The sequence below is a fragment of the Ureibacillus thermosphaericus genome (assembly GCF_012396605.1).
In the GTDB taxonomy this organism is placed as follows: domain Bacteria; phylum Bacillota; class Bacilli; order Bacillales_A; family Planococcaceae; genus Ureibacillus; species Ureibacillus thermosphaericus.
The window spans coordinates 1-115,343 of sequence record NZ_JAAXPW010000002.1 but is presented as its reverse complement, the minus strand read 5'-3'; the positions used below and the strand labels follow the sequence as shown (position 1 = coordinate 115,343).

Annotated in this window: 114 protein-coding genes, 1 CRISPR repeat array, 2 riboswitches and 1 other annotated feature (1 of these 118 running past the window's edge); of the genes, 75 read left to right on the top strand and 39 right to left on the bottom strand. The window is 37.0% G+C overall.

The annotated features are described in order from the left end of the window. The 16 genes from mdcA to HF990_RS01810 all read left to right on the top strand — a co-directional run. Positions 1-1,445, top strand: partial view of a malonate decarboxylase subunit alpha gene (gene mdcA, locus HF990_RS01885; RefSeq protein ID WP_016838817.1) — the 3' portion only. The gene continues 214 nt to the left of window position 1, outside the view; 1,445 of the gene's 1,659 nt are visible here — the last part of the coding sequence; its start codon lies beyond the left edge, outside the window; it ends in the stop codon at positions 1,443-1,445. A 16-nt stretch (positions 1,446-1,461) separates the two neighbouring features. Further along, positions 1,462-2,307 (top strand): triphosphoribosyl-dephospho-CoA synthase, encoded by an 846-nt coding sequence (locus tag HF990_RS01880; protein WP_168411867.1) that lies wholly within the window; start codon positions 1,462-1,464, stop codon positions 2,305-2,307. 17 nt (positions 2,308-2,324) lie between these two features. Continuing rightward, a complete protein-coding gene (locus HF990_RS01875; protein WP_016838819.1) occupies positions 2,325-2,636 on the top strand; it encodes a malonate decarboxylase subunit delta in 312 nt (103 codons plus the stop codon). Further along, positions 2,614-4,299 (top strand): biotin-independent malonate decarboxylase subunit beta, encoded by a 1,686-nt coding sequence (gene mdcD / locus HF990_RS01870; protein ID WP_016838820.1) that lies wholly within the window; start codon positions 2,614-2,616, stop codon positions 4,297-4,299. Before HF990_RS01875 ends, mdcD begins: the two co-directional genes overlap by 23 nt. Next, positions 4,290-4,922 carry a malonate decarboxylase holo-ACP synthase gene (locus tag HF990_RS01865; RefSeq protein WP_016838821.1) on the top strand — a complete coding sequence of 211 codons (633 nt, stop codon included), beginning with the start codon at positions 4,290-4,292 and terminating at the stop codon, positions 4,920-4,922. Before mdcD ends, HF990_RS01865 begins: the two co-directional genes overlap by 10 nt. A 149-nt stretch (positions 4,923-5,071) precedes the next feature. Continuing rightward, positions 5,072-5,518, top strand: coding sequence for an NUDIX hydrolase (locus tag HF990_RS01860; protein ID WP_168411865.1), 447 nt, complete (start codon positions 5,072-5,074; stop codon positions 5,516-5,518). A 255-nt stretch (positions 5,519-5,773) separates the two neighbouring features. After that, a complete protein-coding gene (locus tag HF990_RS01855) occupies positions 5,774-7,135 on the top strand; it encodes a Sau3AI family type II restriction endonuclease (RefSeq protein WP_168411864.1) in 1,362 nt (453 codons plus the stop codon). A 5-nt stretch (positions 7,136-7,140) separates the two neighbouring features. After that, positions 7,141-8,289 carry a hypothetical protein gene (locus tag HF990_RS01850; protein ID WP_096550215.1) on the top strand — a complete coding sequence of 383 codons (1,149 nt, stop codon included), beginning with the start codon at positions 7,141-7,143 and terminating at the stop codon, positions 8,287-8,289. A gap of 86 nt (positions 8,290-8,375) precedes the next feature. After that, on the top strand, positions 8,376-9,635 hold the full coding sequence (gene dcm / locus HF990_RS01845) for a DNA (cytosine-5-)-methyltransferase (protein WP_096550216.1): 1,260 nt from the start codon (positions 8,376-8,378) through the stop codon (positions 9,633-9,635). Positions 9,636-9,717: 82 nt separating this feature from the next. Further along, positions 9,718-10,383: a hypothetical protein gene (locus tag HF990_RS01840; RefSeq protein ID WP_096550218.1), complete on the top strand. Its 666-nt coding sequence runs from the start codon at positions 9,718-9,720 to the stop codon at positions 10,381-10,383. 762 nt (positions 10,384-11,145) lie between these two features. Further along, positions 11,146-11,589, top strand: coding sequence for an SgcJ/EcaC family oxidoreductase (locus HF990_RS01835; RefSeq protein WP_168411862.1), 444 nt, complete (start codon positions 11,146-11,148; stop codon positions 11,587-11,589). Between the two features lie 564 nt (positions 11,590-12,153). Then, complete coding sequence (locus HF990_RS01830; protein ID WP_016837414.1) at positions 12,154-12,390, top strand: hypothetical protein; 237 nt, start codon at positions 12,154-12,156, stop codon at positions 12,388-12,390. A gap of 436 nt (positions 12,391-12,826) precedes the next feature. Next, positions 12,827-13,441 carry a flavin reductase family protein gene (locus HF990_RS01825; protein ID WP_016837412.1) on the top strand — a complete coding sequence of 205 codons (615 nt, stop codon included), beginning with the start codon at positions 12,827-12,829 and terminating at the stop codon, positions 13,439-13,441. A gap of 102 nt (positions 13,442-13,543) precedes the next feature. After that, a complete protein-coding gene (locus tag HF990_RS01820) occupies positions 13,544-14,788 on the top strand; it encodes a sensor domain-containing diguanylate cyclase (protein WP_016837411.1) in 1,245 nt (414 codons plus the stop codon). Between the two features lie 107 nt (positions 14,789-14,895). After that, entirely contained in the window at positions 14,896-15,033 is a 138-nt protein-coding gene (locus tag HF990_RS01815; RefSeq protein WP_016837410.1) for a hypothetical protein, read from the top strand. 249 nt (positions 15,034-15,282) lie between these two features. Beyond that, the gene (locus HF990_RS01810) at positions 15,283-15,558 is read left to right on the top strand and encodes a CC/Se motif family (seleno)protein (RefSeq protein WP_168411860.1); all 276 of its coding nucleotides are present in this window, start codon (positions 15,283-15,285) and stop codon (positions 15,556-15,558) included. Positions 15,559-15,689: 131 nt separating this feature from the next. On the opposite strand, the gene HF990_RS01805 is transcribed toward HF990_RS01810, so the two are convergent. Continuing rightward, complete coding sequence (locus tag HF990_RS01805; RefSeq protein ID WP_016837408.1) at positions 15,690-15,872, bottom strand: hypothetical protein; 183 nt, start codon at positions 15,870-15,872, stop codon at positions 15,690-15,692. A gap of 145 nt (positions 15,873-16,017) precedes the next feature. On the opposite strand from HF990_RS01805, the gene HF990_RS01800 reads away from it, so the two are divergent. Then, entirely contained in the window at positions 16,018-16,596 is a 579-nt protein-coding gene (locus tag HF990_RS01800) for a YdhK family protein (RefSeq protein ID WP_016837407.1), read from the top strand. A 137-nt stretch (positions 16,597-16,733) separates the two neighbouring features. On the opposite strand, the gene HF990_RS01795 is transcribed toward HF990_RS01800, so the two are convergent. From HF990_RS01795 to HF990_RS01780, 4 genes are all read right to left on the bottom strand, one after another. Continuing rightward, positions 16,734-16,931 carry a hypothetical protein gene (locus HF990_RS01795; protein ID WP_247595793.1) on the bottom strand — a complete coding sequence of 66 codons (198 nt, stop codon included), beginning with the start codon at positions 16,929-16,931 and terminating at the stop codon, positions 16,734-16,736. Between the two features lie 22 nt (positions 16,932-16,953). Continuing rightward, on the bottom strand, positions 16,954-17,553 hold the full coding sequence (locus HF990_RS01790; RefSeq protein WP_168411859.1) for a hypothetical protein: 600 nt from the start codon (positions 17,551-17,553) through the stop codon (positions 16,954-16,956). A gap of 223 nt (positions 17,554-17,776) precedes the next feature. Beyond that, positions 17,777-18,943 (bottom strand): aminotransferase, encoded by a 1,167-nt coding sequence (locus tag HF990_RS01785; RefSeq protein ID WP_016837405.1) that lies wholly within the window; start codon positions 18,941-18,943, stop codon positions 17,777-17,779. Continuing rightward, entirely contained in the window at positions 18,944-19,441 is a 498-nt protein-coding gene (locus HF990_RS01780) for an Lrp/AsnC family transcriptional regulator (RefSeq protein ID WP_016837404.1), read from the bottom strand. A gap of 168 nt (positions 19,442-19,609) precedes the next feature. On the opposite strand from HF990_RS01780, the gene HF990_RS01775 reads away from it, so the two are divergent. After that, positions 19,610-19,843: a hypothetical protein gene (locus HF990_RS01775; RefSeq protein ID WP_168411857.1), complete on the top strand. Its 234-nt coding sequence runs from the start codon at positions 19,610-19,612 to the stop codon at positions 19,841-19,843. 158 nt (positions 19,844-20,001) lie between these two features. On the opposite strand, the gene HF990_RS01770 is transcribed toward HF990_RS01775, so the two are convergent. Together HF990_RS01770 and HF990_RS01765 are read right to left on the bottom strand one after the other, a co-directional pair. After that, positions 20,002-21,213, bottom strand: coding sequence for a DUF5068 domain-containing protein (locus HF990_RS01770; RefSeq protein ID WP_311733624.1), 1,212 nt, complete (start codon positions 21,211-21,213; stop codon positions 20,002-20,004). Positions 21,214-21,494: 281 nt separating this feature from the next. Then, positions 21,495-22,106 carry a LysE/ArgO family amino acid transporter gene (locus HF990_RS01765; RefSeq protein ID WP_016837400.1) on the bottom strand — a complete coding sequence of 204 codons (612 nt, stop codon included), beginning with the start codon at positions 22,104-22,106 and terminating at the stop codon, positions 21,495-21,497. Positions 22,107-22,208: 102 nt separating this feature from the next. Here HF990_RS01765 and HF990_RS01760 point away from each other — a divergent pair, with 102 nt between their 5' ends. Continuing rightward, complete coding sequence (locus tag HF990_RS01760) at positions 22,209-23,660, top strand: aminotransferase-like domain-containing protein (RefSeq protein ID WP_016837399.1); 1,452 nt, start codon at positions 22,209-22,211, stop codon at positions 23,658-23,660. A gap of 144 nt (positions 23,661-23,804) precedes the next feature. On the opposite strand, the gene HF990_RS01755 is transcribed toward HF990_RS01760, so the two are convergent. After that, positions 23,805-23,948: a hypothetical protein gene (locus tag HF990_RS01755; protein ID WP_168411855.1), complete on the bottom strand. Its 144-nt coding sequence runs from the start codon at positions 23,946-23,948 to the stop codon at positions 23,805-23,807. A 128-nt stretch (positions 23,949-24,076) separates the two neighbouring features. Here HF990_RS01755 and HF990_RS01750 point away from each other — a divergent pair, with 128 nt between their 5' ends. Then, positions 24,077-24,460 (top strand): hypothetical protein, encoded by a 384-nt coding sequence (locus HF990_RS01750; RefSeq protein WP_016837397.1) that lies wholly within the window; start codon positions 24,077-24,079, stop codon positions 24,458-24,460. Between the two features lie 78 nt (positions 24,461-24,538). Here the strand turns inward: HF990_RS01750 and HF990_RS01745 are convergent, their stop codons facing one another. Then, positions 24,539-24,691, bottom strand: a complete 153-nt coding sequence (locus HF990_RS01745; protein ID WP_168411853.1) for a hypothetical protein — start codon at positions 24,689-24,691, stop codon at positions 24,539-24,541. 197 nt (positions 24,692-24,888) lie between these two features. Between HF990_RS01745 and HF990_RS01740 the strand changes: the two genes are divergently transcribed. The 6 genes from HF990_RS01740 to HF990_RS01715 all read left to right on the top strand — a co-directional run bounded on the left by HF990_RS01740 (position 24,889) and on the right by HF990_RS01715 (position 28,458). Continuing rightward, complete coding sequence (locus tag HF990_RS01740; protein WP_016837395.1) at positions 24,889-25,308, top strand: hypothetical protein; 420 nt, start codon at positions 24,889-24,891, stop codon at positions 25,306-25,308. Between the two features lie 124 nt (positions 25,309-25,432). Beyond that, positions 25,433-25,993, top strand: a complete 561-nt coding sequence (locus HF990_RS01735; protein WP_016837394.1) for an NADPH-dependent FMN reductase — start codon at positions 25,433-25,435, stop codon at positions 25,991-25,993. A gap of 133 nt (positions 25,994-26,126) precedes the next feature. Continuing rightward, positions 26,127-26,309 carry a hypothetical protein gene (locus tag HF990_RS01730; protein ID WP_016837393.1) on the top strand — a complete coding sequence of 61 codons (183 nt, stop codon included), beginning with the start codon at positions 26,127-26,129 and terminating at the stop codon, positions 26,307-26,309. Positions 26,310-26,520: 211 nt separating this feature from the next. Continuing rightward, a complete protein-coding gene (gene epsC / locus HF990_RS01725) occupies positions 26,521-27,414 on the top strand; it encodes a serine O-acetyltransferase EpsC (protein ID WP_016837392.1) in 894 nt (297 codons plus the stop codon). A 181-nt stretch (positions 27,415-27,595) separates the two neighbouring features. Next, complete coding sequence (locus HF990_RS01720) at positions 27,596-28,099, top strand: DinB family protein (RefSeq protein ID WP_168411851.1); 504 nt, start codon at positions 27,596-27,598, stop codon at positions 28,097-28,099. A gap of 20 nt (positions 28,100-28,119) precedes the next feature. Then, positions 28,120-28,458, top strand: coding sequence for a rhodanese-like domain-containing protein (locus HF990_RS01715; RefSeq protein ID WP_016837390.1), 339 nt, complete (start codon positions 28,120-28,122; stop codon positions 28,456-28,458). 621 nt (positions 28,459-29,079) lie between these two features. Here the strand turns inward: HF990_RS01715 and HF990_RS01710 are convergent. Then, positions 29,080-30,441, bottom strand: a complete 1,362-nt coding sequence (locus HF990_RS01710) for a PFL family protein (RefSeq protein ID WP_016837388.1) — start codon at positions 30,439-30,441, stop codon at positions 29,080-29,082. A 14-nt stretch (positions 30,442-30,455) separates the two neighbouring features. Continuing rightward, positions 30,456-30,734 carry an ACT domain-containing protein gene (locus HF990_RS01705; RefSeq protein ID WP_026018995.1) on the bottom strand — a complete coding sequence of 93 codons (279 nt, stop codon included), beginning with the start codon at positions 30,732-30,734 and terminating at the stop codon, positions 30,456-30,458. 74 nt (positions 30,735-30,808) lie between these two features. Then, positions 30,809-30,885: riboswitch (glycine riboswitch) on the bottom strand. 330 nt (positions 30,886-31,215) lie between these two features. Between HF990_RS01705 and HF990_RS01700 the strand changes: the two genes are divergently transcribed. After that, positions 31,216-31,746 (top strand): YceI family protein, encoded by a 531-nt coding sequence (locus HF990_RS01700; protein WP_016837386.1) that lies wholly within the window; start codon positions 31,216-31,218, stop codon positions 31,744-31,746. Between the two features lie 238 nt (positions 31,747-31,984). Here the strand turns inward: HF990_RS01700 and HF990_RS01695 are convergent, their stop codons facing one another. After that, a complete protein-coding gene (locus HF990_RS01695; RefSeq protein ID WP_016837385.1) occupies positions 31,985-33,379 on the bottom strand; it encodes an amino acid permease in 1,395 nt (464 codons plus the stop codon). A 332-nt stretch (positions 33,380-33,711) separates the two neighbouring features. Here HF990_RS01695 and HF990_RS01690 point away from each other — a divergent pair, with 332 nt between their 5' ends. After that, positions 33,712-33,873: a hypothetical protein gene (locus tag HF990_RS01690; RefSeq protein WP_157782643.1), complete on the top strand. Its 162-nt coding sequence runs from the start codon at positions 33,712-33,714 to the stop codon at positions 33,871-33,873. An 11-nt stretch (positions 33,874-33,884) separates the two neighbouring features. On the opposite strand, the gene HF990_RS01685 is transcribed toward HF990_RS01690, so the two are convergent. Beyond that, positions 33,885-34,490 carry a class I SAM-dependent methyltransferase gene (locus tag HF990_RS01685; protein ID WP_016837383.1) on the bottom strand — a complete coding sequence of 202 codons (606 nt, stop codon included), beginning with the start codon at positions 34,488-34,490 and terminating at the stop codon, positions 33,885-33,887. A gap of 159 nt (positions 34,491-34,649) precedes the next feature. Between HF990_RS01685 and HF990_RS01680 the strand changes: the two genes are divergently transcribed. The 6 genes from HF990_RS01680 (at position 34,650) to HF990_RS01655 (ending at position 41,013) form a co-directional block, all read left to right on the top strand. Then, positions 34,650-34,922: a YuzB family protein gene (locus HF990_RS01680; RefSeq protein WP_016837382.1), complete on the top strand. Its 273-nt coding sequence runs from the start codon at positions 34,650-34,652 to the stop codon at positions 34,920-34,922. 135 nt (positions 34,923-35,057) lie between these two features. After that, positions 35,058-35,201 (top strand): hypothetical protein, encoded by a 144-nt coding sequence (locus tag HF990_RS01675; RefSeq protein ID WP_016837381.1) that lies wholly within the window; start codon positions 35,058-35,060, stop codon positions 35,199-35,201. Between the two features lie 152 nt (positions 35,202-35,353). Continuing rightward, positions 35,354-35,506 (top strand): hypothetical protein, encoded by a 153-nt coding sequence (locus tag HF990_RS01670; protein WP_016837380.1) that lies wholly within the window; start codon positions 35,354-35,356, stop codon positions 35,504-35,506. A 597-nt stretch (positions 35,507-36,103) separates the two neighbouring features. Beyond that, complete coding sequence (locus HF990_RS01665; RefSeq protein WP_016837379.1) at positions 36,104-38,239, top strand: bifunctional diguanylate cyclase/phosphodiesterase; 2,136 nt, start codon at positions 36,104-36,106, stop codon at positions 38,237-38,239. Between the two features lie 314 nt (positions 38,240-38,553). Continuing rightward, the gene (locus HF990_RS01660; protein ID WP_168411850.1) at positions 38,554-39,618 is read left to right on the top strand and encodes a branched-chain amino acid aminotransferase; all 1,065 of its coding nucleotides are present in this window, start codon (positions 38,554-38,556) and stop codon (positions 39,616-39,618) included. A 609-nt stretch (positions 39,619-40,227) separates the two neighbouring features. Next, on the top strand, positions 40,228-41,013 hold the full coding sequence (locus tag HF990_RS01655; RefSeq protein ID WP_168411848.1) for a PhzF family phenazine biosynthesis protein: 786 nt from the start codon (positions 40,228-40,230) through the stop codon (positions 41,011-41,013). 101 nt (positions 41,014-41,114) lie between these two features. Here HF990_RS01655 and HF990_RS01650 read toward each other — a convergent pair whose 3' ends face one another. Together HF990_RS01650 and HF990_RS01645 are read right to left on the bottom strand one after the other, a co-directional pair. Continuing rightward, positions 41,115-41,528: a DUF5367 family protein gene (locus HF990_RS01650; protein WP_168411846.1), complete on the bottom strand. Its 414-nt coding sequence runs from the start codon at positions 41,526-41,528 to the stop codon at positions 41,115-41,117. Further along, positions 41,528-42,112 carry a TetR/AcrR family transcriptional regulator gene (locus HF990_RS01645; RefSeq protein ID WP_016837375.1) on the bottom strand — a complete coding sequence of 195 codons (585 nt, stop codon included), beginning with the start codon at positions 42,110-42,112 and terminating at the stop codon, positions 41,528-41,530. The genes HF990_RS01650 and HF990_RS01645 overlap by 1 nt, the downstream gene beginning before the upstream one ends. Positions 42,113-42,541: 429 nt before the next feature. On the opposite strand from HF990_RS01645, the gene HF990_RS01640 reads away from it, so the two are divergent. The 9 genes from HF990_RS01640 (at position 42,542) to cyoE (ending at position 49,615) form a co-directional block, all read left to right on the top strand. Next, entirely contained in the window at positions 42,542-42,832 is a 291-nt protein-coding gene (locus HF990_RS01640; RefSeq protein WP_168411844.1) for a hypothetical protein, read from the top strand. Positions 42,833-42,894: 62 nt separating this feature from the next. Then, positions 42,895-43,155 carry a hypothetical protein gene (locus HF990_RS01635; protein ID WP_168411842.1) on the top strand — a complete coding sequence of 87 codons (261 nt, stop codon included), beginning with the start codon at positions 42,895-42,897 and terminating at the stop codon, positions 43,153-43,155. Positions 43,156-43,170: 15 nt separating this feature from the next. Next, positions 43,171-43,467 (top strand): RNA polymerase alpha subunit C-terminal domain-containing protein, encoded by a 297-nt coding sequence (locus HF990_RS01630; protein ID WP_016837372.1) that lies wholly within the window; start codon positions 43,171-43,173, stop codon positions 43,465-43,467. A gap of 195 nt (positions 43,468-43,662) precedes the next feature. Continuing rightward, positions 43,663-44,673: a DUF1835 domain-containing protein gene (locus HF990_RS01625; protein ID WP_016837371.1), complete on the top strand. Its 1,011-nt coding sequence runs from the start codon at positions 43,663-43,665 to the stop codon at positions 44,671-44,673. 204 nt (positions 44,674-44,877) lie between these two features. Beyond that, a complete protein-coding gene (locus HF990_RS01620) occupies positions 44,878-45,408 on the top strand; it encodes a D-glycero-alpha-D-manno-heptose-1,7-bisphosphate 7-phosphatase (RefSeq protein ID WP_168411841.1) in 531 nt (176 codons plus the stop codon). Between the two features lie 186 nt (positions 45,409-45,594). Then, positions 45,595-47,046 carry a protein adenylyltransferase SelO gene (locus tag HF990_RS01615; protein ID WP_184656207.1) on the top strand — a complete coding sequence of 484 codons (1,452 nt, stop codon included), beginning with the start codon at positions 45,595-45,597 and terminating at the stop codon, positions 47,044-47,046. Between the two features lie 26 nt (positions 47,047-47,072). Beyond that, on the top strand, positions 47,073-47,345 hold the full coding sequence (locus tag HF990_RS01610; protein WP_016837368.1) for a DUF1292 domain-containing protein: 273 nt from the start codon (positions 47,073-47,075) through the stop codon (positions 47,343-47,345). Positions 47,346-47,508: 163 nt separating this feature from the next. Continuing rightward, positions 47,509-48,558, top strand: a complete 1,050-nt coding sequence (locus HF990_RS01605) for an AbrB family transcriptional regulator (protein WP_168411839.1) — start codon at positions 47,509-47,511, stop codon at positions 48,556-48,558. A 169-nt stretch (positions 48,559-48,727) separates the two neighbouring features. Then, positions 48,728-49,615 (top strand): heme o synthase, encoded by an 888-nt coding sequence (cyoE, locus tag HF990_RS01600; protein WP_096550244.1) that lies wholly within the window; start codon positions 48,728-48,730, stop codon positions 49,613-49,615. Between the two features lie 447 nt (positions 49,616-50,062). On the opposite strand, the gene HF990_RS01595 is transcribed toward cyoE, so the two are convergent. After that, complete coding sequence (locus HF990_RS01595; RefSeq protein WP_168411838.1) at positions 50,063-51,502, bottom strand: tetratricopeptide repeat-containing diguanylate cyclase; 1,440 nt, start codon at positions 51,500-51,502, stop codon at positions 50,063-50,065. A gap of 243 nt (positions 51,503-51,745) precedes the next feature. Further along, entirely contained in the window at positions 51,746-53,125 is a 1,380-nt protein-coding gene (locus HF990_RS01590) for a dipeptidase (protein WP_168411837.1), read from the bottom strand. Between the two features lie 223 nt (positions 53,126-53,348). Here HF990_RS01590 and HF990_RS01585 point away from each other — a divergent pair, with 223 nt between their 5' ends. Then, positions 53,349-53,894: an RNA polymerase sigma factor gene (locus tag HF990_RS01585; protein WP_016837363.1), complete on the top strand. Its 546-nt coding sequence runs from the start codon at positions 53,349-53,351 to the stop codon at positions 53,892-53,894. Between the two features lie 131 nt (positions 53,895-54,025). Here the strand turns inward: HF990_RS01585 and HF990_RS01580 are convergent, their stop codons facing one another. From HF990_RS01580 to HF990_RS01555, 6 genes are all read right to left on the bottom strand, one after another. Further along, a complete protein-coding gene (locus HF990_RS01580) occupies positions 54,026-54,463 on the bottom strand; it encodes a MarR family winged helix-turn-helix transcriptional regulator (RefSeq protein WP_168411835.1) in 438 nt (145 codons plus the stop codon). A 49-nt stretch (positions 54,464-54,512) separates the two neighbouring features. Continuing rightward, a complete protein-coding gene (spx, locus tag HF990_RS01575; RefSeq protein ID WP_016837361.1) occupies positions 54,513-54,923 on the bottom strand; it encodes a transcriptional regulator Spx in 411 nt (136 codons plus the stop codon). 347 nt (positions 54,924-55,270) lie between these two features. Continuing rightward, positions 55,271-55,456: an SE1832 family protein gene (locus HF990_RS01570; RefSeq protein ID WP_016837360.1), complete on the bottom strand. Its 186-nt coding sequence runs from the start codon at positions 55,454-55,456 to the stop codon at positions 55,271-55,273. 113 nt (positions 55,457-55,569) lie between these two features. Next, a complete protein-coding gene (locus HF990_RS01565; protein WP_096550248.1) occupies positions 55,570-56,463 on the bottom strand; it encodes a hypothetical protein in 894 nt (297 codons plus the stop codon). A gap of 3 nt (positions 56,464-56,466) precedes the next feature. Continuing rightward, a complete protein-coding gene (locus HF990_RS01560; RefSeq protein ID WP_026018993.1) occupies positions 56,467-56,844 on the bottom strand; it encodes a response regulator in 378 nt (125 codons plus the stop codon). A gap of 188 nt (positions 56,845-57,032) precedes the next feature. Next, positions 57,033-58,079: a PseG/SpsG family protein gene (locus HF990_RS01555; RefSeq protein WP_016837357.1), complete on the bottom strand. Its 1,047-nt coding sequence runs from the start codon at positions 58,077-58,079 to the stop codon at positions 57,033-57,035. Between the two features lie 519 nt (positions 58,080-58,598). Between HF990_RS01555 and HF990_RS01550 the strand changes: the two genes are divergently transcribed. The 12 genes from HF990_RS01550 to HF990_RS01495 all read left to right on the top strand — a co-directional run bounded on the left by HF990_RS01550 (position 58,599) and on the right by HF990_RS01495 (position 72,056). After that, on the top strand, positions 58,599-59,153 hold the full coding sequence (locus tag HF990_RS01550) for an NADPH-dependent FMN reductase (protein ID WP_016837356.1): 555 nt from the start codon (positions 58,599-58,601) through the stop codon (positions 59,151-59,153). 249 nt (positions 59,154-59,402) lie between these two features. Further along, positions 59,403-60,746, top strand: a complete 1,344-nt coding sequence (locus HF990_RS01545) for a spore germination protein (RefSeq protein ID WP_016837355.1) — start codon at positions 59,403-59,405, stop codon at positions 60,744-60,746. Next, positions 60,743-61,861 carry a GerAB/ArcD/ProY family transporter gene (locus HF990_RS01540; protein ID WP_096550250.1) on the top strand — a complete coding sequence of 373 codons (1,119 nt, stop codon included), beginning with the start codon at positions 60,743-60,745 and terminating at the stop codon, positions 61,859-61,861. The genes HF990_RS01545 and HF990_RS01540 overlap by 4 nt, the downstream gene beginning before the upstream one ends. Beyond that, on the top strand, positions 61,833-62,960 hold the full coding sequence (locus HF990_RS01535) for a Ger(x)C family spore germination protein (RefSeq protein WP_184656206.1): 1,128 nt from the start codon (positions 61,833-61,835) through the stop codon (positions 62,958-62,960). The genes HF990_RS01540 and HF990_RS01535 overlap by 29 nt, the downstream gene beginning before the upstream one ends. Positions 62,961-63,098: 138 nt before the next feature. Next, positions 63,099-63,416 carry a metal-sensitive transcriptional regulator gene (locus tag HF990_RS01530; RefSeq protein ID WP_016837352.1) on the top strand — a complete coding sequence of 106 codons (318 nt, stop codon included), beginning with the start codon at positions 63,099-63,101 and terminating at the stop codon, positions 63,414-63,416. A 19-nt stretch (positions 63,417-63,435) separates the two neighbouring features. Continuing rightward, positions 63,436-63,642 carry a copper chaperone CopZ gene (copZ, locus tag HF990_RS01525; protein WP_016837351.1) on the top strand — a complete coding sequence of 69 codons (207 nt, stop codon included), beginning with the start codon at positions 63,436-63,438 and terminating at the stop codon, positions 63,640-63,642. Positions 63,643-63,737: 95 nt separating this feature from the next. After that, the gene (locus tag HF990_RS01520) at positions 63,738-66,167 is read left to right on the top strand and encodes a heavy metal translocating P-type ATPase (RefSeq protein WP_168411833.1); all 2,430 of its coding nucleotides are present in this window, start codon (positions 63,738-63,740) and stop codon (positions 66,165-66,167) included. A gap of 342 nt (positions 66,168-66,509) precedes the next feature. After that, a complete protein-coding gene (locus HF990_RS01515) occupies positions 66,510-67,157 on the top strand; it encodes a YdhK family protein (RefSeq protein WP_168411831.1) in 648 nt (215 codons plus the stop codon). 175 nt (positions 67,158-67,332) lie between these two features. After that, positions 67,333-68,199 carry a glycosyltransferase family 8 protein gene (locus HF990_RS01510; RefSeq protein ID WP_016837348.1) on the top strand — a complete coding sequence of 289 codons (867 nt, stop codon included), beginning with the start codon at positions 67,333-67,335 and terminating at the stop codon, positions 68,197-68,199. 128 nt (positions 68,200-68,327) lie between these two features. Further along, the gene (locus HF990_RS01505) at positions 68,328-70,511 is read left to right on the top strand and encodes a DNA topoisomerase III (protein WP_168411829.1); all 2,184 of its coding nucleotides are present in this window, start codon (positions 68,328-68,330) and stop codon (positions 70,509-70,511) included. Positions 70,512-70,855: 344 nt separating this feature from the next. Then, positions 70,856-71,341: a Cys-tRNA(Pro) deacylase gene (gene ybaK, locus HF990_RS01500; RefSeq protein ID WP_168411827.1), complete on the top strand. Its 486-nt coding sequence runs from the start codon at positions 70,856-70,858 to the stop codon at positions 71,339-71,341. Positions 71,342-71,408: 67 nt separating this feature from the next. Then, entirely contained in the window at positions 71,409-72,056 is a 648-nt protein-coding gene (locus HF990_RS01495) for a YczE/YyaS/YitT family protein (RefSeq protein ID WP_168411826.1), read from the top strand. 105 nt (positions 72,057-72,161) lie between these two features. Here the strand turns inward: HF990_RS01495 and HF990_RS01490 are convergent, their stop codons facing one another. After that, complete coding sequence (locus HF990_RS01490; RefSeq protein ID WP_016837344.1) at positions 72,162-72,659, bottom strand: GNAT family N-acetyltransferase; 498 nt, start codon at positions 72,657-72,659, stop codon at positions 72,162-72,164. Between the two features lie 248 nt (positions 72,660-72,907). On the opposite strand from HF990_RS01490, the gene HF990_RS01485 reads away from it, so the two are divergent. Then, a complete protein-coding gene (locus tag HF990_RS01485; RefSeq protein WP_168411825.1) occupies positions 72,908-74,095 on the top strand; it encodes a glycine C-acetyltransferase in 1,188 nt (395 codons plus the stop codon). 68 nt (positions 74,096-74,163) lie between these two features. After that, entirely contained in the window at positions 74,164-75,225 is a 1,062-nt protein-coding gene (locus HF990_RS01480; protein ID WP_168411823.1) for a nucleotide kinase, read from the top strand. A gap of 133 nt (positions 75,226-75,358) precedes the next feature. On the opposite strand, the gene HF990_RS01475 is transcribed toward HF990_RS01480, so the two are convergent. The 6 genes from HF990_RS01475 to HF990_RS01450 all read right to left on the bottom strand — a co-directional run bounded on the left by HF990_RS01475 (position 75,359) and on the right by HF990_RS01450 (position 84,482). After that, positions 75,359-76,579 carry a dihydrolipoamide acetyltransferase family protein gene (locus HF990_RS01475; protein WP_168411821.1) on the bottom strand — a complete coding sequence of 407 codons (1,221 nt, stop codon included), beginning with the start codon at positions 76,577-76,579 and terminating at the stop codon, positions 75,359-75,361. A 16-nt stretch (positions 76,580-76,595) separates the two neighbouring features. Next, entirely contained in the window at positions 76,596-77,630 is a 1,035-nt protein-coding gene (locus HF990_RS01470; protein WP_168411819.1) for an alpha-ketoacid dehydrogenase subunit beta, read from the bottom strand. A gap of 30 nt (positions 77,631-77,660) precedes the next feature. Then, entirely contained in the window at positions 77,661-78,596 is a 936-nt protein-coding gene (locus HF990_RS01465) for a thiamine pyrophosphate-dependent dehydrogenase E1 component subunit alpha (protein WP_210730732.1), read from the bottom strand. 125 nt (positions 78,597-78,721) lie between these two features. Continuing rightward, positions 78,722-80,089, bottom strand: coding sequence for a dihydrolipoyl dehydrogenase (gene lpdA, locus HF990_RS01460; protein ID WP_168411815.1), 1,368 nt, complete (start codon positions 80,087-80,089; stop codon positions 78,722-78,724). 415 nt (positions 80,090-80,504) lie between these two features. Next, positions 80,505-83,099 (bottom strand): ATP-dependent Clp protease ATP-binding subunit, encoded by a 2,595-nt coding sequence (locus HF990_RS01455; protein WP_168411813.1) that lies wholly within the window; start codon positions 83,097-83,099, stop codon positions 80,505-80,507. A 192-nt stretch (positions 83,100-83,291) separates the two neighbouring features. Then, positions 83,292-84,482 (bottom strand): pyridoxal phosphate-dependent aminotransferase, encoded by a 1,191-nt coding sequence (locus tag HF990_RS01450; protein ID WP_281727722.1) that lies wholly within the window; start codon positions 84,480-84,482, stop codon positions 83,292-83,294. A gap of 160 nt (positions 84,483-84,642) precedes the next feature. Here HF990_RS01450 and HF990_RS01445 point away from each other — a divergent pair, with 160 nt between their 5' ends. The 10 genes from HF990_RS01445 to HF990_RS01400 all read left to right on the top strand — a co-directional run bounded on the left by HF990_RS01445 (position 84,643) and on the right by HF990_RS01400 (position 95,635). Beyond that, positions 84,643-85,437 (top strand): carbon-nitrogen family hydrolase, encoded by a 795-nt coding sequence (locus tag HF990_RS01445; RefSeq protein ID WP_168411809.1) that lies wholly within the window; start codon positions 84,643-84,645, stop codon positions 85,435-85,437. Positions 85,438-86,294: 857 nt separating this feature from the next. Further along, positions 86,295-86,837, top strand: a complete 543-nt coding sequence (locus HF990_RS01440; protein ID WP_016837334.1) for a sigma-70 family RNA polymerase sigma factor — start codon at positions 86,295-86,297, stop codon at positions 86,835-86,837. Further along, a complete protein-coding gene (locus HF990_RS01435; protein WP_168411808.1) occupies positions 86,821-87,873 on the top strand; it encodes a DUF4179 domain-containing protein in 1,053 nt (350 codons plus the stop codon). Before HF990_RS01440 ends, HF990_RS01435 begins: the two co-directional genes overlap by 17 nt. A 316-nt stretch (positions 87,874-88,189) precedes the next feature. After that, on the top strand, positions 88,190-88,447 hold the full coding sequence (locus tag HF990_RS01430; RefSeq protein ID WP_168411806.1) for a helix-turn-helix domain-containing protein: 258 nt from the start codon (positions 88,190-88,192) through the stop codon (positions 88,445-88,447). A 75-nt stretch (positions 88,448-88,522) separates the two neighbouring features. Further along, entirely contained in the window at positions 88,523-89,893 is a 1,371-nt protein-coding gene (locus HF990_RS01425) for an RsmF rRNA methyltransferase first C-terminal domain-containing protein (RefSeq protein ID WP_168411805.1), read from the top strand. A 233-nt stretch (positions 89,894-90,126) separates the two neighbouring features. Beyond that, entirely contained in the window at positions 90,127-93,321 is a 3,195-nt protein-coding gene (gene cas9, locus HF990_RS01420; protein ID WP_168411803.1) for a type II CRISPR RNA-guided endonuclease Cas9, read from the top strand. A 174-nt stretch (positions 93,322-93,495) separates the two neighbouring features. After that, positions 93,496-93,810: a CRISPR-associated endonuclease Cas1 gene (locus HF990_RS01415; protein WP_168411802.1), complete on the top strand. Its 315-nt coding sequence runs from the start codon at positions 93,496-93,498 to the stop codon at positions 93,808-93,810. Then, positions 93,776-94,366, top strand: coding sequence for a type II CRISPR-associated endonuclease Cas1 (gene cas1, locus HF990_RS01410; protein ID WP_168411801.1), 591 nt, complete (start codon positions 93,776-93,778; stop codon positions 94,364-94,366). Before HF990_RS01415 ends, cas1 begins: the two co-directional genes overlap by 35 nt. Next, positions 94,323-94,679: a CRISPR-associated endonuclease Cas2 gene (gene cas2 / locus HF990_RS01405; protein WP_322788743.1), complete on the top strand. Its 357-nt coding sequence runs from the start codon at positions 94,323-94,325 to the stop codon at positions 94,677-94,679. The genes cas1 and cas2 overlap by 44 nt, the downstream gene beginning before the upstream one ends. Beyond that, entirely contained in the window at positions 94,676-95,635 is a 960-nt protein-coding gene (locus HF990_RS01400) for a hypothetical protein (RefSeq protein WP_168411800.1), read from the top strand. Before cas2 ends, HF990_RS01400 begins: the two co-directional genes overlap by 4 nt. A gap of 36 nt (positions 95,636-95,671) precedes the next feature. After that, positions 95,672-98,086: a CRISPR direct-repeat array (repeat unit 36 nt; unit sequence GTTTCGGTACTCTCCAGTTTTTCGGTATAGTTGAAT). 55 nt (positions 98,087-98,141) lie between these two features. Here the strand turns inward: HF990_RS01400 and HF990_RS15330 are convergent. Next, on the bottom strand, positions 98,142-99,140 hold the full coding sequence (locus tag HF990_RS15330) for a coiled-coil domain-containing protein (RefSeq protein ID WP_409373606.1): 999 nt from the start codon (positions 99,138-99,140) through the stop codon (positions 98,142-98,144). 112 nt (positions 99,141-99,252) lie between these two features. On the opposite strand from HF990_RS15330, the gene HF990_RS01395 reads away from it, so the two are divergent. The 3 genes from HF990_RS01395 (at position 99,253) to HF990_RS01385 (ending at position 102,162) form a co-directional block, all read left to right on the top strand. Continuing rightward, a complete protein-coding gene (locus tag HF990_RS01395) occupies positions 99,253-100,551 on the top strand; it encodes a Y-family DNA polymerase (RefSeq protein ID WP_168411799.1) in 1,299 nt (432 codons plus the stop codon). 196 nt (positions 100,552-100,747) lie between these two features. After that, positions 100,748-101,065: a YolD-like family protein gene (locus HF990_RS01390; protein ID WP_016837326.1), complete on the top strand. Its 318-nt coding sequence runs from the start codon at positions 100,748-100,750 to the stop codon at positions 101,063-101,065. A gap of 143 nt (positions 101,066-101,208) precedes the next feature. Continuing rightward, on the top strand, positions 101,209-102,162 hold the full coding sequence (locus HF990_RS01385) for an NAD-dependent epimerase/dehydratase family protein (protein ID WP_016837325.1): 954 nt from the start codon (positions 101,209-101,211) through the stop codon (positions 102,160-102,162). A 128-nt stretch (positions 102,163-102,290) separates the two neighbouring features. Here the strand turns inward: HF990_RS01385 and trpB (HF990_RS01380) are convergent, their stop codons facing one another. The 7 genes from trpB (HF990_RS01380) to HF990_RS01350 form a co-directional block, all read right to left on the bottom strand. Next, a complete protein-coding gene (gene trpB, locus HF990_RS01380) occupies positions 102,291-103,454 on the bottom strand; it encodes a tryptophan synthase subunit beta (protein ID WP_016837324.1) in 1,164 nt (387 codons plus the stop codon). A gap of 55 nt (positions 103,455-103,509) precedes the next feature. Next, a complete protein-coding gene (trpA, locus tag HF990_RS01375) occupies positions 103,510-104,289 on the bottom strand; it encodes a tryptophan synthase subunit alpha (RefSeq protein WP_016837323.1) in 780 nt (259 codons plus the stop codon). Then, positions 104,286-105,473, bottom strand: coding sequence for a tryptophan synthase subunit beta (gene trpB / locus HF990_RS01370; RefSeq protein WP_168411798.1), 1,188 nt, complete (start codon positions 105,471-105,473; stop codon positions 104,286-104,288). The genes trpA and trpB (HF990_RS01370) overlap by 4 nt, the downstream gene beginning before the upstream one ends. Before the next feature lie 22 nt (positions 105,474-105,495). Further along, positions 105,496-106,107: a phosphoribosylanthranilate isomerase gene (locus tag HF990_RS01365; protein ID WP_016837321.1), complete on the bottom strand. Its 612-nt coding sequence runs from the start codon at positions 106,105-106,107 to the stop codon at positions 105,496-105,498. A 4-nt stretch (positions 106,108-106,111) separates the two neighbouring features. Continuing rightward, the gene (trpC, locus tag HF990_RS01360) at positions 106,112-106,900 is read right to left on the bottom strand and encodes an indole-3-glycerol phosphate synthase TrpC (protein WP_168411797.1); all 789 of its coding nucleotides are present in this window, start codon (positions 106,898-106,900) and stop codon (positions 106,112-106,114) included. Next, complete coding sequence (gene trpD / locus HF990_RS01355; protein WP_168411796.1) at positions 106,900-107,934, bottom strand: anthranilate phosphoribosyltransferase; 1,035 nt, start codon at positions 107,932-107,934, stop codon at positions 106,900-106,902. The genes trpC and trpD overlap by 1 nt, the downstream gene beginning before the upstream one ends. A 95-nt stretch (positions 107,935-108,029) precedes the next feature. Next, positions 108,030-108,260 (bottom strand) — a binding site (T-box leader). A 319-nt stretch (positions 108,261-108,579) separates the two neighbouring features. Next, complete coding sequence (locus HF990_RS01350) at positions 108,580-109,068, bottom strand: QueT transporter family protein (RefSeq protein WP_168411795.1); 489 nt, start codon at positions 109,066-109,068, stop codon at positions 108,580-108,582. A gap of 8 nt (positions 109,069-109,076) precedes the next feature. Beyond that, positions 109,077-109,120: riboswitch (PreQ1 riboswitch) on the bottom strand. Between the two features lie 372 nt (positions 109,121-109,492). On the opposite strand from HF990_RS01350, the gene HF990_RS01345 reads away from it, so the two are divergent. Genes HF990_RS01345 through HF990_RS01335 form a run of 3 tightly spaced genes read left to right on the top strand, consistent with a single transcriptional unit; the run spans position 109,493 to position 112,368 of the window. Continuing rightward, positions 109,493-110,515 carry an ABC transporter substrate-binding protein gene (locus tag HF990_RS01345; RefSeq protein ID WP_016837316.1) on the top strand — a complete coding sequence of 341 codons (1,023 nt, stop codon included), beginning with the start codon at positions 109,493-109,495 and terminating at the stop codon, positions 110,513-110,515. A gap of 34 nt (positions 110,516-110,549) precedes the next feature. Continuing rightward, positions 110,550-111,581, top strand: a complete 1,032-nt coding sequence (locus HF990_RS01340; RefSeq protein WP_016837315.1) for an ABC transporter permease — start codon at positions 110,550-110,552, stop codon at positions 111,579-111,581. Further along, a complete protein-coding gene (locus HF990_RS01335) occupies positions 111,574-112,368 on the top strand; it encodes an ABC transporter ATP-binding protein (RefSeq protein WP_168411794.1) in 795 nt (264 codons plus the stop codon). The genes HF990_RS01340 and HF990_RS01335 overlap by 8 nt, the downstream gene beginning before the upstream one ends. Before the next feature lie 157 nt (positions 112,369-112,525). On the opposite strand, the gene ilvA is transcribed toward HF990_RS01335, so the two are convergent. Then, a complete protein-coding gene (gene ilvA / locus HF990_RS01330) occupies positions 112,526-113,785 on the bottom strand; it encodes a threonine ammonia-lyase IlvA (RefSeq protein ID WP_168411793.1) in 1,260 nt (419 codons plus the stop codon). A 444-nt stretch (positions 113,786-114,229) separates the two neighbouring features. On the opposite strand from ilvA, the gene HF990_RS01325 reads away from it, so the two are divergent. Next, positions 114,230-115,343, top strand: a 1,114-nt coding sequence (locus HF990_RS01325) for an IS1182 family transposase (protein WP_168411792.1), incomplete at its 3' end; no start/stop codon positions are given.

Below are 115,343 nucleotides of genomic sequence, written 5' to 3'. Positions count from 1 at the left end.
TAGTGCAAGTAGATCCGAAAAAAGTTCACGATTTGCACATGATTATTTCCAGCATTTCAAGACCAGAACATTTAGATTTATTTGAATATGGAATTGCTAGAAAAATAGATTTTTCCTATGCGGGTCCACAAAGCCTTCGCATCGCTCAAATGATAGAAGATGGAAAAATTGAATTAGGCGACTTGCATACGTATATCGAGCTTTATGGGCGATTGTTTGTAGACTTAATTCCGCAAGTGGCTCTTGTTGCAGCAGATAAGGCAGATCGATACGGAAATCTTTATACTGGCCCAAATACAGAAGAAACGCCCACATTAGTAGAAGCTACTGCGTTCCGTGACGGCATTGTCATTGTGCAAGTAAATGAAATTGTCGATGAGTTGCCTCGTGTTGATATTCCAAGTTCATGGGTGGATTTTGTGGTTGTGGCAGATGAACCTTATGAACTGGAACCGTTATTTACGAGAGACCCGAGACACATCACCGATATTCAAATTTTACAAGCAATGATGATTATTCGCGGCATTTACGAAAAGCATGGGGTTAAATCGTTAAACCATGGTATCGGCTTTAATACAGCCGCTGTGGAATTGCTGTTGCCAACGTACGGTGAATCATTAGGGTTAAAAGGGAAGATCTGTACGAACTGGGTTTTGAATCCCCACCCAACACTGATTCCAGCAATTGAGTCTGGATGGGTAGAGAGCGTCTATTGTTTCGGCGGCGAGTTAGGGATGGAAAAGTATATTGAAGCAAGAAGAGACATTTTCTTCACAGGAAAAGATGGCAGTCTTCGCTCAAACCGAACTTTAGCCCAACTAGCTGGCCAATATGCAGTGGATTTATTTATTGGCTCCACTTTGCAAATGGATGCTTTAGGAAATTCATCCACTGTAACGAGAGGGCGAGTGGCCGGCTATGGTGGAGCACCGAATATGGGGCATAACCCTGGTGGACGAAGACACGCAACAGATGCTTGGTATAATCTCAAAACTTCTGATGATCCGCTGGCAAGAGGCAAAAAGTTAGTCGTGCAAGTGGCTGAAACATTCCAAGAAGCAAACAAGCCAGTATTTGTTGAATCTCTTGATGCTATTCATGTGAAAGATCAGGCAAAGCTACGAGTGGCGCCAGTGATGATTTATGGAGAAGACGTAACACATATTGTGACGGAGGAAGGAATTGCTTACCTTTACAAATCAGATAGTATGGCTGAAAGACGAGAAATGATTGCGGCGATTGCAGGGGTAACACCGATTGGTATGGAGCATAATCCGAAATCAACTGAAAAATTGCGAGAGAAAGGGCTTATTGCAATGCCTGAAGACTTAGGAATTCGCCGTTCTGATGCCAAACGTTCATTGCTTGCCGCTAAAAATATTGATGAACTCGTGCAATGGTCAGGAGGATTGTACAACCCACCAGCTAGATTCCGCAGTTGGTAAGGAGAGGGGGAGACAAGTGATTGATGCATACCAATTATCATCCACATTAGCTGAATTAGCAGTTTCCTCACTCATTGAAGAAGTATCGCTAACTCCCAAACCTGGGCTTGTGGACCGAAATGACCAAGGTTCACATGATGATTTAACGTATCACATGATGATTGAGTCAGCGCAAAGTTTACGAGAAACCTTCTATCAAATGGCCTTTGAGTCATATGGTGAAAAGCCTTCTCAATATTTGCGGGAAAGAATCGGTGAGATTGGTAGACAAGGCGAAATGAGGATGTTTCAAGTGACAAAGGGCGTCAACACCCATAAAGGAGCCATTTGGTCGCTTGGATTAATTACAGCCGCAGCAGCCATCCATTGCGGAGCGTGCGATGAAGAAACCCTTTGTTTTACTGCGGGAGAAATTGCGCGATACGAAGATCGATTTATTCCCTTTCAACGAACTAATGGCATGAAGGCGATTCAAAAATATGGAGTTTTGGGTGCGAAGGCAGAGGCACAACTGGCTTTTCCCCACATTCGCCATTACAGTTTGCCGGAATTTAAGTCATCGTTACAACGTTATAATTATGAAATTGCAAAGTTCAGAGCGTTACTAGCGCTAATGGCAAATTTAGATGATACGTGCCTATTGCACCGTGGCGGAATGGAAGGTTTAATATTTGCCAAACGGTACGCCAAGAAAGTTCTGAATAATGGGAATTTAGAAGAACTGGAAGATATGAATGAGCAATTTGTGAAGCGGCACTTATCGCCAGGAGGGAGCGCTGACTTACTAGCCGCTACCATTTATATCTATAAAATTTGTCAAACGCAATATGCACATCAAATGGAAGTTGTCACAACCACTTAAAAAAGGGGAGAGGTAGAGTGGAGAAGTTCACATATTCATTTCCAGCGACAAAGAAAATTACAAATCGAGCCCATGTTGGCGTTGTCGGATCAGGCGATTTGGAAGTGCTTGTGGAACCGACTGATGATAATCAAGCAGTATTTGAAATTCGTACTGGGATTACGGGCTTCCAAGATACGTGGAAAAAAGTCATCGAGCGTTTTGTCAGCCTAAATGATGTTTCAGCCCGCATTACGATTAACGATTTCGGGGCAACACCGGGAATCGTTTCCCTTCGTTTGGCACAAGCAGTGGAGGTGAGTGGAAATGGTAAAGGTTATGACGAATAGTTTAGTAGAAAGTTTAGCGCGGGAAAGAGCATTCCAGCTACTGGACCAAGGAAGCGCTTATGAAATATTAGGCCCTTTTGATCGATTTGGGTCTCCGCACTTGGAAAAACAAAACATCGTACCACAATTTGATGATGGCATGATTATTGTCAAAGGAAAACTGAATGGCAATGATGCCGTCGTGATTTCCATTGAAGGAAAATTCCAAGGCGGCGGAATTGGAGAAGTGTCGGGAGCCAAATTCGCAGGTACATTGGAAAAAATCTTAAAAGAATGCAAGAAGGGCAATAGAATATATCCTATTATCATTTACGATACAGGTGGAGTGCGTTTGCAAGAAGCAAATTACGGCTTGCTCTCTATTGCGGAAATTAGTGCGGCCATCGTGGAATTGCGCGAGTATGTGCCTGTTGTTGGCATCATTCCAGGAAAAATCGGATCTTTTGGTGGCATGTCCTTAACAGCAGGATTATGCAGTGCATTGATTATGACGCGGGAAGGCCGTTTAGGAATGAATGGACCGGAAGTCATCCAGCAAGAAGCGGGAATTCGAGAACTGGATTCCAGAAACAATCCATTAATATGGAAAATGATTGGTGGAGCAGCTCGTAAAGAAGCTGGATTGATTGATATTTTAGTAGAAGATGATGTACAAAACTTTAAAGAAGCGATTTTGAGCGTTTGGAACGGAGAAATTGAATTCAAAAATAGAACAAAACAAATTGATCATTATTTATCCTTATATAAATCTTGTACATTAGAAGAAAGAATATTGCCAGAAGTCGCAAGGGAATTGTTAGCGACAGACACAGAAATTCAAGATACAGAATTGCCAGTTCCAACAGAAGTTGTAGAAAGCACAGGAAGAAAGTGGTTCAACTTATTGACGAATGGCAAACCATCCATTAGTGAAGTTCCATCGGTATTAGTAGCAGATACAACGATAAATGGCATCAAAGCGCGAGTCATTGCGGTTGTGCCAAATCCAGAAAACATTTATTACCGTGCTCGTAAAGGGGAAGTTGGTTTATTGGAAGGATGGACCATCGCAAAATATGTGCAGCAGGCGATTGATGAGGACTGCGATGCGGCCGAAAAACGACTAATTATTCCAATTGTCGATGTACCAAGCCAAGCCTTTGGTTATCATGAAGAATTGCTCGGCCTTTATTTGGCTTGTTCCGCGGCAATCGATGCTTATGCAACAGCGAGACTTGCGGGGCATCCAATTGTGACGGCGATTGTTGGAAATGCGATTTCCGGGGCGTTCTTATCCCACGGCATGCAAGGGAATCGCTTAATTGCTTTATATGATGATGGCGTCAACGTCCATGTGATGTCGAAAAAATCAGCGGCAATCATCACGATGCGTTCCATTGAAGAACTGGATGAAGCAGCGAAGGAAGTTCCGGCGATGGCTTATGATATCCAATCATTCCAAAAGCTTGGAGCACTCTATCAATTGCTGGATGGGGTAAATGGGAAAAATCCAAATGATGATGACAAAAAGGTGTTAATGGATGCTATTATCGACGCATATCACGACATTCAAAAGCACAATGATCGAGATTTATCTTGCCGATTAACATCTGAAATTGCTAAAAACGGCGGCAGAGCAGCTTCTATTAAAGTAAGAGAGATGATTGAGGCACAATGGAAATAAAGGTACATGATATTGTGAAATTTGAAAGCATTGCTGTTCTCGAAAAAACGACTCCAATTCCAGATTGGGTGTTTAATGCACCTGCAGCGAAAAACTATGGGGTAGTCAGAAGAATGCCCATTATGGACGATATGGTTCCAATCGGTTTACGCGGTAATACAAGAGAACAGCGCTTCGGAACGTTTATTCATAAAAGCCGTATTGTAGAAGTGATGACACCTATTGAATTAGTGGATCGAATTGAAGGATATACCAATGAAATACATCTTCCCACTTTGAAAAAAATAAAACAGGCTTTTGAACAATTCAACTTACGATGGGGGCCGACTGGAAGCGTCGGATTTGAGCTCGCAACGGGTATTTCGGTGACGACAGAAAGAAGCGATATTGACGTATGCATTTATATGGATGCAATAGATAGGGAATTGCTAGTAGAAGTAGGGAAGTTTTTAAAAACGTTGGAGCGAAGAGTCGACGTACAGGTTGAACTGGCTTCTGTCGGTGCGTTTTTATTACATGACTTTTTAAAACACGAAAAATTAGGGTTTGTGATAAGAACGCCATTTGGTCCTCAATTATGCACGACAGTAGAAAATCAAATTCGATTACTTGTAAATCAATAAAAGAGATGCGAAAGCGTCTCTTTTTTTATTGCAACTCAATCACTTCACAAAACGGGATAATAGGGTCACAATAAGAGAAAAGGCATGTTGGTATAAGCGTAAATGCAAGAAAAAAATAGGAATGGAAATAATCGAACAGGAGACATGTGATGGAATACTATAAATTTTTAAGACAGTATGTTGGGACAAAACCGTTAATTTTACCGGGATCGGTAGTGATCATCTGCAACGAAAAAGGAGAAGTGCTGTTGCAAAAACGGCCAGAAGGTAGATGGGGACTTCCAGGCGGCTTGATGGAGCTGGGGGAAAGCTTTGAAGAAGTGGCGGAGCGGGAAGTGCGAGAAGAAATCGGTTTGGAAATCCGAAACTTAAAACTCCTTCACGTTTTCTCAGGGAAGGAATTTTACACCAAAACCCCAAACGGCGATGAGTTTTATAGCGTTACAGCGGTATTTTATACGAATGAATTCGAAGGAACCCTGCAATGCCAACCCTCCGAAACCCTCGAAGTCCGCTTCTTTAAACGCAACAACTTGCCGGAAAACATGGTGGGGAGTCATAGGAGGTTTGTTCAGTTACTAGAAAATTTTCGATAGGAAAAGATATATTTTTACATCTTTTAAAAAAGGAATAATACATCATGTAAAATTATGAGCCATCAAACTAAATGCAATTTTTATGTACTTTAGAGTTAATAGATATTATTAATTAACTGAATATTTCAGCTATAATTTAAATTAAGAGTAAAAATACATTGTTTGTTAGAAACAAGGATGTATGTAAAACATCCTTGTTATACTTTAAACAATAATAATCTAAATTATCATTTAGTAAATAGGTGTGAATGGCGAATGAAATATTTTAATGAAGAAGAGCTACTTTTAAAAGCAAAACAAGCTAGGGGAAAAACATTTAAGGAAATTGATAAGTATAATCGTCTCAGTAAGAAGGGGGCAACTGGTGCATTAGGTAATATTATTGAAGAAAGTTTTTTTGGATATGAGGTAAACTCTAAAGCTGAAGCAGATTTTTCTAATTTGGGTATTGAATTGAAAGTAACCCCCTTTAAACAAAATAAAAATAAAACATTGTCAGCTAAAGAAAGATTAGTATTAAACATAATTAATTATATGGAAGAAGTCCAAAAAGATTTTTGGAGCTCAAGTTTTTGGGAAAAAAACAATAAATTATTGCTAATGTTTTACGAATGGAAGCCGAATATTGATCGTGGTGACTATCGTATTGTAGAAACTATTTTATTTACGTTTCCGGAAGAAGATTTAGAAATCATAAAAAAAGATTGGGAGTACATTGTAAATAAAATTCGTGCAGGAGAGGCGCATAAATTATCAGAAGGTGATACCCAATATTTAGGTGCTTGTACCAAAGGGGCTAATAAAAATTCATTAAGACAACAACCTTTCAGTGATATTCCAGCCATGCAAAGGGCTTATTCTTTGAAAACATCATATATGACAGCTCTTGTTAGACAAATTATTTTAAAAGAAAAACTGGTAAAATTCGCTAATTTTGATGAATTAAAAGAGAAAACAATTGAACAATTGCTTCATGAAAAGTTCTCACCTTATATTGGCATGTCTATGCAAGAAATGGCGGACAAACTAAATATAAAAATCAATCCAAAAAATAGGGCTGCAGTTCCGAACTTAATAAGTGCATTACTTGGTGTCAAAAGAACAAAACTTGATAAAATTTCAGAGTTTGCAAAAGCAAATATTCAATTTAAAACAGTTCGTTTACAACAAAATGGTCGTCCAAAGGAAAGTATGTCTTTTGTGAATATTGATTTCTATGAAATATTAGAGGAAAATTGGGAAAATAGTTTTATTCGAAATTACTTTTTAGAAACACAAATACTCTTTGTTGTATTTCAATACGATGAAAATAATGTTCTTAGATTTAAAGGTATTAAGCTTTGGCATATGCCAGTTGAAACGATTGAAAATGAAGTATTTGAATATTGGAAGGAAATAAGGAGAGTTTTAAAAGAAGGCGTTATTTTGAAACAAACAAAGAAAGGCGTAGAAAATAACTTTCCTAAGTCAAATTTCAACGGTGTACTTCATGTTCGTCCAAAAGGAAAAGATGCTAGTGACAAAGTAAAATTACCTGATGGACAGTGGATTACGAAGCAATGTTATTGGTTAAATGCTGATTATATCTATGAAATCGTAAAAGACATTGGAGAGTAATTGATATGGCGGGATATATATTTGCTCTACAAAGTAAAAATAAAAAGGAATCGGAAATAAAAAATGTACTTAATAAAGTAATTCAATCGGGTGTATATAGTACTAACTTAAACATCAATAAAGAAGAATGGAACACTCCTCAGGAAGGAACAATTGCTGACTACTTATCTATGAAGGAAGGAGATAATGTCTATTTCTTCATAGATCGTAAAATTTATGGTGTAGGTAAATTGGTTAATATTAAAGGCGATTGCAAGTTTTTAAATTTTCCTGGAGCAGATATACCAAAAGTTGAAAAATATGAATTGTTAAAATCAAAAATGATTTTGGATAAAAATGAAAACCTAAAGAACAGATTTATTTGTACTTTTGAGCCAGCACCATATTTTTTTACTGAAGGTATAGATACGGATGATGTCTTATCATCCAATCCATCTGCTTTTAAAATGTTGCGCGTTTTTGCAAATCTATCTTTTATTAAAATTGATGATGTTGAAAATAAGGCACTATTAGATATTATTCTAAAAAGAAATGAAAATGAAATAAAAAAGCCTAATAATATAATAGAAGTTTCCAAGGATGTGCATGAAAGAATTAAGGAAATATATAATGATGACTATAAAATTACGGCTAATAACATTTTGAAATTAGCTTCAAATGGAGAAACAATAAAGCATGAAATGGCGATTGAAGCGGGAATAATAGATTATATTATGAATAATCGAAATGGTATTTTTGGTAGTTGGGATTACATTTCTCACCAGGTCGTAGCATCCCCTTTTAAACCCGTTTACTACATGGACAAGATGGACATATTCGGATATAGATATATTCCTGGTTTTAATACGATATCTAGATACCTAATGATTGAAATAAAAAAAGACACTGCAACAACAGAAGTAGTACATCAAGCAATGAAATATGTGGATTGGATTAACCAAGAATATAGTTTTGGCGATTATAATATGATAGAGGCATTTATTGTTGCTAAAGATTTTCCTAAAGAAGTGATAAAATTAAAAGATAGTATTGGTAAAAGAAATTTTATTCAGGGTAGAAGACCACCAATAACCGCTGAATGGTCGAATTTAAAACTAATAAAGTATAAATTTAATCAAGATTTATCAATTTTAGAATTTGAAGAGGTAAAGTAAAAATTAAATGAAAAGTAGAAGATTGTTGATCTTTTCATAGAATTTTATTATAATAGACATAAAAAAAGGGAAAGGATGTTCGCCTTGTGAATAAGACTCTAAATGTAGTCGAGTTATTTGCTGGCGTGGGCGGTTTTAGGCTGGGATTGGAAAAAGCGAATGCAGATATTTTCAAAACAGTATGGGCTAACCAATGGGAACCGGCCAGAAAAACTCAAGATGCTTTTGAATGTTATTCAAGGAATTTCAAAAATATTGGTATAGATGAATATAGCAATATGGATATTGCGAAAGTTCCTAGTGAAAAATTTCAACAGTTAAATATCCACTTATTAGTTGGGGGCTTTCCATGCCAAGATTATTCTGTTGCAAGATCTCTTTCTGGAGAAAAAGGAATTGAAGGAAAAAAAGGAGTATTATTTTGGGAAATCAAAAGAGTGATTGAAAATTCCCATCCAAAATATATTTTACTTGAGAATGTAGATAGACTATTAAAATCCCCATCAAAACAACGTGGCCGTGATTTTGCTATTATGCTTGCTACTTTAAGGGATTTAAATTATATCGTGGAATGGCGAGTAATCAATGCAGCTGAATATGGCGGAGCACAAAAGAGAAGAAGAATTTTTATCTTTGCTTATAAAAACAATTCAGACTTTGCATACCGTCAAAAGCGTCTAAATCCGTATGAAATTATTTTTAAAGAAGGATTTTTCGCGAAGACTTTCCCGGTAAAAGAAGAAGCATACAAAAATAGAGTTGACTATGTAAAACTTAATAAAGATATCGTGGATATTTCAGATAAATTTTCGTTTGGTTTTTATCCGGCAGGTGTTATGATTGGGGATGAAGTGTTTACAGCACATCCGGAAGTTTTGGAAGAAAAGTTTACACCATTAAAAGATATTTTGCTAAATGAAGATGAAGTGGATGAAAAGTATTACCTAGACGAGGAAACAGAAAGAAAGTTTGAATATTTACGTGGACCAAAAAAAATTGAGCGTATCTCAGCTAATGGGCATAGATATATTTTCTCCGAAGGCGGCATGTCTCCGACAGATGATTTAAATGGTCCTGGGCGAACAATGCTAACAAGTGAAGGTACTGTAAATCGGAGCACTCATATTGTTGAAGTAAATGGAAGAAAAAGATTTTTAACACCGATAGAATGCGAACGGTTAAATTCTTTCCCTGATAATTGGACTGCTGGTATGTCTGAACGTATGCGATATTTTTGCATGGGAAATGCTCTAGTAGTGGATTTAATTACAAAAATGGGACAAACAATTATTGAGATTGATTCGAAAGAACTAGTGACATCCGAACAAATAGAATTATTTGTTTAAAGGCTATGGTAAATCCATAGTCTTTTTTTTATGGAGGAATTTGTAAGTTCTATATAGAATAACTAAATTTGAGGTGGTTGTAATGAAAAGTGAATTTGATAATGATATAAAAGGTGAAAATGTGGTTGTTGAATTTTTAGAAAAATATTTTTATTCAAATTTTAATTTTGAAACTTATCATCGATTTGTAGATAAAGATATGCAAAATAAAGGAGTAGATTTAAAATTTTCAACTAAGCAAAAAGAATATATAGTGGATGAGAAGGCAGCAATAAGATATCCAAATGGACTTCCTACATTTGCATTTGAATTAACCTACATTAAAGACGGAAAAGTTAAAGAAGGTTGGTTCTACGATAATACTAAAGAAACAAATCATTATATTTTAATATGGCCGATTCGTAAGGATGTTCCACTTGAAAAATTGAAAGTTGAACATATTTATTCAGCGGAATTAATGCTTGTAGATAGATATGAGTTTCAAAAATATATATTTTTAAAATACAATCTAAAAAAAGAAGATTTTTATGCTAAAGCAAGAGAAATCAGAGAAAATGGGCAAATTGATGAACCTTCCACTATTGCGAAGGAAAGTAGTGCTAAATATTACTTTTCGACCCAACTTGCAGAAAAACCTATTAATATCATTTTTCAAAAAGAAGAGTTGCTTAAGAGTAATGCGATTAAAGCATATTATAATGTAACTCCATTTGGATATCAAAACTTGTTGAAAAAAGGAAATGGTTGAATCCTATCTCTGAATGTGAAATCAGAGTTCTATCCAAATACATATTTCCAAGTTCACAAGATGTTTCAGGTAGTTGATACTTTACATGTTTTAATTCTACTTTAATAGTTTTTCAAAGAAGTTTCGTACTTCTGTATCGGCTTCCCACTGCTTTATTTTCTCTAAATCAAATTCCTTCTTTATAAATAGAATAGTCAGGTAACCACTTATCTTTATTTGGTATTTTAGTGTGATACAAGTCATCATAGTTCACTGTAAAAGCAATTGACCATCTGGTTCTGACTTACTTAGACGTTTAAATCCAGCAAAAGTAATAGTTTACGTAATGTTGTCACGCAAATGAGGGAGACAGTTTCTATAGTACTGATTTTTTTGAATATTGATTCATTTAAAATAATCTGGTTTTTCTACAAGAACTTTTTACAATCCAGGGTTGAACTTCCAGTAGTAATTAGTTTTAGACTATAGGTACATGTGTCTCATCATGATTGATTGTATTTTAATACTGTATCTATAATACTGGTACAAGGAATATTTTTTCCATTTACTTGTTGGTTGTCATCTATATGTTATGTCTAAATAGAAACCCCTCTTTCCATACTAAAGTTTAGATTGAAATCCTCGATTTTTATCGAAAAATTATTGATTTTCGAGTATTATCAAACCATAGCAGTATTTTGTACGTGGTAGAAGTGCTGTTATATCAAAGCATGGGAAATGCGTACACTGAGTAGTGTTTGCTGCTTTAGGGGAGGGAAAGAAATGGCTAGTAAACTAGAAATCCAAAAACTATATGAACAATGGATTGATGCATGGAATCGAAGAGATGCTGAAGGCATGGCTGCTTTGTTTGGAGAAGAAGGGGTGCAGATTGGATTTGATGGAAGTATGGCGATTGGACAGGAAGAAATCCTCTCGCATTTAGCGCCTATTTTTGAAAGTCATCCAACGGCTCCTTATGTAACGAAGGTGAAGGATATACGTTTTTTAGGAAGCGATATTGCCTTTTTACGTGCGATTGCTGGGATGGTCCCGCCTGGAGAATCGGATATTGAACCTTCCGTCAATGCTCATCATACAGTTGTAGCGGTGAGAAAAGACGATCACTGGTTTATTGAATTGTTTCAAAATACACCTGCTCAGTTCCATGGAAGACCTGAACTTGTCGAAGCCATGACAATAGAGTTGCGGGAACTACTTTCGTAATTTGTTTGCTATGGGTATTTAGGCAACCAACGTTTTGTTGATTGCCTTATTTTTATTTACTTTTGAAACAATGTTCCGTACATATCCTGTAATTCTTTTGCGCTATTTTGCCATTGAACAGGTTCGCCATTCCCCATTTGGACTAGTATATTTAACATCGATAGCTGTTTATGGGTAATGTCATGATGCCTCCTTGTTCCACATCATCTAATGAATTAAATCCACTATTTCACGTGAAGAAAATTGTTTTGGCAATTCTAACGTTAGCGATATAGGTCGTTCTTTCCCATCATCAAAGTGTATCATCCCACCAACTTTACATTCCATTTCTCCTGTTGCAAAAAGAGTGTAGCACTCAAGGGCGATTAAAAGATCAAATCATTTCTTTTTGGAAAAAGCGTTATACCGACCGTTTACTTCATCCGTATTCAATTATCTTCTCAATACTCCACACAGCTTCTAGAAGATACGCACGAAAAAATTACGAATGATTGGAATTTCTGTAAACAGAGTTCTATTTCCTGTGGAAAATAATACATTGGGGGTAAGAGGGGAGGGATTGTTTTGTCAACGCATCAAAAAGAAGAACTCATCTTATTATTAAAAGCATTTAGTGCTGCATTTGTTGCGACATTTGTGCACATGTTTACGGTCAATGTGCTGAATGTTCATCCGTGGGTTTTATTATTGTGTATTGGTGCAGTGCTGTTTGTGGTGTTTGTAAAGTTTGTCCCGAAACTAACTCCCTTTGCGATTACCTACTTTATAACATCCGTCGTCTGGACGGTCGTGTATTTCTAAAGTGTTAGTAGTGGGGGAAATGGAACGTTGAAAATGTTGTCTGCTTAGTGATTACAAACGTTGCCATTTTCCTCACAATTTCCATGACAAAGTGCCTTTCTCTCCTTTAAACGACTTTTGCATAAGTCCATTCCCATAAATCCTCATTTAACCTCAATTCTTTATTTTGAATGTAACCTTTATTGAAGAAGCCCTCGTATTCATTGTTTGCACAAGTGCCCAATTTAAGTCCCCAAGACTCTTATTAATTAAGGGGATGGATCTTAAACCAATCCTCAACAAACTCTTTCCATCGTCAGTCCCGCGACATTTCTGAAAAAATAATATTTTCCCCATTCGAAAGTTATATTGAGGAAAATATTTAATTATCATGTAATAAAATAAATCAAGAAGGCTGTAGTGGGCCGGACAATCTTTTAGAAAAGGTGACTTATGCATGCTTTCCATTAATCCAAAAGAAATAAGTGAAAGAGAGAATTATACTTTACTTACTGGTATGATTATTCCTCGACCGATTGCCTTTGTTACGACGATGTCCACTGAAGGCGTTGTCAATGGAGCACCTTTTAGCTATTTTAATATCGTTTCAGCCAACCCACCGATGCTTTCGATTTCTGTACAACGAAAAGATGGAAAAATGAAAGACACTGCTCGAAATATTTACAATACGCAGGAATTTGTTGTGCATGTTGCGGATCATGAAAATATAGAAAAATTTAATTTGGCATCGGCAAACTTACCAAGTGATAAAAGTGAACTGGAATATGCAAAATTAACTCCAGTAGAAAGTGAAATGGTAAGTGTTCCGGGAGTAGAAGAAGCGAAAGTGCGATTGGAATGTAAACTGGTAAAAGGGATTCCTTTAGGGGGCATCAATGGTGAAGGGCCGAGCTGCGATTTATTTATAGGTGAAATTGTGCTCGTGCATTTAGATGAAAAAATCTATGACCATTCATATATTAAAACAAGAGAACTCAATCCTATCAGCCGATTAGCAGGTCCGAAATATGCTACGATAGGCAATATATTTTTAATCGAAAGGCCGAAGTAATACAATATGAAAATGTATAGTTTCATCTTGGTTTTCTGACAATAACAGAAGTGAGCGTCTCATGTTGAGACCCTTTTTTTATCCTTCAAAGGAGAGAATGGAATGGATTTTAAACAATCTGTAGATCCTGATGTATTGGAACTCGTATGGAATAACTCCAATGATGCCTTATTTACTGTTGATTATGATGGGAAAGTGTTAATGGCAAACCCTGCTTTCGCAAAGATTCTTGGGTGTGCGGAGGAAGATTGGCAAGTTCCTAATCATTTACTTGTTTTTCAGGAGCAAGACCAAGAAGAATTTCAACAACTATTGAATACTTTAAAAAGCGGAAAAAATGTTCCCTATTATATGACGAAAAGAAAACGAAAAGATGGAAAAGTATTAGATATTTTAGCTTCCTATGGTGCAGTAAATGAAGGCAATGTCCTTGCGGTTGGTACGTATAAAGATTTTACAGAGCAAATGGAAATTCGACGGAAACTCGAATCGAATCAAGAAAGTTACCGCAATTTATTGGAGTTTTTTCCATATGCGGTTTTTATGATAAAAGATGATGCTGTCATCTACATCAATCAAACTGGCATGGACCTGATTGGCGCTCGTTCCAAAAAAGACGTATTAGGTATGTCTGTATGGCAATTGATTCATACGGAGCAACAGTTTTCGATTAGAAAGTTATTAATAGAAGGAATTCAAACAACAGTACTCGAGAAAATGAAGCGGGTCGATGGGGAAGTTTTGTGGGCGGAAATTACAATGATGCGTGTGTTTTTTGAAGGGCAATATGTGAATCAGCTTGTAGTGAGAGACGTAACCGAGAAGAAACACTATGAGGAACAGTTAAAATATTTTGCGTACCACGATCCGTTAACAGGACTGACGAACCGGCGTTATTTTACAAAAGAAATGAAAAAAGTCGTAGAAGAAGCAAGAAGAAATAATGGCATGTTCGGTGTTATGTTTATCGATATGGATGATTTCAAAAAGGTGAATGATACTCTCGGCCATGAAGTAGGGGACCAATTATTAATAAAATTTGCCAATCGGTTGAAAAAGAATGTGCGTGAAGGAGATGTCCTTTGCCGCATTGGTGGCGACGAATTTCTGATTTTAATTAAAAATATCCGTGGAAAACAAACCCTTGTTGAAATTGCAACGAGGTTACAAAAAGCCTTTCAAGTTCCTTATCAAATAGAGGATCAATCGATAGTCGTCACTTCGAGCATCGGTATTGCCATCTTCCCTCAAGACGGCATTGATGTAAAGACGCTTATATCCAATTCTGATCAAGCTTTATATGAAGCAAAAAAATATCGAAAAGGATTTGTATTCTATAAAGAGTAGAAGAAATGGTATGAGTATAAGATGATGTGCCCGGTATAAGGTCAAAATAAAAAGGAAGAAGCGTATTTTTTTCTTTTTTTGACCATACTCTTTGTGAGGTGAAAAATATGGAGGATTGGCAATACGCACACTTATCGGAAGAACAGTTGGCAGAAATTAAGGCGCTGGAGCATAAACTTGGTGTCGCATTAATAGCCTACGAAAATGAAAACAAACAGGACCATCAAGAACATTTGGAAAACTGATAGGAATTTTTCTTATCAGTTTTTTATTTGGAAAAGAAATCGTTAATAAAAAAGCGACATGATAGGTTTCCCTGAATTCATGAATTTCAATTGCACTTGAATCGAGTAAGTGGAGGGAAGTCGTTTTCGTGCGACTTGCGGTTTATGTGTGATTCTCAATGTAAAGTGCTGTTCCTAAACAAAAGTATTTTCTTCATCTTTTGCATCATATATGATAAAGAAAAAATTTGACCGAAACGGGGGAGGAACATGCACGTAGAAATCCATGAGGGTGTAAAAGACTGGATTCGTTCAAAGGGGAATCAATTAACGGTGCAATTGTTAGAAGTGAAAGGGTGTTGTGCTCCAGATATCCAAGAGCTCGTTGTGTTGCCAAGAAAACCGAAGAATGTGCAAAACTATCGAGAGTTTACCATAGATGACTTGTTTGTTTATGTACAAACTCCTATTGCTATGAAAGAAAAGCTCGTTCTTCAATTAAAGGGATTTGGCATTTTTAAAACGGTTATAGCAAGAGTGCAATAAGTAGTTATCATGGGGCCGTCTGAAAAGTCATATTGAGATGGCCCCTTTGCGACGAGGATTGTGCAAACTTGTTTCGACTACTGTAGGAGAAAGTTTGTTAAAAGCTTAAGAAAGCGAGGGGGGGAAAGCCCCTATTTCTTTTTGAAAATCGTTGTGTTTTCGATTCGTATGGAATCTACTTCTCCACAATGTAAACAAAATGTGTAAATTTTATTTGCACCACTCATCGACATGAGGCTTGGTTTAATTGGCATGTAGTCTGTGCCTTCTGCAAATTCCGTTCCTCCGCATTTAAAACATTTTTTTGTTTCCATATCCATCCTCCCCTTTTTATTCATAATTACGATTCTTTTTCCAATTGGTTTCAAAAGCGTTTGAATTAGGGTTCAATCAGGCAGATTTATGTATATAAAGATTAAAATTGACAAACCTAATAATAAAAAGCAGGGGAGGGTTTTCATGAAAAAAAATTGGACTTTTACATTATTTTTACTATCTTTTTTATTCACTGTTGTAGCATGTGGGGATACATCTGAACAAATAGACAAGAATAAAGTGGAAAATCAACAAACTTCTGAAGAACAAGTAGAAACGAAACAAGCAGATGCCATTGAAGATCGTTCTGGAAAAGTACCGTTAGACTTAAAAGTGGCAGACAATCCAGCCTTCCCAGTTGGCAGTAAAGTAAAAATTTATGCAAACCATATGGATGGCATGGAAGGAGCAGAAGGAGTAGTTGTCGGAGCTTATGATACAACGGCTTACTCTGTATCTTTTAGACCAACAGATGGCGGTGAGGAAGTAAAACATTATAAATGGGTGATTCATGAGGAGTTAGAAGGAGCAAGTGGAGATCCAATGGAACCTGGTAGGGAATTGGTAATTAATACAGAACATATACCAGGCATGAGAGGTGCATCGGCAACGATTGAAACGGCAGAAGAAGGACCTGTCTACATGGTGGACTTTACAACAACAACAGGAGAAGAAGTAAAAAACTACAAATGGCTAGTTGAAGGGGAACTTGTTGCTCCGTAAACGCACACTTTTTGACTGATACTTCCGCTTGACAAGGCGGTATGCTAGATGTGATTACTATAAGGAGAGAAATATTCATCATAAGGAGTCGGTCCTGATCCAAAAGTTTTGGACTTTTAGATCAGGCTTTTTCACGTCTAAGTAAATACAAAAATAAGCAGGCTAGCCGCAAATAACAAATAGCCAACTTGAATTAGGATATACATCGTCCGTTCAAAAGCAGTCAACGCTCGGTGTTTTCGTGCTTTTTCTAATTGGCGTAAATAAACAATAGAAGTAATAATCATGATGATGACATAGATGGAAAATAAAACTTCTGATACAATATTATCCAAAATTTTCAACTCCTTCTCAATTTTAACCTTCATTTTCTTCAATTTTCATTTTCACTAGTAGGACATACTTAGAGTCTTGAATCATTTGTTCGACTTCTTTTTCATCTTGTAAATCGTAAACTGCCATTTCATTTTCTGATGCTCGATATACTCCTAATAGATAGGACTGATTTAATTCTAATGTTTCTTCATTTAAAGCATATTTCCATTCGCTAATGATGTTTTCGGAATTGGGGATATCAATTTTTGTTGGCTTCAATGAGATGTTGTTGGAATAAATAAATAGATATGATCCATCGACGGTTTCAAACATACCGATTCCTAAAGGACCCTGCTCTGTTTTGTTAGGGCTTAATCCATAAGCCAATTGAGCGGCCGATTGTTCTTTTTGTTTTCCATCCTGGTAACTTTCCACCCAAATCGTTACCCACGTTTGATCCGCATTATTTAATTGGAAATCAAAGTTTAATAGGTTGCCAATTCTGAGTTCTTGAAAGGTTTTACCATATCCGGTGTCAGGGTTGGCTTCTATCGTTGCAGGAACGTCGTCATTGGTGGTAGAACAAGCGGCGAGAAGGATGATTGAAAACAACAATAAGTTACTAAATAACTTGTATTTCAAATGAATCACCTCAGTAAAAAATTTCAAAAAATGAATTTTGTTAAAAGGAGTGTAGCAAGGAAATGAAAAAAGAGAAAGTTGCAAATGTCCTGTTTTTTTGGAGGGAGAAGGAAGGGAAGAAATGAATGTAAAATAAAGTTGCAAGTATTTCGCCAAAGTTATCATGTTCAAAAAAAACAGACTGCTAAGCAACCTTAACAGCCTGTACAAATCAAGTCTAATATTACAACGAATCAATAAAGCGTTTAATTCGTTTCATTGCTTCTTTTAACTCTTCCATTGATGTTGCGTAAGAGCAGCGGATATGGCCTTCGCCGCTTTCGCCAAAGACATCACCTGGTACAACGGCAACGCTTTGTTCTAACAATAATCGTTCTGCAAATTCTTGAGAGCTTAGACCAGTTGATTCAATGGAAGGGAAGGCATAGAAAGCACCGCCTGGCATGTGGCAAGTAAGCCCCATTTCATTAAAGGAATTCACAATGAAATTACGGCGGAGACGATAACTTTTCACCATTTTCTCCACTTCACCTTGTCCATTGCGCAACGCTTCCAAACCTGCATATTGTGAATTTGTGGATGCACACATCAATGCATATTGATGAACTTTCAACATCGCACTTGCAATTTCTTCCGGTGCACATACATAACCTAGTCGCCAACCTGTCATGGCAAAGGCTTTTGAGAATCCATTCACTAAAATGGTTCTTTCCCGCATACTAGGGAGAGAGGCCATACTTGTAAAGGAATCATCATATGTAAGTTCGGCATAAATTTCATCCGATATCACGAGTAGATCATATTTTTTGGCAATTTCCGCAAGAGCTTCTAACTCTGTTCTATTTAAGAGCGTCCCTGTAGGATTGTTAGGGAAGCAAATAATCATCGCTTTCGTTTTGTGCGTGATTGCTGCTTCAATTTGACTTGGTAAAATTTTAAAGTCATTTTCTTTTAACGCTTGCACTGGGACTGGGATGCCGCCTGCAAGAGTGACGGTAGGGCTGTATGATACGAAGCAGGGTTCTACAACAATAACTTCATCGCCTGGATCGATAATCGTGCGCATCGCTGTATCGATTGCTGAACTTGCCCCCACTGTGACAATGACTTCGGAAGGGGAATACTCCACATGATAACGGTTTTTTACATAATTTGTGATTTCTTCGCGTAGTTCTAGAAGACCCGCATTCGGTGTATAGGAAGTATATCCTTCTTCAATGGAACGGATCGCCGCTTCTCGAACATGCCAAGGAGTGACGAAATCAGGTTCACCAACACCTAGGGAGATGACGCCTTCCATTCCTGCAGCTAAATCAAAAAAACGACGAATACCTGAGGGTTTTAATTCTCTAACTGTTCTGGAAATATATGTACTTTTTGTTGCCTTCATTTATGACACCACAATTCTTTTATCTTTTTTCTCTTGTTCTAAAATAATTCCATCATGTTTGTATTTTTTCAAGATGAAATGAGTTGTTGTTGATACGACAGATTCCAATGTAGACAATTTTTGTGATACAAAATTTGCCACTTCATTTAAAGTGTTGCCTTCAACAATAACGGATAAGTCATAAGTACCGGACATTAAATAAACAGATTGTACTTCATCATAACGATAAATTTTTTCAGCAATCTCATCGAAGCCAACGCCTTGTTTAGGGGTTACTTTCACATCAATCATTGCTCGAACGCCTTGATGTTCATCGATTTTTGTCCAGTCAATCATTGTTAAATATTTAACAATGACTTGATCACTCTCAAGTTTTTTTAGAATGGATTCTGTTTCTTCTATACTTAAGCCCACCATTTTTGCAAGGTCTGCTGTTTCGATTCGAGCGTCTTTCTCTAACACTCCAAGTATTTCTAATTCTTTTTCATTTAGCTTCATTGAAAAAAGACCCCCAACTATGTGTAGTTTATTTATAGATTTTAGCACTATGAATAGAGAGTTCAAGTACAAATCTGACGAAGTTATTGCGTTTTTCTAAGCATTTAAGTCATCTAAGAGGTGATGGAAAATTTTTGTAGAATCAATGAAATAGGGGGAGAGAAATAGATGAAGAAATATGTATTTATTTTTATGCTGATGTTTTTAGCAGCGTGTCAGACATCTCAATTCAGCATAAGTGAATTAGAGGTTGTTCCGAAAAAAGTGCAAGAGAGAATAGATGAATACGCTAAGCTCCAAATATTGAATACGAAAGGGAATGTTTTTTATATTGTTTATTCATCTACTGCAAATGTAGAAGAGATTAGAATTGAACGGGACTACACTAATTGTAAAGCTTGATGAACAAGAAGAGCAAAATACAGAAAGAAAACATGTGTTTAAGGTAACAAAGAATATTTAGAAGCATATATAAATGGTGAGTTTGTACCTTTTGATGTCTCTACAGGTGTATAACCTCTTTAAAAAACACCACGCATCGATACGTGGTGTTTTTTTGTTTATCTTGGTAATGTAAAAGTAACTGTCTTTCCTTTAAATTGATCTTTTCCTTCATCATTTGTGAATGGACCAAATTCTAAATCAAATCTCTTGAAAATTTCAAATTCATCTTTTCTAAATAGAAAGACATGATGTTTAACGCCTTGTTCTCCTGGTTTCACTTCCCTTTCATCAGAAGGTTCCACCATGCCGCTAGCAATAGCTGTACCGCGGTTATCATCGATTCTTAATTTTGAACCAATTTGATCAATATTAACTTTTTCACTGGATTGGTTATCGATCAAAAGTCTCACCGTAATTGCCACGACACCGCTATCGCCAAAGTTACGGAAACGTTCTTCATTGCCAGCGGTTGGAATGACTTCTGTATATTGAACACCATCTAACGTAATGATTACATTGTCAATTTGTTTTGTTTCATTGATATTTGATTTTTCAAAAATCATTACTTTATTAGCCCAGTTTGCCGTTGTTAAACGATCTGGGTAAAATTGTGGTGCGTTTCCAACTTCTTTTGCATATTCTTCACTATATACGAAGTCAAACACAGCATCATCAAGGAAGCTTTCTTTGAATGACTCATTTTCAGATACGCCACCTTCAATGACAAACTTTGGTTTTACAGAAGATATAGCTTCAAATTGTTCATTTGTTAAAGTGAATGTGACATAGCCTTCCGCTATTTCACCTGGAGCCCAAGCACGTGTTTGTTCGTTTTGTGGGCGAGGGAAAAGTTCTTTTCTTAAAAATGTAAGGTCAAATGGGATGTAATCTGTTTCGTGTGTTAAACGAATATTAAAATTGAGGTTGTAGTACATATCTTTCTCTGTTGTATTGTTTATGATTGTTTTAGCAATGATGATATAACCTTCTTGTTGGTCATCAAATTGAATAAGAAAATCTCGATTCATATCAGTGACTTTCACAATTTGATAGGCAGGAACGTCGACAATAAAACCTTTCATATCATGGTAATAATTTGCGCTCTCGTTTGTGTATACAACTTCTATATTTCCTTCTGTTGCTTCTTGAATGAGTTTATTTACTTCATCAAAAGATGTAGTTGCTCCGTTTACTTTTTCATTTTTTTCTTCGTTTATGTCTACTTCTACATCTGCATTTTCTTCAAGGTTTTTTGATTCTTCATTTCCACCACAGGCTGCTAATAGCATTGCCAAGAGCGTGACAACGAACCAATGAAATTTACCCACTTTTTCACAACCTTTCAAATTTTTTGTCACGTGAACCATTATATAGAAAATTTTCTCTATTATAAGAGCATCCATCAAAAATGAGAGAAAGGTATAGCATTTTCGAGTTTGGATTATGAAAAAGGTTTGTAAGTAAAGTGGGATAATGTTCATAACATTGAAAAGTTTAAATAGCTAATTGGTATAATTTGTTTTTTGTACAAGCTTGTCAGAAGGAAATGCAATGGCTCTTTATTTAATTAAAAAGGAAAACCTATTCTTAAGCATTTCATTGGAAAAGACTAGAGCTGGCCAAATACATCAGTCATTAAATAAATAGCAGTGCCCCAAATAAAAATGGCTGAACATTTGTTAAAAATCATTAAAATCCTTCCGGAGCGATCTAACTTTTTCAAGACTCCCCCTGCTATGGTTAGGCCAACAAACCAAATCCAAGATACGCTGATGCAGGCTAAGGTAAATAATAATTGTTCGATATCTTCATATTTCAGCGCGCTCGTTCCAATCACACCTATAATGTCTAAGATGGCATGAGGATTCAAGACGGAAACGGAAATCGCAAAGATAATTTGCTTTTTGGCTGGCAACGCGTTGTTTGTTTCAGTGATTGCTGGTTTGCTTTTCCAAATGGCATACCCCATATATAACAAAAATACGACTCCCACCATTAAAAGCCCTATTCGCAACCATTCAAATTGCAACACAATTGCGGATAATCCAAAAACAGCAAGTAAAATTAACAATGTATCGCACATCGCTGCAGTAATTGTCGCAGGAAAGGCGCGGAAAAGATTCGGCTGCATAGCACCTTGTGTAAAAACAAATACATTTTGAACCCCTAAAGGTAAAATCAATCCAAATGCTAAAATGATTCCGTGTAATAGTGGTTCCATTTCTTCACCCCGCTTTCTAAATCAATCATACTTTGTTATAACTAAAAGAAAACGACCAATTGGATGGATTTTGCACCATCCAATTTTAAAGAGGTGATTTTTTTGGACTGGAAACCAGAACGGAATTCCCATTTAACCCTACAAGAACAAATTGTCAATTGGATGCGGTCTCGCATTGAAAGAGGAGATTGGACGGTTGGCACAAAAATTCCACCCCAACGAAAACTTGCGAGCCAATTGAAAGTAAATCGTAGCACGGTGCAACAGGCGATAGAAGAATTAAAAGCGGATGGCTTATTGGAATCGAAAGTGGGTTCTGGAGTCTATGTGGCGAATCATTCTTGGAATGCCCTGTTAAACAAATCCCAACCGAATTGGAAACAACATATTGAATCGAGTATTCATAAACCAAACATTCATACCATTCAATTGATTAATGAATACGAGCAATACGATGACGTCATTCGCCTTGGAACAGGGGAGTTGTCACCGGAATTACTTCCGACAAAAGAGTTGAAGCAGTCTCTTCAATCAATTTCTCTTGATGCGAAAGTAATCGGCTATTCATCACCTCTAGGGAATGAACGATTGCGAAAGATTTTGTGCGAATATTTACAAAAGCGGGGGATTTATACTTTTCCTGAAAATATCTTAATTGTTTCAGGGGCACTTCAGGCATTGCAATTAATTGCTCTTGGCTTGTTAGAGGAAGGCTCAATCGTATTTCATGAAGATCCATCTTATTTAACTTCAGTGCATCCATTTCAATCTGCGGGGATGCAAATGATCTCGGTTCAGCGAAATCAGCATTTACAAGAAACCCTACAATCTTTAAAAAAGAAAAGGCAGTCTATTTTTTATTGCATTCCCTCATTGCATAATCCAACAGGAATAAATTTTTCAGTGGAAGAAAAGAAACAGTTGTATGAAGTGTGCAATGCTTTGCAAATTCCGATTGTGGAAGATGATGTGTACCATGAATTATTATTTGATTCTCCGACACCGCCGATTAAATCCTTCGATTCTTCAGGACAAGTGCTATACATCGGGAGCGTTTCGAAAACGTTAAGTCCAGGATTACGCATTGGTTGGGTAGTAGGGCCAACGCAAGTAATCCAGAGATTAGCCGATATTAAAATGCAAACAGATTATGGGTCTAGCTCCTTCTCACAAGAAATTGTGGCTCACTGGTTATCAACGGAATTATATGAAAATCATGTTTCATGGCTCCGACATCAACTAAAAGAGAGGGTTGCCTTTGTAGAAAAGATATTGGAAGAAGAGTTTAAAGATATTGCCTCATGGAATAAGTCAGCAGGGGGCTTTTATATTTGGCTTAGGTTCCATCAGCCGATTGTCAATAAAGCTTTCTTTTTAAAACTGTTGAATGAAAAGGTTTTGATTAATCCCGGATATATTTATGCTGCAAACGACTTGCATCATATACGACTTTCATACGCATATGCATCTTTTGATGAATTGGCTAAGGGGTTAGAAATTTTGCGGAAAATCTCTAAAGTTTCGATGAATAGAGGAATAGAAGGAAGCGAATAGGAATTTTAAAATTGGAGCTTTGTTTTTTAGCAAAATTCTCTAAAGAGAATGTTAAATTTTTCAATTATCAATATCCATCCTTTACAAAAAAGAGCGAATCGTTCTCTACATTCGCTCTTTTTTATGGGCTAGTACCCATTGAAATTAAGCATTTCGGGGTTTTCTTACTTCAGCAGGAGGATTGTTGTGGATTACTTGATTAAACTCTTTTGAATATTCTTCCCGTTGATTAGATCTTTTATTCTCCTTTTTATCTTTCTTAAAACTCGTCTTATTTTTCTTCGCCATCCTTATCACCTCCCAAAAATCTTGAATTTAGCGTGCGTCAATTCAATGAAACTATTCCTTCAAAATTTTTCTCTTTAATGCATAGATCCAAAATGATTTCATAGGAATACGAATGAAGAGGTGACAAAGTGATAAAAAGAGCAATTTTTGTCTTCATTGTTCTCATTGTGCTTACAGCATGCCAAAATACGAAAGAATGGACTTTTGTCGGTGAAACGAAAAATTGGCGAGTTGTCTATGAAGTGGTAATGGAGAAAAAACAGGAATCATCAATACTTCAAATCGAATACATCGGGAAGAAACCAATTCCAAAACAAATCGGCTATCGTATAGAAACACCATCCGGTTCTTCCACTGAAATCGGTTTATTAAATGATCAGGGGATCTTAATGATTACAGATGTTTGTGGGGAATGTACAAATGTAAATGAAGAGACGGAAATCAACATGGCCGTTGAATGGGGCAGACAAATTGAATTGTTTACATTACAATTTGAAAAGATTGAAGAGTGATATGTTTGGATGAAATAAAATGAGTCGTTTCTTCCCATGAGAAACGACTCTTATATGTTTACCCCTTTGTTCATGCCATTAAATATCCGTTTCCATTTCAAATCGAGAATACGCAAAATCATACGTAGCTTCTAACATACGATCAGAAATGTTTACAAGCTGAATTGGTTCAAGTCCAAAATACTTCACCAAAAACTGAACCATATTTTTACGCTCTTTATTGCTCAACAAGGCCATCCCCTCCTATGTGATATATAACAATTATATTATATATAAAACTGATATACAACAGATAAACGCCTAATATTTCGTAAAAATTGTGAAAAGTTTATTTTTAAAAGGATGAAGAATAATAAAAGTAGTCCAAATAGGAGGAGTGCAAACAATATGGTGAACCCACTAAATTTCACGCTGTGGGGTGAGAAGTGATGAACATTTTTCGTGGAGACGCTCACAAAATTTATAAGCGGCTTAAAGAAAATCAAGATGCCATTCATGAATCAAAATATTTAAAAGATCTTTATGAAGTTCGAAAATTTTATGAGTCAATTGAAAGCGATGTGTTGCAATTAATTTACTATCGATTAGTAAAAGAGGAAAATGGGTCAGGCATGATTCCGATTTTTGTTTCGTCCATCCCTTTTTTATTTTTAATTTTTTCCGAGCATCTTCAGAAAATCCTGTTTCAAGAAGGAACGCGAAATTGGATGATTTTCATTGTTTGTTATATCACAGGTATTACATTTGCTTTGTTTCTTCATTTTAGGGAAAAGGCATGGGCGTCTTCCCATATTGAAATGATTAAAGATATTTTGGAAGAACGAAAGAACAAACAGCATGACATATAGATGTGAATATCAAGACAAAATCTATCCATAAAAATTACATTTTCCGACATCATAACTTTTCGACAAATTGGCAACATTGTTATCATAAAGAGTTTTTTAGAAAAATAATTAGGAGGAACTTACAATGTCAGAGAAATTAAAAATTGGGATCATTTTAGGAAGTACACGTGAAGGTCGAGTAAGTCCTCAAGTTGGCAAATGGGTAAAAGAAATAGCTGATAATCGTGAAGAAGCGGAATTTGAAATCGTTGATATCGCTGATTACGACTTGCCTTTTTTTGGTACGACAACATCTGATACAGTAGATCCTCGAGTAGCTAAATGGAATGAAAAATTAGCAAGTTTAGACGGATTTATTTTTATTGTGCAAGAATATAACCACAGTATTACAGGGGCTTTAAAGAACGCGCTCGATTTAGCTAGAGAAGTTTGGAATAATAAAGCGGCTGGCATTGTCAGCTACGGTTCTGTTGGAGGAGCACGTGCTGCTGAACATCTACGCGGGATTTTGGGAGAATTAGCGGTGGCAGATGTTCGGACACACCCTGCGTTATCTCTTTTCACTGATTTTGAAAACATGACAAAGTTCAAACCAGCAGAAATGCATACAAAAACTGTAAATGATATGCTCGACCAACTGCTTAAATGGTCCAAAGCTTTAAAAACAATTCGCAATAACTATTAACTTTATAAAATCTGTTCCAGTTCATACAATGGAGCAGATTTTTTATAGCGAAGAAAGCTGTTAGGAGGGGGAGCTTTATTAGGTAAATAGATAGCAACTGCGATTTTTTAAGCAATTACCTACTTTAGGTGAATTGGATTATATCGCTCCAGCTGTTAAAAAAGGAAATACAGAATTATTAGAATGGTTAAATGAAGAAATTGAAAGTTTATATGAAGAAAAATTCTTTACAAAAGCATATGAAGAAACATTAAAACCTGCTTTCGGTGAAACAATCAAGGCGGATGCTGTAGTAGTTGAAAGTAAAGTTGAATAATGTTAAAAAATGCTTGCTGGAGTGTTTTATCCAGCAAGTTTTTAGTCTATCAATAGTTTTCTAATTGTAAAATTTTATGAAAAAATCAAGATAGTTGATAAACCTAGTGCAAGTTTTATATGATAGCAATAAATAAAATCTAAGGAAAAAGAATTTACTAGCAAAGGGGTTCCTTTCCTTTCCTTCGAAAAAAAATAGGGTGGTGGATTCATTGAAATTAGATGAATGGTTAAACAATGGTGTACCAAACATCGCCAATTCATTGCTCGATGTTCATAAACAACACTTTCCAATTGAACAATCTATCGGCTTTGAAGGGCAAGAAAAGATTATTAAAATTTTGAAGAACTTCCGTAAAGTGTTATACCCTTGTTTTTGCGACACCTTTAAAGACGAATTGCGCATTGAGACAAACATTGGGAATCTATTAAGATCAACTGCACTAGATTTAAAAGATATCATTTCGAAAGTGCTCAAAAATAATGGAGAAAGCCAACCGGAAGTAAGAGCAGAAGAAATCGTTGTGGATTTACTCAACAAATTACCTGAAATTCGTGAAATTCTACAAACGGATATTCAAGCGGCTTACAATGGAGACCCTGCAGCTTTATCATTAGAAGAAATTTTATTCAGCTATCCATCCATTACAGCCATTACGATACATAGGATAGCTCACGAATTATACCAAGCAGGTGTTCCAATTATCCCAAGAATTATGTCAGAGCATGCTCATAGTTTAACAGGTATTGATATTCATCCAGGAGCAAAAATTGGCGAGTACTTCTTCATTGACCACGGAACAGGTGTGGTGATTGGAGAAACAAGCACAATTGGTAAAAATGTTAAAATCTATCAAGGTGTAACGATTGGGGCAAAAAGCTTCCCGTTAGATGAAAATGGAAACCCGATTAAAGGAATTAAACGTCACCCAGACATTGGGGATAATGTAGTGATTTACGCGGGAGCAACAATTCTAGGTGGAGATACGAAAATCGGACATGATTCCGTCATTGGCGGTAACATTTGGTTAACTCAATCCGTTCCACCATATTCAAGAATTTACAACTCCCAACCGCTTCCAAATATTAAGCAGAAAAAAGAATAGGATTGTCTATCCCTTAAGCAAACATGATTGCTTAAGGGTTTTTTATATCTTCATGTAGTCTTATGGTCTCAATATTCCAAAAACAAAAACGTGGAAAAAATTGATATTTTATTTGGATACGGGTACAATATTAGAACGAATGTTCTTATCTATCTTTTCAAAAGAATGGAGGCAATTTTTTATGTATGTAACAATTAAAGATTTTATAAGAGAATGGAATTGGGAGGCGAACTTAACGCAAAAGGTTTTGGAAGGGCTAACCGATGAGTCTCTAAAACAAAAAGTTTATCCGGAAGGGCGTACGCTCGGAAGAATTGTTTGGCATTTTACAACTAATATTCCGGAATATTTAGTGCATTTTGGTTTGAGAATAGAATTAGTCGAAAATGCAGATAAAGTTCCTGATTCGGCGAAGGAAATTGCGGATACTTTTAAAGAAGTGAGCGCTCGTGCAGCGAAAGTCATTCAAGAACAATGGACAGATGAATCACTGAAAGAAGTGCAAATTGCTTTTGGAAGAGAAGAAACAAATGCCCAAATATTAATGGGGCTTATTAAACACATTATTCATCATCGTGGACAAGCAACAGTACTAATGAGACAAGCAGGGCTAAAACCGTTTGGCGTTTATGGGCCGCCGAAAGAAGATTGGATTAATCTAGGAGTAGAGGAACCACCACTATAATTTCATAGGAGGATTTTAAGATGGTATTGAAAAAAATTTCACCAGAAGAATTGTTCCAAAGAATGCAGCAAGGTGAGCAACTCACGATTTTAGATGTTCGAGATCAAGAGAAATATAATACCTTCCATATTGAAGGGGAAAACATCCAATCACTTAATATCCATAAAACAGAGATTTTCGAGTTAGAAAATAATCAAGATAAAAACATATCAGCTTTACCTGAGAAAGGCGAAATCATTGTCACTTGCACAACAGGCAATTCTGCAACAAAATGTGCAAACATTCTATCCAAACATGATTATGATGTAGTTGTATTAGATGGGGGACTCACAGCTTGGAAGGATTATATAAAGAAGTAAGTCGTAAGACGTTTTAATGTTGTATAGTAGCTGTGGGTATTGGATTGGCTTTCTGAAAAGTTTGCTTTTTTGGTGGATTTACATTGAGGATAGAAGTTAATGTATCTGAAAGGAGGATATGCTATCCTGTCTTGGAAGCACTTTGGCAGGATAGTTTATTATTTTGGCGCGCCCATTTCATCTTTAGTATTACAAGATATCCACTAAGAGTGAAATTGGCAATCAACCAAAAAAGGATATCGGGTCATGTGATAATAGTCAAAGTCATGACAATAATAGTCAATCATCAAGAGATAATGGCCAAATTTGTGAACATAATAGTCAATCGAAAAAAATCTACACTTGAAAAGAGAGATAATAGTCAGAATCGAGCTGATAATAGTCAAGCTCCAAAAGATAATAGTCAAACTTGCGTATATAATGGCCAATCGACAAAAAATGGCTTTCGGGGCATGTGATAATAGCCAAAGTCATGACAATAATAGTCAATCATCAAGGGATAATAGCCAAACCTGTAAACATAATAGTCAATCGATTAATTTCATAATAGCCAAGTAAAAGGGCGAATGAGAAAGCTGATCTCTTCATCACTTTCTACATTCGCTCTATCACTTATATCAATTAATTCCCCAACGCTTGTAGTGGAGCTGGAATGCGTCCACCTCGGCGAATGATTTTTTCAGAGCTAAATGGATTTACTCCCATCACAGGTGCTCGTCCAAGCAGGCCGCCAAATTCCACCATTTCGCCTTCTTTTGCACCAGGGACAGGGATGACGCGAACGGCTGTTGTCTTTTTATTAATCATACCAATAGCCGCTTCATCTGCAATCATTGCAGAAATGGTACTAGCAGGTGCGTCTCCCGTAATGGCAATCATATCAAGCCCTACTGAACATACGCATGTCATCGCTTCTAACTTTGATAAGCTTAGAGCACCTTCTTCAATACCACGAATCATACCGTTATCTTCACTAACTGGGATGAAGGCACCGCTTAATCCACCCACATAGGAAGAAGCCATCGCTCCGCCTTTTTTCACTGCATCGTTCATTAATGCAAGGGCGGCGATTGTGCCGTGTGTACCAACACGTTCCAAACCAATTTCTTCTAAGATTTCAGCAACACTGTCGTTCATCGCATTTGTTGGTGCCAGTGACAAATCCATAATGCCGAATGGGACCCCTAAGCGTTTTGCTACTTCTCGGCCAATTAATTCACCAGCGCGGGTAATTTTAAATGCGGTTTTCTTAATAATATCTGCCACTTCACCTAAGTCCGCATCTGGATAACGCTTTAGTGCATTCAACACAACTCCTGGTCCGGAAACTCCGACATTCAACACAACTTCTCCTTCACCGGATCCGAGGAAAGCTCCTGCCATAAACGGATTATCTTCTACAGGGTTGCAGAACACAACAAGCTTTGCACAGCCGAGACCCGATTTATCTTTTGTAAGCTCTGCTGTTTCTTTAATGATTTCACCTAATTGACGAACTGCATCCATATTGATGCCGGCTTTTGTTGTTCCAACAGAAACGGATGCACAAACTCGCTCCGTGACTGCTAGAGCTTCTGGTAGGGCATCAAATAATACTTGGTCTCCCTTCGCAATTCCTTTATGCACGAGGGCCGAAAATCCACCGATAAAGTCAATACCGAGGGTTACAGCAGCACGGTCTAATGTTTTGGCAAGTTCCACTGCTTGATCTTTTGTTGCATTGCCTAGAAGATCTGCAATTGGGGTCACGGCAATACGTTTATTAATAATAGGGATGCCGTATTCTTTCTCCACTTTTTCAGCTGTTGTCTTTAAATCTTTTGCGTAGTGAGTGATTTTATCATAAATTTTTTGATTCATTTTATCGAAATCGGAATTTGCACAGTCTCTGAGATTAATCCCCATCGTAACTGTACGGATATCCAAGTTTTCAGTTCGAACCATTCGGATGGTTTCCATCATTTCTTGAATTTCAAAATTCATATTTGCACGTCCTTTCACACACGATGCATTGCTTGGAAAATTTCTTCAAGTTGTACAGTAATGACAACGCCAATTGATTGACCAAGTTCATTAAGTTCTTGTTGTAGAGTTTCAAGATTAGGTAAATCGGTCACATCAATCACCATCATCATTGTGAAGAAATCTTGTAAAATCGTTTGGCTGATATCCAAAATGTTGATGTTTCGATCTGCAATCACAGTCGTTACTTTTGCGATAATGCCAACTTGATCTTTTCCAATGACACTTACAATTGCTTTTCTACGTTCACTCATTTGTTTCACCTCAATTGATGTAATAAAAAAAGAGATTGGCTTCCCAATCTCAAACACAAAAGAATAATAAGGTTTATCATTCTTCTGTCCTTTTGCCTGAGATTGTGAATCCTTCGGCGCCACAAAACGTGGTCTCTCCAGAAGCTGCTCCTGCGTGTAGTTTTACCCACAGCATTCATCGCTACACCTATTCAGTTCCAATACTAAAAGATACTAACACCTTTGGAACAATTGGTCAACAAAAAATATATTGAAATTTTTCATAAAAAGGAAAATTCAATCTATGATTCAAAATGTAGATTAAATGTTTTTTTCGTAAAGAAGAGGGAATATATGAAATAAAACATGAGATTCATAAATGGAAGGATTGACAAAAAAATAAGTGCATGATATATTTATCTCGAATTCAAAATAAATTAATTCGAAATAAATATTCATATATATCTTGAATTCAAAATAGGATAATATGGGAGGTATGAAAATGGCGAAGTGGGTTGTTGATAAATCACACTCAGAAATTAGTTTTGAAGTAAAGCATATGATGGTGTCAAAGGTGAGAGGGCATTTTGATTCTTATACGGCTGAAATTGAAGCGGAAGATTTAACGGATCTGACAACTGCTACAATTGCATTTACCTTTGATGTTGCGAGCATTAATACAAAATCAGAAGATCGCGATAATCATTTAAAATCTGCAGACTTTTTTGATGCGGAAAAATATCCAACAATTACGTTCCAATCCAAAGTGATTACGAAAACAGATGATAACGAATTTGAAGTGACAGGGGATTTAACAATTAAAGATGTAACAAAACCAGTCACATTCGAAGTGGAGTACAATGGTAAAGGGAAAAACCCTTGGGGCGTGGAAGTTTACGGATTCGAAGCGGAAGCAAAAATCAACCGTGAAGAATTCGGGCTTACATGGAACGCTGCCCTTGAAACAGGTGGCGTATTGGTAGGAAAAGACATTAAAATAAAAGCAGAATTAGAAGTGAACCCTGCAAGCTAATTAGTGGGGGAAGAAGAGGGTGTCTAGAAAGCGAAAACTTTCCAGACACCCTTACTTTTTGATAATAATTTTTCTTTTACCGAACATTACTCCGGCGGGAAACATATCTTCGTCGCAAAGGTGTTGACTCAAATAGAGAACTTTTATTAATTATGAAGGAAAGAAAAAGCTTATTGTTTTAAAATGATGCTCAAGCGAAAAAAAGCTTGTTGCACTCATGGCAACAAGCTTTTTGATTCTATTTTTTATTCAATACACTATGCGTCCTTCCATACACAAAATACACTAATAAACCAATAATCATCCAGATAAGACAAGTAAACATTGTGAATGTAGATAATTGGACGATCATGAAAATACAAAGGAGGCAAGAAAGAATTGGCACAATTGGGAACAATGGTACTTTAAATCCTTCTTTTAATCCATCAATTTTCATTTTTCTAATAAAGATAACGCCAATCGATACAGCAGCAAAAGCAATCAATGTACCGATATTCACAAGTTCTGCCAACTTATCAATCGGAATAAAACCAGCGAATAAAGATACAAATATTGCATAAATCCATGTATTTTTTAACGGGATTTTACGGCGAGGGTGAATTTCTGATAACACTTTTGGAAGCATTCCGTCACGAGCAAAGGAGTACACTAAGCGAGTACCTCCGTAAAGCATAACGAAAATCACCGTCATCATACTAATGACTGCTCCGAGCGAAATAACACCAAATACCCAATCAAGATTTTTCATTTCCATCGCATAAGCAACAGGATTTCCTACATTCAATTCTGTATATGGAACCATCCCTGTTAACACAAGGGAAACGGCTACATATAAAATTGTACAAATCACGAGCGTTCCGATAATTCCAATTGGCATGTTTCGCTGTGGATTTTTTACCTCTTCAGCAGCGGAAGATACCGCATCAAAACCTAAATAAGCAAAGATTACTAGTGCCGCTCCTGATAAAATCCCACCAAAACCAAATGGCATAAATGGTTGCCAGTTGTCAGGCTTCACATAAAACATTCCAACAAGAATAAAGAGTAAAATAATCCCTAGTTTAATGAAAACCATGATTTTATTTAATCGGTTAGACTCTTTCATTCCTAATGATAGGAAGGAAGCTAAAAGTAAAATAATTATAATGGCTGGTAAATTGATATATGTTCCGTTTGCTGGACTGAATGGACCTGATAATGCTTGCGGTACGTGAATGCCAAATCCTTCAACAAGAGATTGAAAGTAAGCAGACCAACCAGTTGCCACTGCTGCAACAGCTAAACCATACTCAAGCAAAAGACTCCATCCGATTATCCAAGCGATTAGCTCGCCAAAGATCACATAGGAATATGTATAGGCACTACCAGCTACTGGAATCGATGAAGACAATTCCGAATAACATAAGGCTGAAAAAGCGCATACAATTGCTGCCAAAATAAATGAGAAAACGATGGCAGGACCTGCATGAACAGCAGCTACAGTACCTGGTAAAATGAAAATCCCTGTTCCGACAACTGCTCCAACACCAAGAGCGATTAAATCAAATGAATTCATTGTTTTATTAAACTGTGATGTGCCTTTTTGATTCAATAATTCGCTTAAAGATAATTTTCGAAATAATTGATTTTTCATAGCTCATTCCATCCTATTTTGATATAATAATTTATTTATTGGTGATTTTTATTACTTAAAAATAAAATCGAATAAAGTATAGCACTTTTTCGCGTTGAAGTGTTGAAGAATCAAAAAGTTATAATTTTTAATTAATTAACAAATTTCTGATTATTATATCAATTTTTATTATTGTAATATAACAATATAAATTATTCCCATCCTTATTAAGTTGTCCTACATTTTAAAAACATATTCAAAGCATGTGAAGCATATCTAGTAAGGTTCTCTCATACAATGGGGAAAGTGTAATTAACTTGATAGAACATTATTATAAAAGGGAGAATCAAAATATGAACATATTTATATGGATGGGGATATTTTTATTGCTATTTGGCGTTTATTTTTCAAAATGGACAGCCTTCGCACTAATTATTTCCATTGTCGGATGCACGGTCATTTTTGGGGGATTTATCTTAAAAGAACGGCAAAAAATAATGAAAAAAAGCCATTAAAACAATGGCTCCTAGTTTAATCGATAAATAATAAAACGTTCTTGCCAATTTTTTTCGTGCAATGTAGGAATGGGAATTTCCATTACTTTTTCAAAAGGAGTGTAATGATTTATATAATCGATGTAGTCATTTGATGGATAGTATAAAATTACGTCCACAGGTCGCTTTTTCTCTTCGATTGAGAGCATGATATGATGTAGCACTTTCATAAATATCTGCAAGGAAAAAGGGTTGAAAAAATAAAATTTATTTTCTGTCGGTTGAATTGGGTAATCTTGAGCGAAACAGCGGAGAAACTGGATTTTATCTTCCTTTTTTTTAAACTTCTTGCAATATCGTTCTCGGTTTTTCATTGCTTCTTTTATGAATTGCTCGTTCATGTCGATACCCAAGACAGACGCATTTGTTTTGTAGTGGAGGAAAATGCTTAATCTCCCTAATCCACAGCCAAAATCGACAATGGAGTCGTTCTCGTTGATTTGATAATTTTTTAGCAATTCTTCTAAGGCAGAATAAGGAGTGGGTTCATAGCGATTATAATGAATGGATTGATAGATACCGTTATTCGATCCACAAGTTTCAATATGGAGGAAGCGATCATATTCTGTTTCGTTCATCATTATTCTCCCATCTTTATAAGGTGTTTTTTAGTATATCGAAGAGGTGAAAAGGTGTACATCCTTTTAGTTGGTTTGTCAAAGTTTATTCACGATGAAAAGAGTAGAACATAGTATAATATAATTAATTAACGGTTTACATAGTGAAGGAGTGCGCACATGTTCAAAAAATTATTCGGTCGAAAAAGTGAACCTTTCAAACATAGAGTTGAATTTTGTGTATCGAACAAGGCTTATTGCCATCCAGATGTATACGATGAGTTGGAACAGAGAGAAGATGTAATAGTGGAAGATACAGGGTGTAATTCCTATTGTGAAATTTGCGACGGTCATTATTATGCCCTTGTTAATGGCGAGCCAATTTCAGCAGACAACGCAAAAGAGTTATTAGAAAAAATCGATGAAGAAATCAAGTTGAATCCGATTGAGTGAAGAGCCGCAATTTGAAGAAGCAAACAGGTGGTTTACAGTTTTCTTCGATGAATACAGAATTCCTCTAGAAGTAACAGTTCAACCGTTTTTGCATATATCAAAAGTGAACGAATCTTCTGCAACGGAGGGAAGGAAATGGGTTATTATCCCATGGGTTATGGATTTGAGCAGATCTTAATCAATATTTTATATTATTTAGGTGTCTTCATTATTATTGCAACAATTGTTTGTGTCATTTACGGCTTCATATACAGTTTGATATTCGGGGCGGGCGTTTAAGGAATTTCCTTAAGCGTTTTTTTATTTGATCGAAAAATGACAATCACATGACGATTTTCGTAAAATCCTATTTTTATAGAAAAGATGTTATACAATAAAGATGTAAACGGAATACATCTTTAAGTTCAGCAAACTGTTTGGAGGAATAGTTTATGGAACAAAATGAAAAAGCAGAACGTCTAAAAAATATGTTAGATGGAGAATTACAACCATTGCATGAAAAAATTGATCGGCTTGAAGATGAAGTGAAATCCTTGCAAGAAGACATAAAAAGCCTAATGAAGTTGCTTTCATCAAAGGAATAATTTTTCCGACTTTACACAAATTATAGCTACAACTTTAACCTCATAACCTCTCTTTTCTAAAAGGCTGTCCGTAAAGACCGTTAGCGGTTTGCGGTTCAGCTTTTTTTAAGCCATTTTCTCTCTTGTAATGAAATACAAGCTATTCTTCCCCCAAGTCAATTTCATTCTCATATGCAAGATGTGTTTTCTCCCAGAAACGAAAATTCCTATCAATTTATTGAATTTTTTCTCCTCACAAACAATAGTATATATCTAAGCATTTTCGTTTTATCTCGCACAGAAAAGCTAGTTCATCTTCTTTCAATAAATTTATTCAACATTCACCTTTTGTTAATTTTTACGTTACTATAAGGTGGAAATCCAATAAAATATGCTCTGCAAATAAAATTAGAGAAATTATGACATAATTTCAACAAATTTATAAAAATTATTCATTTTAATTATTACTTTTTAACCTTAATTATTGCTTTTTGTTAATATGATATTATAAAAATAGTAAAAAATTAGTGTTATTTCCAAGAGCGCTTAAGTATGGATAATAGAAAAATGGTATTTTTTGGATATTTTTCGTTTTCTGTAAAGGAGCATTAATGATTTATGGATGATAAAACAAATGTTTCGTTCAATGTTGAACAGCAAATTGACATACAAAGTTTGGCTGAAGAATTGAAAGAATTAAAAGAACTGAAATATGCATTAGATAAATCCTCTATTGTCGCTATTACGGATGCACAAGGAAGAATTACATATGTCAATGAATTATTTTGTGAAATTGCCCAATATTCTCGAGAAGAATTAATAGGGAAGACTCACCGTGTCATCAATTCTGGTTTTCATTCAAAAGAATTTTTTAAACAAATGTGGAGTGAAATAGGGAAGGGGAACATATGGAGAGGCGAAATAAAAAATAAAAAGAAAGATGGCTCTTATTATTGGGTCCATGCGACTATTGTTCCTTTTTTAAATGAGAAAGGAAAACCATATAAATATCTCTCCATTCGAACAGATATTACGAAAGAAAAAGAATTGGAAGAAGAACTAGAACGAAGCTACAAAAAATATGAGTTAATCGCCGAACATTCCGACAACTTTGTAGCGTTAGTTGATGCAGATGGTGCTTTTCATTACGTCTCTCTAACATTCCAAATACTACTACATTATGATTTAAAATCATTAGAAAAACAAAATTTATTTAATTTAATTCACTTGGAAGATTCAGAACTGTTAAAAAAGGAAATCCAAAAATTATTGAATATGTCCAGAGGGAAATCTTCGCGTAAGTTGGAGTTTCGATTGCTCCATGGTGATGGAAGATACATTGATGTGGAAGCGACGATTAAAATCATTCATGATGATGAAAATCCGTTAAACAATTTAGTATTAATTGTCATGAGCGACATAAGTGTTCGTAAAGAAGTAGAGCAGAATCTTTATCGCTTAGCCTATCACGATAGTTTAACAAATTTCCCTAATCGTCCAACTTTTATGAATGAGCTTCGATCGTATGTTATGGATGTTCGATTAACGAATAAAAAATTTTCTATCTTATTCATTGACTTAGATAATTTTAAATTAATCAATGAACAACTTGGGCATGATAATGGGGATTTAGTCATTGTGAAAGCTGCTGAAAACATTCGAGAATCGATTCGAGAGATCGATTTAGTGGCTCGAATGGGCGGTGATGAGTTTATTGTACTGTTGCGTGATATTAAAGACGAACAAGATACTATTAACATAGTGAATAACATAATTGAGAAGTTTCAAAAACCCATTGTTGTAAACGGAAAGGACCATGTATTGACTTGCAGTATTGGAGTGGCTTCATATCCTGAACATGGCACAACACCGGAAGAGCTTATTAAAAACGCAGATTCTGCTTTAACTCAAGTAAAACAAAACAGTAAAAACAATTATGCTGTTTACAATAAAAAATTGGAGAATATGTCCTTAGAGCGACGCATAATTGAGAATGCTATGCGAAAAGGATTAAACGAACATCAATTCTTTTTAGAATATCAACCAAAATTCAATATTCATAGTGATGAGATTGTCGGTATGGAAGCGTTGGTTCGATGGAATCATCCAGATTTAGGAACAATTCCTCCAGGGAAATTTATTTCTCTTGCTGAAGAAACAGGCTTAATTATTCCATTAGGGGAATGGATTTTAAATGAAAGCTGCAAACAAGCAAAAGAGTGGCAAGAAAAAGGTTTCGGGCAGTTAATTGTATCTGTCAACGTTTCGGTTCGTCAATTGCAAGATCCAAAATTCGTTCAACAGGTAGAGCGAGTGTTGAAGGAGACCGGATTTAATCCGAAATTGCTTGAGTTGGAAGTGACGGAAAGTATTTTTGCAGATTTAAATTGCATAACTCCGATATTGAAACGCCTTCGCAGTCTTGGAATTCATATCTCGGTGGATGATTTTGGCACGGGATATAGCTCATTAAGCTATATTAAGCATCTTCCAATTGACACGTTAAAGGTAGATGCTTCATTCGTTAAGGATATTCATAAAAATGAGGAGAGTAAGGCCATTGTAAGAGCAATTATTAATTTGGCAGAAACAATTGGGTTAAAAGTAATTGCGGAAGGGATAGAAATTGAAGAGCAAGTGAGAGCGCTTCGCAATGATGGTTGTATCTTTGGACAAGGCTATTTTTATAGCCGTCCATTGAGAAAAGAAGCATTTGAAGAATATATCCGTAGTAAAGGTTTTATTACATCTTAATCAAGTAATATAGTTTGATTGTACAAAATTTGTCCTGCGATATCTTTAATCGCAGGATTTTTTTTGCGTTTTCATCTTTGTTTTATATGAAAATAATTTTGTCTTACTTTATAAGAATAAAGAAACTGAAATATTAATAGAAATTCTCTGTTAAAATACTATTTTATAAAAATAGTTCATCAAATAGCATTTCTATATAAAATTTAGTTAGTTTTTTCTAAATATTCTTTTAACAATTGTTAAAAAAAGTATTATACTATTTTAATAACAGAAAAATTTTTCTGAATATTCAACAAAATATTGGAGGCTTTACTATGACAGAAATAACAGTAGAATTAACAGACAAACCGAAAGAAAAGCCAGCTCCGGACGAACTTGGCTTTGGACATTATTTTACTGATCACATGTTTATAATGGATTATACAGAAGGGAAAGGATGGCACGACCCCCGCATTGTACCTTATCAAAAAATTTGTCTAGAGCCATCCAGTATGGTATTCCATTATGGCCAAACAGTGTTTGAAGGTTTAAAAGCGTATCGTACACCAGATGGAGAAGTTCAGTTATTCCGCCCGGATGCAAACTTTAGACGATTAAATCATTCCAATGAACGATTAGTCATCCCACCAGTGGATGAAGATCTTGCATTAGAAGCGCTAAAAAAATTAGTGGATATTGACCGGGATTGGGTACCGGATGCACCAGGAACTTCTTTATACATCCGTCCATTCATCATTGCAACTGAGCCGTTTTTAGGTGTACATCCTGCTAAAAACTATTTGTTTATGATTATCTTGTCTCCAAGCGGTTCTTATTATAAAGAAGGCATTAATCCATTAAAAATTATGGTAGAAGAGCGATATGTTCGTGCAGTAGTGGGTGGAACAGGTGAAGTAAAAACAGGTGGTAACTATGCAAGCTCCTTAATTGGACAAATTAACGCTGAAAAAGAAGGTTACTCTCAAACATTATGGTTGGACGGTGTTGAAAAACGCTATATTGAAGAAGTAGGGAGTATGAACATCTTCTTCAAAATTGATGGTAAAGTCATTACGCCAGCGCTTACAGGAAGCATCTTACCTGGTATTACGCGTGATTCGATGATTAAAGTATTACAATCTAAAAATATTCCAGTAGAAGAACGACGCATTTCAATTGATGAAGTAGTGGAGGCTGCTCAAAACGGAACGCTCGAAGAAGTATTTGGGACAGGCACTGCCGCGGTGATTTCACCAGTAGGGGAATTAAAATATTTAGACCATCGCATCATCATAAATGATGGAAAAATCGGCGAAGTATCTCAAATGCTCTATGATACGTTAACGGGCATCCAATACGGAAGAATTGAAGATCCATTCGGATGGACTGTACGCGTATAATTTAATTTAATTTAATTTTACTCGCACCTTTCGCTAAGGTGCGAGTTTTTCAGTTTTCATCTTGTGCATTTTCAACGGTAAATATATTGAGGAGTTTGACTATTATCTTTTAGGATTTGACTATAAAGTTCTAGCATTTGACTATTATCGTTTCTTACGGAAGCCAATTTTTTTGGTTGGCAAATATATTGAGGAGTTTGACTAATATCCTTTGAGATTTGACTATAAAGTTCTAGCATTTGACTATTATCGTTCCTTGGGGGAACCGATTTTATTCGGTTGGCAAATATATTGAAGTGTTTGACTAATATCTTTTGGGATTTGACTATAAAGTTCCAACCTTTGACTATTATAGTTCCTTACGAGAGCCGATTTTGTTTGGTCGGCAAATATATTGAGGAGTTTGACTATTATCCATTGAGATTTGACTATAAAGTTCTAGACTTTGACTATTATCGTTCCTTGGGGGAGTAGATTTTTTTCGGTTGGCAATTATATTGCAGACTTTGACTAATATCGGATGAAGAATGGCTATTATTGTCGCTGCTTTGACTATTATCTCTTATAACAAGTAAGGCAAATTTTATAAAAGAAAGGGGATTGTCTAAAATGCCAACGATACCTATTTATCAAATAGATGCATTTACAAGTGAACCATTTAAAGGGAATCCAGCAGCGGTCGTTCCTCTTGAGAATTGGCTTTCAGATGAAATAATGCAACAAATTGCGGCGGAAAATAATTTATCAGAAACAGCTTTTGTCGTTCATCAACAAAATGAAGAATACGAGTTACGTTGGTTCACACCGAAAACTGAAATCGATTTGTGTGGACATGCTACATTAGCAACAGCATTTGTCATTTTTCAATATCTTAACCGGTCCATGACACAAGTAAAATTCCATACAAAAAGCGGTATCTTAACCGTGACAAAGAATGGTTCCTTGTTAACGATGTCGTTTCCATCTCGGGAAGGGCAGCCTTGTGAAATTCCAGAAGCTCTTGTGAAAGGTTTAGGCAAAAGACCGAAAGAGGTGTATGTAGCTAGGGACTATTTAGCGGTGTTTGATACAGAAGAAGAGATTCGAAATCTAAATATCAATGTGGAAGAATTAAAGAAATTAGATGCTTTCGGCGTAATTGTGACTGCGAAGGGGAAAGAGGTTGATTTCGTTTCTCGATTTTTTGCACCAAAGGCTGGAATAGATGAAGATCCGGTGACAGGTTCCGCCCATTGCACATTGGTTCCTTATTGGAAAAGAGTTTTAAAGAAAGGGGAGTTCACAGCGTTGCAATTGTCCTCCCGTGGAGGAAAACTTTTGTGTAAAGATGTAGGAGATGAAATTCAAATATCCGGCGAAGCGGTTGTTTATTTAGAGGGGAAAATATTTATTTGATGGAAGAAGGTTATTAGGATGCAAAGGGGGAAAAAACCCCCTTTTCCAGTTAGATATTTTGAAAACGGCCATTCATATGGAATACTAGAACGGCACTTGCCTTATACTTGAATTCTTTCTTTTCCACTTACCTTATGATTTATCATGAGAGGAATCAATAAATATAACGCATACGCAAAAGACATCCATGCAGTAAATGCAATAACTTGCGAATCATCTAATTTCGGAAAAACGATATGATGAAAGGATAACGAAAATGTATCTAATACTAAACCAATCATAGTACCGATTAATCCAAACTTTAATGGTGCATTATTGGTCTTATCAAAGATATGATAAACATAAGTTACACCCCACAATAAAGCTGCAGTTCCAACTAATAATAGGATAGTGCTAATCAAAAACTTACTCGTACTTGGGCTAAAGAGAACATATTCACCGAAAAATCTGAAAAATAATGTGGCAAATAACCAAACTGCCAACCCCCACATAGCTGTGAAGAAGTAATTTTTCATTATTTCCCCTCCATACCTTTCAAATGACTAAGCCCATTAATGAAATGCTCGAGTTCTTTGTATATTTGATCAATAGGCAAGTCTTTTTGTAATAATGCTTGCAATGCCAATCCATCCACTACAGCATTTAATAAAATCCCCCATGTTTCAAAAGAAACGCCTTTTATTGGTGATTCCATCCACAAGTTTGATAATTTCTCGGACAGAGTTTTATTTTCTAACTGGATGATTTCGCCAAGTTTACTTCTTATCTCATCGTTGTTAAAACTGGAAGCAACCAATGAAATAAATAATTTATGGAAAAACGATTCATATGAACAACGACTTTTTGCTGATGCAATCGCTTGCTCCATCATATTTTCTTTATTCTCCGCTATTTCCCGCCAGCTGTTGTCACAAATGTCCTGAACAATATCAATTAACAATTGTTCCTTCGTTCTAAAATGGTAGTAAATTGTGCCTTGTGTTACACCTGCCGTCTCAGCCACTGCTCTTAAGGTGAAATTTTCAATCCCTTTATTCACTAAACATTCCTTCGCATATTTAATCAGTTCACTTTTACTGATACCATTAGGTTTTGCCATTTCATCACCCCATCTTAGTTATTCAACTAACTAACTTAACATTATAATAACAACGAATATAAAACATGACAATCAACTTGTTAAATATTTTGCTTATCAATTTATATACGTATATCTTTAAGAGGGATAATTCTTTATGTATATCATTCCTGAAAATTACAACTAAACACCCAAAAATAAATACTAAAGTTGGAATTAGGATTCCTATATCGAAAGCAATTAATAGAACGGATAAACCCATTAAAACTCCTCCAATATAAGAAATCCAATTCCACATTGATTTATCCCCCTTATTATTAATTTTACAATAAATCCCTAAAAATCCAGAACCCATACAATTTCATCCTAGGAGTAGTTTATTGCTTTTTCGATTGAAATAGTAGGCAGTAAAAATCTATAATTACTAAAAGTTTACATGAAGGTGATAAAGTGAAATTTCGTTTGTTCATTATAGTATTAGCAACTATAATATTAGCTGCTTGTAACAATCAAGAGACTAAGAGTAATACGATTAAGCAAAAAAATTTATCCGATGAAGAACGCAACAGGTTAATGGCAGCAGTTGGGGGAAAGATTTTTCATTATGAATACAAAGCGGAAAAGGAAAAATTATTGCGGGTATGGGTGGAACGTTATGAATACGGAAATTTAGTTGAGCAGGCTGGAGACATCGAGGGAATCATTGAAAATGAAGAGGAGAAATTCTCGTTTATTTTCTAGAAAATCTTGAGTGGGAACACTATTATTTGCGTAGTGCAATTATCAATGAAACAGGTCATTCTATGTCGAGTAGCCATATTTCCAAACCGGGTGAAACTTTAGAAGTGGGATCTTGGAGTTCGATTGTCAGTGATGAGGTTCCTCTGACAGAGGATGTAGTATTAGGGTATATGGGACTTTTTGAAGCACATGACGGGAGCTCGATAAGTGTCCGTACTAGTCAATCACCTCCTCAAGAATTGGTTGAGGAGAATACACATATTCCTGTACTTTACCTCATTCGAGCTTCATTAACGGATGATACCGACTTGGACGTCGAGTAGGAAGGTGGAATGATGATGAAGCGTTCGGAAAAAACATTAAGAGTTTGTGAGAAGGGTCATCGATATTATAAAAGCAGTGATTGCAACACTTGTCCAACTTGTGAAGCAGAACGAAAACCAACAGAGGGTTTCTTAGCTGGATTTTCCGCCCCGGCAAGAAGAGCACTTGAAAGCCAGGGGATTACAACTGTTGAAGAACTTTCGAAATATACGGAGAAAGAAATCATGTCCCTTCATGGCATTGGTAAAACTGCGCTTCAGAAAATGAAAGAGGCTTTAGATGAAGCGGGATTAAGTTTTAGTAAGGAATAATTTTAATCTTGAAATTTTTTCCATTTGTCATCGTAAATAAATGAACACTCTCTAATATCGGGCTTTATTTTAAAATTTTTTCTCATCGTCGACTTCACAAACAATTGCATTCGATGAAATTTCCGCATGGTCGTTACTTTTCATTATTATTGCTGCTTCAATTGCCTTCTAAAAATTCAGAAAGGGGAGTAAAAAATGGATATCAATCAATTAAAAAAAGCAATTTCAAATCTCAGCGAGCAGGAAGTCAAAAGTTTATTACATTTGATTATGATCCGTTCTGAACATATTGATGAAGACTTCCCAGAATTTATGCAATCCTTGAAAAACGCCCTTATTAAAAGAGAAAAAACACCGAACATGAAAAATCCTGAAACCATCCATATAGTATTCGGTGCTTCTGCAGCTGGTGGTTTGAAACACGCTTTTAAAGATCAACAAACAGAGGAAATCATCGAATTACCGGATTATTTTGCAGAAGGTCCATTGAAACATTATCATACCCCAGAAGGTTTCGAACAACGTTATCAATGGTTTAAAGAAAACTATCAGTGGGATTCAGAGCATGCAGAGTGGTACAAATTTAAAATGAAAGAAGCGTTTGAAAAAATTCAATCGATTAACCCTGAGCAGCGAGTGGTGATTTGGACTTCTTCAAATGCAAGTGAACAAACAGGATTACGCCTAGTGCTTTATTTATTGAAAGAAAAAACAAATGCGGTATATAAAATCAATACGTATGAAGCTTATCACAAACTTTACAAAGGAAAAGAAGAAGATTTTCCTCGCCATACGGGAGAATTAAATATTGAACAGTTGCGTGCATGTTACGAACTTGTAAAAATGAAGGAATTGACGGTAGAAATGCGCCATTCTTTAGCAAAAGAAGGGGAACAATTATTCACTTCCGAGTCGATTTTACGAACGTATAAAAATGGGCAAATTTTGAGCGCTGAAAGTAATCGGGATGACGAGTTCATCATTGAAAAATTGAAGGAGATTCATGAAACGCAAGGGAAAAAGGATTTCCTTAAAGCTGCTAGATTAATTGGAGAAGTGCTTGGTCATATGCAGCAGCATACGAGCTATGAATGGCTTGAGTACCGCTTGCGCCAATTAATTGCCGAAGGGAAAGTAGAATATCAAGGTGAACTCCGAGGCATGAGATATTATGAGGTCAAATTGAAGGAAGCGCTTGTTGGTTAAAGCATGTTTATACATGCTTTTATTATTATAGGGTGGCGTTATTTTATTGCTCTTCATTGTATGAATTTGTGATGATGCAAGTATTTAGCGGTAAACCGCAAGTAATTATCAAGTGTTTGAATAAAGTTCAGTTCATTTTATCGCTCAGATTCATTTAATGAATTTAAGTCTCTCCGCAAACAATAACAAGAGGAGGAGGGCAAAATGAAAACAGCGGTCTTTTTAGATCGAGATGGCGTTATTAATGAAGTGCTTACAGAGAGAGTAAAATTCGTAAATAAACCAAAAGATCTTTACTTTTTACCGGGCGTACCGGAAGCTATTCGAAAACTAAATGAACATTTTGATTATATTTTCGTGGTGACGAACCAAGGAGGCGTTGGGCTTGGATTTATGAGAGAAATCCAGCTTCAAAAGGTTCATGAGCATATGGTGAATGAATTGAAAAAACAAGGGGCAATTATACATGATGTTGTCTATTGTCCACATAAACCGAAAGCTGGATGTGCCTGTCGCAAACCAGGTTCTAAAATGATTGAAGATTTGGCTGAAAAATATAACGTGGACCTGCCCAAATCTTACATGGTGGGGGATACGGATACAGATATCCTAGCAGGGAAAAATGCAGGTACAAAGACGGTTTTTATTGGAGACGAGGAACCTTTAGCCGATGCAACCTTTCCGAATTTATTGACTGCAGTCGATTGGATAATCAAGGATTCAAAATTGCATTAATATGAGAGATGCGAATATTTTATTGAAAGCTGCAAGTAAATGGGCGCATGTCGCAAGTATTTGATTAATTGCCAAACTACCTTCGCTCGATACCGCATGAATTTGTTCATCACATATCCTAAATGCGAAGAAAGTATAAACCGCCACTTACTTGCAAAAATAAAAAAGAAAAAAGGAACGATTCAAATGCAATTAAAACCTGGATGGAATTTCCATAACAGTTATGCAACATTACCACCCATTTTCTATACACAACTAAACCCTACACCAGTAGCATTTCCCAAGCTGGTTGTTTTCAATGAATCTCTTGCTGAAGAATTGAATTTGAATAGTGATGCACTGCAGACAGAAGAAGGGGTTGCTACATTTGCGGGTAACAAAATACCGGAAGGAGCGGAACCGCTCGCTCAAGCTTATGCAGGGCATCAATTCGGTTATTTCACTATGTTGGGCGATGGACGAGCCATTCTTTTAGGAGAGCATGTGAATACTCAGAATCAGCGCTTTGATATACAGCTAAAAGGTTCGGGGAGAACGCCATATTCCCGCGGCGGTGATGGACGAGCAGCTCTTGGACCAATGCTTCGAGAGTACATTATTAGTGAAGCGATGCATGCCCTTGGGATTCCTACAACGAGAAGTTTAGCCGTTATCACAACAGGGGAAACGGTCATTCGAGAACAACTGCTTCCAGGTGCTATTTTAACAAGAGTGGCTTCAAGCCATATCCGCGTTGGAACTTTTGAATTTGCACGAAAATTTGGTTCAAAAGAAGACTTACAAGCTCTTTGCGACTATACTATTGAAAGACATTATCCTCATCTTGCAAAAGAAAAGAATCCATATCTGCAATTATTAAAAGAAGTCATCGAAAAGCAAGCAGCACTTATTGCTAAGTGGCAACTCGTCGGCTTTGTCCATGGTGTGATGAATACTGATAACATGACCGTTAGCGGGGAGACCATTGATTACGGGCCATGCGCTTTTATGGATCTTTATCATCCTGAAACAGTTTTTAGTTCGATTGATACTTACGGCCGCTATGCTTATGGAAATCAACCCAAAATTGGAGGATGGAACTTAGCAAGGTTTGCCGAGGCACTTATTCCGCTGCTTGATGAAAATAAAGAGAAGGCGGTCAGACTGGCAAAAGAAGCCATAGAAACTTACCCAGACCTTTACGTATTTTATTATCTCGACGGTATGCGTAAAAAATTAGGGCTCCTTAATGAAGAAGCGGAAGATGAAGCACTCATACAAGATTTACTTCAATTAATGGAAACATATAAACAAGATTATACAAATACGTTTAGAGCGTTAACTTTGCAAAAATTCGAAGAACCATTTTTCCAAACTCCAGAATTTCAAGATTGGTACCAACGTTATCAAGCTCGCTTAAAACGCCAAAATTCTATAGATATTATGCAAATGATGAAGCAACATAACCCTTCTGTGATTCCTCGAAACCACCGGGTAGAAGAAGCAATCGAAGCAGCGGTGGAGCGAGGAGACTTCACCGTTATGAAAAAATTGCTATCGATTATCACGAATCCTTATGCATATTCAGCGGAACAAGAGGAATACTGTACATTGCCTGAATATCCAGATGAACCGTATATTACCTATTGCGGTACGTAAAACTCGCAAAGAATGGAGGAACTCAAATGGAAAAAATCGAAGTTGGCGAAGTGTTTACCATCGGGGATGACGAACAAGAAGAGGAAGTTGAAGTTGTTGCAACGCTGACAGTAGATGGACAAGATTATGTCGCAGTTGCCTTTACAGATGATTTACATGAAGAGAATGAAGAGGATATCGAAGTCTTTTTCTTGAAAGTGGATGATGAGGGAGACTTCGACGTGATTGAATCCGATGAAGAATTCGATAAAGTGTCAGAAGCCTTTGATCAAATGATGGATGAAATGGATGAAGAGTAATATGTTTACGGGAGCAAGATTTACAGGCTCCCGTTTTTTTCATCTATAGAAATAATAATCAAATATTTATGATTATTGCAGCCCTCCATATTGGCAAGCAGATTTTAAGCATTGTTAAATTATGTTAGATTTATAGAAAGAAAATGAAAAAGGGGACTTCTATGTGCACAAAATTCAATCGATGGGCATTGTATTAGTTATCAGTTTATTGGGCGTATACCTTTTTAACATTTTGCATTTACCCGTTCCTTGGTTACTCGGTCCGATTTTTACAGTGTTAATCAGTCAATTTTTTATCAAAACACACCTCTATTGGCCATCAACATTACGCAACTTCGGATTAATCATCGTAGGAATTACCATTGGCCAAAGCTTTCAATTAACTGTTTTTTCCGGCATGGGCTGGCTTATTGGAATCATGTTGTTATTGAACATTATGATTATAATATTTAGTGTTCTATTAGCATTTGGACTTGTGAGAGTGGGGGAGCTTTCATTAAAAACCGCATTGACATGTACGGTTCCCGGAGGACTTTCTCAAATTGTGGCCTTTGCAGAAGAGGAAGAAGGTATTGATATTGCCATTGTCACGTACTTTCATGTTGTTCGTGTAATCACTATTGTGATTGGTATTCCCTTAATATTACATGACCACGCAGTAGCTGATAAGAAAGAAGCGATGTTATCCTTCTCTTCAATGATGGCATTATTGCTACTGATTCTCGGATCTATAGTAGCTGCAAGGATAGGGAAGAAGATAAAAATTCCGGTTTCTTCTTTTTTATCTCCCGTATTATTCGTGATTGGTCTCCAATTGTTTTCAATTGAAATGCCAGAAGTCCCAAACCTCTTTCTCAATATGGCACAGTTAATGATTGGTGCTTATATAGGACAGCTGCTAAAGCCTAACATGCTAAAATTGGGGAAGCGGGTTCTATTATTAGGTATTGGAACTGCCATATTCCTGTTGCTCTTTACTTTTGTACAAGGGTGGATGTTAACACAAATGATGAAATATTCCTTGTCAACAAGTATATTAAGTACAGCGGCAGGAGGGCTGGATCAAATGAGTCTACTTGCCAGTGCCATTGGAGCGGATGTATCGATCGTGACGGTCTTTCAAATGTTTCGAATTTTATTTGTTTTTATCGTTGTTTTACCATTATTAAAAGTATCTTGCCGATATATTGATGAAAGGAATACTAATACTTAAAAGAATCAGAAAGGTTGTTTCTAGTAACATTTATAGATACTATTAATGGTAGGGTCGCCATAAAAACCAGACGAATATAGTAAAAAACTGTCGATTGTTGATTCACAAGAAAAAATGGTATGATATATATTAGTTTGTCTATGAAATGATAAGGGGAATATGACATAAAATGCAAAACAAAAAAATAGAATTGTGGAAAAAAGCTGTGAAAACAGGAATCATCAAGTCGAATTTAATTCCGATGTTCGCCGCTTTAATGCTTGCCCTTTATACTTATCATTTAAGTTTTATTGAAAATATACCGAATATGATTTTTGCTCTTATCGGTTCGGCGGCAGTCATCGGAGCAGCTGGAATATTCAACAATATATATGATCATGATATTGATGCGAAGATGTCCCGTACAAAATTGAGACCATCTGTTACTGGTGAAATTAATCTTCGCACGTTGTTGATTGTCGGAATACTATTACTGATTATCGGACTTGGATTTTTAGCCTTAACAACACTAACAGCTGCAATTCTTGGATTCCTTGGTGTATTTTTCTACGTTGTTCCATATACGATGTGGACGAAGAGAAGAACTATTTGGAACACTGAAGTGGGGAGTATTTCTGGTGCGGTTCCACCGTTAATTGGATGGGCGGCTGTTGCACCTACGATCTGGCACCCAGCATGTTGGGCGCTCTTTATCATTATGATCATTTGGCAAATGCCGCATTTCTATGCACTGGCCATCCGTAAGAAGGATGATTATGCAGCAGCAAAAATCCCAATGCTTCCAGTTGTAAAGGGCGTTAAACGCACATATATCCAAACGAATGTGTACTTAATTTTGCTCATGCTAACGAGCTTTCTGTTTGTTCCGTTAAGCTGGGGGTTAACGCTTTCTTCACTAATGCTTGGCGGCATTTGGCTATGGATTAGTTTAGTAGGATATAGACAAATGGACGGGAATAAATGGGCAAATAAAATGTTTGGTTATTCATTAATTTACATGACAGCAGTGTTTGCCACAGTCATTATTTATGCCGGAGTAGGAATGATATTACGTTAAAGTATGATGAGACCGAAAGTTCATTATTGTTAACTTTCGGTCTGATTTTGTTTACATATATCAATAAATTAACATAGTTATTCATAAAAACTCTGCCATAACTATGTCAATAAAGTTTAGTTGCAAGGAAATTCCTGTATATGTAACAAAAAATGCAATGATGAAAAAATAAAAATATTAAATTTGTGAACAAAAATATGATAAAAATGTGACATATTTCGGGAGTTGATGTACAAAGAGATGATGGGGTGCTATAGTAATATTACAATACAGCGAAAAATGTAGTTGCTGTATAAAAAAATTGCTCTTTTAGTAAAAGTACCATGTAAGCTCATAAGAACCTAAAATTTGTTCGACTGATCAATAAAACCTCCCCTATATTTTTTATAACTAGCTTATAAGGTTTGGAAAAGGCTGGACGCATTGGCGAACCAGCCTTTTTGTATTTTAACAGTTTTCATTTGAGAGGTAGACAATTTGATTTTTTCCTTGTCTTTTTGCCATATAGAGAGCTTGATCGGCAACTTTAAAGATTTGAGTGAACTTTTTAGCATATGGAATGCTATTGGTACATACTACTCCGATGCTAACAGTCACTTTAATTTCATTTGTTAAATAGTTTATCTGAAAGGAAGTAATTTCATTATAAAGTTGTTTTGCTCTTTCCATAATGGAATGTGAAGGATATCCTTTTAAGAGGACAATAAATTCATCCCCACCGTAACGACCGACGATGATATTTTCTTTATCTTCATTAGCCACCTTTAAACAAGCCTGTGCGACCCCTTTAATCACTTCATCACCTATTAAATGGCCAAAGGTATCATTAATATTTTTAAACGAGTCAATGTCGATGACGACACAACAAATATGTTCATCTGTTTTTTTTATTTCTTTGAGCCACTTGTCACATGTTGTTTCAATATAATAACGATTATATACTCCTGTTAAACTGTCCACATTTGCCCGTTTTTCTATCGCTTTAATGCTTTGATTGACATCCAATTCTCGTATTTTAGATGAAAGGCGAGTGGAAAACAGTTTTTCAACAATTGTTAAATATTCTTTCATCGCTTCGTAAGATTTCTTATAATTGCCAAGGGATTCATAAATTTCTGCAATTACTTTCAATATAGACTTTAATTTCATTTGATTATTATATTCAGAATATATGTTGAAAGATTTATGTAATAATTGCAATGCTATATCATACTCACCTTTGGAACGATGAAATGTGGCTTTCACATGGAGAAAGTGCGCTTTTTCATGAGGTAGGTTGTTGATATACTGGTTGAGCTCTAGATGATTGATAATTTTTTCTGCCTTCGATAATTCATTCAAACCGATATAACTTGATGCAATACTTAAATAGATATGACATTGCAATAATATTTCACTAGGGCAATGTTCTTTTGCAATGGCTAATGCTTTTAACGCATAGTGAAGTGCTTTTTCATAGTTTCCTTCATGCAATAAGTAGTTGCTGTAGGAGTTGAAACTGCTGCTTACTGAATAAAACATTTCTAATTCTTGTGCAATCCGTATACATTGCTTCATCGCTTCTTTTGCTTCTTCGAAATTTTCTTCATAAGCATATATCAAAGCACTTAGGTAATATAAGTAATACTTATCCCGATCGTCTCCGAATTCATCACACAACACTTTATAATCAAGAATATGTTGGAAAGCGATTTCAATTTCACCTAAATAATAATAACAACAAGCAAGATTCAAATGGGCATTCATCGTGGCCTTAATATCTTCGGTTTTTTTAGCGGTTTCTAATAGTTCTTTACCCAACTCAATAGCTTCTGTATACTTGCCATCGATAAAAAGGTTTCCTGTGAGCGATTCCAACCTTGTTAAATGGTACAATTGAGCGTTCATTTTTCTACCCCTCTCTTTGAAGGAAGGAAGAAATACCTTGGAAATACAATGGTTTTCTGGGTATTTCTTCCCTATTTATATTATAAACTTCAAAGGGATACTAAAATGTATACAATATTTGACAATATAAAAGTAATTTCATGACTTTTCATAAGGGGTCTAAACAGTACAAAATTCTTAAACGTTTTTTATGGAAAATTTAGGTTAGTGAGAAAAAGTTTTAACGAAAATTTTACTACTCAATTACAAAGAGAGGTTGGCAACTTCACATAAATAATCGCAAAGAACACGCAATCCTTTATCAAAGTTTTCTAAGTGGAAGTGTTCATTTGGTGCATGGAAGTTTTCTGTACTTAAACCAAATCCCATTAACACGACAGGGATATTTAAGATTTGATCAAAGGTTGCAACAATTGGAATAGATCCTCCGCCGCGAGTGAATGCAGTAGGGGATTCATACACTTTTTCATACGATTTGCTTGCTGTTTGAATTAATGGGTGGTCAAAAGGTGTAAGATATGGTGCCCCGCTGTCAAATTTCGTTACAGTGACTGTTACCCCTTTAGGTGTATGTTTTTCAATATGATTTTGTATTAACGCAATGATTTTGTCGGGATCTTGGTCTGGAACAAGTCGGCAAGTTATTTTTGCTCCTGCTTCATTTGGTAAAACGGTTTTAATTCCCTCTCCAGAAAATCCACCGAAAATTCCATTGATTTCTAAAGTAGGGCGAGCCCAAGTTCTTTCAAGATAGGAGTAGCCTTCCTCGCCAAACAATTCATTAACTTCCAGTTCCTCTTTTAATGCTTCTTCATTAAATTGTAGGTCAGCAAAGGCTTTACGTTCCTCATTTGATAGTGGTCGAACGTCATCATAAAATCCTTCGACTAAAATTTTACCTGTATGATCTCGGAATGAATCAAGAATTGCTACTAACGCATGGATTGCATTTTGCACTCCACCACCGTAAAGACCAGAGTGCAGGTCGCTTTTCGCTCCACGCACATCGATTTGGAGGCCTGTAAGTCCTCGTAATCCATAGCAGATTGCCGGTTTACCTGGACCATACATATTTGTGTCAGAGATTAAAATGAAATCTGCTGCTAATTTATCTTTATTTTCCTCTATATAAGAAGGAAGGTTAGCGCTTCCAATTTCTTCTTCACCTTCATAAATGAATTTTACATTGACAGGCAATGTACCGAGAATCGAGAAAAGTGCTTCAATTGCTTTTAGGTGCATGAATATTTGTCCCTTATCATCGGACGCTCCTCGAGCATACAATTTATTTTCAATGATTTCAGGTTTGAAAGGTTCTGTTTTCCATAAGTGCAATGGATCAACTGGTTGAACGTCATAATGTCCGTAAATTAATACTGTTGGTTTTCCTTCAGCATGAAGCCATTCACCATAAACGACAGGATGCCCAGCTGTTTGGTCAATGGATACATTTTCAAGGTTCAATTGTTCCATCTGATTTTTTAGCCATTGAGCTGCACGCTCTATATCTTGCTTATGGTCGGATAGTGCGCTGATGCTAGGAATAGATAAAAATTCAAATAGCTCCTGTAAATGCTTTTCGCGATTTTTTTCAAAATACTCATGAAAACGTTGCAAGTCCATATAAATCCCCCGATTCAAAAAAAATTTTCTAAAAATTAGTATATCATAGAATTGGTAATTTCAAGCGAATGTCAGAACATTTTGAGAAAGGTAATAAAAAGGGGAAATCAATAATAGAAATCTTACAGGAATGTAATGTAATTGAAAGCTAATCATATAGAGTGTAATACAAATTTTTGGGAAAATGTATACAGAAAGCTCTTAAATACGGAGGAATTGAACGATGAGTAAAATTTGTGATGTTTACGAAGAGTTTAATCGTTATATATATCATTTATGTTTAAAATTAACGCGCAATCCTTTAGAAGCTGAGGATTTAATGCAAGAGGTGTGGGTAAAAGTTGTCCGCAACCAAAAGCAAGTGGAACAAGTTGATCATGTAAAAGCATGGCTTACGACCATTACGATGAATACGTTTCGAGATCGTTATCGGAAAAATGTGCGCCGCAGTAAGTATGTAATGAATCAACCTGAAACTTTAGACGTTCCAATACTAGAATTGGTTCCAAATAATGAAGTTTCCACAGAAGAACAAATTGAAAAAGTGGTCATTACTAAAATTGTGCAGGAAAAGATGAAACAATTAGATAGTATTTATCAAAAGACGCTTTGGTATTTTTACGTTGAGCAATATTCTTTAGCTGAAATATCCAATTTAATGAAAGTATCAATCGGCACTGTAAAATCCCGCTTATTCCGTGCGAAGCAAAGACTGAAAGAAATTTTAATGTCAGATAACAACTTGGTAGATGTGGTTGTGCCTGTATAACAATGAAAAGTAGCTTGTGGTCATCCTATGGCCACAAGTTTTTTCTATGGAAACAGTAAATGCAAGCTGCTATTATAGGCAACTTGCATTTTCCTTATCATTCGACGTACAAACATACTTCCAACCCCTTTTTATTTATAAGGATAATTTTCTAAACATTTTTCAAAAATGTTATGCAATGTTTGGATTTCCTCGTTTGATAACATGCCAAACATGGAATGAACTAATGCCATCACCTGAGTTTTGGATTGTTCTAATACTTTTCTTCCTTCAGGAGTAATTGCGATTTGAGATACGCGGCGATCGTTTGCACTTTGTGTTTTTTGAATATATCCGCTTTTTAACAGTTTCGATGTTAAAACGGTTACTCCGCCTGTTGTAATTTTTAGTCGTTCCGCAATGAGAGAAGGGCGTTTTGGACCTTCTTTTGCAAGTAAATCTAACAAAAGAATATGGGTTTTTGAAAAACCTAAATCATTAATTTGATTCCATTCATTAGACCATTTTCGCTCTAGCGTTGAAATCACTTCAAATAGGCTGGAAATGGTTTCATATCGTTGGTTATCCATTATTTTCAGCTCCACTTTCATTTTCAGTACAAGGGTAGGGGAAGATAATTTAACTTACAATTTCGTCAGCATGCTTTCTCAATTCATTTAATTCATATACACGAACTTTGCGTGGAATAAATCGACGGATGTCCATTTCGTTATAACCGACTTGGATGCGTTTTTCATCAATTAAAATTGGACTACGCAGCATTCGAGGATGTTCTTTAATTAATTCATAAAGCTCTTGGATGGAAAGTTGATCAATGTCAACATCTAAGTTTTTGAAGTCGTTTGAGTTTGTTGCAATAATTTCATCTGTTCCATCTTCCGTCATGCGCAATATGTTTTTAAACTCTGATAATGTTAGTGGTTGAGATGTAATCCGTTTTTCTGTAAAAGGGATATTGTGTTCTTTTAGCCATTTAATTGCTTTGCGTGAAGAAGAACAACTAGATTGGGTGTAGATGGTAACTGTCATATATACCGCCTCCAATAATGGTTTAGAGTTGTATTTTGTTATTGTAAGAGAAAACAGCATTAGATATCTTATCAGTAAGATAAATCAAAGTCAATTTTGAAAAAAGTGGACGACTAAATAATGTATAACCATTTTTCTAATAATAATTACGTTTTTATTGGGCGAAAGTTTCAATTTTAGGGAAATTATTTTAGTTGAATATTACAGAAGGGGAAATTTTGATTTTCACAGTAAAAATAAATTTTCTGGAAGAGTAAGAGAATTTAATGGATTTCTTAATTATAATAATGCAAAGTACAATTTCTGTTAGAAAGGGAAATGAATTGAAAAAAAGAAAAACTCGCGATTTACATTTCCGCGAGTAGCTTATTGAGCTCTGCTAATTTCTTTTCCATACGAGCTAGTCGTTCTTCTGCTTGCATTACCGAATCAATATGGCCAGTATTTTCAAGTTTCTCTATATCGCCTTGCAAATTGATATAATCCATTTTAATTTCAGCAATTTGCTGTTCAATTTCTCGTTTTGTCAACATAATTAACTCCCATCTTTCATGTTCAGTCACATTAATATGGTTATTGTATCATAAAGGATTGGAGTTTTCATTCATCTAAAAAAACAATGGCCGTATTCGACCATTGATGCAAATTAATGGATGTTCACTTTTTCGGGATTTGTAGAAAGGATTAATTGGAAGGATCCTTTTTGAGTTTTCACTGTTACCGTTACAAATTCGCCTGAGACCTTGACATTTTCTTGGAATTTTTGAGGATTCATAGAAAGTTCTGTGCCCCAGTTCGACATGTTGACTAAATAGATTCCGTTATGTAAATTTAGGAATTCACTAAAGGCATCTTTGGCAAGTTCGTCAATTTCAGTTAAATTCTCTTCTGCATAGTTCGATGCAATGTGCAGCAACGATTGATCATCAGCTGCAATTGCTGTAAATAGTGGAGCACTTCCAGTAATTTCTTGACTTACGAACCATTTTGAATGATGAACTTCTTCGTTTGAAATTTTAAGGAATGTTTGGCGATCAATGAAGCGAATCATATTTTTCGCAAAAAGGGAAATGTAGTCTCCGTATTGTTCACGAATTTCTTTGTGATCTTTAGTTAAAATGTTTTCCACTAATGCATCGATATTTCCGCTTTGAATTTCCTCAAACATTTCGGTGGATAGACTATATTCTTTCTTATAGTCATTTAAAGCTGAACTGAATTCGTCCATTGTCATATAACCGCGGTCTATTAACGCTTGTGCTAAATATAGATGGCCTTGTTTTTGATGGGAAATAAGCTCTTCAACTTGTTCTTCTGTTAGATATCCAAGTTCAATAGCAATTTCACCGAAACGCTTGTCCATTTGTTTTTGTTTTTCATGGACTTCATTTACTTGATTAGAAGTCATCAAACCTTTGTCGACAGCAATAACACCAAACTTTACGTGCACCGCTTCTTGATACTCTAGCACATCTTGAAGTTGTTCATTTGTAATCAATCCACGATTTAATAAGTAGTGACCGAAATATTGGCTAAACATGGATTATCCCTCCTTTAAGGCTTTCTCAACAATGTTCGTAAGAGTTTCAAATTGAATAGGTTTTTGAATAAAATCATATGCACCAAGTTGAAGGGCTTCTTTTAATTTGCTGCTTGTACCAACGGAAGAGGCCATTATAACCTTCGTCTCAGGACTGATTTCTTTGATTTCTTTTAGTGTTTCAATTCCATCTTTTTCAGGCATAACGATATCTAAAAATACTAGATTTGGCTTATATTTTTCTACTTGTTCTACTGCTGAAATGCCATTTTGTGCTTCATAGATTGCTTGAAAATTTAATTCTTCGAGGGCTTCTTTTAATTTCTTTCTAATGAGGAGAGAATCGTCACAAATTAGAACTGTAAATTTTTCCAATGCCATCAGCTCCTTTTATTAATACCTGCTTATTTATATAGTACTACATACCTATGAAGATTTTCTAGATGACTATCCAAAAATTTTAACAATTAACAAAATTTATGGATATTTAATATAAAAAGACAGCCGATTCTAAAATCGAACCGGCTAAAAAGTTTAGATATATAGGAAAATAGTATTGAAAAGCTAGGTTATAATGATACAATATTATGCCGTTCATAGGCGAAATCTAGTAGAAGCGATTTTAATACTTCATTATTATCTTGGATTTCTAATTGAATTTGTTTTCGAACTGCTCGTTCACGTCTTGCTTCATGGAGTAATAATTCCATAACAGCATTTTGAATGTTAGACTGCTTCATTTTGCGGCCCAATCCTAAGTTTATAAAACCGTTATTTTCTCTTGGGAAGATATTATTTAATTCCCGTTCATTTTGTGCTGATACGATGCAAGGGATACCGACGGCAGCCACTTTATATGGCGTATAGTTGGCGTTACAAATGACGATATCTGCAACTGGCAATAATTTATCGAGTGGTTTATCATCTTTGAAAATTTTTGTATTTCTTCGGCTCAACGCCATCATTTGTAAATCGCTGATTGAATGCTTATATTCTCGATCGATTGCTATTGTCACTTTTAGTGGGATTTGTAGGTGGGTTAAGTGGCGCAAAGTGCGGTATGTTAAGTTGTTGTCGTCTCCATCTTCATAAGCAACGATGATATGTGGCGGGTTTGATAATTCGTTAGAAACTCTAGATTCAGCAATTGATTTTAGTGTATCCGTAACCGCGAAGGCGAAGCTTCCTGCTAGAATATTTTGAGCAGTCGTTTCTCTCGTTTCTTCTAATATAGACATAATATTACAATCAGCAAGCTCTGCTCCCTCACCAAAATCATCGAAATGCACTAACGTTTTGCACAGCGGTCTAATCGTTTCTACATATTCAACATACGTATCTTTTCCATCTTGTACAATTAAATCTGGCTGCAATTCTTTCAGGTGTTTTACTAGTTCGTCGATATGGTCATAGAGTATCGGTGAAAGTTGTGCATCTGTAAATATTTCTAATGCTTCATCTGATACATTTTTAAGAAAAACCGTAACGTCCTCTTCAGTTTTTAATAGTTTTGCAAGGATGCTCGTTCTTTCAAATGGGTAGTAGCCTTTAATAGCACTATACTCAACGATAAAAGCAATTTTCTTTTTTGGTTTTCTACTCAAATCATTCTGCATACCAATCCCATCCTTTCCCAATCATTATTTAAAATATGGTTAAATATTTGAAAGTATGTGTGAAATTATAAATAAGTAAAAGATTTTCAACTTTCTAGCTTTGAAATATTGATTATTTTATGATGGGGAAAGGAAGAAAATGAAAGGTTGTTTACTATGAACAGACGTTCAGCTATGGTTTTTGGCGGAACAGTGGGAATGCTTTCTGTTATCATATCAGACCTGGCGAATAGTTTGAGAGAAACCGCAAGTCCGAAAACTGGCAAGTGTTTGTAAATAATTTGATTTTGTTGATGAATTAAAAAACAAAAATAAATTTTCGTTTAGTATAAATTAAATGAATGCTCCATAATAAAATGAGAATGCGCGTTAAAATACCCGTCAGTAAACTAACAATGGAATAATATTTTCAGCCTAAAGACTGAACTTTTTCTTTTTTAATACGGTTCCCTATCGAAAGATTTGTGCATTTGCTACAATTAACAGATGGATGATAACAATAGATGGAGGATTTACAACATGAAAATTCTACTCGTAGATGGTACAGTTTTTGGTACAAAGACGGGTGCGCTCTTAAGACAGGTGGAGCAATATATAAAAGAATTTGATTCCAGTTTGGAATTGGAAATATTATATTTTTCTAAATTAAAACATCAAATTTTAGATGGAAGTCCGCTAAATGACGATATGAAAATGATGATTCAAAAATTCGAAGAAGCGGATGGCTATATATTTGCAACGCCTATTTACCAAGCGTCCATTCCTGGCGTATTAAAAAATGCTTTAGATATGTTGCCACCAAAAGCGTTGCGCTATAAACCAGCAGCAATTGTGGCTAACGGTGGCACATTCCAACACCATTTAGTTGTGGAAAATCAATTCAGACCGATTTTAGATTATTTCCGCTGTTTAGTCACTCCAAACTATGTATATACTCATACATCCCATTTTGGTGAAAATGATCAAATAATCGATCAGGATATTCATGAGCGTTTACGTGAATTAGCTCGCGTCTTCGTTCAATATTGCAAAATGAGCGAATCGCTAACAAAAGAACCGATTGATAAACACTAATTTTGAATAAATCGCGACTAATTAATTTTTCTAAATTTGAAAATAGAAAGACTTTAATTGAAAACACCTGTAATTCTTTGTGAATAAGATTTACAGGTGTTTTTATTTTTTCAATTCATCACTAATTTTTATCCTTTTTGTGTGTAAAGAGCATAAATCGTTTTCATAAATTTACGGTTAGCAAGTATGTGAATTGGATATTCTAAAATATATACTGCTTCATACTATAGAAGATTGGAGATTATACCAATGTCTTCAAAAGTAAATCTTTCATGGATTGCCAGTCAATTTGAAGATAAGAATGATTTGATACAAAAGAAGTTAGAGTTAGATCATAAACAAATTACAGTATTATTTATTAAATCGCTAATTGACCAAGAATTATATCAAAAATACATTATTAATCCATTTTTTGAATTGCCGACACAAGAACAATTTAACCTTTACTTATTTGCATTACCTCAATTTCAAGAAGTCCCTTCAAAAGAAAAAGCACTTTATTTTGTGATGGAAGGGAATGTACTTATTGAAATTCAAGACAATTTATATTCCCTTGATTTCAAGTTATCAAAAAATAGTGATGTCAATTCTACTTCTGTTGAAACAACCATCCATGGATCTGAATTGGCATTAAGTGATAACTTGATGACCAATATTAATGTGATACGTTCTTCGTATCATCAACCGTCTTTAATGATTGAATATTTCGAAAAAGGTGAAGTAAATAAGCCAAAAATGGCGCTAATTTATGATGATAAAAAAGTAAAACGAAAGGCATTGGAAAGTATCAGGGAAAAATTAGAGAAAATTGATATGCAAGTCATTACAGAGGCACCTCAATTCAATACTTTATTAAATGATCAACGGTATTCCTTATTTCCTAAAATGTTACTAACAGAACGACCAGACCGAATTGTTTACAACCTTGCTGGTGGGAAAGTGATATTGTTGGTAGACGGTAGCCCTCAATCAATGATTGCGCCTGTCGTATTTTTCGATTTTATGACAACCATGGAAGATAATTACCACACATTAGCGATTTCATATTATTTAAAATTGCTGCGTTATATTGGTATATTCGTATGTATTTTACTTCCAGGAATTTATATAGGCGCTGTGTCCTTTTCACCAGAGGTATTTCGAACAGAATTAATGTTGACCATCGCAGGAAGCAGAATGGGAGTTCCATTTACTTCCTTTGTAGAAGTATTATTTATGCTTTTTTTTATGGAACTGTTACTCGAGGCGAGTATTCGACTTCCGAAGGCGATTAGTGCAACGGCAGCAACGGTTGGAGGTCTTATTTTAGGAACAGCTGTAACGGAAGCGGCCCTTGCTTCTAATATCATGGTCATTATCGTATCGGCAGTTGCAATCTCGACCTTCGTCATTCCTGTTAATGAAATGGCGTTTGCAATACGCATCGTACGATTAATTTTAATTGTGATTGCGAGTATTTTTGGATTAGCTGGCCTCACATTAGGTTTTTTATGTTTCATTATGTATCTAGTAAATTTGACAAGCTTTGGGGAACCGTATTTAAGGTTTTATAACTACCGAAAAGGTAATCAGGATTCGGAGGGACAGGCTTGAGTCGATTTTATTATTATTTAGTCATGATTAATATGATTGCAAATATTATTTCAGCTGTTCCTACCATTCTTTTGCGGTATCGAAACGATGGAGCTGTATTGTCTTTAATTGTCGGTATCATATTAGGGCTAGTAATTGTGATTGTTTATACGAAATTTTTTAATGCCTTCCCAGGGAAGACATTTCCGGAACTGTTGGTACAAACGACATCTAAATGGTTTTACTATCCATTATTATTTTTTATGGCGGTTATGTGGTTTATTGCAGGGATAAGCACATTAATTACTTACTCTTTTTTGCTTATACGGTATTTAACTCCTGATATACCAATTATGCTTATTGGGTTAACCTTAATTTTATCTATTATATTTGGATGTTTTATGAAAACCGATCGAGTGTTATACACCATCGAAATCGTTTTTGTAATTAATTTTCCTATCATTATTTTTATTATTATCAAAGCATATACAAGCAAAAATTTAAATTGGGATTTTATTAGGGAAGCAATGTTACATGTTGTGCAAGCACCCAATATACATGCAGTTTCTTCAAGTATATTTTTATTTCTTGGCGTAGTGAATCTCGTGATTTTTAACCGTTTCTTTACCCAAAAACAAAACTTTGGTTTAAAACAAATCATTGTACTTGTTTTTATCGCCATTGCAACCACTTTTACGACTTATTTTATACCAATCGGTTTTCATGGTTCGGAGACAGTTGGTGAGCTTATTTATCCATGGATTGCTACGAGCGACTCCATGAGAATGAGATATTTTGTAATAGAACGTCTAGTATATGTTTTTTTACTTCTTTATTTATCAATGGCTTTTTTAAGTATCTTGATTCACTGGCATGTAGCGGTCGAGTTATTCAAGTATATTTTCAAATTAGAAAAAATGAAATTTAAAGGAATAAATATCGGTTATATCATTTTGATTGTCTTTTTCACCGTTAGTTCTCTCTATATAATCGTATCATTAACAGAGTATCAGTTGTTTCAATACTCCAAATACTTCTTCAACATAGCTGTTGTCAATTTCTTTGCTATGATTTTTTTATTTATCTATATCATTAGGAGGATGAAAGGTGCTAATAAAAAAGCGAATGAAAGTTAAATTATTCATCCTAATAACGATTCCATTCCTAGTCGTCCTCACAGGTTGCGGAGAATTCAAAGATATAGATAAAATGGTGTTTGTTTCGATGATTGGGATTGATGAGACCGATGATCCTGAAAAACCATACAAAATCATCTTAAAGCTTTATGTTCCAACGAGTTCGTTTAGACAAAATCCAACGCCTGAGTACACATATCTTTCAAAAAACGGTAAGACGTTGGCAGAAACGATTTCGATATTGGAATCTCATTTAGATAAAGAATTGGATTTTGGCCACTCGAAGCTAATTGTGGTTGGGGAGAAAATACTTCAAAATGATAATTATAAGGAAATATTGGATTTTCTCATACGAAGACCTGATATTCAAATGATTTCTTATTTTGCAGTGGGTAGACCTAATGCTGAAGAGATTATTAAATTTTTACCTGCAGGGGAAACAGCATTACAACCAACCATCTTCAATTATTTTGACAATAACGGAGCAGAAAGTTCATACATTATCTCCACTTTTTTATTTGATTTTCGAAGAAGGTTAAAAGAAGAAGGAATTGATCCAATTTTACCGATTGTTGAAATGAACGAACCGAAAACACATTTTATTATTAATAAATCAATAGTACTGGCAGATAATCGGCCTCCATACGAATTAGATACCGACAAAACTTTACTTTTTAAAACACTTTCTATGAATGCAAAGACGATATTCTTTGCTGTAAAAAGAGAACGTGAATATTTTGTTTCTAGAATTGACTCCATCAAGTCAAAATACAATGTAAATGTAGAAAATAATAAAGCTTCCATAAAGATCGAAATGAAATTAGCAGGGGTGATCACAGAATCAAAGAATACATTAAGCAGTAAAGAATTATCAAGATATAGCAAAATGTTAGATGAGGAAATGAAGGAAAAAGTATCAGAATTTATTCATGAGATGAAAAGGGAAGGATATGACCCGTTCGGTTTCGGTTTAAAATATTATGCTCATACTTTGCCTAAAAATCGAATGACTCACGAGGAATGGCTAGAAGCATATAAAAACGCAGATGTAGAAGTCGTTGTGAAGTCAAATTTGAAAAGTACAGGTAGCATTCAATAAATTGAACCAGTATAGGGGAAAGTCGTGGAAAAAGATCGAGTTGGAAAAAACACTTCCATATTAGATCTTTTTTCTTTCTTCTAATTAATTGCATACCATACCACCGTATAGTATAATGAGTTTAAGGATTGGAGGTAGATGAAACTGGAAAATCTAAATGAAGAGCATTGTTCTCACCGAAAGAGCCACCATCCAGAACATGTAAAAAAGGATTTAATCACCCGTTTGAATCGAATTGAAGGACAAATTCGTGGCATTAAAGGTATGATTGAACGGGATGTATATTGTGATGATGTGATTACGCAAATTGCTGCTACTCAATCGGCTTTAAATAGCGTCGCCAAAATCTTATTAGAAGGACACATTAAAGGATGTGTTGTCGATCGATTAGCAGAAGGAGATTCGGAAATCATCGATGAATTGGTTATAACGATTCAAAAGTTGATGCGCAAATAAATTTGAGGGAGGAAACGTGATGGAAAACGTTACATTACAGGTAAAAGGAATGTCTTGCAATCACTGTGTAAAAGCCGTTGAAGGAAGCGTTGGTGCTTTAGATGGTGTACAAGAGGTAAAAGTGAATTTAGCAGCTGGCGAAGTAAATGTAACTTTTGATCAATCAAAAGTTACAATCGATCAAATTAAAGAAACAATCGATGAACAAGGTTACGATGTGGAATAATAAACGTAATTAGGGAAAGTGCTTTTCAAATGAAGCACTTTTCTTCTTCCATTTAATATACCCTATAAAGGTATACGCAAGAGGTGAACCTCATTATGAATCAAGAACAAAACCCTAATGTAAAAGAAACATCGCTGCAAATAACAGGAATGACTTGTGCAGCTTGTGCTAATCGCATTGAAAGAGGATTAAAGAAAATGCCCGGGGTTGAGAATGCCCATGTCAACTTGGCATTAGAAAAATCAACGATTGATTTTGATCCAAACAAGATTAGTGTAAAAGAATTGGAAAAGAAAATTGAAGATTTAGGTTATGGCGTTGTAAAAGAGAAAAAGGAACTCGTCATTACAGGAATGACTTGTGCGGCATGTGCCAATCGCATTGAAAAAGGGCTTAATAAAATGTCTGGCATTTCAAATGCTACGGTCAATCTTGCTTTAGAAAATGCGACGGTCGAATTTCATCCTTCTGAAGTCAGCCTTTCAGATATTATTCAGCGGATTGAAAAATTAGGTTATGGCGCCCACGTAAAAGAAAATGATCAAGAAGAGCTGGATTATCGCGCTCAAGAAATCCGCAAGCAAAAGAGTAAATTCATCATTGCTGCTATCTTTTCTTTACCATTATTATGGACAATGGTAGGGCATTTTCCGTTTACTTCATTCATCTATATGCCTAAGTTTTTAATGAATCCGTGGGTACAATTGGCGTTTGCTACCCCAGTGCAATTTATCATTGGATGGCAGTTTTATGTTGGTGCATATAAAGCATTAAAGAACGGCAGTGCCAATATGGACGTTCTTGTTGTGCTCGGTACGTCCGCCGCATATTTTTACAGTTTATATCAAACACTGATAACATTTGGTACTCATATGCACCCTGAACTTTATTTTGAAACAAGCGCAGTATTAATTACATTAATTCTTTTAGGGAAATTATTTGAAGCGAAAGCGAAAGGACGTTCATCAGAAGCGATTAAGAAACTGATGGGGTTACAAGCAAAAACTGCCCTTGTTTTAAGGGATGGTGTGGAAAAGGAAATTCCTCTAGCAGAAGTAGTTGTTGGTGATATTATTTTCGTAAAACCAGGAGAGAAAATTCCTGTAGACGGCGAAGTGATTGAAGGAATAACGGCTGTAGACGAATCGATGTTAACAGGCGAAAGCATTCCAGTAGATAAAACAGTTGGTTCCATTGTATACGGTTCAACTATTAATAAAAATGGTTTCATGAAAATAAAAGCCACAAAAGTTGGGCGCGACACAGCACTTGCTCAAATTATAAAAATTGTAGAAGCTGCTCAAGGATCAAAAGCTCCAATTCAACGACTTGCCGATCGAATATCTGGCATTTTTGTCCCGATTGTAGTAGGTATTGCGATTATAACTTTTATAGCTTGGATTTTCATTATTACACCGGGGGAAGTGACACCGGCATTAGAAGCAATGATTTCCGTTTTAGTCATTGCTTGTCCTTGTGCACTAGGTCTTGCAACACCGACATCTATTATGGCTGGTACGGGAAGAGCTGCAGAGTTCGGGATTTTATTTAAAGGTGGAGAGTATCTTGAACAGGCTCACCATATTGATACGGTCGTAGTGGATAAAACAGGGACTGTTACAAAAGGTGAACCAGAATTAACGGATTTTTCCTTGGCAGAAGGTGAAGATGAAGAAACTTTTCTTTCCTTAATTGGTTCTATTGAAAAGCAATCAGAACATCCTTTAGCCCAAGTTATTGTGAAGGGGATTGAAAAGAAGGGAATTGCCTTTCGAGAAGTTCAAGCATTTGAAGCAATTCCTGGCATGGGTGTTAAAGGAAGCGTCGATGGAAAAGAAGTGCTCATCGGAACTAGAAGGTTAATGCAAAACAATCATGTGGAGATAGCGGACGTTTTACCTCTTATGGAACAGTTTGAGCAAAAAGGAAAAACCGCTATGTTAGTGAGCATTGACGGCAAGTATACAGGGTTGGTTGCTGTCAGCGATACGGTGAAAGATACGTCAAAACGAGCAATTCAACGACTAAAAGAAATGGACATTGAAGTGATTATGCTGACAGGAGATAATGAACGAACGGCGAAAGCAATTGGAGAGGAAGTTGGCATTAATCAAGTAATCGCTGAAGTGCTTCCAGAACAGAAAGCAGAAGAAATTAAAAAATTGCAGAATGAAGGAAAAAAGGTCGCAATGGTCGGAGATGGCATTAACGATGCTCCTGCTTTAGCTGTAGCAGATATCGGAATGGCGATTGGTACCGGAACAGACGTAGCAATAGCGGCAGCGGATATTACGTTAATGCGCGGTGATTTAAATAGCATTGCGGATGCGATTTTGATGAGTCATAAAACAATGCGAAACATTAAGCAAAATTTGTTCTGGGCCTTTGCCTATAATACGATAGGTATTCCGATTGCGGCTGCAGGATTCCTTGCACCATGGGTTGCCGGTGCAGCGATGGCCTTCAGCTCGGTATCGGTTGTATTGAATGCATTAAGATTGCAACGAGTAAAACTAAATTCATAGCGTTATGAGGGGTGTTTAGAAAGTCGACAATTTCCTAGACACCCTTATCTCTTGATAATCTTGATTTTTTAAAAATCTTTGCTCCTGTGGTAGTCGAAACTAGTTCCCATTATCCTCGTCTCAAAGCGTTCGTCTCAAATGACTTTTCCGGCGTCCCCTTTTTCAAAAATTATCGTTACCTCGCAAGTTTCGGGAAAATTTGAAATACTTGCGACTTTGAATAAAATACTTGCAACTTCCTATTTAACTTCAACGCATAAATCCCTATGAAATGCAAATGCTGTAAATATAACAAATGTGGAGTCTGCCAGAGAAACTTCATCACTAACAGGAGGAATTCCAATGAAAAAGCAGCTTCTAATACTCACAGCAGCACTTTGCGTTTTTTCTTTAACTGCATGTGGAAAAAAAGATGAAAACATCTCTATGGAAAATTCAGAAAATCCAGCTCAATACACGGATAACGATTCAGCTGACAATATCGTAACAAACAATCAAGCAGACGGAGATAAAGTAGTTGGGCCAAACATGGATGGTGCAGAGAGTCATGCCGATGTATCGCATGCTACTTGGGGAAAAATACCGGAAGGATTAAAAGAAGCTAAAAACCCGAAATATAAAATAGGAGACAAAGTCATCATCAATGCAGCTCATGATGATGATATGCAAGGATCAGAAGGAACCATTGTCGGAGCCTATGAAACAACAGTATATTCCATTTCTTATGTATCGACATACGATGAAGAACTGGAAGAAAACGAAAAATGGTTTGTTCGGGAAGAAATCCAGCCACTTGGTGAAAAAAAATTAGATGTTGGATCTAAAGTCATTATTGAAGCTGACAGAGAAGAGGGGATGAAAGGAGCGGAAGGAGTCATTGATACCGTTGAAGAAACGGTAGTTTATATGGTAGATTATATCGATAAAGAAGGAGATCCTGTAAAAAATTATCAATGGCTCAAAGAAAGCGAATTATCTCCAGCAAAATAAATATTGAAACTGTGCATCCGAAAATGAAACAATCAAAACACACCATTTTGCATTAGAGCTCAAAATGGTGTGTTTTTTATTGTTTATGAACGTTGCTTTGTTTCTATTATTTGTTAATAAGCAGATTTTTTTATTAAGATATTCTTATTAGCACTCATATAAAGGAATGAAAGCCATGAAGAAGAATATTCTTGTCACGGTTGATTCCAATTATCTTTATCCTTTAAAAATAATGTTAAAATCACTGTTTATGAACAATCCAAAAGAGCATTTCTCCATTTATCTTGTCCATTCTTCAATATCTGCTCAACAACTAGAATCATTAGAAACTTTTATTGCTAGCGAAGGTCATGAATTTCATCCTATTCAAATTGATGAAGAGTTGTTTAGCGAAGCCCCAACTCTTTTGCACTATACGAAAACGATGTATTATCGATTACTTGCCCATAAATTTTTGCCGCAAACAATTGACCGTATACTTTATTTAGATCCAGATATATTAGTGATTAATCCAATCAGAGAACTGTATGAGCTTGATTTGGAAGGGTATCTTTATGCAGCAGCAGATCATCGAACAATGCCAATAGTAGAAATTAATAAAATACGATTCAATCCATTTGATTTGGAAGCGTATTATAACTCTGGCGTTTTATTAATGAACTTAGCATTGCAACGGGAAGTTATTGATGAAAAGGATATATTTAATTTTGTAAAAAAATATCATTCTAAGCTTATTATGCCTGACCAAGATATTATGAACGCCCTTTATTCCAAGAAAATTAAAGGGATTGACGAAGTAAAGTACAATTATGATGCTAGATTTTATAACATTTATAAGCTAAAAAGTAATGGTAAAGTAGATATGGATTATGTCATGAATCATACAGTTATCCTACATTTTTGTGGGAAAAAGAAACCATGGAGGAAAAATTACAGCGGGAAATTTTATTCATTATATAAACATTACGAGAAAATAACGAAAGACACAATTTTAGCATTGGAAGATTGGAAAGCTGAATCTACTAGTGGAAAAGTATATTAAGTGGCAATAGTATTGTAACAGTTATCCATGAAGCATAGTGAAAATGGAAATACAATAGTTGGCTCGAAAATGAATGGAGAGACGAGATATGCTATAGTTATCCTATGACTGACGAAAGGATGTAACCTATGGCAAAAAGTGTAGTATTAGCCGAAAAACCATCAGTAGCTCGTGATATTGCTCGAGTGCTCAATTGCAAAAAAAGTGGAAACGGATTTCTAGAGGGGAATCAATATATTGTTACTTGGGCTCTTGGTCATTTAGTAACCCTTGCAGACCCTGAGAGTTACGATGTGAAATATAAAACATGGAAACTTGAAGATTTACCGATGCTGCCAGAACAAATGAAACTTTCGGTTATTAAGCAAACCGCGAAACAATTTCAAGTGGTAAAAAATCAACTGCTTCGAAAAGATGTAAAGGAAATCATTATTGCAACCGATGCCGGACGGGAAGGGGAGTTGGTTGCTCGCTGGATTATTGAAAAAGCGAAAGTTCGTAAACCCATCAAGCGTCTTTGGATTTCATCGGTGACTGATAAAGCCGTTAAGGAAGGGTTTAAAAATTTAAAGCCTGGTAAGCAATATGAGAACTTATATGCTTCAGCGGTTGCCCGTTCAGAAGCAGACTGGTATATCGGATTAAATGCAACCCGTGCCCTTACGACAAAATACAATGCCCAACTTAACTGCGGACGGGTGCAGACACCGACGCTTGCCATCATTGCTGCTCGTGAAGATGAAATCAAAAACTTCGTACCGAAAGATTATTATGGAATACAAGCGACTAGCGATAAAGTGAAGCTTACATGGAAAGATGCAAAAGGAAACACACAAAGTTTCAACAAAGAAAAAATCGAATCGATCATCCAAAAATTAAGCAACAAACATGCTGTCGTTACAAACATCGAGAAAAAGACGAAAAAATCTTACGCTCCTGGCCTCTATGATTTAACAGAATTGCAGCGGGATGCTAATAAAATTTTCGGCTTTTCCGCAAAAGAAACGTTGAATATTATGCAAAAGCTATATGAGTATCATAAAGTATTAACGTATCCAAGAACGGATTCGCGATATCTTTCATCCGATATCGTAGCTACCATTCCTGAGAGGCTTAAAGCATGTGGTGTAGGGGAATATCGACAACTTGCCAATGAAATATTAAAAAAGCCAATCAAAGTTAATAAATCTTTTGTGGATAACAGTAAAGTGAGCGATCATCATGCCATTATCCCGACAGAACAGAACGTCAATCTTTCTTCTTTTTCCGATAAAGAGCGAAAAATTTACGATTTAGTTGTAAAACGATTTTTGGCAGTACTCCTTCCTCCAACCGAATACGTACAGCTTACAATTAACGCAAAAATTGGGGACGAAACATTTATTGCAAAAGGAAAAAATATACTAACACCTGGATGGAAAAAAGTATATGCAAATGATTTTGTTGAAGAAGATGAAGTGGATGTACATGAGCAAATTTTACCGCAAATGGAAAAAGGGGATACACTAACGATTACGAGTATTCAAATGACTCAAGGACAAACAAAACCACCTGCAAGATTTACCGAAGCCACATTGCTTTCAGCAATGGAAAATCCGACAAAGTATTTAGAGTCGAGCAATCGAAAGCTTGCAGATACTTTAAAATCTACCGGAGGACTTGGGACGGTAGCGACCCGCGCGGATATTATTGAAAAATTATTCAATAGTTTCTTAATTGAAAAACGGGACGGAAAAGAAATTTATATAACTTCAAAAGGGCGTCAACTCTTAGATTTAGTGCCAGAAGATTTAAAATCTCCAGCTCTAACTGCTGAGTGGGAGATGAAGTTGGAACAAATTTCGAAAGGCAAAATGAAAAAAGAAACGTTCATCAACGAAATGAAGCAGTATACAAAAGAAATTGTTGGAGAAATCAAATCGAGCGATAAAAAATACAAACATGACAATCTTTCAACAAAAAACTGTCCTGAATGTGGAAAGCCAATGCTAGAAGTGAACGGAAAAAAAGGGAAAATGCTTGTTTGCCAAGATCGACAATGCGGTTATCGAAAAAGCATTTCTCGCTTCACGAATGTTCGTTGTCCGAATTGCCATAAGAAGCTGGAATTGCGAGGAGAAGGAGAGGGCCAAATTCTTGTATGTCAATGCGGATTCCGAGAAAAATGGTCCACGTTCCAAGAAAAACGAAAACAACAAACGAATGGTAAAGTGGATAAGCGCACTCTGCAAAAATATTTGAAGAAAGAAGACGAAAAAGAACCGATTAATAACGCTCTTGCGGAAGCATTAAAGAAATTAAAATTAGATTAAATAGAAGAACTAGGCAGATAAGATGCTGCCTAGTTTCTTTTTATAGCATCTTTAAATATGAAGAAACTCAAAAAGAGACTGAAACTTGCTCCATTAATAAACATCGTACTTGGGCAAATGATTAGTCCAAGAAGCTCCGCTGCTGTTGTCGTCGCTGTACTAAATAGTATATGATAACCCAATTTTTTATTTTGGTGATTATCATAGCGACTTGAGCCGTAGCAGATCGTTTCGATGATGGAACAACTTTTTTATATTAAGAATTTCAGAATCATACTTTCAGAAATTTGAAATTTTTTGTTATGATATAAATTACATTCATTGGAAGTGAAGGTGATGAAGGGTTGGCTAAAAAGAAAATCGCAAAAACGAACGCAATTCGGTTATTAGATTTACAAAAGGTGCCTTATCAGACGATTACTTATGAGACAGCAGGAGCTATTGATGGAGTATCCGTTGCACAGAAAATCGGTCATCCTGCAAATCACGTTTACAAAACGCTTGTGACAACAGCAGGTACTCAGAAATTTTATGTGTTTGTCATTCCTGTTGAGGCAGAGTTAGATTTAAAAGCAGCAGCTCGGGTGGCGGGGGAAAAGAAAGTAGAGATGCTTCCACTAAAAGATTTACTTGCTACAACTGGTTATATACGAGGTGGTTGTTCACCAATTGGAATGAAAAAATTGTTTCCAACTTTCATAGAACATTCGGCAAAAGAACTCGATTATATCATCGTGAGCGGCGGAAAAATTGGACTGCAAATACAATTGGCGCCTAACGATTTAGCGAATGTAGTAAATGCTACTTTTGTTCCGGTTACGAAACCATGATTTTTTGCATTAAAATAATGAACATAGAAATTTACGATTTAATAGATAGAAAGAAGGCGCATTTTCAATGAGAAGAGAATATTCATGGCGATGGGGATTTTACATTGTCGGTTTAATCATCATGGGATTAGGAATTGCGATGGTAATTAAAGGAGAGGATATAGGGGTTAATGCATGGGACGTGTTGCATATTGCCTTGTATAAAACAATCGGCTTATCGATTGGTTCTTGGGTAATCATTACGGGACTCGTCATTTTGGTATTTACTTCGTTGATGTATAGAAGTTTTCCGAAGATCGGAACATGGTTAAACATGCTGTTGATTGGTGCATTTATTGATTTCTTTTATTGGCTATTGCCCGATGCGGAGTCATTTGCCTTCCAACTGATCTATTTTGTTGTCGGAATTTTTGTTCTAAGTTTTGGTACGGGTATGTACATATCACCGAATTTAGGTTCTGGTCCTAGAGATGGTTTAATGATGTGGATTGTAGAAAAATTAGGCGGAAGCATTAAAGTAGCTCGCATCTCTATTGAATTAGTTGTTGCCGTGATTGGATGGATGTTAGGTGGTCCACTTGGCGTTGGTACAATCATTATTGCCATTGTTTCTGGCTATATCGTGCAATTTTCATTACCTTACTGCCAAAAACTATTGACAAAATGCATCGGGGAAGAAGAGATAAAAGAGGAAAAGCCGCTTATTCATCAGTAATCATGAGAGTTTGCGAGAATTGAATAGTTGAATTTTTCAATTGAAGACCCAAGAAATATTTTATCGGTATTTCTTGGGTTTTTGTGCTTTATTCATGTCGTAAATTTAGTTTACCTTTTTCCCAAGAATGACTAAATCTCTTTTCACACCATCTAAATTAGCAACTTCTGGTAAATGCCCCCACTTTTCAAAACCCAAACTTGAAAATAAGCGAATGCTAGGTTCATTATGTCCGAAGATAAAAGCGATTAGTGTATCGATTTCTAACTTAAGACTTTCCTCAATCGCTTTGCTTAGAATCTTTTTTCCGAGTCCTTTCCCTCTATAGTTTTCGTGAATGTAGATACTAATTTCAGCAGTGGCATCATAAGCGGGTCTTCCGTAGAACGATTGAAGACTTACCCAACCACAAATATCTCCTTCATATTCTACAACCCATAAAGGTCTTTTTTCAGGCTGATGTTCATGAAACCAATTTAGTCGATCTTCAACTGATACCGGGGCGATATCGGCAGTAACCATTCTACTTGGAATTGTAGAATTATAGATATCCACAATAATTGGCAAATCATTAAGGGTAGCAATTCGAAATATCATTGTCATAATCGTCATCCCTTTATTTATAATCTTTATTTCTAGTATAAATGAAATGACTTTCACATGCGTTTTTTTTGTTTGAGAAAAGCATTACATTTTGATTTATCTCAGATTTTGTTCGAGCTAGATGTAGTCATAAAATTCTTCATATTATTTTTAAGTACGTTTCAAACGGAAAAGTTAATGAAGACTAGAAAAGAATCTATAGTTTGAATCATATATTGTTTCAAGAAACTTGGTCTGGAGGTGCGAAATTGGCAAAAGCTTTAGATTCTTTTCTTGAAGAAAACTTACAGCAATTGAAAAGCCAAGGGTTATACAACGAAATTGATGTGGTGGAAGGGGCAAATGGTCCTGAAATCCAAATCAATGGTAAGCGGTTAATTAATTTATCTTCCAATAATTATTTAGGATTAGCGACGAATCAAGAATTAAAGGAAGTGGCGAAACGCGCTATCGATCAATATGGAGTTGGAGCAGGAGCGGTTCGCACAATTAATGGAACGCTAGATTTACATGATCAATTGGAAGCAAAGATAGCAGAATTTAAAGGAACAGAAGCGGCAATTAGCTATCAATCTGGGTTCAATTGCAATATGGCCGCCATTTCAGCTGTCATGGGAAAAGATGATTGCATTTTATCGGATCAATTGAATCACGCTTCCATCATAGATGGGTGCCGATTATCAAAAGCACATATTGTCGCATATACTCATTCTGATATGGATGATTTGCGAAAAAAAGCAAGGGAAGCTGTAGAGTCCGGACGTTATAAAAAAATCATGGTGATTACAGATGGCGTGTTTTCAATGGATGGGGACTTGGCGAAGCTTCCGGATATTGTGGAAATCGCAAAGGAATTTGATCTCATCACTTATGTCGATGATGCTCACGGTTCAGGGGTTACTGGAAAAGGAAGAGGTACGGTAAAACATTTTGGGTTAGAGAAAGACATTGATTTCCAAATTGGTACATTATCAAAAGCGATTGGCGTTGTCGGAGGATATGTGGCAGGAAAAAGGAAGTTAATCGATTGGCTGAAAGTGCGCTCCCGTCCGTTTCTATTTTCAACGGCAGTGCCTCCAGGTGATGTAGCGGCTATCATTGCGGCGATAAATATGTTAATGGATTCAAATGAACTAACAGAGAAATTATGGGAAAATGGAAATTATTTCAAAGAAGGATTAAAACAGCTTGGATTTGATATTGGAAATTCGGAAACGCCGATTACTCCGTGCATCATTGGAGAAGAAAAACTGACGCAACGGTTTTCCAAGCGTCTACTGGAAGAAGGTGTTTATGCGAAAGCGATTGTGTATCCTACAGTGCCTAGGGGAACAGGGCGTATTCGCAATATGCCTACAGCAGGACATTCGAAAGCAATGTTAGATAAAGCACTTTCAATCTTCGAAAAAGTGGGACGTGAACTAGGCGTAATCTAGGTGTAAAGGATTGAATTTGCAAAATCTAATTAGAGGTGCCTGGCATTCCAATAAGAAAGGATGATCATTTGAAAGGTTCCATCACGAAGTTTTTCGGGCAGGCGATGACCGGGCAAGGAATGAAAAATCTGTATCAAGAGATTATCAAGGAAGCCGATAAAGTCTACTTTTTAAAAGGAATTTTTGGTTTTAATGTATCCAATTTATTGAAAGAAATTGGCTATCATTATGTAAACAAAGGACATGATATTGAATTTTTCTATGATCCTCTTTTTGAAAATACAATTCAAGCAGTATTCATAAAAGACATCCATACGTTATTCCTCAAAAGTTCCACTCCTTCTATTGAACCGACTCACCTTGGTACTCGCGATCAAATTATTTCCTTTTATGAATGTTTAGATGAGGCATCACTTAAAAAGCATGGTCAACGAATAAAGGAGCTTTCTGAAGAAATAAATAAATGGCATAATAAATGTTTTGCTTCCCTCCAATCCGCCATTGAAATACATGATGAGTGGGAAGAACAGACGCAGTCTCATATGGATTGGAAGGGGCTTGAACAACATCGGGATGAACTGTTTGATCAAATTTTTGATGGCATGCTTCTTAATAAAAAAGGGGTGTTAACTCATCGATTATTCGGAACGCTTACGCCAAATGGGGCAAGAGATTATTTGCAAAATATTACGCGAAATTTAGAAAGAAGATACTTTATTAAAGGGCTACCGGGAACAGGCAAATCCAGCATGTTAAAAAAACTAACTCAAGATGCGCTAAAACGGGGATTTGATGTACAAAAAGTATGGTGTGGACTAGATTCAAAATCAATTGACATGGTTATTTTACCAGAATTAAAGCTTTGTATTTTTGATAGTACCGCTCCCCATGAATACTTCCCTGAAGATGGAAGAGCCGGTGATCAGATTGTTGATATTGTAAAACATTGTAAACTAATAGAAGAAGCAGAAGAGAAGATTCAAGAGATTTCAAAAGAATATCGGAATGCAATTCAACATGCAACAAACTACGCAAAACTGTATGCAGAGGCCGAAAAAGAAATGCGTGAAATTATTGACTTATCAACGAATCTATCAAAATGGAAAACACAATCTGCGCATTTGTTTTAACGATCTACTTAAAACCCTTGGATTTCTCTTGTGAGAAACCAAGGGTTAAAGAATTGGGTGAAGAGTGTAAATTTCTTTAGGAACCCTTATATATAAGAAGGTAGGGGAGTGAATGACTCACTCCTTTTATTTTTTATAAAAGCAAACGATAAGGGTCTTGCAAATAATCAGCAATTTTACTTAAAAACTCAGAAGCAGGTGCACCATCTATAATTTGATGATCGTATGTTAAACTGAGAGGCAATTTTAATTTTTCTACAACTTGGCCATCTTCTAGTGCCAGTTCTTTTTGGATGGCCCCCACACCTAAAATACCTACTTCCGGTGTATTCAAGATTGGTGTGAAGTATTCGATTTCATAGCCGCCTAAGTTGGTAACCGTAAAGGTTGACCCGCTATAGAGGCTTCCATCAAGCGAACCTTGTCGTGCTTCTGTTGTTACTTTTTGAATAGCTGCACCGAGTTGGGATAAGGACATGAGATGCGCATTTTTAATAACAGGAACGACTAAACCTTCTTCGATTGCCGTTGCCATTCCAATATGCACTTCATCTACGCGGATATATTCGCCGTTATGATACCAAGCATTCATATCCGGCGTATCTTTTAAGGCCAAAACTACCGCTTTTGTTAATAGGGTATTGATGCTTAACTCGCCATTTGTGAGCGGTTCTTTTACTTTTGTTTTTATTTCTTCACGGAATTTCATTAATTCCGTAATATCCACTTTTCTATGGTTTGTTACTTGAGCGGTTGTCTGAACACTGCGCATCATCCGTTGAGCAATGGTTTTGCGCATTCCGGATAGTCCAGCACCATAGGAAACTGATTGTGTGGATGGTGCATTTTCTATTGAAGGAGCTGCTTGTTCCATGGAAGCTTGATATCTTAATATATCTAATCGAGTAATGCGTCCATTACCGCCAGTACCTATTACGTTATGAATATCAATGCCAAGTTCATTTGCCATTTTACGGGCAACCGGCGTAATAAAGATTAGTTCTCCAGCTTCTTTTTCTATCATCTCCGTTTTTGCGGTTGAAACTGCTTTTGCTGTTTCTACTTTTTTCGGTTCTTTTACACTTAATGATGGAGAAGGGGAGCCGATCTGTTCACCAGGTTTTCCGATATACGCGATGGGCGCCTTACTTGGTACGACATCTCCTGCTTGAGCGACAATTTTAATGATTGTACCGGACTCTGGTGCAACGACTTCACCGGTCAATTTCTCTGAACTGATTTCCGCCACTGCATCACCTGCATGAACTTCATCCCCTTCATTTACAAACCAATGTTCCACTGTACCCTCTGTCATCGTCAAGCCTAGCTTAGGCATCAATATTTCCGTAGCCATGATGAATCACCCCTCTCTATTTAACTCTCAAGTCATCGATAATTTCTGTCGCTACTGTCAATACTTTATTAGCATCTGGGATATATAATTTTTCAAGATTAGCAGCAAACGGAACAGGTGTGTTTGGCGCGCATACGCATTTGATCGGTCCATCTAAATAATCAAAGGCTTTGTCTGCTACAACTGAAGCTATATCAGTTGCCGTGTTGTTGTGCGGATTGGATTCATCGATGATAATTAAGCGGCCTGTTTTCTTCACAGACTCCAGTACTGTTTCTTCATCCCATGGTGCAACAGTGCGCAAGTCAATGACTTCGACTGAGATATTGTCCTTTTCTAAAATGTCTGCAACTTCTAAGCCGACGTACAACATTTTTCCAATGGTAACAATTGTCAAGTCTTTACCTTCACGTTTGATGGCAGCTTTGCCAATTGGGATTGTGTAATATTCTTCCGGTACTTCGCCTTTCATTCCGTACAATGTTTTATCTTCCGAAAAGATGACAAGGTTATCATCTTCAATAGCGGAGAGGAGAAGACCTTTTGCATCATATGGTGTTGCAGGGACAACGACTTTGACGCCAGGAATTGAACCGAATAAACCGTAGTAGGAGCCGGAGTGTTGAGCTGCTGCGTTCACCCCTGCACCGTGCATTGTGCGCACTGTCATTGGGACTTTCGCTTTTCCCCCGAACATGTAGCGCATTTTTGAACCTTGTCCGATGATGGAGTCAAAGCAAAAGCCGATAAAGTCGCTAAACATCAGCTCAGCTACAGGACGCAAACCAGTAACAGCCATACCTACAGCCGCAGCCATATAACCCATTTCGGAAAGTGGCGTATCGATGACTCGTTCACGGCCGTATTTTGGCGCAAGGCCGCGGGTTACGCCCATTACACCGCCCCAAGCATCTTCGTTGGCCTCTTCCAAATGTTGGACTTCCGCTCCGCCTGCAATATCTTCACCTAATAAAATGATGTTTTCATCTTTTGCCATTGCTTGATCAAGCGCTTCATTGATTGCTTTCATGAACAAAATTTCTCTAGCCATTCTCTATAACTCCTTTCCAAGTTTTTTAGATTAGTCCGCAAAAACATCTTGATAGAGTGATTCAGGTGATGGTTCTGGACTTTCTTTCGTGAATTCAATCGCCTCTTCAATATCGCGAACGGATTCTTCCCTCAATTGATCCAATTCTTCTTCAGTCAACAAGCCGTTTTCGATGGCGTATTGACGGAATACTTCAAGCGGATCCACTTCCGCCCATTCTTTTTCTTCTCCGCTAGGCGCTTTGTAACTTTGTTCGTCACCTTCAAAGTGTCCGTGGTTCCGGTAAGTGACGCATTCAATTAACGTTGGTCCTTCACCTCTGCGTGCGCGTTCAATGGCTTCGCCAGCTACTTCATATACGGCGACAACATCTTTTCCGTTCACCCGAACACCAGGCATATTGTAGGCGGCAGCTCTTTCTGCGATTGTGCGGGAAGCGGAAGAATACCATTGTGGAGTGGATTCTGCGAAAAGGTTATTCTCACATACAAAAATCACCGGCAACTTCCAAATGGATGCCATGTTCAAACATTCATGGAATACACCTTCATTAGCTGCACCATCACCGAAGAAGCAAACGGCAACCCGGTCCGTTTTCTTATATTTGTTGCGCATGGCCGCACCTGTTGCCAGTCCGAAACCGCCTCCAACCATTCCGTTGGCGCCTAAAATTCCTTTATCCATGTCGGCAATGTGCATGGAACCGCCTTTACCTTTGCAAAGTCCTGTGGCTTTGCCAAAGATTTCAGCCATCATTCCTTTTAAATCGCCGCCTTTCGCGATACAGTGGCCATGTCCCCGGTGGGTACTTGTAATGTAATCTTCATCGGATAGGTGAGCACAAACACCTACAGCAATTGCTTCCTCACCAGCATATAAGTGTACAAACCCTGGAATTTCTCCGGCAGTAAAGAAACGTTTTACATTTTCTTCAAAATTGCGGATATCCTCCATTGATTTATACATGGATTTTGCCTTATCTTTCGTTAATTCTGCTGTATCCGTAGCTGTACGAATCTCTAAATCTACCAATTCTTTCACCGACGTATCAACACTCGCAAACAATTTAGGCATGCCTTTTGCTTTTTGCGTCATTCTTGATTCCTCCTTAAATTTATTGATGTTTTATAAATTCTTTTTGCTGTTTCTTGGATTAACTCGGATACAGTAGGGTGAGCGAAGACTGTGTTTGCCAATTCATCAACAGTACCTTCGGATTCATAAACTGCTAGAATTTGGTGAATTAAGTCTGCTGCGTTGGGGCCGACAATAACGGCACCTAATATTTCCCGATATTTGGATTCGGATATGATTTTGACAAAGCCTTCTGTTTCATTGGCAGCAATGGCTCGTCCATTAAATGAAAAAGGCATTTTTTCAACGATTACGTCATAGCCTTTTTGTCTTGCTTCTTCTTCGCTCATCCCAAACTCAGCAACTTCCGGTTCGATGAAAAGCGGGCGAGGAATACTGTATGGAGATACAGGCCTTTCTTTTTTTCCATTTATGGCACGAACAGCTTTTATGCCTTCCGCACTGGCTGCATGTGCCAATGTATAACCGCCAATTAAATCGCCAATGGCATAAACATTTTTCATGCTTGTTTCATAATATTCATTTACTTTGACAAAATGTTTTCTTTCATCCAATTCAAGTCCCATTGCTAACGGGATTTCCAAGTTTTGTTTTCTGCCTGTTGCCACCAGCAGTTGATCAAAAGGAATTTCTTCACTGGAAAGAAGGACGCATCCTTTTTTCACTTTTTGGACGGAAGCCTTCGTAATGATTTTTATACCCATCCTCTGAAGCTTTTCTTTCACAATGGAACGGGCTTCCGAATCAACCGTCAACAATATGTCCGGTGCGGCTTCGATAATCGTGACATCGGCGCCGAATCTTTTCATGGCATAGGCCAATTCAACACCGATTACCCCGCCGCCGATGATGGTCAATTGATTAGGCAATGTTTCCATGTCAAAAAAGGAGTTCGTCGTTAAATAATCTACATCGCTTAATCCTGGGATGTTTGGGACGAAGGGGGCACCGCCCATGGCAAGTAACACATTTTTTCCGTAGTATCGCTCTCCGTTCACTTCGAAAATTTTTCCTTCTACGTATTTTGCTTCACCTGTAATATATTGGATACCATTCTTTTTAAACGTCAAGTGAATACCGGATTGCAAGGTGGAGATAATCTTGTTTTTTCTTTTCACAACGGAGGGGAAATCAATTTGATTCACTGTAACTGATAAACCGTTTGCATTAAGAGCATGAACAGCGGACAACCAGTGGCTATATTGCAGGTAAGCTTTGGAAGGAATGCAACCGACGTTGAGACAGCAGCCACCAATGGCATTTTTTTCAATCACGCAGACTGAATTACCGAGCTGTGCAGCTTCTTCTGCGGCAACATATCCACCGGGTCCGGCTCCGATAATGAGTACATCATAAGTTTTCAAGGAATCACCTTCTTTTCTTTCGAATGAATTGCAAAAGTTAGAATTTTCGGAATAATAAAATGATTGTAAATTAATTTTAACGGATTTTAAAATATCCGTCTATAGATTTTTTGAGAATTATTGTAATCTCATTGCTGAAAATAACTATTTTCGATATTTGATGGGATGAAAGTTTAGGAAAGAGGGTGTCTGAAAAGTCATTTTGAGACGCCTCCTTTGCGGCTGTCGCTAACGCTTTCGCCGCAGATAAATTGCGGCAGTCGCACAAGCTTTCGCCGCAGATAAATTGCGACGAGGAGGCGCGTTTGATGTGACCACCGCAGGAGCAAAGTTTTTAAGAGAATATTACTATAAGAAGTAAGGCTGTTCAGAAAGTGTTCGACTTTCTGGACAACCTCCTACTTGAAAGTTGAAATTATATCGGTTCGTAAAGAAAAACCGGTTCATTATTTTTGATGGAAATAGTAATACGGACATTTTCTTCAATTTGATTGGCGATAATATCCCGAGCCAGTGGTGTTTCAATATGTTGGACGATAAACCGCTGAATTGGCCGTGCGCCATTAATTTGGTCGTAGCCATTCTCCGCAATCCATTGTATAACTTCCGAAGTTGTGTGCAAAATTAATTTGTTTTCTTTTAATCGTTCATTGAGTTCTTTCATCATGATTTCGGCAATTGCCACCATTTGTTCTTTCACCAATGGGTTGAAAATGATGGTTTCATCAATCCGGTTTAAAAATTCCGGCTTGAAATGGGAGCGCAATTCGTTAATGACCGCTTGTCTTGCTTCAGATGTAATAACATTATATTTTTCTATCGAATCCAATAGTAGTTTCGATCCGATATTGCTTGTCATAATTAAAATTGTATTTTTAAAGTCCACCGTCCTACCTTGGGAGTCCGTAAGTCTTCCTTCATCGAGCACTTGTAATAGAATGTTGAAAACATCCGGATGTGCTTTTTCGATTTCATCGAGGACGATGATGGAATGGAGACGATGCCGGACCGCTTCCGTCAAGTGGCCCCCTTCGTCATAGCCAGCGTATCCCGGCGGAGGACCAATGAGTTTTGCGACTGCATGTTTTTCCATATACTCTGACATGTCCAGCCGTACCATATCCAGCTCTGTACCGAACAACACTTTTGCCAGTACTTTCGCCAGTTTCGTCTTGCCGACACCTGTAGGTCCAAGGAACAGGAAGGAGCCGGTTGGTTTATTTGGGTTTTTAATTCCAGCCCTTGAACGCAAGACGGCATGAGCTACTTTTTTCACCGCTTCATCTTGTCCCACGATGTATTTGTGTATTTCGTTCTCCAAATTCAATAGTCGTTCCCGTTCATTTTTCATGACACCTGTAATTTTAATTCCAGTTAGTCTCTCCACGACGCGCTCGATATCTTCAGCGGTCACTACATTATCGATGAAGGTTTTGCTTTCCTTTAATAGACCCCATTGTTGTTCGAGCTCTTTTAGTCTCTTTTCAGATGCAGGAATATCGTAGGTTTCCAATTGAACGATTTGGCCGACTTCATTATTCTTTACCGCTTTTTCATATAACTTATGCAATCTTGCCAAATTTCTTTTTTCCCGCTGCGTAAAATGGAGTATTTCCAGCTCTTTTGCCCATTGTCTTTCCATTTTTTCTTTTTCGTTTTCAATAATTTTTAGCTTCTGTTCAATGGCATACCGGTCAAATGCCGGGTTGGGTTCCAATTCTTGCTTATAAAGGGCGATTTTTGATTGCAAAATTTGTTCGTTGATTTTCTTGATGGAGTGGGGGATTTCATTTAGGGAAATCCGCTTTACTGCACTTGCTTCATCCATTAAATCAATGGCTTTATCTGGCAAAAAGCGGTCGGTGATGTATCGTTTTGAAAGTTTAACGGCAGCTTCGATGGCTTCATCAGTGATAAAGGTTTCGTGATATAATTCATAGTCTTCTTTAATGCCTTGCAAAATTTCAATGGTTGCTTCAATCGACGGTTCATTGACGATCACACGTTGGAAACGGCGCTCCAACGCTTTATCTTTTTCGATATATTCCCGATATTCATCTTGTGTGGTTGCTCCAATACAGCGAAGTTCACCTCGGGCAAGCATCGGTTTTAATATATTTCCTGCATCCATGGAGCCTTCTGTTCGTCCCGCACCGACGATCGTATGAATTTCATCAATGAAGAGGATGACTTGATTATTTGATTGTTTCACTTCATTTAATACGGCTTTTAATTTTTCTTCAAATTCCCCGCGATATTTAGCCCCAGCAAGAAGGGAGCCCATATCTAGACTATAGACGACTTTATCGAGCAAATTATTTGGAACATCTTTGTTCACAATTTTTTGAACCAACCCTTCAACGATGGCGGTTTTTCCAACCCCAGGGCTGCCTATTAAAATCGCATTATTTTTATTTTTTCTTGTTAAAATGCGGATAATATCATTGATTTCCTTTTCCCTTCCAACGATTCGGTCAACTTTTCCATCTACATATCTTTGATTCAAATTGACTGCATATTTGTTCAATGCGTCGTATAGCGTCTCCTGATTGTCGGATGTGACCATTTGTCCGTTTCGAGTTTGATGTAATTTTTCATATATGGATTCTTTCGTTACATGATGTTCGGCTAAATATTTTGTAATAGGATTAAAATCTTGTTCGAACAAAGCAATCATTAAATGCTCAACAGAAATAAAGCGATCTCGTAGCCGTTCCGCTTCAATCTCCGCTTGTTTAAACAGCCTTTTTAGTCGTTGGCTTTCTTTTTCTCCATAAGCGATATTCGTACCTGCTAAAGAGGGGATTTTATCTACTTCTTTATTTACTAGTTGAATAAGCTCGTTCATATTAATATTAAATTCTTGATAAAAGTTATAGGCAAAGTTGTTGGGCTGTAATAAAGCGGTCCATAGATGAGGAATATCCAGTTGATAGTTTTGTTTGCTTCGAGCAAGTTTCTTTGCATGGAGGATTCCTTCTTTAACTGCGATTGTATATTTGGCAGTCATGTTATCACCCTTTGCTGTGGAATAGGCAATCTTTGTAAATATATCGTAAGCGAAAAATCATATGAAAATCAATCTTATTTCTGAAATTTTTGTCAATTGAAGATTCAGTCGGGGGAATCTTTGGAGATGCAGGACTGGCAGAGAGGGTAAAAAATTTAACCCCTTCGCTTAAAAAAGGGAAGGGGAGTGATATCATTTTTGAACTTTTGCTATTTCTTTTTGGAAAATCCCTAATGCTTCAATGCGGCGGATGGCTTCTCGGAGCCTCTCTTCTTCCACAAGTAGCCCCACCCGAATATAGCCTTCGCCATGTTCGCCAAATCCGTTGCCGCTTGCGACTGCCACATCCGCTTTATCCAATAGGTAATCGGAAAATTCTTGGCTCGTAAACCCTTCCGGAACCGGCAACCATGCAAAGAAGGAGCCTTTTGGCGCTCTTACGTTCCATCCGATCCGACAGGCTTCTTCCACCAGCACATTGCGGCGGGATTCGTAAATGCTTCTCAGTTCTTCCACACAAGATTGATCGCTGTTCAATGCATAAGCGGCTGCCTGCTGTACGGCAGGGAAGAGGCTGCAAAACAGATGGTCTTGCAACAAGTTGATGGCTTCAATGATGTCGCGGTTACCCACCGCAAAAGCGACACGCCAGCCGGCCATATTATAAGTTTTGGATAATGTATAGAACTCTACTCCAACTTCTTTTGCCCCTTCCGCTTGCAGGAAGCTCACCGGTTTCTCCCCGTCAAATCCAAGGGCACCGTATGCGAAATCGTGAACAACAGTAATATCGTGTTCTTTTGCAAATTGCACCGTTTTATTGAAGAACTCTATAGTGGCAGTGGCGCCCGTTGGATTGTTTGGATAGTTCAAATACATCAATTTTGCCCGTTTCTTCACTTCATCAGGTAAAGTGTTATAATCCGGGAGAAAATCATTTTCCTCAAGCAATGGCATTGTATCAAAATGAACATCCGCCAACACCGGACCGGATAAATAGTCCGGATAGCCTGGATCCGGTAGCAGCATATAGTCGCCAGGGTTTAACACGCACAACGGAAGCTCGACCAATCCGACTTTTGCACCGCCTAAAATGGCCACTTCTTCATTTGGATCGATGTCTACGTTGTATTCTCTTTTGTAAAAGTTGCTTACGGCTTGTTTTAATTCTAGCATGCCACGGAAAAGGGAATATTTATGAGTATCAGGGTCGGCTGCTGCTTCTTGAAGCGCCTTGACAATGTGAGTAGGTGTTGGGCGGTCTGGATTTCCCTGTCCTAGATTGATCACATCCCGTCCTTCAGCAATCGCTTTATTCACTTTTTGCACAAGGGAAGCGAAAAATTGAGTAGGAAGTTTTTGGAGTTTATAGGATAATTCCATGTGCATCCTCTTTTCTTATTGATTTAGTTGGTGAATGTACAACTTGATTGAATTCTCAAAATCTGTCATTCTGTATTTTAAGAAAATACCAGTTTATAATTATAAGTAGATATGTAGGAATATTATTATTTTCTTGAATAATTGTCTAGGGGGATTCAAGATGAAAATTGGTTGCATTCAAATGAATGTCGGGTTTGGGAAAGTGGAGGAAAACTACGAGCGGGCGGAACAGTTGATTCGGGAAGCGGCAAGTAAGGGTGCCGACATTGTGGTATTGCCTGAAATGTGGAATACAGGATATGCTCTTGAAAAATTAGAGGAGTTAGCAGATAAAAATGGCAACCGCACAAAAGCTTTTCTTCAACACCTTGCCAGTGAGCTAGGAATACATATTATCGGTGGTTCTGTAGCGACAAAAGAAAATGGCAAATTTTATAACACGATGTATGTCGTGAATCGAGATGGGGAATTATTGAGTGAATATAGTAAAGTTCATTTATTTAGATTAATGGATGAAGAAAAATATTTAGAAGCTGGCGAATCCATGAACCGCTTTGATTTGGGAGATCTTCCGGCAGCGGCTGTGATTTGCTATGATATCCGTTTCCCTGAATGGCTTCGCGCCCATGCATTAGCGGGAGCAAAAGTATTGTTCGTTGCTGCTCAATGGCCGACACCAAGAATTGATCATTGGAAAACACTTTTGCAAGCCCGTGCCATTGAAAATCAATGTTTTGTTGTGGCAGTAAATCGAATTTCCCGCAAACCGGAAAACTTTAATGGACAGTCAATGGTGATTGAACCTTGGGGTGAAGTGTTATGGACTGGTGCAGAAGATGAGGAGTTGGCGGTAATTGACGTAGATTTCTCAAAAGTGGATGAAGTCCGCACACGAATTCCGGTATATGACGACCGCCGTCCAGAATTATATGGGAAAGTAGTAGAGCAAAAGTAAAGGAAAGTGAGCCGAGCAATGTAGGAAATTGCTCGGTTTTTTAGTGCGCCTGGCATGGGTGTAATCTATAGGGTGTAAGTCCCGAACTGTGAAGGCAGAAGTAACAGTTAGCTTAACGCAAGGGTGTCCGTGGTGACGCGGATCTGAAGGAAGCGAGCGGCAAACTTCCGGTCTGAGGAACACGAACTTCATATAAGGCTAGGTATCATTGGATGAGTTTGCTAAACAAAACAAAGTCCTTTCTGCCAAAGGTGGTACAGAGTAAATGAAGCAGATAGATGGAAGGAAAGATTACATTCTTACCCGGGGAGGTCTGGCGGATATGTGAAGTACGCTTCATAACCTACTTAGTGATAAGTAGCTGAACCGTCAGAAGTCAGCAGAGGTCATAGTATTAGTTGGTTTAGAACTACTAAGAAGGACCGAACAATTAAGAGAGAATAGCCCTTGGCATTCAGTGAGTCATGATGAACACAGAAAACGTAGTACCTGACTTGAGGAAGGAAGCGGTGAATCCCGTGGGAGACCTCTTGGAGGGTGGAGTGACCACTGGCATAAAGAGAACAGCTATTCACGGAAGTTATAAAGACTTGCGTCAATCATCTTAATTGAACCGCCGTATACGGAACCGTACGTACGGTGGTGTGAGAGGACGGGAGTTAATCGCTCCCTCCTACTCGATTTGGTTATCGAATCTTGAGTGGACGTAATTTTTTCGAATGGCGATGATTTTTCAGGAGTTGGCAATTATTAGATCTCTGAAATAGGGACTTTTTAACTGTTGATAAAAAACTTTAATCCTTTGAAACTTTTCCATTATCCCTGAAGCTCTAATTAATGAAAGGAGGATGAAGAGAGTGAAACATGATATCGAACTAGTAGAAAAAGCAATCAAAGGAGATGCGACAGCCTTTGAACAATTGCTAATTAAGGAAGAACAAATGCTTTATTACAAAGCGCTTTCCTATGTAGGAAGGAAAGAAGACGTACTGGACGTCATACAAGAAACAGCTTGCAAAGCATTTCTCGCGATTAAAGATTTGCGAAATCCCGAATATTTCTCAACATGGCTCTTTAGAATTCTCATTCGTGAATGCTACCAATTATTAAAGAAACGCGATCGAATGATTCCGTACGATGAAATGGAACTATTAAGGAAAATGGAACACAAACAGGAGCTGCCATCTGATTCTTTACATTTAGGCGAAGCATTATCAAAATTAAATGAATCGTATCAAACTTCGATTATTTTATTTTACTATCACGACCTGTCCATTCGGGATATTGCCGAAGTGATGGGAAAACCGGTTGGAACAATCAAAACCTATTTGCGAAGAGCAAAAAAACATTTAAAAAATGAATTAGAAAGGAGTTATAAGTTCAATGAAAGAACAATATGATCGTTTCGAAGTGTTTCCGCAAGACGAAGTTCGATTGGCGATTCGAACTGGAATTGCTCAAGCACAAGAGCAAATAGATGGAAAGGTGAAAACTCCTTTATATAAAAGAAAAATAACTTATCTTTTAAGCAGTGTCGCTGCAGCATTTGGATTATTCATTTCAGCTCAATATTCTCCTGCGATTGCAACGAGTTTATCGAAAATACCGTTAATTGGTTCTGTTTTTGGTGATTCCGACTTTATTGGTTTACAACATGCCTACCAAGAAGGGTTAATCGACGAAATTGGCGAAACACAAACGGTTAATGGAATATCCGTTACTTTAAATGAAGTTCTGTATGATCAGAGCAATATTACAATCGGCCTCATTATTGAGTCTGAAAGGGAATTAGGTGAACATTATTTCGGTGCTGGCATGGATATTACGATTAATGGAAAATTGCCTAAAGCAGTTACAGGTTCTTATGGAGAAGAAATAGTATCATCAACAACTCGTACAGCCATTCAAACGATCAACATTACAGAAGACATGCCTGACCAATTTGAACTGGGGCTAACGCTTCAAGGAGAAAAGGGTGAAAAATGGCATTTCTCAACACCAATCCAAAAAATAAAAGACATAAAAACAATTCCTGTTCAACATAAACAAACAGTAGATGGCATACAACTTACGGTAACAGAAGTGTCCATAAGTAAAACAGGTGTCAGTGTATCTTTTGTGAGTTCTGAAAAAGAGAGCGATTTTGATAAAACGAGAGGGCATTATATCGATTTCCGAGTAGTAGACCAAGATGGTAACAAACTGACAAACCTTTCAGGCGGAGTGACAGGGGAAAGAATGAAAGATACAATCGTGTATAAAAGTACAAAGCAATTTGATCCAATTGACTCAAATGTAACGGAATTAACCATTACCCCATTTTTAGTGATTCCATCTAGTGGTGGAGGGGTAGATGAAAACGGAAAATATATCGAAAAGGATTATAGTGCAGTAAAAGATGTTAAATTTGAATCATTTACAGTGAAAATACCTTAATAATTGAAAGGGTGTCTGAAAAGTCATTTTGAGACGCCCCCTTTGCGGCTGTCGCAAGAGCTTTCGCCGCAGATAAATTGCGGCTGTCGCAAGAGCTTTCGCCGCAGATAAATTGCGGCTGTCGCAAGAGCTTTCGCCGCAGATAAAATGCGGCGAGGAGGTGCGTTTGATGTGACCACCACAGGAGCAAAGGATTTAAAGAAAATATTACTTTAAGAATTAAGGCTGTTCAAAAAATTATCGACTTGATATGCTCCCTATTAGGTAGACAGATGAAAAAATAAAAATTCATCTGACCTAATAGGGGGCTTTCATTATGACCTTTTACAAGTATCCTAAAAAGTTCATGTTAAAACTGATTCATTTATATTTAACGGGTGTTGAAAAGTTTGCTCGTCAATATAAAATTCACCAAAGCACTTTAAAACAATGGGTTCGAAAGTATGAAGCTTTTGGTGAAGCGGTCTTTCACTCTAACCACAAATCCGTTAAAAACATGGACTGTCAATATATTTATAAAACGTGGCAATATTGTCACAATATCAGTAAACATAGCCATAAATACTGTAAATAAAAACATGTTCTCCACCCCAAAATTTAAAATGAATGATAATATATTCAATGGCACTAAACTTTTGAGGTGAACAAATTGAATCTACCACAAACCTTTAAAGACAAAATGCAAACATTATTACAAGATGAATATGATGCGTTTATTCGAAGTTACGAAGAAGAAAAAAATCAAGGCTTGCGCATTAACACACTAAAGATTTCAATAGATGAATTTTTACAAATTAACCCTTTTACGACTGAGAAAATCCCTTGGGTCAAGGAAGGATATTTTTATCCTAACAATGAACGTCCAGGAAAACACCCATACCATGAAGCGGGATTATATTATATCCAAGAACCAAGTGCGATGGCGGTAGGGGAATTGGTAGATCCCAAACCAGGGGAATACATTCTCGATTTATGTGCAGCACCGGGCGGGAAAACTACACATCTTGCATCGAAAATGAATGGAGAAGGGCTGCTTGTTTCGAACGAGATCCATCCGCAACGGGCAAAAATTTTATCGCAAAACGTCGAGCGAATGGGCATCAAAAATGCCATCGTGACCAATGAAACACCGGAACGTTTAGCAACGCGTTTCCCAAGTTTTTTTGATCGAATCTTAGTGGATGCCCCCTGTTCTGGAGAAGGAATGTTTCGAAAAGATGAAGAGGCTCGCTTGCATTGGAGTCCCGACAATGTAACTCTTTGTGCCAATAGACAAGACGATATTCTTGAGTATGCGCAAAGCATGTTAAAACCAGGTGGTCGTCTTGTGTATTCTACGTGCACCTTTTCTCCAGAAGAAAATGAAGGAACGATCAGCCGCTTTCTTGAAAAGTATCCACAGTTCGAGATTGAACAAGTGGAAGTGTATGAAGGCTTTAGCCAAGGAAGAGCGGATTGGGTGGAAAATACGGCCTCAAATATTGAACAAACGATTCGCATATGGCCTCATCTTGTGAAAGGGGAAGGGCATTATATTGCGGTGTTAAAAAAGAAGGACGGGGACGAGGCGCCTCGCATAAAGTATCCGAAACAAAAACTGGACCCGAAAATGATGAAGGCGTACCAGGATTTTGCCGGCGAAACATTAAATATCATGCCTTTTGGATATTTCCTTGCCTTCAACGACCAATTGTATGGATTGCCTGAAGAAGTACCAACATTAGAAAAATTAAAGGTGCTCCGTCCAGGATTGCATTTAGGAACGTTCAAAAAGAACCGCTTCGAGCCTTCCCATGCCCTTGCCTTGGCTTTACGAAAGGATGAAGCAAAAAGCGTATCGAATCTTTCCGCGGATTCGGATGAAATCATTTCCTATTTGAAAGGAGAAGTTTTACAAGCTAGCGGTCCAAAAGGATGGCACTTAATCACCGTTGATGGTTATTCGATTGGTTGGGGAAAACTCGCGGGGAATATGATGAAAAACCATTACCCAAAAGGACTGCGGTGGATGGGGAATTAGTTTTTATCTTACGAAAAGAGTTGGGGGAATAACGCTAAACTTTCACCGCGAATCATGAAATTCCTGTTACATGTAGCAACAAATTCAAAATTCTACATACATTAGAATTAACCTCTCGAGGCTGCTCTGGCTTTGGGAGGTGTTTTTATTTATAAAATTGTAAATTTCCTTCCAATGGATGTAAATTATAGGATAATATATAAGTATAAATAATTAGTGGAGGAAGGGAAGTTATGAGTAAAGTACTAGGTCTGGATATCGGGGTATCATCAGTTGGTTGGGGGATTATTGACACTGAAAAAATGGAGATAATTGATGCGGGTGTCAGACTATTTGAGGAAGCAACGAGAAATGCCAATGAAGAGCGACGTGGATTTCGGGGGGCAAGAAGATTAAAAAGAAGAAGAAACCATCGATTAGAGCGAGCTAAAAAATTATTTGAAGAGTTTGGTATACCGACAAATTGCATCGGCACAGGAAATCCATATGAAATTAGATGCAAAGCGTTAAAAGAAAAAGTATCGTTGGAAGAATTAGCAATTGGTCTTTATCACATTGTAAAAAGAAGGGGTACCGTACTAGATGCTCCTTTAGAAGAAGAAAAAACGGGTGGAGAATTATCAACAAAAGAACAATTAAAAAGAAATAGTAAGGAACTAGAAACAAAATATGTTTGTGAAATACAGTTTGAAAGATTGAAAAAAGGATTAGTTCGTTCCCATGAGAACCGTTTCCGCACGGAAGATTATATAAAGGAAGCAAGAGCTATTTTAAATAGACAAGCCCAATTCCATCAAGAAATCAATGATGAATTTATTGAAAAGTATATTGAGTTAGTTCAAAAAAGAAGAGCTTATTATGATGGCCCTGGATCTAAAAAATCTCCTACCATTTACGGTAGATATTTTATAAAAAATGGGAAATTCCATGAAATGTCGATGATTGAGAAAATGAGAGGGAAATGTACTTATTTCTCGGATCAACCTCGCATTGCAAAAATGTCATTTACAGCGGAATTGTATGATTTATTAAACGGTGACTTAAATAAATTGCAAGTAAATGGGGAGTATTTAACTGAGGAAGATAAAAAATATATAGTTGAAGAAATTGTTAAGAAGGGCCAGAAGGTTACAATAGATCGAATTTTAAAATATAAAGGGCTGCCAAAAGATACGGATGTAAGAGGATATAGAGTAGATTTGAAGAATGAAAAACCCATTTTCACGGAATTTAAAGGATACAAGAATATATTAAAATTAGTAAAAGAACATGATTTACCAAAAGAAATTTTAGATAACGTTGAATTACTAGATGAAATTAGTGAAATTCTCACAGCAGAAAAATCTTATGAAAGAAGAGAAAATGATTTAAAGAAAGCTTTGACAAATTTGGCTGGCTTTGATGAGGATACAAACGAAAAAATTATAGCTGCTTTGAAGGAAAATACTGATTTTAAAGGCTACCATGCGCTTTCAAAAAAGGCTATCCAATTAATTTTACCAGATTTATGGAAAACGAATAAAAACCAAATGGAACTATTTAGCGAACTAGGACTTGAAAGCAAACGATATCAAAATATATCCAATGGAAAGAAGATTAAATTTGATGATACTGCGATATTAAGTACAGTTGCAAAAAGAGCGCAACGAGAAGCAATTAAAATTGTAAATAAAGTACGAGAAGTATATGGTGAGATGGATTCGATAGTCATCGAAACAGCACGAGAAAATAACAGCGAAGAAGCGAAGAGAAAAAATGATGAAAATCAAAGAAAACAAAAGAAATTTGAAAAGAGAGTGGCTGAAATTTTAAGTGTTTCAACGTTGGAAGAATTAAATTTGAAACCTAAGCAACGTTTGGCCTTAAAATTATGGGATGCCCAAGATGGACAATGCTTATATTCTGGAGAAAGAATCAATCCTTATGATATTGTACAAGACTTTTATAAGTTTGAAATTGATCACATCATACCGATTTCTATTTCCTTTGACGATAGTCAAGAAAATAAAGTGCTCTGTTATCGCGAGGAAAACCAGGAAAAAGGGCAGCGAACGCCATTCCATTACCTTACAAGTTCTCCAAAGGCAAAAAGAACTTTCGAAGAATTCAGAGCAGATGTGATGAAACTTTATAATAGCGGAAAAATTTCTAATAAGAAGAGAGAATATTTACTAGAACAGCGGGACATAATGAATAACGAAGAACTGCAAAAACAATTTATTAATCGAAATTTAGTAGATACAAGATACGCAGTACGTAGCTTTTCCATGAATCTACGTTCATACTTTAAACATCATAACATACCAACAACAGTTTTATCGATTAGGGGGGGATTCACTAACGCAATTCGACGCCGAGCAAGAATGAATAAAGATAGAAATAGCAGTTATGCACACCACGCGATTGATGCATTAATTGTAGCAGCGATAGGGAAACTACCAGTCTTTAAATTTTTCCAAAACTTTGGTGTAAATGAAACTGGCGTATTTTATGATCGTAGGACTGGTGAGGTTCTAACTGAAAAAGAGTTCTTTAGCGAGGATATCTATAAGTTTATAAGAAGCCTCATGAATTATGAATCTAAAATCAAGTATTCTCACAAAGTTGATAGAAAAGGGAATCGTGCTATTTCTGACCAAACAATTTATAGTACAAGAAAAGTTGATGATGAGGAAATCATTGTAAGGAAATCAAAAAATATTTATACTTTGAACAAAAGTGATGCAGCAAGTTTAATAAAAAGGATTAATACAAAACCTGATACTTTCCTCATTGCAAAACATAATCCAGAATTATTTGAACTGATTTTAAAAATTATCAAAGAATATGATAAGGCGGATAATCCTTTTAAAGCGTATTATGATGAACACGGTTATATCTTAAAAGATGGAAAAGTCCCAGTAAAGTTTTTGAGATATTATGATGGAAGTGTAGGAATACATTTAGATATTTCAAATAAATATCCAGGTTCAAAAAATAAAGTTGTTTTAAAATCTATTAAAGGTGTAAGGATTGATATTTATAAAAATACAGAAGGGAAATATAAATATTTAGGTGTACCTCATCACTGGTTTAGAGATGATGGAAATAATTTGATACTGGATATGGAAAAATATAATCAAGCAAAATTATTACCATATAAAGAAATAGATGATTCATATGAATTTATTTTCAGTCTATATCGAAACGATTTATTTACTATAGAGAAAAAAGATGAAACTTTGGAATATATTTTTATCGGTGATAATAACCCTCGTAATAACGTAATAGAAGTGGATTATGTTCATAAAAAACGTAATTCGAAAGAGGAAAGGGTAAGATTCTCAGTAGGTAAAACAATTAGTAGAATTACGAAATTTAACGTAGATGTGCTTGGTAATCGTTACAAAGTTGAAAAAGAAGAATTTAGAAGTACTTTACAAAAATGAGCTTTGATGTTATAGTATAGTTACGATAAATATTTATCGTAACTATACCGAAAAACTGGGAGAACCTACCGAAACAAGGGTTTATCCCGAACTCAGAGCCTTCATTTTTGAAGGCTCTTTTATTTTACAATTTACTGTTAAAAATTTCGATTTTTGTAAGAAGGAGGAAAATTTTTGAGCTGGCGAATTGTCTATATTTCAGAAGCCGAAGAGATGAGGTTATATTTAGACAATTTGAAAGTAATAAAAGACGATCAAGAAATTTTAATACCACTTTCTGATATTCACTCAATTGTAGTAGATAATCAACATACGACTGTGACTGGTAGATTAATAAATAAATTATCGGAATACCATATTTTATTAATTTTTTGTGATGAAACCCATAACCCAAATATGTTTTGTCTTGGTTTATACAGTCACTATAGAATCTATGGAATGCTATACAAACAATATGTGGAAAAAAATCGTACAAATAAAAATTTATAATCAAACATCGATTTTAAAGCTTTTAAAGAAAAACCCGGAAGTTATTCAACGAATGATTCAATTTGCAAATTCTGTGGAGCCTGGGGATGCAACTAATAGAGAAGGAATAGCAGCATCATTGTATTTTAAAGAATTGTTAGGAGATTCATTTAGAAGAGAAAGAGGAGCTGTCGATGCATTTAATTCAGCATTAAATTATGGTTACATTGTATTGCGCTCTTGTGTTGCCAGGGCAGTAACTGCTCATGGATTACACCCAGCGTTAGGAATTGGTCACCGCAATCAATACAATGCATTCAATTTGGTAGATGATTGTATGGAAGTATTCAGGCCGGTTATCGATTTATGGGTAGTATTAAGTGTAAAAGAAGAGGATTACTTAACTAGAGAAATGAAGCAACAGCTTATTGCACGACTAAGCGCAAAAATAAACATTGGGGGTCAAAAACAAACAGTATTAAATGCAATCGATCTGTTTATTCAATCGTTTATAAAAGCGATGAATAACAGAGATGTCGATTTATTACAATATCCTGCTGATGGGATCGCCATATAACTTTATGAGATTGCTTTTGTTTTTTGATCTCCCAATGAATACAAAAGCTGAAAGGAGAATTTACTCAAAATTCAGAAAAACGCTAATTTCAGACGGATTTATTATGTTGCAATTTTCAGTGTATGTAAAAATTTTTCCAAATCGTGATTCCTTAATGCAATATACAGAACGGTTAAAAAGAAATTTGCCTTCAAAAGGTTCCATTCGAATTATGGCTGTAACGGAAAAACAATATGGAAATATGCAGGTCCTAGTTGGAGGGAAAAGTTTACAAGAATCAACCATAAGTAATGAATCGATGGTGATTTTATGAGGTTATGGCAAATTGATACGTGGGATAATTGTGTAACGTTGGATATGGGGCCTATCACAATTATGAAAGGATCTCATAAAACATGGTTTAAAATTGCTCGTGAAATCAACGACTTTTTTACTAACCGAGTTTCTGAAGTGAAGATTTATGAAGATGGAGAATTAATAAACAAAAAAGATTGGGAATGTTTAATGATACCATTTAATGAATCGTTGCAGTTAGATAAGGTAAATACGAAATCCCCGCTACAAATAATTCATGAAAAGATTGTTGAATTTCTAGCTGCAACTCCTCAATACGAATCTATATTAGAAGAATGGGAAGTATTTAAAGAGGAAGAGGAAATAATAAATAGAACAATATTGGAAAAGTTTGGTTTACAGTTTAGATTAAAGGAGTTTGATGAATCGAATTTAAAGGATTTCTTCATTTTATCAAGTTATAAAGGCATACTAACTCCTATTGATTCCAAACTTCTTACTTTAAAGTTACTATTAGAAAAGGAAATTACAAAGCGACTTCTAATTATTATTGAGCTACCTGAATTGTATGCGGATGAACAAGAAATTGAGGAATTATTATTGATACTAAAACAATTAATGAATAGAGGTTGTTATGCGATTATCATCACAACTCTTGATGATGTGGAAGGAAGAAGCAATTTTATTTTAAAAGGTCAAGTGATTAATGAAGCAAGGGTGGAAATGCTAAGATCAAAAGTATTTAATACTATTCCTATTCCAATCGAAAATGAGGATTTTTTGAAAACGAAAGAGTTATTGTTAAGTTCTGTGGATAAGGTGGGCATAAAGGGGGAGTTTTTATTAGATTTGAATAATATCCACAGAACACACATTGTAGTACTGTATGTAATTTTAAAATTATTGGAGATTGAATGGGATGTTGATTTCACTAAGTTTCCGCCTAATCTTAAAAAATTTTTTGCAGAGTACTGAACGTTTTTTTTATGCTTCTGCTATAATAAAATTGAGGTTTCGGTACTCTCCAGTTTTTCGGTATAGTTGAATAGATAGAAACAAAAGGCAATGTTACGATTGGTTTCGGTACTCTCCAGTTTTTCGGTATAGTTGAATAACATATAAAAATGCCTTCTAAAAATAACAGTTTCGGTACTCTCCAGTTTTTCGGTATAGTTGAATACAACTCTTGCATATATAACTATCGCTATAGTTTCGGTACTCTCCAGTTTTTCGGTATAGTTGAATGATGATATTCGTACCGTTCGGGTGTATCAGGTTTCGGTACTCTCCAGTTTTTCGGTATAGTTGAATAAAATTGGGGCAAATACAACCTTGTTAAAGGTTTCGGTACTCTCCAGTTTTTCGGTATAGTTGAATAAATTATGATGTTGATAATTCTATAATTGAGTTTCGGTACTCTCCAGTTTTTCGGTATAATTGAATGAAAGCCTAAAAAATCCACTCCATTGCGGAGTTTCGGTACTCTCCAGTTTTTCGGTATAGTTGAATATCATTAAGAGTAGGTAGTAGGTGATGTCTGTTTCGGTACTCTCCAGTTTTTCGGTATAGTTGAATTTTGACAGCACATTCAACACAAGGGTCTCAGTTTCGGTACTCTCCAGTTTTTCGGTATAGTTGAATTAACTTGCGGCAATGATTTAGATGAAGGTTGTTTCGGTACTCTCCAGTTTTTCGGTATAGTTGAATCAACTATGATTACAACCACGAAAGCAACGCAGTTTCGGTACTCTCCAGTTTTTCGGTATAGTTGAATTTTATGCAGGAGATATTGTGCGGGGAAAATGTTTCGGTACTCTCCAGTTTTTCGGTATAGTTGAATCATTTTGATGAAAAATTCACAAAAGGCGTAGTTTCGGTACTCTCCAGTTTTTCGGTATAGTTGAATGATCTAGTTTCAAATATGACGATTCACCTTGTTTCGGTACTCTCCAGTTTTTCGGTATAGTTGAATGATTTATCAGAATAAAAAACACTCACTTCGGTTTCGGTACTCTCCAGTTTTTCGGTATAGTTGAATTGACGCAAGTTAATAATCATTTTAAAGACGGTTTCGGTACTCTCCAGTTTTTCGGTATAGTTGAATACCTATCGTAAATGCGATGGAGTCGGATGGGTTTCGGTACTCTCCAGTTTTTCGGTATAGTTGAATAATAGAACGACTATCAGAACGGCGATTTAAGTTTCGGTACTCTCCAGTTTTTCGGTATAGTTGAATAATTCATTCGCTATGGAAATCATAGAACTTGTTTCGGTACTCTCCAGTTTTTCGGTATAGTTGAATTGTGTTTTATTGCAATATAGGGAAATGATAGGTTTCGGTACTCTCCAGTTTTTCGGTATAGTTGAATGACATGCGCTATAAGCACCAAAAACCAGTTGTTTCGGTACTCTCCAGTTTTTCGGTATAGTTGAATCCACCATTCTGTCTACATTTGCGATAATGAGTTTCGGTACTCTCCAGTTTTTCGGTATAGTTGAATTTTACGATTTTCTCTACCGCTTGGTACTTGGTTTCGGTACTCTCCAGTTTTTCGGTATAGTTGAATTGGCAAAGCCCACAATACAAATACATGTATGTTTCGGTACTCTCCAGTTTTTCGGTATAGTTGAATAATCTATGTAGGAGCGCATTATGCTATATATGTTTCGGTACTCTCCAGTTTTTCGGTATAGTTGAATATCGCGCATATATTTCAGCTGATTTATATAGTTTCGGTACTCTCCAGTTTTTCGGTATAGTTGAATAAGCTGCATTATTCGGTGTCGACTCACCATGTTTCGGTACTCTCCAGTTTTTCGGTATAGTTGAATGAATGAAGACGTAGCAAGGCTTCAAACGACGTTTCGGTACTCTCCAGTTTTTCGGTATAGTTGAATATGTATCGCAACATTCAATTTTTAATCGAAGTTTCGGTACTCTCCAGTTTTTCGGTATAGTTGAATCATGCTGAAGATATTAAACTAGCATTGTCGGTTTCGGTACTCTCCAGTTTTTCGGTATAGTTGAATACATTTGCTAGCTTTTTTTAAGATGTCGGTGTTTCGGTACTCTCCAGTTTTTCGGTATAGTTGAATAGGCTTAGCCGATATTGGAGCGAGGTACGAGTTTCGGTACTCTCCAGTTTTTCGGTATAGTTGAATTCGAACTCCGACTGCCACTTTAAACAAAAGGTTTCGGTACTCTCCAGTTTTTCGGTATAGTTGAATTTTGCCGCCTCTTGATCTAACAGAAGTCATGTTTCGGTACTCTCCAGTTTTTCGGTATAGTTGAATACGGAAGGTCAATGGGTGAATGGGAAATGGGTTTCGGTACTCTCCAGTTTTTCGGTATAGTTGAATCCAAGCCAGAATTCTAAAAGGAGAAGGTATGTTTCGGTACTCTCCAGTTTTTCGGTATAGTTGAATATTGCTTCCAAAACAAAAGAAGGTACAACCGTTTCGGTACTCTTCAGTCATGATTTCACTTAGTATGATTGTCTGCCTTTAGGAATAGGGTGTCCTCTTGTTCAGATAGCGTGGCAACTTGTGCGAATAGGGTGTCCGCTTGTTCAGATAGCGCGGCAACTTGTTCGGATAACACGTCCACTTGTTCAGATAGCGTGGCAACTTGTGCGAATAGGGTGTCCGCTTGTTCAGATAGCGTGGCAACTTGTGCGAATAGGGTGTCCGCTTGTTCGAATAGCGCGGCAACTTGTTCGGATAACACGTCCGCTTGTTCAGATAGCGTGGCAACTTGTGCGAATAGGGTGTCCGCTTGTTCGAATAGCGCGGCAACTTGTTCGGATAACACGTCCGCTTGTTCAGATAGCGCGGCAACTTGTTCGGATAACACGTCCGCTTGTTCAGATAGCGTGTCAACTTGTGCGAATAGGGTGTCCGCTTGTTCAGATAGCGCGGCAACTTGTTCGGATAACACGTCCGCTTGTTCGGATAGCGCGGCAACTTGTTCGGATAACACGTCCGCTTGTTCAGATAGCGTGGCAACTTGTTCGGATAACACCTCCTCTTGTTCAGATAGCGCGTCAACTTGTGCGAATAGGGTGTCCGCTTGTTCGAATAGCGTGGCAACTTGTTCGGATAACACGTCCGCTTGTTCGGATAGCGCGGCAACTTGTTCGGATAACACGTCCGCTTGTTCAGATAGCGTGGCAACTTGTGCGAATAGGGTGTCCTCTTGTTCAGATAGCGTGGCAACTTGTGCGAATAGGGTGTCCGCTTGTTCAGATAGCGTGGCAACTTGTGCGAATAGGGTGTCCTCTTGTTCAGATAGCGTGGCAACTTGTGCGAATAGGGTGTCCGCTTGTTCGGATATCGCGGCAACTTGTTCGGATAACACGTCCTCTTGTTCAGATAGCGCGGCAACTTGTTCAGATAAAATGTTCCCTTGTGCAGATAACCCCTCAACTTGTCTAAATAGCATGTCCGCTTGTGAAGGTAACATCCTCAATCCAATCCCCAACCTTATCCTCCTATTTCCATATAATCTCACTTGCCGTCTCAATGGTCTCGTTTTAAAATGAGTTATAGAACAAATGTTCCCTTTGTATAATAAAATAGGGAGGTGGTTAAGTATGCGCATAAATACATTCAACTACACGAACTTTAGCCCAGAAGAATTATATCAACATCTCCCAAACCGTTCGATCATTTGCATTGATATGCGTTGCTTTTATGCTAGCTGCATGGCGATGCTTCACAATTTAAATCCAATGGAAGTGCCGATAGCGGTGGTGGGCAATTTTGAGCAAAAGGGCAGTATCGTGCTTGCTGCATCACCACCGATGAAGAAACGATTTGGCATCAAAACAGGCTCCAGGCTTTATGAAATACCCAAACATCCAGACATTAAATTGTTCGAACCGAAAATGGAATTTTTCGTGCAAATGTCGATGGAGATTACGAATTTAATCAATCAATTCGTACCGAAAGAAGCGATTCATGTATATAGCATTGATGAAAGTTTTGTTGATTTAACAGGCACGGAAAAACTTTGGGGGCCGCCTGAAAAAACTGCCAAATACATTCAAGAAAGAATATATAGCCAGTTCCAAATTCCGAGTGCGGTAGGGATGGGGCCGAATATGCTCATGGCAAAACTAGCTCTTGATTTAGAGGCGAAGAAAACAGAATTTGCTCAATGGACGTATGAAGATGTTCCGAAAAAATTATGGCCTGTGGCGCCCCTTTCTGAAATGTGGGGAATTGGTCGCCGTACGGAACGCACGTTAAATAATATGGGCATTTTCAAAGTAGGAGATTTAGCGCAAACCGATTTACAACTGCTGGAAAAGCGCTTCGGTATTTTAGGAAATCAATTGTACTATCACGCTTGGGGAATTGACTTATCCCCTCTTGGTGCGCCACTTGCAGAAGGGCAAATTAGCTTCGGCAAAGGGCAAGTGCTTATGCGGGATTATCGCACACGCAGCGAAATTCTTACCGTCATTTTAGAAATGTGTGAAGATGTGGCGCGGCGAGCAAGGGAAGCGTATCAAGTAGGAAGAACGGTTTCTCTTGGTGTGAATTACAGCAAAGATGCCTTTGGAGGAGGATTTTATCGCTCCCGAACAATCGATGAACCGACGAATGATACGATGAAAATTTATGAAGTATGCAAAGAATTGCTTGATGAGTTTTATGCCGAACGCCCTGTAAGACAACTTGCTATCAGTCTCTCTAAACTCGAAACGGAACGCTCCATGCAATTAAGTTTTTTTGACCAGCAAAAATGGAAAAGGCGAAAACTTGGCGCGGTAATGGATGCTTTGCGCTCTAAAATAGGGTCGACTGCTGTGCTTCGTGCGGTTTCTTATACAGAAGCAGGAACGGCCCTTGAGAGAGCCCAACTTCTTGGCGGACATAAGAAATAGAGGAGGACACGGCTTGTTGTGTGTATGTCTGAGAAGACGGCGCATTAACTCCTCGGCGAATATAAGAAATAGTAGAGGTATGTTCCCTAGCAAGAGGCGGATTATCTCTTCGAACGAAGACAAAAGGAAGAAACTTGCTATGCCCAAACACACCTCCAACGATCTGCAACAAATGGAGTGTAAAAGGGGTGAGAAAGTGATTCGAGATCGTGGAAATATTAAATGGAATGCCATGATGCTTCCGGAACATGTGAAAGTACTCCGGGAATGGAGAGAAAAAGATAAATATGAAGAAAAACCAACTCTTGATGAAGGGGCATTGCAAGATTTAAACGAACAGCTGCTCATTGCCTTCACCAATCGCTATGAAGTCGAATTAAAAATTTGGCACAAGGGGCGCATCTTCAAAGCGACAGGGAAGATTGCCAAGCTCCATGCTGAACATGGCTGTACATTCGAAGATGGCCGCACCTTCTCCTTTGAATCGATCTATGGCATTACGATTATGGAATAAAAATAGAAAAATCCCTTCCTCTAGTCAAAAGAATAGCCCAACAAAAAGCACTGGCATATAAATAGTTTACAACATAATTTATATTGTTCGCGAATCGTGAGAATGTCGCTTTTAAGCCTGTAATTCATCAGAGGAGGGGCAAGATGAAAAGAATTCTTGTAACAGGTGCGCTTGGACAGATTGGTTCGGAATTGGTGAGAAAACTCAGATTTGAATACGGAAAAGATAATGTACTAGCAACGGATATTCGAGAAGACAAAAATCATGACGGTCCCTTTGAAGTGTTGGATGTGCTCGATGCATTAAAAATGTACGAAGTGGCGAAAAGATTTAATGCAGATACGATGATTCATTTGGCAGCATTGCTTTCCGCAACGGCAGAAATTAAACCAATCCTTGCATGGGAATTAAATATGGGCGGTTTATTAAATGCGTTAGAGGTTTCAAAAGAATTAAACATGCAATTGTTTAATCCGAGTTCTATTGCAGTCTTTGGACCAACTACTCCGAAAATCGATACACCACAAGAAACATTGCAACGGCCGACGACCATGTATGGCGTGAATAAAGTAGCAGGAGAATTGCTATGCGATTATTATCACTTACGCTACGGTGTTGATGTAAGAGGTCTTCGATTCCCAGGTTTAATTTCACCAGGAACACCACCTGGAGGAGGAACGACGGATTATGCGGTGGAAATTTATCATAAAGCGGTAAATGAGGGAAGTTATACTTCTTATATTGCAGAAGGAACATATATGGATATGATGTATATGCCTGATGCATTGAATGCGATTGTGGATTTAATGGAAGCAGATCCTGCCAAACTAACTGTTCGCAATGCCTATAATATCTCCGCAATGAGCTTTGATCCATCAGAGATTGCAGCGGAAATCAAAAAACATATTCCTCATTTTGAAATTAAATATGACGTCGATCCGGTGCGGCAAAGTATTGCGGAAAGTTGGCCAAATTCCATCGATTCTTCCAGAGCGATAGCTGACTGGGGATTCAAGGCAGCTTATGATTTAACGACAATGACAATCGATATGCTTGATAAAATCGGTGGGGGCATTAAAAGCAAAACGACACTATAACACGTAAAAGGGATTTTATTTATATATGATACGAAAAGAAAAAGGACAGTTAGAAGTTCCGAAACTTTGCGACTTTTCTTAACGAAAAAATTGCATAAGAAAAGGGGAGTTCGAATTCGAACATCCCCTTATTTTTTCAGCAATTCAAATACTTGTTGTACATCTTTATCACCACGGCCAGAAATATTAACGATAATGCTATCTTCAGGTGATAAAGTAGGTGCCAATTTCAGAGCATAGGCAACGGCGTGAGAGCTTTCAAGAGCTGGAATAATACCTTCTGTTTTGGATAACGTTTGGAATGCTTCTAATACTTCTTCGTTTGTGACCGCAACATACTCGCCGCGGCCTGTTTCATGCAAGTAGGCGTGTAGTGGGCCAACCCCTTGATAATCTAAACCGGCAGCGATGGAATTTGTATCGAGCAAGTTGCCTTCTTCATCTTGAAGGACATAGCTTTTAAAGCCGTGAAGGATGCCGGGAGAACCTTTCGTAAGGGTTGCAGCGCCTGCAGGTTCCACACCGATTAAGCGCACATTTTCATCATTAATATAATGGGAGAAAGCACCAGCTGCATTGCTGCCCCCACCGACAGCAGCGATAATAGCTGTTGGAAGTTTGCCTTCTCTTTCTAAATGTTGAGCGCGGCTTTCACGGCTAATCACTGATTGGAAATGTTCCACAATTTCAGGATATGGAGTAGGGCCTACAGCAGAGCCTAGCAAATAGAAAGTATTTTCATAGTTATTAACTAAATCAAGGAAGGCTTCATCTACCGCTTCTTTTAATAAGCCGTTTCCTTTATCCACCGCTACTACTTGAGCACCGAGAAGCTCCATGCGGAACACATTTAAAGCTTGGCGTTTCGTGTCCTTTGCGCCCATGTAAATCGTGCATTCCATTCCGAACATCGCAGCAGCTGTCGCAGTGGCAACTCCGTGTTGTCCAGCTCCCGTTTCTGCAATAATTCTTTTTGCCCCCATGCGTTTAGCAAGCAATATTTGACCTAACACGTTGTTCAATTTATGGGATCCTGTATGGTTCAAATCTTCCCGCTTTAAATAAATTTTCGCTCCGCCCAATTTTTCCGTTAAGTTTTTAGCAAAGTAAAGGGGAGTTTCACGGCCAGCATATTCTTTTAAGTAATAGTTTAGTTCTTCATTGAAAGTTAGGTCGTCTTTAACTTTCGCAAATTCTTCTGCAATTCGGTCGAGCACTTTTTGTACCTCATCTGGAACAAAGCTGCCACCAAAATCTCCATAGTAACCATTTTTAATTAAAGTTTTGCTCAAGATTTACAACTCCTTTTTCAAAGTGTTGATTTTGTCACAAAAACAGTCAATATGTTCACAAAATCTGTACCTTCGAAGCTTTCACAAGACTTTCAATTGTATCCCAATCATCTTTTGCTAAACTGTCAACGATTTTACTGCCGACAATAACACCGCTTGTAAAGGTGCCGAATTGTTTAACCTGTTCAGGGGTGGAAATGCCGAACCCTGCTAAAACAGGCGTATCTGTATAGCTTTGAATTTTTTTAAAGTGGCTTTCTAAGTCGCCTTCGAAAGTGGAGCGAGCACCAGTGATTCCATTAACTGTCACCGCATAAATAAATCCTTCGCTTGCTTTTGTAAGCTTTTCAATTCGCTCTGGCGTACTTGTCAATGAAACAAGCTGAACTAAGTCAACGCCATATGCCTTAAGTGAAGGGTGAACGATAGTACTTTCTTCTAGTGGCATATCTGGAATAATGACGCCGCGAATGCCTGCCTCATAAGCATCTTTTGCAAATGCATCGATTCCGTAGGCTAAAATCGGGTTTAAATAGGTCATTGCCACTAATGGAACGGTAATTTCATCTGCGAAAGAGGCAAGAGTTTCAAGTACTTTTCGTAATGTTGTGCCCTTTGCTAATGCTCTTACAGCAGCCTCTTCAATCGTCGGTCCATCCGCTACAGGGTCGGTGAAGGGGATGCCCACTTCAATCGCAGTGACTCCTAGTTGTTGCAATTTCAAAATCGTCGGTTTCAACGTATCAAGCCCGCCATCGCCAGCCATTATGTAAGGAATAAAAGCTTTATGGCCTAGGCGAGTTGCTTCTACAATTGCTTCAGTTAATTGGCTCATGATAAGTCACCTCCAAGGGCATCAAAAATTGTATGAACGTCTTTATCTCCACGGCCGGATAAACAAACGACAATAATCTGATCTTGGTTCATTGTTTTTGCAAGTTCAGTAGCATAATAAACGGCATGGGCGCTCTCTAAAGCAGGGAGAATCCCTTCTGTTTGGCAAAGAAGTTTAACCGCCGCAAGCGCTTCTTCATCAGTTGCCATGACATATTGGGCGCGGCCAGTTTCATACAAATAGCAATGTTCTGGGCCGACTCCCGGATAGTCAAGCCCTGCGGAAATGGAGTGAGCTTCTTGTACAAATCCGTCATCATCTTGCAATAAGTACATATAAGCGCCATGCAATACACCCGTTTTTCCACCGTTAATAGCAGCTGCATGTTTTCCGGTTTCAAAGCCTTTTCCGGCAGCTTCCACACCGTATAGAGCAACCTCTTGATTTTCAACGAAAGGATAGAACATACCAATGGAGTTGCTGCCACCTCCGATGCAAGCAACAACAGCATCAGGCAGTCGGTTTTCCTTTCCGATAATTTGTTTTTTCGTTTCATCGCCAATGACCCGTTGGAAGTCGCGGACAATTGTAGGGAAGGGGTGTGGCCCCATGGCAGAGCCTAAAATGTAATGGGTTGTTTCTACATTTGTCGCCCAGTAACGCAACGCTTCGTTGACCGCATCTTTTAATGTTCTTGAGCCTTTATCGACAGCCACCACTTTTGTACCTAAAAGTTCCATGCGGAATACGTTCAATGCTTGACGCTTTACATCTTCTGCTCCCATGAAGACGATGCATTCCATGTTGAGTAGGGCGCAGGCAGTTGCAGTTGCGACACCATGTTGACCAGCTCCTGTTTCGGCAACAATTTTTGTTTTGCCCATCCGTTTTGCAAGCAATGCCTGGCCAAGAGCGTTGTTAATTTTGTGGGCTCCTGTGTGATTTAAATCTTCTCGTTTTAAATAAATTTTTGCGCCGCCACAATGCTCAGTAAGTCGTTCTGCAAAGTAAAGGGGCGTTTCTCTGCCAACGTAATTTTTTAAATAGTAGTGAAGTTCCTGTTGGAAAGACTCATCATGTTTATATTGTTCATAAGCTTCTTCAAGTTCCAGTAAGGCTGTCATTAATGTTTCCGGAACAAATTGACCGCCAAAACGACCGAACTTGCCTTTTACTTTCGTCATGTCATTTAGCTCCTTTAACCGTTTATTGTAAAGTTGTTGCTGCTTGGATGAATGATTGAATCAGTTCACAATTTTTCTTTCCATCTTGCTCAACGCCGCTTGAAACATCTACAGCGAAAGGGTGTACCGCTGCAATCGCCTGCTGCACGTTCAAAGCATTCAGTCCTCCTGCAAGTATTACTTTCTCTTTAGGGATGGAAAGTTGATCAAGTAAAGACCAATCAAATGCTTTACCACTCCCGCCAGCGAAATCTGTTCCGGGAGCATCGAATAAATAGTAATCTACGTTGTACTTGCTAGCTTTTTCAACATCGCTAAGCTCGCGGATGGAAAAAGCTTTGATAGAAGGGAGTCCTAGTTTTTCGATAAAAGTTGGTTCTTCATTGCCATGATATTGAATGAAATCGAGTGGTACTTTTTCAAAAGCTTCTTTCACTTCATCTTCTGTCGGATTGACAAATACACCAACTTTTTTCACATGTTTCGGTACTATTTGTGAAAGTTCACAGGCCTTTCTGATGGAAATTTGTCTTTTGCTTGGCGCAAACACAAAGCCTAAAAAATTCGCTCCTGCAGCAACTGCACAATGCACGTGAACTTTTTCTTTTAATCCGCAAATTTTCACTTTTGTCATCGCTCTACATCCTTAAGGGAGGAAGTTTTATTTGGAAAGATTTTAATGTCTCTTCCACATTGCCGCTTCTCATCAACGATTCGCCGACAAGAATTCCACGAGCTCCCGCTTTAGCAACACGTTCGGCATCCACTGTTTCAAAAATGCCGCTTTCACTAATAAAGGCAATGTCATCAATTCGATTGATTGTTTCTGACAACTTTTCAGTTTGAGCCAAGTCTACTTGGAATGTTTTTAAATCTCTGTTATTGACGCCAATCAATTTTGGATGAAGGCAAAGGGCTCGTTTCAGTTCTTCCTCGCTGTGTACTTCAACAAGTACCTCCAATCCTAAACTGATTGCGTACTCATACAATTCTGATAATGTTTCATCATCTAATGCAGCGACGATCAGAAGAATGACCGATGCACCAGCATGAAGTGCATAATCGATTTGAGCTTTATCGATGATGAAATCTTTATTTAAAATTGGAGTATCCACATGATTTGCAATGCTGGCCAAGTCTTCAAAAGATCCTTTGAAAAACTTTTCTTCCGTTAAAACAGAGATGCATGCTGCACCAGCTTGTGCATATCGTTTTGCTTGTTTTACTGGGTCGGCGTTCTCATTTATGATGCCTTTAGAAGGGGAGGCTCGCTTCATTTCTGCAATAATTTGAAGAGTGTCAGATTTTCGTAATGCATCGTACAATGATGGCCGTTTTTTTAAAGGAATGTCCCATTGGGGCTTTGATTCTTTCAATTTTGGAAGAATCGCTTTTTTATGTTCAATTATCATATCTAAAATCGTCATTAAATTGCTTGCTCCTTTATTGTGTTTTGGCTAAATTCAATCACTGCTTCTAGTTTCTTATAAGCACGACCGGATTCGATGGCATCACGAGCCATGGAAACACCTTCTTTCAATGTTTCGGCAATGCCGTATGCGAAGAAACCGAGAGCTGAATTTAAAACGACTGCATCATAGTATGGCGAGCGTTTTCCTTTCAATAATTCTTTTAATATTTCAGCATTTTCTTCCGGTGTACCACCACGGAGGTGTGATATCGATGCAGGTTGTAAACCCAGTTCTTCAATGTTGATGGTGAAAGGTTTAATTTCGCCATTTTCCAACAGGGTAGAACGGTTTCGGTGGTCGAGAGAAGCTTCATCCATGCCTTGTGATCCTGAAATAACGATAGCTCGCTTTCTCCCTAAAATACTTAATACTTTTGCATATTCCTCCACGAAATCTGGACGATTAATGCCGACTAGTTGAACCTCTAAGTCAACAGGATTTGTTAAGGGGCCAACTAAGTTGAAAATGGTTGGCTTACCAATTGCTCGACGAACTTCACCGATGCGTTTCAGTTTTGGATGAACGGCCGGGGCATATAGAAAAGTGATTCCTTCTTGTTCCAATAACTGTACGGACTCATGGACAGTAAAATCTGTATGAATGCCTAGTGCTTGTAGGACATCGGCACTTCCAGAAGAACTAGAAATTTTCCGATTGCCATGTTTTGCGACTTTCACAAAGCTGCTTGCTAATACAAAGGCAGAAGTTGTACTGATGTTGAAAGTTTTCAGACCGTCGCCCCCAGTACCGCAAATATCGATATAAGTACCTTTTGTGACAGGGAAATGAATGGCATTGGATTTCATCACGATGGAAAGTGCGGCAATTTCCTCCGCTGTTTCACCTTTTTCATGAAGTGCTACTAAAAATTCAGCAATTGCTTCTTTTGGTGTTTCCTCGTTAAAGATGATTTCTGCCGCTTGAATCATATCGTCATAAGATAAGTTTTCTTTTTCTTGAACACGTTTTGTAAAAACATGAATGTTCATTCTATCATCCTCCAAATTTAAAATTTGAAGTTTAGATAGAATAGCCGGTGGGAGAAATAAAAAAAACCTCTGCAAAAGGGCATGAAAACCCATTTGCAGAGGACGACCTTGCTGCCGCGTTGCCACCTCTATTGAAGCAGTTATGACTTCCACCTCGGTGTGCTCACTGTCGTGAACACTTCCCAATAACGCGGGAAAGACGTCAACCACTTGCGCAGTTGCTCTCGTAAGGCCCATTCACGAAAAGGAATGCACTAGTTTCCACCAACCACTAGCTCTCTATCGCATTACACATTTCGCTACTTTTCCTTACTCATCAATTTTGCTCGGCTATTCTCAACTAAACTCAGACTCTGCTCAACTAAGCTACCGGTGCGGTGATTGTGCTTCCACAACCTTTCTCCGCCACGTTTGATTGCAGTATATTTTATTCCGAAATTGTATGAATGTCAATAATTTTCGGTAAATTCGGGAAGGAAAATGTTATTCGAATAAATAAGTATTTTCGAATCGATAAATTGCTAAATTCAAAAAAATAATTGCTGATTGTAAAAATCTACCAAATCCAAAAGAGTTCGTTCATTTTTAATCCTAGTATAAAAAAGTAGCACAGACTGTACATTAGTCTGTGCTACTAGTTTTATATTATTGATCGATTAAATTTTTGAAATTTAATCGTTTATCTAGCAATTGCATAATTGGAATACCGATTAGTAAAACAACCGCTTCACCAATGGCTGTAGTTAACCACGAAAGCCAGAAGGGAAGCTCTAACGCTAACTTTAATTCTAAAGCGATAATCCACATCATGAATGTGAAGACAAATGAGTTAATCAACATACGATAGGCGATGTTTTTCACATATTTGCTAACGATGATAAGAATCGTTAAGCAAATAACGGAGTGGGCTACTCCGAAGACTAAATCAAACCAGCCTAGAGGTGAAAATAAGTTTGATATAAATACGCCTAATACAACACCTAGCATATAGCGAGGGTTAAAGGCAATTAGATGGTTAAAGATTTCAGCGATGCGAAATTGAATATCGCCAAAGCTTAAAAATGATAACGTATACGTTACCGCAATATAAAGTGCAGCTATGATTGCGGCCATTGCCATAAATTTTGTTTTCATTAAATTTTCACTCCTTAGTTTTTTATCGTGGGATTTCGCGAACCACGGTGTGATAAGCACACAAAATATAATTCTATCATAAACAAAAAGAAAATCAAATTTAGCTTTGGAAAAAATTAACGATGATAAAGGGAAGATTTCGTACAACAAAATAAAGTTCACAATTTTGTCACAAAATATTCATTATTTCAAAAAAACAATTTATTCTAGAAAATCCTCGTAATTTAGCGATTTAAAGCGATAAATTAATATTACTAAAGTAATAAAAAGAATTTTCTTAAATTCAGAACATTCCTAATGTTATTGACTCTTGAACTATGAGAATGTAATATATCGTTAAACTCTAGCTTTATTTGAATAAAGCGAAAATATTTTTTATTCGAAATTGTTAGTAATTTTTCGAAGGATAGTGGGGGATATTTGTATGAAAAGTAGCATGAAAAAACTATCATTTTTGCTCTTTGGTTTAGTGTTGCTTCTAGCTGCTTGTGGCGGCGGCGGTAATGATACATCTGAATCGAGCGAAAACAACACAGAAAACGAAACAACAGAAGAAGTAAAAAATTATAAGATTGGTGTAACACAAATTGTTGAACATCCATCTTTAAACGCTGCATATCAAGGATTCCAAGATGCATTGAAAGATGCTGGTTTAAATGTTGAATATGATTATCAAATTGCACAAAACGATAATAGTTTGAATACGCAAATTGCACAAAACTTAGCAAGTGCAGGAGTAGATTTGATTTTCGCCAACTCCACTCCATCTGCACAAGCTGCTAAAAATGTAACAACTGAAATTCCAATTGTTTTTACATCTGTAACAGATCCGGTTGCAGCTCAATTAATTGATTCGATTGAATCACCTGGTGCAAACGTTACTGGTACGATTGACTTGCACCCAGAAGCAATTAAAACAACGGTAGAATTCATGAAAGACGCTTTAGACGTTAAATCAATCGGAATGGTTTACAACGCAGGTGAACAAAACTCAGTAGCTCAAGTAAACCAAGTGAAAGAGATTGCTGATTCATTAGGTTTAAAAGTAGAAGGTGCTACTGTATCTCAAAGTTCAGAGATCAAACAAGCTGCAGAATCTTTAATCGGAAAAGTTGATGCATTTTATATCATTACAGATAACACAGTCGTATCCGCTCTAGAATCTATTATTCAAGTAGCAGATAGCAATAAACTACCGCTTGTTGTTGGTGAATTTGACTCTGTAAGACGCGGCGGATTGTTGGCATTTGGTTTCGAGTATTACGATATCGGATATCAAGCTGGTGAAATGGCTGCAAAAATCTTAAAAGGTGAAGCGACACCTGCAGATATTCCAGCAGAATATCCAAATACATTGAAATTAGTAATGAATAAAGATGCAATTGAGAAACTTGGTCTTGAAGTGAAAGACGAGTGGGAAGCTGAGCTTGTCGAAACACAACAATAAAATATTTTCAACATGTTAGGAGAGATGATTCAATATGTTTACAGCAATGTTCGGTGCAGTTGAGCAAGGAATCATCTACGCAATAATGGCACTCGGAGTGTATCTAACATTCCGAGTGTTAGATTTTCCAGACTTGACGGTAGATGGTAGCTTTGTTTCGGGTGCGGCTACAGCTGCAACAATGATTGTTTTAGGTTATCACCCAATATTAGCTACGTTAGCAGCGATTGTCGTAGGATTTATTGCAGGATGTATCACTGGTTTGCTCCATACAAAAGGAAACATTAATCCGCTCCTTGCCGGGATCATTATGATGATTGGCCTCTATTCCGTAAACCTGCGAATTATGGGCTTCTCAAGTGAAAATGCAACGAGCCTTCCGAACGTTCCTCTACTAAATAGTGAAACAATCTTCACTAAAATTTATTCTTTCTGGGAACATTTAGGGATTGATGCATTTTTCAATAACATTTTGACGAGTTTAGGAGTAAAAAATCTTCCACAAACTTGGGAAATACTTTTTGTCATGATAATTCTTACAACAGCAATTAAGTTCATAGTGGATTGGTTCCTCAAAACAGAGATTGGTCTAGCGATTCGTGCTACGGGGGATAACAAACGAATGATTCGCAGTTTTTCTGCGAATACGGACACTTTAATTATTTTAGGTGTTGGATTATCGAATGGGTTAGTAGCGTTAGCGGGGGCTTTAATCGCCCAATATAATAAATATTCCGATGCGACAATGGGGATCGGGATGATTACAGTTGGTCTAGCATCTGTCATTATCGGTGAAGCGATTTTTGGAACGAAATCAATCATGCGCACTACTTTTGCGGTAATAGTTGGAGCAATTGTTTATCGGATTGTACTTGCGATTGCATTGCGAGTGCCATTCCTCGATGCAAGTGATATGAAATTGATTACAGCCATCATTGTAATCTTAGCGTTAATCGTTCCGCAAATGATTGATAAGCAAAAAGATAAGAAGCGGAAGGCGAAGCGACTGCAAGAAAAGCTAGCCGCTGCTCAACTAGAAAAGCAAGGAGGCGATCACCTTGCTTAAGCTAGAAGGCATTAACAAAATTTTTAATGAAGGTACACCAGATGAAAAGGTGGCTTTGAATAACATCAATCTTCATTTAAAACCTGGAGATTTCGTAACGGTTATCGGAAGTAATGGTGCGGGAAAGTCAACGATGATGAACATGATTTCTGGAGTATTAAAACCAGATGTTGGGAAAGTATGGATTGATGGAAAAGACGTAACCCATTTACCTGAATACAAGCGTTCTCACTATATCGGGCGCGTTTTTCAAGATCCGATGGCGGGTACTGCACCATCTATGACAATTGAGGAAAATCTTGCAATTGCTTATGCTCGAAACGCCAATCGTTCATTGCGATTAGGCGTGAATCGACAACGACGTGACTTCTTCCGCACGTCTCTTGAGAAATTGCATTTGAATTTAGAAAATCGCTTAAATGCAAAAGTTGGATTGCTATCCGGTGGGGAAAGACAGGCATTGTCATTATTGATGGCAACATTTACGCAACCTGCGATTCTATTACTAGATGAGCATACGGCAGCTCTTGACCCATCACGAGCAGAATTGATTACGAACTTAACAAAGCAATTGGTAGAAGAAAATCATTTAACAACGTTAATGGTAACGCACAACATGCAACAAGCTATCGATTTAGGCAATCGTTTAATTATGATGGATAAAGGGCAAATCATTTTAGAAGTAGATGAAGTTCAAAAACCAAACTTAACAATTCCAGACTTAATGGCTGAATTCGAACGCATCCGCGGTGAAAAAATGAATTCTGACCGAGCGTTGTTGGGGTAATTAATGTTGATACAGCCAACTCTTATTATAAGGGTTGGTTTTTATTTTTTTTAAATGCCAAAATATATCCTTCCATATTGAAAAAAATAATACAAAATCTGTTAATAAAATCTAAAACCCGAGCGCTTATCACATTAAACGCTCGGGTTTCTTTTTGTTAAATCAACAATCCAAATAAAGTGCTGTCTTTATTCACTTCTTTAAACTCAAAACCATTCACTCGCATGCGATCGATTAAGCCTTCATAATCTCCCGGTTTGCTTACTTCAATTCCGACTAGTGCAGGACCTTCTTCTTTATTGTTTTTCTTCGTATATTCAAATCGGATAATATCATCATTAGGGCCGAGAACAACCGTTAAGAATTGGCGTAATGCTCCTGCGCGTTGAGGGAAGTTGACGATAAAGTAGTAAAGCAAACCTTCATATAATAATGATTTTTCTTTAATCTCTTGCATACGGCTGATATCATTATTGCCACCTGTAATAATCGCAACGGCCGTTTTTCCTTTTAGCTGATCCGCAAAAAAATCAAGGGCGGATACTGGTAATGCGCCGGATGGTTCTGCAATGATAGCGTGTTTATTATATAAGTCAAGAATAGTTGTACTTACTTTTCCTTCCGGTATTGTAATAATATCATCTAAATATTTGCGGCAAATTTCATAAGTTTTTTGCCCAACAGATTGAACTGCTGTACCGTCGCAAAACTTATCAATTTTTTCTAAAGTGACAGGTCCGCCATTTTCAAAGGCTGCTTTCATACTTGGAGCGCCTTCTGGTTCAACCCCAATCACTTTTGTATGTGGTGAAATGTTTTTAATATAGGCAGCAACTCCGCTCATTAATCCTCCGCCACCGATACCTCCAAATACAAAATCAAGAGGTTCTTCAATGTCATTTAAAATTTCTACGCCCAATGTGCCTTGTCCAGCGATAATATCATAATCATCAAAAGGATGAATAAAGATCATTTCATGTTCCAAACAATAATCCATCGCTGCATTTGCTGAATCATCAAATGTATCGCCAGTTAACACAATTTCCACATAATCGCGACCGAACATGCGCACTTGGTCGACTTTTTGTTTTGGAGTTGTCAACGGCATGAAAATGGTTCCTTTAATCTTTAAATGAGCACAAGAATAAGCTACCCCTTGGGCATGATTGCCGGCGCTGGCGCAAACAACACCTCTTGCACGTGCTTCATCTTCAACTTTTTTAATTTTATAATAAGCACCCCGTAACTTAAAGGAGCGCACTGATTGTAAATCTTCACGTTTTAAATAAATATTCGCACCATACTTTTCTGACAGATATTCATTTTTTTGTAATGGCGTATGAAGTACTACATCTTTTAATTGGTGCTGTGCTTTTAAGATGTTTTCAACAGTAAAGCTTTTATCCGCAACTTCCATTTTAAATTTAACCTCCGTTAGTTCCAGCATTTATTTATTTTAACATAAGATTCAGTATTTTATGAAATTTATAAATGCCATACTGTAAAGTCCCTTTATATGTATATGATTTCATACATAAAACTTTTGAAATATAAATAATATACAGAATAGTCTAAAGACAGCTTTTAAAAAAATCAAGGTATAAATCGATAAAAAAAGAAAAAAATTTGTTTATTTAAAACGTTAAAGTGTTAAAGTTATTTGAATAATCGACATGCTTCCATTAGTAGGAGCCGTATTTAAAAAAACGAGGCTGGGACAAAACCCCCTCTAAAATGGAAACAGCCCATGAAATTTTGGAATGAAATTTCATGGGCTGTTCTTCATTTTTTCAATAAAAAATAAGGACCTCTTCTGTTAAAATTAAGTTACCACACAAAACTAACAGAGAGAAGGGTCCTTATGTTTAAATATTATAACATGAATCAATTAGTTTTACCTCTAGATTTAGAAATAAAATTACAAGAAAATGATATTGCCTTCCATATTCACCATTTAGTTGAAAGTATTCCAGATGAAGCCTTCCAGCCGTTTCTTCGAAATACAGGTTGTCCTGCTTATCATCCACGCATGATGCTAAAAATTATTTTGTGTGCCTATTCGCAGTCTGTCTTTTCAGGTCGAAAAATTGAAGTGCTATTAAAGGACAGTATACGAATGATGTGGTTGGCACAAGGATATGAACCAAGTTATCGGACGATCAATCGTTTTCGTGTGCATCCGGAAGTAAAAGAATTAATTCGTCAATGTTTTGTCCAATTCCGTTGCCAACTGGTGGAAGAAAAGTTAATCGATCAAGAAGCCATTTTTATCGATGGTACGAAGATTGAAGCGAATGCCAATAAATTTACTTTCGTATGGAAGAAATCCATTGAAAAATACAACCAAAACTTAATTGAAAAGTCCAATCAGTTATACAACGAACTATTAGAAAAAGAAATCATCCCTGAAATGGAGCGGGAAAATGAGGGAGAACTGTCCGTTGAAGAACTCGCTCAAATGGTGCAACAAGTCGATGAAGTCATTAAGGAATATGACCAAAAGATAGAAACATCGCCCGATGCCACAGAACGAAAAGCATTAAGAAGCGAACGAAAATATCCAAAACAAGCGTACAAACAATTAATAGACTTCATTCTGCGAAAACAAAAATACCAAAAAGACTTGGACATCTTGGGGGAACGGAACAGTTATTCCAAAACAGATCAAGATGCGACGTTCATGCGAATGAAAGACGACTATATGAAAAACGGTCAATTGAAAGCTGGATACAATGTACAAATCGCAACAGAAGGTCAATACGCACTAGCTTATAGCATCTTTCCAAATCCTACTGATACACGTACATTAATTCCGTTCTTGAATAAGATAGAAAAGGATTATTTTCCGTTGCCAAAGTATATTGTCGCAGATGCTGGTTATGGTAGTGAACAGAACTATGAGGACATCCTTTCGAATCGAAAATGTGAGGCACTTATTCCATATACCATGTATGAGAAAGAACAAAAGAAGAAAT

Excerpts from the sequence above, each read along its gene's own strand:
- mdcD (WP_016838820.1), top strand. The coding sequence starts at position 2,614 with ATGGTAAAGGTTATGACGAATAGTTTAGTAGAAAGTTTAGCGCGGGAA.
- HF990_RS01865 (WP_016838821.1), top strand. The coding sequence starts at position 4,290 with ATGGAAATAAAGGTACATGATATTGTGAAATTTGAAAGCATTGCTGTT.
- HF990_RS01860 (WP_168411865.1), top strand. The coding sequence starts at position 5,072 with ATGGAATACTATAAATTTTTAAGACAGTATGTTGGGACAAAACCGTTA.
- HF990_RS01855 (WP_168411864.1), top strand. The coding sequence starts at position 5,774 with ATGAAATATTTTAATGAAGAAGAGCTACTTTTAAAAGCAAAACAAGCT.
- HF990_RS01850 (WP_096550215.1), top strand. The coding sequence starts at position 7,141 with ATGGCGGGATATATATTTGCTCTACAAAGTAAAAATAAAAAGGAATCG.
- HF990_RS01840 (WP_096550218.1), top strand. The coding sequence starts at position 9,718 with ATGAAAAGTGAATTTGATAATGATATAAAAGGTGAAAATGTGGTTGTT.
- HF990_RS01835 (WP_168411862.1), top strand. The coding sequence starts at position 11,146 with ATGGCTAGTAAACTAGAAATCCAAAAACTATATGAACAATGGATTGAT.
- HF990_RS01825 (WP_016837412.1), top strand. The coding sequence starts at position 12,827 with ATGCTTTCCATTAATCCAAAAGAAATAAGTGAAAGAGAGAATTATACT.
- HF990_RS01820 (WP_016837411.1), top strand. The coding sequence starts at position 13,544 with ATGGATTTTAAACAATCTGTAGATCCTGATGTATTGGAACTCGTATGG.
- HF990_RS01815 (WP_016837410.1), top strand. The coding sequence starts at position 14,896 with ATGGAGGATTGGCAATACGCACACTTATCGGAAGAACAGTTGGCAGAA.
- HF990_RS01810 (WP_168411860.1), top strand. The coding sequence starts at position 15,283 with ATGCACGTAGAAATCCATGAGGGTGTAAAAGACTGGATTCGTTCAAAG.
- HF990_RS01805 (WP_016837408.1), bottom strand. The coding sequence starts at position 15,872 with ATGGAAACAAAAAAATGTTTTAAATGCGGAGGAACGGAATTTGCAGAA.
- HF990_RS01800 (WP_016837407.1), top strand. The coding sequence starts at position 16,018 with ATGAAAAAAAATTGGACTTTTACATTATTTTTACTATCTTTTTTATTC.
- HF990_RS01785 (WP_016837405.1), bottom strand. The coding sequence starts at position 18,943 with ATGAAGGCAACAAAAAGTACATATATTTCCAGAACAGTTAGAGAATTA.
- HF990_RS01780 (WP_016837404.1), bottom strand. The coding sequence starts at position 19,441 with ATGAAGCTAAATGAAAAAGAATTAGAAATACTTGGAGTGTTAGAGAAA.
- HF990_RS01775 (WP_168411857.1), top strand. The coding sequence starts at position 19,610 with ATGAAGAAATATGTATTTATTTTTATGCTGATGTTTTTAGCAGCGTGT.
- HF990_RS01765 (WP_016837400.1), bottom strand. The coding sequence starts at position 22,106 with ATGGAACCACTATTACACGGAATCATTTTAGCATTTGGATTGATTTTA.
- HF990_RS01755 (WP_168411855.1), bottom strand. The coding sequence starts at position 23,948 with ATGGCGAAGAAAAATAAGACGAGTTTTAAGAAAGATAAAAAGGAGAAT.
- HF990_RS01740 (WP_016837395.1), top strand. The coding sequence starts at position 24,889 with ATGAACATTTTTCGTGGAGACGCTCACAAAATTTATAAGCGGCTTAAA.
- HF990_RS01735 (WP_016837394.1), top strand. The coding sequence starts at position 25,433 with ATGTCAGAGAAATTAAAAATTGGGATCATTTTAGGAAGTACACGTGAA.
- HF990_RS01720 (WP_168411851.1), top strand. The coding sequence starts at position 27,596 with ATGTATGTAACAATTAAAGATTTTATAAGAGAATGGAATTGGGAGGCG.
- HF990_RS01715 (WP_016837390.1), top strand. The coding sequence starts at position 28,120 with ATGGTATTGAAAAAAATTTCACCAGAAGAATTGTTCCAAAGAATGCAG.
- HF990_RS01710 (WP_016837388.1), bottom strand. The coding sequence starts at position 30,441 with ATGAATTTTGAAATTCAAGAAATGATGGAAACCATCCGAATGGTTCGA.
- HF990_RS01705 (WP_026018995.1), bottom strand. The coding sequence starts at position 30,734 with ATGAGTGAACGTAGAAAAGCAATTGTAAGTGTCATTGGAAAAGATCAA.
- HF990_RS01700 (WP_016837386.1), top strand. The coding sequence starts at position 31,216 with ATGGCGAAGTGGGTTGTTGATAAATCACACTCAGAAATTAGTTTTGAA.
- HF990_RS01695 (WP_016837385.1), bottom strand. The coding sequence starts at position 33,379 with ATGAAAAATCAATTATTTCGAAAATTATCTTTAAGCGAATTATTGAAT.
- HF990_RS01690 (WP_157782643.1), top strand. The coding sequence starts at position 33,712 with ATGAACATATTTATATGGATGGGGATATTTTTATTGCTATTTGGCGTT.
- HF990_RS01685 (WP_016837383.1), bottom strand. The coding sequence starts at position 34,490 with ATGAACGAAACAGAATATGATCGCTTCCTCCATATTGAAACTTGTGGA.
- HF990_RS01680 (WP_016837382.1), top strand. The coding sequence starts at position 34,650 with ATGTTCAAAAAATTATTCGGTCGAAAAAGTGAACCTTTCAAACATAGA.
- HF990_RS01675 (WP_016837381.1), top strand. The coding sequence starts at position 35,058 with ATGGGTTATTATCCCATGGGTTATGGATTTGAGCAGATCTTAATCAAT.
- HF990_RS01670 (WP_016837380.1), top strand. The coding sequence starts at position 35,354 with ATGGAACAAAATGAAAAAGCAGAACGTCTAAAAAATATGTTAGATGGA.
- HF990_RS01665 (WP_016837379.1), top strand. The coding sequence starts at position 36,104 with ATGGATGATAAAACAAATGTTTCGTTCAATGTTGAACAGCAAATTGAC.
- HF990_RS01660 (WP_168411850.1), top strand. The coding sequence starts at position 38,554 with ATGACAGAAATAACAGTAGAATTAACAGACAAACCGAAAGAAAAGCCA.
- HF990_RS01655 (WP_168411848.1), top strand. The coding sequence starts at position 40,228 with ATGCCAACGATACCTATTTATCAAATAGATGCATTTACAAGTGAACCA.
- HF990_RS01650 (WP_168411846.1), bottom strand. The coding sequence starts at position 41,528 with ATGAAAAATTACTTCTTCACAGCTATGTGGGGGTTGGCAGTTTGGTTA.
- HF990_RS01645 (WP_016837375.1), bottom strand. The coding sequence starts at position 42,112 with ATGGCAAAACCTAATGGTATCAGTAAAAGTGAACTGATTAAATATGCG.
- HF990_RS01635 (WP_168411842.1), top strand. The coding sequence starts at position 42,895 with ATGTCGAGTAGCCATATTTCCAAACCGGGTGAAACTTTAGAAGTGGGA.
- HF990_RS01630 (WP_016837372.1), top strand. The coding sequence starts at position 43,171 with ATGAAGCGTTCGGAAAAAACATTAAGAGTTTGTGAGAAGGGTCATCGA.
- HF990_RS01625 (WP_016837371.1), top strand. The coding sequence starts at position 43,663 with ATGGATATCAATCAATTAAAAAAAGCAATTTCAAATCTCAGCGAGCAG.
- HF990_RS01620 (WP_168411841.1), top strand. The coding sequence starts at position 44,878 with ATGAAAACAGCGGTCTTTTTAGATCGAGATGGCGTTATTAATGAAGTG.
- HF990_RS01615 (WP_184656207.1), top strand. The coding sequence starts at position 45,595 with ATGCAATTAAAACCTGGATGGAATTTCCATAACAGTTATGCAACATTA.
- HF990_RS01610 (WP_016837368.1), top strand. The coding sequence starts at position 47,073 with ATGGAAAAAATCGAAGTTGGCGAAGTGTTTACCATCGGGGATGACGAA.
- cyoE (WP_096550244.1), top strand. The coding sequence starts at position 48,728 with ATGCAAAACAAAAAAATAGAATTGTGGAAAAAAGCTGTGAAAACAGGA.
- HF990_RS01595 (WP_168411838.1), bottom strand. The coding sequence starts at position 51,502 with ATGAACGCTCAATTGTACCATTTAACAAGGTTGGAATCGCTCACAGGA.
- HF990_RS01590 (WP_168411837.1), bottom strand. The coding sequence starts at position 53,125 with ATGGACTTGCAACGTTTTCATGAGTATTTTGAAAAAAATCGCGAAAAG.
- HF990_RS01585 (WP_016837363.1), top strand. The coding sequence starts at position 53,349 with ATGAGTAAAATTTGTGATGTTTACGAAGAGTTTAATCGTTATATATAT.
- HF990_RS01580 (WP_168411835.1), bottom strand. The coding sequence starts at position 54,463 with ATGGATAACCAACGATATGAAACCATTTCCAGCCTATTTGAAGTGATT.
- spx (WP_016837361.1), bottom strand. The coding sequence starts at position 54,923 with ATGACAGTTACCATCTACACCCAATCTAGTTGTTCTTCTTCACGCAAA.
- HF990_RS01570 (WP_016837360.1), bottom strand. The coding sequence starts at position 55,456 with ATGTTGACAAAACGAGAAATTGAACAGCAAATTGCTGAAATTAAAATG.
- HF990_RS01565 (WP_096550248.1), bottom strand. The coding sequence starts at position 56,463 with ATGTTTAGCCAATATTTCGGTCACTACTTATTAAATCGTGGATTGATT.
- HF990_RS01560 (WP_026018993.1), bottom strand. The coding sequence starts at position 56,844 with ATGGCATTGGAAAAATTTACAGTTCTAATTTGTGACGATTCTCTCCTC.
- HF990_RS01555 (WP_016837357.1), bottom strand. The coding sequence starts at position 58,079 with ATGCAGAATGATTTGAGTAGAAAACCAAAAAAGAAAATTGCTTTTATC.
- HF990_RS01550 (WP_016837356.1), top strand. The coding sequence starts at position 58,599 with ATGAAAATTCTACTCGTAGATGGTACAGTTTTTGGTACAAAGACGGGT.
- HF990_RS01545 (WP_016837355.1), top strand. The coding sequence starts at position 59,403 with ATGTCTTCAAAAGTAAATCTTTCATGGATTGCCAGTCAATTTGAAGAT.
- HF990_RS01530 (WP_016837352.1), top strand. The coding sequence starts at position 63,099 with ATGAAACTGGAAAATCTAAATGAAGAGCATTGTTCTCACCGAAAGAGC.
- copZ (WP_016837351.1), top strand. The coding sequence starts at position 63,436 with ATGGAAAACGTTACATTACAGGTAAAAGGAATGTCTTGCAATCACTGT.
- HF990_RS01520 (WP_168411833.1), top strand. The coding sequence starts at position 63,738 with ATGAATCAAGAACAAAACCCTAATGTAAAAGAAACATCGCTGCAAATA.
- HF990_RS01515 (WP_168411831.1), top strand. The coding sequence starts at position 66,510 with ATGAAAAAGCAGCTTCTAATACTCACAGCAGCACTTTGCGTTTTTTCT.
- HF990_RS01510 (WP_016837348.1), top strand. The coding sequence starts at position 67,333 with ATGAAGAAGAATATTCTTGTCACGGTTGATTCCAATTATCTTTATCCT.
- HF990_RS01505 (WP_168411829.1), top strand. The coding sequence starts at position 68,328 with ATGGCAAAAAGTGTAGTATTAGCCGAAAAACCATCAGTAGCTCGTGAT.
- HF990_RS01495 (WP_168411826.1), top strand. The coding sequence starts at position 71,409 with ATGAGAAGAGAATATTCATGGCGATGGGGATTTTACATTGTCGGTTTA.
- HF990_RS01490 (WP_016837344.1), bottom strand. The coding sequence starts at position 72,659 with ATGACAATGATATTTCGAATTGCTACCCTTAATGATTTGCCAATTATT.
- HF990_RS01475 (WP_168411821.1), bottom strand. The coding sequence starts at position 76,579 with ATGGCTACGGAAATATTGATGCCTAAGCTAGGCTTGACGATGACAGAG.
- HF990_RS01470 (WP_168411819.1), bottom strand. The coding sequence starts at position 77,630 with ATGGCTAGAGAAATTTTGTTCATGAAAGCAATCAATGAAGCGCTTGAT.
- HF990_RS01465 (WP_210730732.1), bottom strand. The coding sequence starts at position 78,596 with ATGTATAAATCAATGGAGGATATCCGCAATTTTGAAGAAAATGTAAAA.
- HF990_RS01455 (WP_168411813.1), bottom strand. The coding sequence starts at position 83,099 with ATGACTGCCAAATATACAATCGCAGTTAAAGAAGGAATCCTCCATGCA.
- HF990_RS01450 (WP_281727722.1), bottom strand. The coding sequence starts at position 84,482 with ATGGAATTATCCTATAAACTCCAAAAACTTCCTACTCAATTTTTCGCT.
- HF990_RS01445 (WP_168411809.1), top strand. The coding sequence starts at position 84,643 with ATGAAAATTGGTTGCATTCAAATGAATGTCGGGTTTGGGAAAGTGGAG.
- HF990_RS01435 (WP_168411808.1), top strand. The coding sequence starts at position 86,821 with ATGAAAGAACAATATGATCGTTTCGAAGTGTTTCCGCAAGACGAAGTT.
- HF990_RS01430 (WP_168411806.1), top strand. The coding sequence starts at position 88,190 with ATGACCTTTTACAAGTATCCTAAAAAGTTCATGTTAAAACTGATTCAT.
- cas9 (WP_168411803.1), top strand. The coding sequence starts at position 90,127 with ATGAGTAAAGTACTAGGTCTGGATATCGGGGTATCATCAGTTGGTTGG.
- cas1 (WP_168411801.1), top strand. The coding sequence starts at position 93,776 with ATGTGGAAAAAAATCGTACAAATAAAAATTTATAATCAAACATCGATT.
- cas2 (WP_322788743.1), top strand. The coding sequence starts at position 94,323 with ATGTCGATTTATTACAATATCCTGCTGATGGGATCGCCATATAACTTT.
- HF990_RS01400 (WP_168411800.1), top strand. The coding sequence starts at position 94,676 with ATGAGGTTATGGCAAATTGATACGTGGGATAATTGTGTAACGTTGGAT.
- HF990_RS01395 (WP_168411799.1), top strand. The coding sequence starts at position 99,253 with ATGCGCATAAATACATTCAACTACACGAACTTTAGCCCAGAAGAATTA.
- HF990_RS01385 (WP_016837325.1), top strand. The coding sequence starts at position 101,209 with ATGAAAAGAATTCTTGTAACAGGTGCGCTTGGACAGATTGGTTCGGAA.
- trpA (WP_016837323.1), bottom strand. The coding sequence starts at position 104,289 with ATGAGCCAATTAACTGAAGCAATTGTAGAAGCAACTCGCCTAGGCCAT.
- trpB (WP_168411798.1), bottom strand. The coding sequence starts at position 105,473 with ATGACGAAAGTAAAAGGCAAGTTCGGTCGTTTTGGCGGTCAATTTGTT.
- HF990_RS01365 (WP_016837321.1), bottom strand. The coding sequence starts at position 106,107 with ATGACAAAAGTGAAAATTTGCGGATTAAAAGAAAAAGTTCACGTGCAT.
- trpC (WP_168411797.1), bottom strand. The coding sequence starts at position 106,900 with ATGACGATTTTAGATATGATAATTGAACATAAAAAAGCGATTCTTCCA.
- trpD (WP_168411796.1), bottom strand. The coding sequence starts at position 107,934 with ATGAACATTCATGTTTTTACAAAACGTGTTCAAGAAAAAGAAAACTTA.
- HF990_RS01350 (WP_168411795.1), bottom strand. The coding sequence starts at position 109,068 with ATGAAAACAAAATTTATGGCAATGGCCGCAATCATAGCTGCACTTTAT.
- HF990_RS01345 (WP_016837316.1), top strand. The coding sequence starts at position 109,493 with ATGAAAAGTAGCATGAAAAAACTATCATTTTTGCTCTTTGGTTTAGTG.
- HF990_RS01340 (WP_016837315.1), top strand. The coding sequence starts at position 110,550 with ATGTTTACAGCAATGTTCGGTGCAGTTGAGCAAGGAATCATCTACGCA.
- ilvA (WP_168411793.1), bottom strand. The coding sequence starts at position 113,785 with ATGGAAGTTGCGGATAAAAGCTTTACTGTTGAAAACATCTTAAAAGCA.